Source organism: Albidovulum marisflavi, assembly GCF_025751435.1.
Taxonomy (GTDB): domain Bacteria; phylum Pseudomonadota; class Alphaproteobacteria; order Rhodobacterales; family Rhodobacteraceae; genus Albidovulum; species Albidovulum marisflavi.
On record NZ_JAOWKY010000002.1, the window covers coordinates 107717 to 223059 of the forward strand.

At 64.9% G+C, this 115343-nt stretch carries 97 protein-coding genes (2 of these 97 running past the window's edge); 46 read left to right on the plus strand and 51 right to left on the minus strand.

Going from position 1 to position 115343, the window contains the following annotated elements; all coding sequences use genetic code 11:
- Together OEW28_RS09480 and OEW28_RS09485 are read right to left on the minus strand one after the other, a co-directional pair.
- A protein-coding gene (locus OEW28_RS09480; protein WP_263734521.1) for a CDC48 family AAA ATPase crosses the window boundary here: on the minus strand, positions 1-1513 show its 5' portion. Its footprint begins 767 nt before the window's first position; 1513 of the gene's 2280 nt are visible here — the first part of the coding sequence; the start codon lies at positions 1511-1513; the stop codon falls past the left edge of the window.
- 62 nt (positions 1514-1575) lie between these two features.
- Positions 1576-1773: a dodecin family protein gene (locus OEW28_RS09485; RefSeq protein WP_263734522.1), complete on the minus strand. Its 198-nt coding sequence runs from the start codon at positions 1771-1773 to the stop codon at positions 1576-1578.
- Between the two features lie 502 nt (positions 1774-2275).
- Here OEW28_RS09485 and OEW28_RS09490 point away from each other — a divergent pair.
- The gene (locus OEW28_RS09490) at positions 2276-3094 is read left to right on the plus strand and encodes an EF-hand domain-containing protein (protein ID WP_263734523.1); all 819 of its coding nucleotides are present in this window, start codon (positions 2276-2278) and stop codon (positions 3092-3094) included.
- 167 nt (positions 3095-3261) lie between these two features.
- Here OEW28_RS09490 and OEW28_RS09495 read toward each other — a convergent pair whose 3' ends face one another.
- The 9 genes from OEW28_RS09495 to OEW28_RS09535 all read right to left on the minus strand — a co-directional run bounded on the left by OEW28_RS09495 (position 3262) and on the right by OEW28_RS09535 (position 14676).
- Positions 3262-4233, minus strand: a complete 972-nt coding sequence (locus OEW28_RS09495) for a DUF3618 domain-containing protein (RefSeq protein WP_263734524.1) — start codon at positions 4231-4233, stop codon at positions 3262-3264.
- Positions 4217-4618: a phage holin family protein gene (locus OEW28_RS09500; protein WP_263734525.1), complete on the minus strand. Its 402-nt coding sequence runs from the start codon at positions 4616-4618 to the stop codon at positions 4217-4219. Before OEW28_RS09500 ends, OEW28_RS09495 begins: the two co-directional genes overlap by 17 nt.
- Positions 4618-5190: a hypothetical protein gene (locus tag OEW28_RS09505; protein ID WP_263734526.1), complete on the minus strand. Its 573-nt coding sequence runs from the start codon at positions 5188-5190 to the stop codon at positions 4618-4620. Before OEW28_RS09505 ends, OEW28_RS09500 begins: the two co-directional genes overlap by 1 nt.
- 97 nt (positions 5191-5287) lie before the next feature.
- Positions 5288-6148: a YihY/virulence factor BrkB family protein gene (locus OEW28_RS09510; protein ID WP_263734527.1), complete on the minus strand. Its 861-nt coding sequence runs from the start codon at positions 6146-6148 to the stop codon at positions 5288-5290.
- 7 nt (positions 6149-6155) lie between these two features.
- Entirely contained in the window at positions 6156-6347 is a 192-nt protein-coding gene (locus OEW28_RS09515; protein WP_263734528.1) for a PLD nuclease N-terminal domain-containing protein, read from the minus strand.
- Positions 6348-6483: 136 nt separating this feature from the next.
- Positions 6484-11157, minus strand: coding sequence for a hypothetical protein (locus OEW28_RS09520; protein WP_263734529.1), 4674 nt, complete (start codon positions 11155-11157; stop codon positions 6484-6486).
- 30 nt (positions 11158-11187) lie between these two features.
- The gene (locus OEW28_RS09525; RefSeq protein ID WP_263734530.1) at positions 11188-11586 is read right to left on the minus strand and encodes a hypothetical protein; all 399 of its coding nucleotides are present in this window, start codon (positions 11584-11586) and stop codon (positions 11188-11190) included.
- A 265-nt stretch (positions 11587-11851) separates the two neighbouring features.
- Positions 11852-13636 (minus strand): OmpA family protein, encoded by a 1785-nt coding sequence (locus OEW28_RS09530; RefSeq protein ID WP_263734531.1) that lies wholly within the window; start codon positions 13634-13636, stop codon positions 11852-11854.
- 230 nt (positions 13637-13866) lie between these two features.
- Positions 13867-14676 (minus strand): helix-turn-helix domain-containing protein, encoded by an 810-nt coding sequence (locus tag OEW28_RS09535; RefSeq protein ID WP_263734532.1) that lies wholly within the window; start codon positions 14674-14676, stop codon positions 13867-13869.
- 117 nt (positions 14677-14793) lie between these two features.
- On the opposite strand from OEW28_RS09535, the gene OEW28_RS09540 reads away from it, so the two are divergent.
- The 9 genes from OEW28_RS09540 (at position 14794) to OEW28_RS09580 (ending at position 28100) form a co-directional block, all read left to right on the plus strand.
- On the plus strand, positions 14794-16815 hold the full coding sequence (locus tag OEW28_RS09540) for a CocE/NonD family hydrolase (RefSeq protein WP_263734533.1): 2022 nt from the start codon (positions 14794-14796) through the stop codon (positions 16813-16815).
- A gap of 114 nt (positions 16816-16929) precedes the next feature.
- Positions 16930-18480, plus strand: a complete 1551-nt coding sequence (locus OEW28_RS09545) for an ABC transporter substrate-binding protein (protein WP_263734534.1) — start codon at positions 16930-16932, stop codon at positions 18478-18480.
- Positions 18481-18538: 58 nt separating this feature from the next.
- Positions 18539-19483 carry an ABC transporter permease gene (locus OEW28_RS09550; protein WP_263734535.1) on the plus strand — a complete coding sequence of 315 codons (945 nt, stop codon included), beginning with the start codon at positions 18539-18541 and terminating at the stop codon, positions 19481-19483.
- Positions 19484-19547: 64 nt separating this feature from the next.
- On the plus strand, positions 19548-20408 hold the full coding sequence (locus tag OEW28_RS09555; RefSeq protein ID WP_263734536.1) for an ABC transporter permease: 861 nt from the start codon (positions 19548-19550) through the stop codon (positions 20406-20408).
- The gene (locus tag OEW28_RS09560) at positions 20408-22447 is read left to right on the plus strand and encodes a dipeptide ABC transporter ATP-binding protein (protein ID WP_263734537.1); all 2040 of its coding nucleotides are present in this window, start codon (positions 20408-20410) and stop codon (positions 22445-22447) included. The genes OEW28_RS09555 and OEW28_RS09560 overlap by 1 nt, the downstream gene beginning before the upstream one ends.
- Before the next feature lie 16 nt (positions 22448-22463).
- Positions 22464-23885, plus strand: coding sequence for a C69 family dipeptidase (locus OEW28_RS09565; RefSeq protein WP_263734538.1), 1422 nt, complete (start codon positions 22464-22466; stop codon positions 23883-23885).
- Positions 23886-24346: 461 nt separating this feature from the next.
- The gene (locus tag OEW28_RS09570) at positions 24347-25345 is read left to right on the plus strand and encodes a TAXI family TRAP transporter solute-binding subunit (protein ID WP_263734539.1); all 999 of its coding nucleotides are present in this window, start codon (positions 24347-24349) and stop codon (positions 25343-25345) included.
- Between the two features lie 82 nt (positions 25346-25427).
- Positions 25428-27794: a TRAP transporter permease gene (locus tag OEW28_RS09575; RefSeq protein ID WP_263734540.1), complete on the plus strand. Its 2367-nt coding sequence runs from the start codon at positions 25428-25430 to the stop codon at positions 27792-27794.
- Between the two features lie 90 nt (positions 27795-27884).
- On the plus strand, positions 27885-28100 hold the full coding sequence (locus OEW28_RS09580; RefSeq protein WP_263734541.1) for a hypothetical protein: 216 nt from the start codon (positions 27885-27887) through the stop codon (positions 28098-28100).
- A 43-nt stretch (positions 28101-28143) separates the two neighbouring features.
- Here the strand turns inward: OEW28_RS09580 and OEW28_RS09585 are convergent, their stop codons facing one another.
- Both OEW28_RS09585 and OEW28_RS09590 read right to left on the minus strand, forming a co-directional pair.
- Positions 28144-30075 carry an AAA family ATPase gene (locus tag OEW28_RS09585; protein ID WP_263734542.1) on the minus strand — a complete coding sequence of 644 codons (1932 nt, stop codon included), beginning with the start codon at positions 30073-30075 and terminating at the stop codon, positions 28144-28146.
- A 197-nt stretch (positions 30076-30272) separates the two neighbouring features.
- A complete protein-coding gene (locus tag OEW28_RS09590; RefSeq protein WP_263734543.1) occupies positions 30273-32693 on the minus strand; it encodes a DUF3131 domain-containing protein in 2421 nt (806 codons plus the stop codon).
- Positions 32694-32988: 295 nt separating this feature from the next.
- Here OEW28_RS09590 and OEW28_RS09595 point away from each other — a divergent pair, with 295 nt between their 5' ends.
- The gene (locus OEW28_RS09595; protein ID WP_263734544.1) at positions 32989-36330 is read left to right on the plus strand and encodes a polysaccharide deacetylase family protein; all 3342 of its coding nucleotides are present in this window, start codon (positions 32989-32991) and stop codon (positions 36328-36330) included.
- An 18-nt stretch (positions 36331-36348) separates the two neighbouring features.
- Here OEW28_RS09595 and OEW28_RS09600 read toward each other — a convergent pair whose 3' ends face one another.
- Entirely contained in the window at positions 36349-36966 is a 618-nt protein-coding gene (locus tag OEW28_RS09600) for a hypothetical protein (protein ID WP_263734545.1), read from the minus strand.
- Positions 36967-37017: 51 nt separating this feature from the next.
- Here OEW28_RS09600 and OEW28_RS09605 point away from each other — a divergent pair, with 51 nt between their 5' ends.
- A complete protein-coding gene (locus OEW28_RS09605) occupies positions 37018-37542 on the plus strand; it encodes a hypothetical protein (protein WP_263734546.1) in 525 nt (174 codons plus the stop codon).
- A 413-nt stretch (positions 37543-37955) separates the two neighbouring features.
- On the opposite strand, the gene OEW28_RS09610 is transcribed toward OEW28_RS09605, so the two are convergent.
- Positions 37956-38252, minus strand: a complete 297-nt coding sequence (locus tag OEW28_RS09610) for a helix-turn-helix domain-containing protein (protein ID WP_263734547.1) — start codon at positions 38250-38252, stop codon at positions 37956-37958.
- A gap of 143 nt (positions 38253-38395) precedes the next feature.
- Here OEW28_RS09610 and OEW28_RS09615 point away from each other — a divergent pair, with 143 nt between their 5' ends.
- Complete coding sequence (locus tag OEW28_RS09615) at positions 38396-40390, plus strand: oxidoreductase (protein WP_263734548.1); 1995 nt, start codon at positions 38396-38398, stop codon at positions 40388-40390.
- Positions 40391-40467: 77 nt separating this feature from the next.
- Here the strand turns inward: OEW28_RS09615 and OEW28_RS09620 are convergent, their stop codons facing one another.
- Positions 40468-41385, minus strand: coding sequence for a LysR family transcriptional regulator (locus OEW28_RS09620; protein WP_263734549.1), 918 nt, complete (start codon positions 41383-41385; stop codon positions 40468-40470).
- Positions 41386-41555: 170 nt separating this feature from the next.
- Between OEW28_RS09620 and chvE the strand changes: the two genes are divergently transcribed.
- The 10 genes from chvE to OEW28_RS09670 all read left to right on the plus strand — a co-directional run bounded on the left by chvE (position 41556) and on the right by OEW28_RS09670 (position 52996).
- Positions 41556-42608: a multiple monosaccharide ABC transporter substrate-binding protein gene (gene chvE, locus OEW28_RS09625; RefSeq protein WP_263734550.1), complete on the plus strand. Its 1053-nt coding sequence runs from the start codon at positions 41556-41558 to the stop codon at positions 42606-42608.
- 73 nt (positions 42609-42681) lie between these two features.
- Entirely contained in the window at positions 42682-44205 is a 1524-nt protein-coding gene (gene mmsA, locus OEW28_RS09630) for a multiple monosaccharide ABC transporter ATP-binding protein (protein ID WP_263734551.1), read from the plus strand.
- Between the two features lie 25 nt (positions 44206-44230).
- Positions 44231-45463, plus strand: a complete 1233-nt coding sequence (gene mmsB / locus OEW28_RS09635; RefSeq protein WP_263734957.1) for a multiple monosaccharide ABC transporter permease — start codon at positions 44231-44233, stop codon at positions 45461-45463.
- A gap of 25 nt (positions 45464-45488) precedes the next feature.
- Entirely contained in the window at positions 45489-47234 is a 1746-nt protein-coding gene (araD, locus tag OEW28_RS09640; protein WP_263734552.1) for an L-arabinonate dehydratase, read from the plus strand.
- The gene (locus tag OEW28_RS09645) at positions 47234-48163 is read left to right on the plus strand and encodes a Gfo/Idh/MocA family protein (RefSeq protein ID WP_263734553.1); all 930 of its coding nucleotides are present in this window, start codon (positions 47234-47236) and stop codon (positions 48161-48163) included. Before araD ends, OEW28_RS09645 begins: the two co-directional genes overlap by 1 nt.
- 18 nt (positions 48164-48181) lie before the next feature.
- Positions 48182-49099: a dihydrodipicolinate synthase family protein gene (locus tag OEW28_RS09650; RefSeq protein WP_263734554.1), complete on the plus strand. Its 918-nt coding sequence runs from the start codon at positions 48182-48184 to the stop codon at positions 49097-49099.
- Between the two features lie 8 nt (positions 49100-49107).
- Entirely contained in the window at positions 49108-50622 is a 1515-nt protein-coding gene (locus tag OEW28_RS09655) for an aldehyde dehydrogenase (NADP(+)) (protein WP_263734555.1), read from the plus strand.
- A gap of 1 nt (position 50623) precedes the next feature.
- Positions 50624-51523 (plus strand): 2-dehydro-3-deoxygalactonokinase, encoded by a 900-nt coding sequence (locus OEW28_RS09660; protein WP_263734556.1) that lies wholly within the window; start codon positions 50624-50626, stop codon positions 51521-51523.
- A gap of 2 nt (positions 51524-51525) precedes the next feature.
- Positions 51526-52137, plus strand: a complete 612-nt coding sequence (locus tag OEW28_RS09665; RefSeq protein ID WP_263734557.1) for a 2-dehydro-3-deoxy-6-phosphogalactonate aldolase — start codon at positions 51526-51528, stop codon at positions 52135-52137.
- Position 52138: 1 nt separating this feature from the next.
- Entirely contained in the window at positions 52139-52996 is an 858-nt protein-coding gene (locus OEW28_RS09670; RefSeq protein ID WP_263734558.1) for an SMP-30/gluconolactonase/LRE family protein, read from the plus strand.
- On the opposite strand, the gene OEW28_RS09675 is transcribed toward OEW28_RS09670, so the two are convergent.
- Positions 52977-53162 carry a hypothetical protein gene (locus tag OEW28_RS09675; protein WP_263734559.1) on the minus strand — a complete coding sequence of 62 codons (186 nt, stop codon included), beginning with the start codon at positions 53160-53162 and terminating at the stop codon, positions 52977-52979. The genes OEW28_RS09670 and OEW28_RS09675 overlap by 20 nt on opposite strands.
- Before the next feature lie 184 nt (positions 53163-53346).
- Complete coding sequence (locus OEW28_RS09680) at positions 53347-54000, minus strand: TetR/AcrR family transcriptional regulator (RefSeq protein ID WP_412174794.1); 654 nt, start codon at positions 53998-54000, stop codon at positions 53347-53349.
- Positions 54001-54116: 116 nt separating this feature from the next.
- On the opposite strand from OEW28_RS09680, the gene OEW28_RS09685 reads away from it, so the two are divergent.
- On the plus strand, positions 54117-56153 hold the full coding sequence (locus OEW28_RS09685) for an NADH:flavin oxidoreductase (protein WP_263734560.1): 2037 nt from the start codon (positions 54117-54119) through the stop codon (positions 56151-56153).
- 60 nt (positions 56154-56213) lie between these two features.
- On the opposite strand, the gene OEW28_RS09690 is transcribed toward OEW28_RS09685, so the two are convergent.
- The gene (locus tag OEW28_RS09690; protein WP_263734959.1) at positions 56214-57278 is read right to left on the minus strand and encodes an FAD-binding oxidoreductase; all 1065 of its coding nucleotides are present in this window, start codon (positions 57276-57278) and stop codon (positions 56214-56216) included.
- Between the two features lie 13 nt (positions 57279-57291).
- Positions 57292-58527, minus strand: a complete 1236-nt coding sequence (locus OEW28_RS09695; protein WP_263734561.1) for an aromatic ring-hydroxylating oxygenase subunit alpha — start codon at positions 58525-58527, stop codon at positions 57292-57294.
- Between the two features lie 573 nt (positions 58528-59100).
- Between OEW28_RS09695 and OEW28_RS09700 the strand changes: the two genes are divergently transcribed.
- Genes OEW28_RS09700 through OEW28_RS09710 form a run of 3 tightly spaced genes read left to right on the plus strand, consistent with a single transcriptional unit; the run spans position 59101 to position 61825 of the window.
- Entirely contained in the window at positions 59101-59766 is a 666-nt protein-coding gene (locus OEW28_RS09700; RefSeq protein ID WP_263734562.1) for a TetR/AcrR family transcriptional regulator, read from the plus strand.
- Positions 59763-61067, plus strand: coding sequence for a phenylacetate--CoA ligase family protein (locus tag OEW28_RS09705; RefSeq protein WP_263734563.1), 1305 nt, complete (start codon positions 59763-59765; stop codon positions 61065-61067). Before OEW28_RS09700 ends, OEW28_RS09705 begins: the two co-directional genes overlap by 4 nt.
- Positions 61064-61825, plus strand: coding sequence for an enoyl-CoA hydratase/isomerase family protein (locus tag OEW28_RS09710; RefSeq protein WP_263734564.1), 762 nt, complete (start codon positions 61064-61066; stop codon positions 61823-61825). The genes OEW28_RS09705 and OEW28_RS09710 overlap by 4 nt, the downstream gene beginning before the upstream one ends.
- 19 nt (positions 61826-61844) lie before the next feature.
- Here OEW28_RS09710 and OEW28_RS09715 read toward each other — a convergent pair whose 3' ends face one another.
- From OEW28_RS09715 to OEW28_RS09740, 6 genes are all read right to left on the minus strand, one after another.
- Positions 61845-63053, minus strand: coding sequence for a glycosyltransferase family 4 protein (locus OEW28_RS09715; protein WP_263734565.1), 1209 nt, complete (start codon positions 63051-63053; stop codon positions 61845-61847).
- Positions 63050-64117: a Gfo/Idh/MocA family protein gene (locus tag OEW28_RS09720; protein ID WP_263734566.1), complete on the minus strand. Its 1068-nt coding sequence runs from the start codon at positions 64115-64117 to the stop codon at positions 63050-63052. Before OEW28_RS09720 ends, OEW28_RS09715 begins: the two co-directional genes overlap by 4 nt.
- 23 nt (positions 64118-64140) lie before the next feature.
- On the minus strand, positions 64141-65268 hold the full coding sequence (locus OEW28_RS09725; RefSeq protein ID WP_263734567.1) for a Gfo/Idh/MocA family protein: 1128 nt from the start codon (positions 65266-65268) through the stop codon (positions 64141-64143).
- A gap of 326 nt (positions 65269-65594) precedes the next feature.
- The gene (locus OEW28_RS09730) at positions 65595-67205 is read right to left on the minus strand and encodes a GMC family oxidoreductase (protein ID WP_263734568.1); all 1611 of its coding nucleotides are present in this window, start codon (positions 67203-67205) and stop codon (positions 65595-65597) included.
- Between the two features lie 47 nt (positions 67206-67252).
- Entirely contained in the window at positions 67253-68272 is a 1020-nt protein-coding gene (locus tag OEW28_RS09735; RefSeq protein ID WP_263734569.1) for a quinone oxidoreductase family protein, read from the minus strand.
- A gap of 78 nt (positions 68273-68350) precedes the next feature.
- Positions 68351-69217, minus strand: coding sequence for a LysR family transcriptional regulator (locus tag OEW28_RS09740; protein WP_263734570.1), 867 nt, complete (start codon positions 69215-69217; stop codon positions 68351-68353).
- 89 nt (positions 69218-69306) lie between these two features.
- Here OEW28_RS09740 and OEW28_RS09745 point away from each other — a divergent pair, with 89 nt between their 5' ends.
- The 6 genes from OEW28_RS09745 (at position 69307) to OEW28_RS09770 (ending at position 76825) form a co-directional block, all read left to right on the plus strand.
- Complete coding sequence (locus OEW28_RS09745) at positions 69307-70758, plus strand: aldehyde dehydrogenase family protein (RefSeq protein WP_263734571.1); 1452 nt, start codon at positions 69307-69309, stop codon at positions 70756-70758.
- Complete coding sequence (locus OEW28_RS09750) at positions 70755-71768, plus strand: dipeptidase (protein ID WP_263734572.1); 1014 nt, start codon at positions 70755-70757, stop codon at positions 71766-71768. The genes OEW28_RS09745 and OEW28_RS09750 overlap by 4 nt, the downstream gene beginning before the upstream one ends.
- 45 nt (positions 71769-71813) lie before the next feature.
- Positions 71814-73361 (plus strand): BCCT family transporter, encoded by a 1548-nt coding sequence (locus tag OEW28_RS09755; RefSeq protein ID WP_263734573.1) that lies wholly within the window; start codon positions 71814-71816, stop codon positions 73359-73361.
- A 65-nt stretch (positions 73362-73426) separates the two neighbouring features.
- A complete protein-coding gene (locus OEW28_RS09760; RefSeq protein ID WP_263734574.1) occupies positions 73427-75106 on the plus strand; it encodes a hypothetical protein in 1680 nt (559 codons plus the stop codon).
- Positions 75103-75813, plus strand: coding sequence for a DUF3726 domain-containing protein (locus tag OEW28_RS09765; RefSeq protein ID WP_263734575.1), 711 nt, complete (start codon positions 75103-75105; stop codon positions 75811-75813). Before OEW28_RS09760 ends, OEW28_RS09765 begins: the two co-directional genes overlap by 4 nt.
- Before the next feature lie 16 nt (positions 75814-75829).
- Complete coding sequence (locus OEW28_RS09770) at positions 75830-76825, plus strand: Ldh family oxidoreductase (RefSeq protein WP_263734960.1); 996 nt, start codon at positions 75830-75832, stop codon at positions 76823-76825.
- 65 nt (positions 76826-76890) lie between these two features.
- Here OEW28_RS09770 and argE read toward each other — a convergent pair whose 3' ends face one another.
- From argE to OEW28_RS09815, 9 genes are all read right to left on the minus strand, one after another.
- Positions 76891-78033 (minus strand): acetylornithine deacetylase, encoded by a 1143-nt coding sequence (gene argE / locus OEW28_RS09775; protein ID WP_263734576.1) that lies wholly within the window; start codon positions 78031-78033, stop codon positions 76891-76893.
- 17 nt (positions 78034-78050) lie between these two features.
- Positions 78051-80120 carry an oxidoreductase gene (locus tag OEW28_RS09780; protein ID WP_263734577.1) on the minus strand — a complete coding sequence of 690 codons (2070 nt, stop codon included), beginning with the start codon at positions 80118-80120 and terminating at the stop codon, positions 78051-78053.
- Positions 80121-80229: 109 nt separating this feature from the next.
- A complete protein-coding gene (locus OEW28_RS09785) occupies positions 80230-81177 on the minus strand; it encodes a LysR family transcriptional regulator (protein ID WP_263734578.1) in 948 nt (315 codons plus the stop codon).
- A 63-nt stretch (positions 81178-81240) separates the two neighbouring features.
- Positions 81241-81915 carry a DUF1028 domain-containing protein gene (locus OEW28_RS09790; protein WP_263734579.1) on the minus strand — a complete coding sequence of 225 codons (675 nt, stop codon included), beginning with the start codon at positions 81913-81915 and terminating at the stop codon, positions 81241-81243.
- 70 nt (positions 81916-81985) lie between these two features.
- The gene (locus OEW28_RS09795; protein ID WP_263734580.1) at positions 81986-82402 is read right to left on the minus strand and encodes a RidA family protein; all 417 of its coding nucleotides are present in this window, start codon (positions 82400-82402) and stop codon (positions 81986-81988) included.
- 117 nt (positions 82403-82519) lie between these two features.
- On the minus strand, positions 82520-83794 hold the full coding sequence (locus OEW28_RS09800) for a flavin-containing monooxygenase (RefSeq protein ID WP_263734581.1): 1275 nt from the start codon (positions 83792-83794) through the stop codon (positions 82520-82522).
- A 176-nt stretch (positions 83795-83970) separates the two neighbouring features.
- Entirely contained in the window at positions 83971-85269 is a 1299-nt protein-coding gene (locus OEW28_RS09805; RefSeq protein WP_263734582.1) for an Nramp family divalent metal transporter, read from the minus strand.
- A gap of 97 nt (positions 85270-85366) precedes the next feature.
- Positions 85367-87586, minus strand: coding sequence for an NADP-dependent isocitrate dehydrogenase (locus tag OEW28_RS09810; RefSeq protein ID WP_263734583.1), 2220 nt, complete (start codon positions 87584-87586; stop codon positions 85367-85369).
- 132 nt (positions 87587-87718) lie between these two features.
- Entirely contained in the window at positions 87719-88402 is a 684-nt protein-coding gene (locus OEW28_RS09815) for a fumarylacetoacetate hydrolase family protein (protein ID WP_263734584.1), read from the minus strand.
- A gap of 228 nt (positions 88403-88630) precedes the next feature.
- Here OEW28_RS09815 and OEW28_RS09820 point away from each other — a divergent pair, with 228 nt between their 5' ends.
- From OEW28_RS09820 to OEW28_RS09835, 4 genes are read left to right on the plus strand one after another with little or no spacing between them, the layout of a single operon-like run.
- Complete coding sequence (locus tag OEW28_RS09820) at positions 88631-89896, plus strand: imelysin family protein (RefSeq protein WP_263734585.1); 1266 nt, start codon at positions 88631-88633, stop codon at positions 89894-89896.
- Positions 89893-91425, plus strand: a complete 1533-nt coding sequence (locus OEW28_RS09825) for a di-heme oxidoreductase family protein (protein ID WP_263734586.1) — start codon at positions 89893-89895, stop codon at positions 91423-91425. Before OEW28_RS09820 ends, OEW28_RS09825 begins: the two co-directional genes overlap by 4 nt.
- 1 nt (position 91426) lies before the next feature.
- Positions 91427-92425 (plus strand): imelysin family protein, encoded by a 999-nt coding sequence (locus OEW28_RS09830; RefSeq protein WP_263734587.1) that lies wholly within the window; start codon positions 91427-91429, stop codon positions 92423-92425.
- Between the two features lie 4 nt (positions 92426-92429).
- On the plus strand, positions 92430-93503 hold the full coding sequence (locus OEW28_RS09835; protein WP_263734588.1) for a DUF1513 domain-containing protein: 1074 nt from the start codon (positions 92430-92432) through the stop codon (positions 93501-93503).
- 17 nt (positions 93504-93520) lie between these two features.
- Here the strand turns inward: OEW28_RS09835 and OEW28_RS09840 are convergent, their stop codons facing one another.
- The 9 genes from OEW28_RS09840 to OEW28_RS09880 all read right to left on the minus strand — a co-directional run bounded on the left by OEW28_RS09840 (position 93521) and on the right by OEW28_RS09880 (position 100718).
- Positions 93521-93733 (minus strand): tautomerase family protein, encoded by a 213-nt coding sequence (locus OEW28_RS09840; protein ID WP_263734961.1) that lies wholly within the window; start codon positions 93731-93733, stop codon positions 93521-93523.
- Between the two features lie 164 nt (positions 93734-93897).
- Complete coding sequence (locus OEW28_RS09845) at positions 93898-94608, minus strand: aspartate dehydrogenase domain-containing protein (protein ID WP_263734589.1); 711 nt, start codon at positions 94606-94608, stop codon at positions 93898-93900.
- A 7-nt stretch (positions 94609-94615) separates the two neighbouring features.
- The gene (locus OEW28_RS09850; protein WP_263734590.1) at positions 94616-95887 is read right to left on the minus strand and encodes an ABC transporter substrate-binding protein; all 1272 of its coding nucleotides are present in this window, start codon (positions 95885-95887) and stop codon (positions 94616-94618) included.
- On the minus strand, positions 95884-96861 hold the full coding sequence (locus tag OEW28_RS09855) for a branched-chain amino acid ABC transporter permease (RefSeq protein ID WP_263734591.1): 978 nt from the start codon (positions 96859-96861) through the stop codon (positions 95884-95886). Before OEW28_RS09855 ends, OEW28_RS09850 begins: the two co-directional genes overlap by 4 nt.
- A complete protein-coding gene (locus OEW28_RS09860) occupies positions 96858-97772 on the minus strand; it encodes a branched-chain amino acid ABC transporter permease (RefSeq protein WP_263734592.1) in 915 nt (304 codons plus the stop codon). Before OEW28_RS09860 ends, OEW28_RS09855 begins: the two co-directional genes overlap by 4 nt.
- Complete coding sequence (locus OEW28_RS09865; RefSeq protein ID WP_263734593.1) at positions 97769-98500, minus strand: ABC transporter ATP-binding protein; 732 nt, start codon at positions 98498-98500, stop codon at positions 97769-97771. The genes OEW28_RS09860 and OEW28_RS09865 overlap by 4 nt, the downstream gene beginning before the upstream one ends.
- On the minus strand, positions 98493-99266 hold the full coding sequence (locus tag OEW28_RS09870) for an ABC transporter ATP-binding protein (RefSeq protein ID WP_263734594.1): 774 nt from the start codon (positions 99264-99266) through the stop codon (positions 98493-98495). The genes OEW28_RS09865 and OEW28_RS09870 overlap by 8 nt, the downstream gene beginning before the upstream one ends.
- Positions 99259-100344 (minus strand): aldo/keto reductase, encoded by a 1086-nt coding sequence (locus tag OEW28_RS09875; protein WP_263734595.1) that lies wholly within the window; start codon positions 100342-100344, stop codon positions 99259-99261. Before OEW28_RS09875 ends, OEW28_RS09870 begins: the two co-directional genes overlap by 8 nt.
- On the minus strand, positions 100341-100718 hold the full coding sequence (locus tag OEW28_RS09880; protein WP_263734596.1) for a TIGR04076 family protein: 378 nt from the start codon (positions 100716-100718) through the stop codon (positions 100341-100343). The genes OEW28_RS09875 and OEW28_RS09880 overlap by 4 nt, the downstream gene beginning before the upstream one ends.
- Before the next feature lie 113 nt (positions 100719-100831).
- On the opposite strand from OEW28_RS09880, the gene OEW28_RS09885 reads away from it, so the two are divergent.
- From OEW28_RS09885 to OEW28_RS09895, 3 genes are all read left to right on the plus strand, one after another.
- Positions 100832-101503 carry a GntR family transcriptional regulator gene (locus OEW28_RS09885; RefSeq protein ID WP_263734597.1) on the plus strand — a complete coding sequence of 224 codons (672 nt, stop codon included), beginning with the start codon at positions 100832-100834 and terminating at the stop codon, positions 101501-101503.
- Positions 101500-102981 carry an aldo/keto reductase gene (locus OEW28_RS09890; protein ID WP_263734598.1) on the plus strand — a complete coding sequence of 494 codons (1482 nt, stop codon included), beginning with the start codon at positions 101500-101502 and terminating at the stop codon, positions 102979-102981. The genes OEW28_RS09885 and OEW28_RS09890 overlap by 4 nt, the downstream gene beginning before the upstream one ends.
- A 75-nt stretch (positions 102982-103056) precedes the next feature.
- Positions 103057-104214, plus strand: coding sequence for a mandelate racemase/muconate lactonizing enzyme family protein (locus OEW28_RS09895; protein ID WP_263734599.1), 1158 nt, complete (start codon positions 103057-103059; stop codon positions 104212-104214).
- 8 nt (positions 104215-104222) lie between these two features.
- Here OEW28_RS09895 and OEW28_RS09900 read toward each other — a convergent pair whose 3' ends face one another.
- Positions 104223-105020, minus strand: coding sequence for a LuxR C-terminal-related transcriptional regulator (locus tag OEW28_RS09900; RefSeq protein ID WP_263734600.1), 798 nt, complete (start codon positions 105018-105020; stop codon positions 104223-104225).
- 124 nt (positions 105021-105144) lie between these two features.
- Between OEW28_RS09900 and OEW28_RS09905 the strand changes: the two genes are divergently transcribed.
- Genes OEW28_RS09905 through OEW28_RS09925 form a run of 5 tightly spaced genes read left to right on the plus strand, consistent with a single transcriptional unit; the run spans position 105145 to position 109945 of the window.
- Entirely contained in the window at positions 105145-106278 is a 1134-nt protein-coding gene (locus OEW28_RS09905) for an ABC transporter ATP-binding protein (protein WP_263734601.1), read from the plus strand.
- 29 nt (positions 106279-106307) lie between these two features.
- Complete coding sequence (locus OEW28_RS09910) at positions 106308-107468, plus strand: ABC transporter substrate-binding protein (protein ID WP_263734602.1); 1161 nt, start codon at positions 106308-106310, stop codon at positions 107466-107468.
- A 17-nt stretch (positions 107469-107485) separates the two neighbouring features.
- Positions 107486-108337, plus strand: a complete 852-nt coding sequence (locus tag OEW28_RS09915; protein ID WP_263734603.1) for an ABC transporter permease — start codon at positions 107486-107488, stop codon at positions 108335-108337.
- Between the two features lie 7 nt (positions 108338-108344).
- Positions 108345-109157 (plus strand): ABC transporter permease, encoded by an 813-nt coding sequence (locus tag OEW28_RS09920; RefSeq protein WP_263734604.1) that lies wholly within the window; start codon positions 108345-108347, stop codon positions 109155-109157.
- Positions 109154-109945 (plus strand): SDR family NAD(P)-dependent oxidoreductase, encoded by a 792-nt coding sequence (locus OEW28_RS09925; protein ID WP_263734605.1) that lies wholly within the window; start codon positions 109154-109156, stop codon positions 109943-109945. Before OEW28_RS09920 ends, OEW28_RS09925 begins: the two co-directional genes overlap by 4 nt.
- A gap of 4 nt (positions 109946-109949) precedes the next feature.
- Here OEW28_RS09925 and OEW28_RS09930 read toward each other — a convergent pair whose 3' ends face one another.
- Genes OEW28_RS09930 through OEW28_RS09940 form a run of 3 tightly spaced genes read right to left on the minus strand, consistent with a single transcriptional unit; the run spans position 109950 to position 112372 of the window.
- The gene (locus tag OEW28_RS09930; RefSeq protein ID WP_263734606.1) at positions 109950-110237 is read right to left on the minus strand and encodes a cupin domain-containing protein; all 288 of its coding nucleotides are present in this window, start codon (positions 110235-110237) and stop codon (positions 109950-109952) included.
- On the minus strand, positions 110234-111226 hold the full coding sequence (gene acuI / locus OEW28_RS09935; RefSeq protein WP_263734607.1) for an acryloyl-CoA reductase: 993 nt from the start codon (positions 111224-111226) through the stop codon (positions 110234-110236). Before acuI ends, OEW28_RS09930 begins: the two co-directional genes overlap by 4 nt.
- 57 nt (positions 111227-111283) lie before the next feature.
- Positions 111284-112372, minus strand: coding sequence for a dimethylsulfoniopropionate demethylase (locus tag OEW28_RS09940; protein WP_263734608.1), 1089 nt, complete (start codon positions 112370-112372; stop codon positions 111284-111286).
- A gap of 160 nt (positions 112373-112532) precedes the next feature.
- On the opposite strand from OEW28_RS09940, the gene OEW28_RS09945 reads away from it, so the two are divergent.
- Positions 112533-113282 (plus strand): FadR/GntR family transcriptional regulator, encoded by a 750-nt coding sequence (locus tag OEW28_RS09945; protein ID WP_263734609.1) that lies wholly within the window; start codon positions 112533-112535, stop codon positions 113280-113282.
- Here the strand turns inward: OEW28_RS09945 and OEW28_RS09950 are convergent.
- The 3 genes in view from OEW28_RS09950 to secD are tightly spaced (at most 10 nt apart) and all read right to left on the minus strand, a layout consistent with a single transcriptional unit that may run on beyond the window.
- Entirely contained in the window at positions 113279-114031 is a 753-nt protein-coding gene (locus OEW28_RS09950; RefSeq protein WP_263734610.1) for a sulfite exporter TauE/SafE family protein, read from the minus strand. The genes OEW28_RS09945 and OEW28_RS09950 overlap by 4 nt on opposite strands.
- 7 nt (positions 114032-114038) lie before the next feature.
- Positions 114039-115019, minus strand: coding sequence for a protein translocase subunit SecF (gene secF, locus OEW28_RS09955; protein ID WP_263734611.1), 981 nt, complete (start codon positions 115017-115019; stop codon positions 114039-114041).
- Between the two features lie 10 nt (positions 115020-115029).
- Positions 115030-115343, minus strand: partial view of a protein translocase subunit SecD gene (gene secD, locus OEW28_RS09960; RefSeq protein ID WP_263734612.1) — the 3' end only. Its footprint extends 1345 nt past the window's final position; 314 of the gene's 1659 nt are visible here — the last part of the coding sequence; its start codon lies beyond the right edge, outside the window — the gene reads right to left on this strand; it ends in the stop codon at positions 115030-115032.

The window sequence follows — 115343 nt, forward strand, 5'->3', positions numbered from 1 at the left end:
CCGGATCGCGCAGCGGCAGTTCGATGCTTTCCTGCATCCGCTCTCGCACCTGGGCCAGTCCTCCGACATCCTTCCAGGTAACGTCCGGCACCTGGATCATGATTTCGCGCATCGCCGAAGGCTGCACGCGTTTCAGCGCGCCGTCGAAGTCCGCGCGGATCACCTGAAGGTTTTCAAGCTTCTCTGCCGGTATGCCAGTTTCAAGGTCGATGTCGGGCAGGATGCGGCGCACGGCGTCCATCGCGGCTTCGCGGCTCAGCGCCGCAAGGTCCGCGCCGACGAAACCGTATGTCACCCGCGCCAAGCCCTCCAGGTCCACGTCCTTCGCCACGGGCATCCCGCGCGTATGGATGCCGAGGATTTCGCGCCGCCCGTCCTGATCGGGAACGCCTATGATGATTTCGCGGTCGAAGCGGCCAGGACGCCGAAGCGCTTCATCCACGGCGTCGACACGGTTCGTCGCACCGATCACCACCACGTTCTGGCGCGGCTCCAGCCCGTCCATAACGGTCAGAAGCTGGGCGACAAGTCGCCGTTCCGCCTCTCCGCCAACCTGCTCGCGCTTGGGCGCGATCGAGTCGATTTCGTCGATGAAGATGATCGCGGGCGACTGGTCCTTCGCCTGGTTGAAAACCTGGCGCAGACGTTCCTCGGATTCGCCGTAGGCCTTGCCCAGGATTTCGGGCCCATTGATCAGGAAGAAGCTCGCGTCGGCCTCGCTTGCCACCACGCGGGCCAAAAGCGTCTTGCCCGTGCCTGGCGGACCGTGCAGCAGCACCCCTTTCGGGGGATCGATGCCAAGGCGCTGGAAAAGCTCGGGGTGCCGCAGCGGCAGTTCGACCATTTCACGTATCTGATCGATGGTATCGCCAAGTCCCCCGATATCGTCATAGGTGATGTCGGGTCGGCGTGCCTCGGCGGGTTCCTCGTAAGCGGGGCGCAGCACGACCTCGGTCTCGGGCGTCATGCGGACGATGCCGCGCGGCGAGGTGGAAATGACAAGCAGACGGATTTCCTGCAATCCGTAGGCGGGAATGTTGAGCATCTCCCTCAGCTGTTCCGGCAGGCCGTCGCCGTAGCCGTGCGGAACATGCACCGAGGTCGAAATGACATCACCCGCGACAAACGGACGGTGCGCGAAAGTGCGCCTCAGCGCGTCGCCAGACCCCTGAAGCCGCAGGTTCTTCTGCGCGGGGGCAAGCGTGATGTGGCGCGCGGGCAAAGTTTCGGCGCGTTCGATCTCGACCTGTTCGCCGGTCGCGGCGCCAGCATTGCCGCGCAGCAGCCCATCAAGCCGGATGACAGACAGCAGTCCCTCATCCTCGTCATAGGCAGGCATCGCGATCGCCGCGGTGCGGCGCCGGCCCGATATCGCCACCGGCTCGCCTTCGGAAATACCGATCCGTCGCATGTCCTGGCGGCTGATCCGGGCGATGCCGCGCCCGGCGTCCTCTGGCCGCATGTTCGCCACGTGAAGCCTTTGAGGGGCGTCGTTTTCCTGCGGTTCAGCCACGACGGTTCTCCTATGCGGACAAGCGGAGGCTCCGTGCAACGGGGCATCCGGCGTTGGACTGCTTAGTCGACCACGAAGGTAAGCTTCATGTTGACCCGGTATTCGGCCGCCTTGCCGTCACGCACCCGAAGCGAGATGTCCTTGACCCAGACCTGCTCGATGTTGTGCAGGGACTGCGATGCGCCACGGACGCCATTCTCGATCGCATCCGACAGGCTGGGTCCGCTGGCGGTGATTTCCGTGTGCTTGGCTATGGACATGGGTGCCTCCGATCCAGGTTTGACCTTTGGGCGCGGCGCGACCCGGCTCATCCCCGGCCTGCCGCGGCGCCTTTGCCTTACCAACACCCCGCCCGTGTGAATGTTCCTTGGACGCGCCAAGGCGGTTACACCGGAACGGTGTCGGGCGGCATGTCTTCGGGTGGATCCCGTTCCGGGTTTTGGTTCGGCTCGTCCTCCGACGGGTCGGGCTGGGGCGGTTCGCTCGGGGGAACGCCGGGGGGCGGGCGGCCGTCCGGTTCGGCTGGCTCCCCGCCGTGTGATCGCCATTCGGTCATCTTCTCACTCCTCGGTTTGATCTGACACAACCAGCCAACGGGGGCGATGTTCCGGTTTCGCGGCCCGCGGGCGCGGCCCTTGCCGAGTCGGGCATCCGCCAGCGCGGGGTCGTCGACGAAACGCCGCGTACTTGCCGCCGGGTCTGGAACACGGACAGCCCCGGCCTGTTTATGTTCTGCGACGCACGACAGAAACGGAGGACAACATGAAGACGCTCTCGACAGTTGCCGCAGCAACTTGCGGTGTGGCCATCGCCGGGTTCACGGTGACCGGGTTCGCCCACGCTCAGGCCTCGGATGGCGGCATGATCAGTACACTCGTGCCGGGCACCGCCTGCAACGCGACCTTCGCCATATCCGACAGCGACAACGACGGCACGATCACGCGGTCCGAATTCGAGACCTGGAACGACGTCGGTTTCAAGAGCCTCGACGCCGATGGCGATGGCCAGCTCAGCCGCGAGGAGTTCGTTGACTGCATGAGGATCGATACCGGCGAAGACGAGATTACGACCGAACAATCCGCGCAGTACATGGAAGCCGCTGACGTGGACGCAAGCGGAAGCGTGTCGGCCGAGGAATACATGTCGGCCGCCAACGCTGCCCATCGTCAGGCCGCCGAAGGGGTCGGCGACGGCATCATGATCCTGCGGCGGTTCATCCTTGTCCCCTCGGGTGTCAGCGATGAAGACATGGGCATGATGACCGAATCCCAGGTGGCGGCCTCGGCCGCTGGCAAGTTTCGCACCCTGGACGCGGACTCCAACAGAGAGATCACGAAGGACGAAATCGACAAGGCCGGCTGGGACAACATGAACGCATGGTTGAACCTCGACTTCGACGAGATGGATTCGGACGGGGATGGCGCGATCAGCCGGAGCGAGTACGACCACTACGCCAACCGGAGGTGGGATTCGTCCATGACGGCAGCCGAAAGCGCTGAGGGGACGGCCCAGGACGGCAGCGGCTCTGACCGCGTCCCGACGATCTACTATTACTACTTCACCCCGGCTCCGCGGCCCTGACGCCGATCGTCTGGCCGGGGCCAGGCAGCGGCGAACGCGCTGCCTGGCACTGCACAGGCCGTGACGATCCTGCCAAAGCCCCAAAAGCACAGGCCGCGGGCCCCAAGTCCGCAGCCTGTGCCGATGCCGTCTGCTGGCGTCAAAGGGCGTGCAAGACCGCGCGCCGATCAGCCCTTGGTCTCTGTCTTTTCCGCCTTGGCCGTCTTGGCTTTGGCAGCGCTCTGCCGGTCACTGGCGCTGTCGGCCTTTGCCCCTGCGGCAGCTGCGCCTGCCGCATCTTTCGCCGCGCTCTTGACGTCCTGTGCGAATTCCTGGGCGACGTGGGACAGGCGTTCCCGCTCTTCGCGCAGCGCGTCGGCGGCGGCAGCCATCAGCCGATCGCTTTCCGCACCGAATGCCCTGTCCTCGGTCCGCGTCCGCGGCAGTGCCGCGGCAAAGGCGGCCCCGAGGGCCAGCGCGATCGCACCGGCGACCAGGGGGTGTTCTTCGATCAGATGTCCTGCCTCGCGGCCACCCGCGCGGGCGCTCCGCCCGGCGCGCAGACTGGCGGCATAGGCCTTCTGGCGCGCCTGGACCACCCGGTCCCGCGCGGCCGCGGACAGATCCTCCAGGCCATCGCGGAGGCTATCGGCCAGATCGGCCGTGAAGTCGGACAGGATGCGGCCACGCTCGGCCAGATAGTCGCGCTGGTCCTCGGCGAACCCCTTCGCCTTGCGTTCGGCCTCATCAAGCGCGTCCGATGCACGCTGGCGCAGCTCGTCGATGCGCGAGGACCAGCGATGGTCCCCGGATGACGCATAGGGATCGTAGCCCCGCGACAGATGGCCCCGTGGGGACGCGCCGCCGGCCGAATGCTGACCTGCGGATCCTTCTTCCCCCGCTTCCGAATTCTTCCGCCCGCCGAAGATCAGCCAGGCGACCCCCGCGCACGTCAGCGCAACCGCCATCGGGTTGGCGCGGATCGCGGAATCGATGGAACTCGCATAGGTGTTGGCATTGCTTCGGATCATGCCCAAAGCCTCGCGCGCCAGGTGTTCCACCGACACCCTGTCCTGCAATTCGTTAAGCGTGGAAGCGAGCGAAGCACGGTCGCGTTCAAGTTCGGCTTCGCGGTCACGAACATCAGTCTGATGAGCCATTGTCAAAAATCTCCTTTATCCTGTCCGCATCGCGACGGACGTTTTCAACCGTCTTGTCCGGGGCAAGGTGGGAGGGTTGGAGCTTCCTGATCCCCAACACCGCGAATATCAGCGCCACCGCGCACAGCAGCGCGGCCACGGCGGCGGCGGCCCACATCGGGGTCAGGCCAAGCTCAACCAGTGCCGTGACAAGTGCGGCCGACAGAACGTTCAGCGCCGAAAGGGCGATGACCACGGCAGCCACGACAAGAGCAATGCCCCTGCCCGCTTCCCGGACGCTTTGCCCGACCTCGGCCCGGGCCAGCGCCACCTCGCCGCGCAGGATGCGCGTGATCTGCTGCAAGAGATCCTTCAGCACGTCGCCGGTTGAGCGTTGGTCCGTCATCACGGCGTCTTCCCCCCGGATGCCTCTTGCTTGTCGGGATGGCCCGCAACCAGGACCGCCGGGTCATCGGGTTGGTCCTTGCCTTCCGGCCCGCGCCGAACATTCGGGCGGGAGTCACGCCCACCGGATCCGGTCACAGGGACGCCTGCCTGACCGCTTGCCTGCGCGAAGCGCGCAAGCGCAAAACCTGCGACCGCGGCCCCGGCGACAAACACGCCGGGGTGCTGGCGCGCAAAGGACTCGGCCCTGGATAGAAGGGAACTCAGGCTCTGGTCGCGAAGATCCTCCGAGGCCTCGCCCACTCCATCCGCCACGACCCCAAGAAGCCGTGACCTGAGTGTGCCGTCCCCCGCGGCTTCGTGCCGCAACTTCGAGGCAAGCGCTTCGCCCTGGTCCGCGAGCGCATCCTTGCCGGACTCGGCGCGGTCCTTCGAGACACGTTTCAACGCCTGCCCGGCGTCCTGCGCAATCTCCTCTGTCTGCTTCCGGGCCGCCTTCATCGCCTCGGCGCCCTTTTCCCTGGCCGCTTCGGCCATTTCAGCCGAGGTCTGCCTGATTTCCCTGGTTGTCATCGTCTCGGGCCTCCGTGCTTTGCCGGGTTGCCGCGCGGGATGGTGCGGCGCCTCCGCTTTCAGGATGACTAACCCGCGGAACGGCCACGGGTTCCCGTCAGGCGGGCTCATCGGCAGAATCCTCTTCGGAGCGGATCCGTTCCAACTGGGCGTTGAACACCGCACCTATCAGGACGACATAGGCGGAAAGATAGAACCACATGAACAGGGCGACAGCGGCGCCAAGCGAACCATAGACCTTGTTGTAGTTTCCGTAGTTCCCCAGGTAGATAGAAAACCCCACCGACACGACCAGCCAGACAAGCCCGGCGATCACCGCGCCCGGCGTAAGCCATGCGGGACGATCGCCCCGTCGGTTGGGCGAATATCGATAGACCAGCGCAAAGGCGAAGATGACCACGCACAGCGCGACCGCCCAGCGCAGGATCGAGATCGCGAATTCCGTGATCGGCCCCAGATTGACGAAGGCAAGCACGACGGGGGCGACCGCGATCACGGTTGCCGCCAGAAGCACCGGCCCACAAAGCGCAAGCGCAAGTCCGGTCGCAGACAGCAGGCGCCTGAAAAGACTGGGCCGATTTGCGATCCCGTAGGCCGCGTTTATGCCCCGGTTCAGCGATGCGACACCCGACAGCGTCGACCAGGTGGCGAACCCGATGGTCAGCAAGGTGGCAAGGCCGAATGCGCTGCTGGTTTTGGACCGGATCAGGGTGTTCACCTGCGCGACGAAAATCTGATGGACGGTATCCGGCATCATCGCCTTGCCGGAGTCGAGCAGGGCATGGATCGTCGACGGATCGGCCAGGAAGCTCCAGAAGAACACGACCAGGCCAAGCGCCGGGAAGAGTGCCATAACCGCAAAGAACCCGACGCCCGCGGAAATGAGCGACAGGTTCAGATCGTCCATGCGGCCCCAGACCGCGCGGGCAGCGGCAAGCATTTGGTCCTTGCGGGGCATCGCGCCGTCAGGTTCGGCGCGCCGCCGAACTGGGACCGGCGATCAGCCAGATGATGAAACCGATCAAGGGCAGTATGATGACGAGAAGCGCCCAAAGCACCTTGCGCCCCGTGGAAGCGGAAGATCCGAGGATGGAAACAAGTGCCCACACGTCAAGCACCAGAAGGATGAAGGCGCCTAGGCCCGAAAGTTCAAGCATGGTCATCTCCTTGGCTGTCTGAGAAGACCAACCCCGACATTCGGAACAAGTTCCCGCGCGCCAGCAATCGGCTGCGTCGGTCGGCGCCAAGGCACGGAGGTCCGTGCGCTACACAAGTACCAAGGGAACCCGCCGCTCAGGCGCGCCTTTGCCGTTTCTGCTCCGCTACGTAGTCCTCGATCGCAACCTCGGCCTCGTCGATCAGGGCGCCCTCAGTCGCGACGGCCATCAGGAACCCGTCTATCGCTTCGCATAGCGGGTCGCCCTCAACCTTCATCAGGCGGGCGAGCAGAATATCAAGGGACTTGAGCGCGTGGCGACGCTTCTTGAAGACCTTGCGGGCGTGTTTCACATCTTCTTCCAGCTCGTCGACCGAAAGAAGCGGAGGTGCCTTCTCGTAGTTCTTGAACGCTTGCGTCGTGCCTGCAGCCGCGCTCTTGTCGTATTTGACCGGCTTCTTGTCTCCGCTCTTCTCCATGTCCGCCCGGGCGGCGGCGAGCCAGCGAAGCCATTCCGATGAGGCCAGCCGGGGACGAACCCCAAGGTTCTGGTCCGGCGGCTGGCCATCGCGTTTCTGGACGCAGATCGCTTTCTTCCGGTCGGCCTCCCTGGCTTCGCCGCCGGCCAGCGCCGCGACGGACATCAGGTACTTGAAGAACGGCTTGTGGTCCTTGATGGACCGCCCCCATTCGCGCAGACCGCTTTCAATCTTCAGAAATACCTGGGCCTGCTCATCGAAGTCGATGATGTTGTCGGCTCCCAGATCATCGTCGGAAAGCTGGCGGGAGGGATGCGTCATCAGCGCGGGCAACTGGTCCAGAGCCTTGTCAAGCGCATCGGGCAACTCGTTGGTCATCAGGCATTCTTCGCGCGCCCGCCTGTAGGCCAAACGGATGGTCCCCGCGACCAGTTCAACCGCGGGCGGGTTCTGGGTGGCGAAGGTTTCGCGCGCGGCATCCGCGACCTCCTCGATCGGGCTCACGTATTCCTCGATCGCCGTCTGGCTCAGATCGCTTGCGAACTGCCTGAACACCGTGTCGATCTGCGCGCTGTGCAGGTTCTTCGGCGCGCACTGGCTGAGCGCGGCGGACAGGCTGCGCGCAAGGGCGATGAATTCGACGATCTTTTCGCGCTGCTTCTGGTTCTTCTTGGCGTCGCCATCGAAGTTGTTCGTCAGCTCTATGATCTTCGGATATTCGAAATGGCAGCTGACGATCAGCTTCCGCGCGGCCTTCACGCGGTCGTCCAACTGAACGCCATTGAGGGAAGCGATCTTGCAGGCCTCGTCAAACCTTGCGGGATCGAGCGACGGCAGAATGCGGTAGGCCGGCGCCCTGAGATCGGCACCCGAGTTCTCCATGAGGTTCAGCAGTTCGGTCCGATGCTCGGCCGCAAGGTTCCGCATCTCTTGAAGATATTCGGCGAACCCGACCGGGGATTGCCCATCCGGTCGCGGCGAAATCCATTCGGGATCGACGCTGCCGAACAGGTGGAATAGCGCGTCCAGCGCGTTCAGCGCATCCTGAAGGGCCTTTTCGAACTTTGCCCGGCGCTTGGCGGCAGATTTTTCACCTTGGTTCTCTTCCGCCGGGGCGGTGGGGCCGGTCAGCATGATTTCGGCCATCGCCCGGTCAAGATTTCCGAACTCCTTGGCGATGCCGGTCTTTCTTTCGCGGACGCCTGACGCATAGGCGGCCTTCTTGGTCTCCTCCCAGTTCTGCAAGGTGAACTCGGCGACGAACTCGGCGACGACCACGCGATCGTCCGTCCGGTTCTGACGCGTCAGGATATCGCCAGCGGTCTCGACGCCCGCCATGAACTTGGAGCCGGCGCTTTTGACCTTGCCCACGCCGATGCCGACCATACCAGCTTCATCGGGGCTGCGGTCATCCTTTTTGGCCGCCCAGAGCATCGCCTTGCGAAGGATGTATACGTTATTCTTTTCAATATCTTCCGCGGTGAAGTGCATGTCGTTCAGTATCCGCATGGCGATGGCGTCGCCTTCCTTGGCCGCCAAGGCCAGATACATCGCGGAATAGAAGCTGGATTCCTTCATCACCGATTTCTTGGCCTCGGAGTCGCCTGCCGCCGCGCGCTGCAAGAGTTCGATGCAGCGCGTCTCTTCGGCCTTGTTGGTCTTGAAGTTCTTGTATTCGGCACGCGTGACCAGCGTGACCCCCACGGCTTCCATCCCGCCGCCGACGCCCATTCCGGCCAGGCCGGCGATCGCGGTTCCGGGTTCTCCGGTTCCGGCAACCACGGTGCTGCCGCCGCGCAGGATCTGCCCCGCGGCGGCGATCTTGTTAGCCTTTTCAAGCCGCTCCGCGTGTTTCTTGTTCTGTGTCAGGGCGGCGCGCATCGCCTCGGCCGACTGGTTCACCGGATTGGTGCGATCGACGTCGCGCTGCGTCGTCATCACCATCAGTTCCTTTTCGGCGGCCTCCAACCGCTCCAGCGCGTATTCGAAAGCCTTGATCAGCTTCAGGACGCCCTTCACCATGGTCAGGAACCCGGACAAAGCCGGGTGAACCGCAAACACCTTGACGGTCGAGACCACGGCGTCAGCCATCTTGCGGCCCTCGCGCAGATGCTGCGCCATCTTGATGCGTCCGCTTCGCGCACGTTCAAGTTCCAGCAGAACCTCGGGATTGTTGCGATCCAGTCCGTCCGCCAAAGCGGCCTTGCGCCCCGTGCGCTCGACGCCGATCGTGGTGGCGCATATTCCGGCGTGCAGTTCGGTTCCGGCAATGACCCAGGCGCTGAACTTGCTGTCCTGAACATCGAACCATTCGTCGTCCGCGGGCTGGTCGCCCGATCCCGCCCCATCCAGAAGCGTGCCTTCCTCGACCAGCTGCTGGAAGGTGCTGTTGTCCAACGTCGCCGTAAGGACGGTGTCGATGACATCGGTGACCGTCAACGCAATCTTGCCGATGCCCTGCTTGAAGCGCGTGGCCGATTCAGCCCGGCTTTCCGCGGATTCACCCAGGATCGCCTTGCGCGCAATTGCGTAGGGCCGAAGTTCCTCGACAACCTCGTCGGGGCGGAAGGCTTCGGGCACGGTGTCCCAAAGCGCCGCGATGTCTGCCAGGTTGCCGCCGTTGGCCTTGATGACCGCTGTCGCCGCGATCACCTTGTCCATCTGTTCCTTGGCGGCCACAAGCTCTGGCTTCGGATTGCCGTTTTCGTCGGTGGCATCGAAGGCATGGGCGTCCAGGTAGACGTCAAAATCTTCGTCTTCGCTCAGTGCGGTGAATGCCGCCGTGATCTGTTCGGCGTCATCAAGAACCTTGTCCCGCGCAGCAGCGCTCATGGCATCGTCAAGGTCTATCTTCACCCGCTGAAGATCATCGTAAAGGTCGGCGATCTGATCGGCATCCGTTTCCGGATCAAGCCCCTTGATCTGCTCGGCGATGCGTCGCGCGTCCTGCGCAAGCGGATGATTTGCGCGCTCGGTCTGCGCCTGGCGAAGCGCCGCGACTTGCGCTTCGTACCGGGCGCGGGCGGCTTCCTGAGACGGTTGGTCGATGTGCTCCTGAAGGGCGAAGGTCTGGGCGAAAAGCTCGAAGTCTTCATCCGGCGGGGCAAGCGCGGTCAGGACGGCGTCGGCAAGCTCCATCCCCCTTTCGGCAACGGGCGGAAGCGCGGCATCCAGGTCGACCTGGTTGCGCATCGCCGCCTGATCCTGCGCACGCGCGGATTCGCGCGCGCGCAATTCCTCGGGCAGCAGGTTGTTCAGCAGGGCCCGGCACGCCATCATGGCTTCCGCCGCCTTCCAGTAGTCGCGCACCTGAAGGCCCAGCTTGTCCAGCTTAAGCGTCTTCCGCAGCGCCTCCGCCTCTTTCCACTTCGCGACGATGCCGGATCTATCCGCCTGCTTGCGGGTTTCCTTGTGCTTGAAGACCAGCTTGACCGCCTTGTCGGTCAGCCCGCGCTCCCTGTCAAAGTCCTGCCTGGCCGTCGCCTCAAGCCCGGCGGCGATCTCCACCGCCTTGCCATGCAAGCCGCCCAGAAGCGCGACGGCATCGTGCAGCGCGTCGTCGTGCAGGTCCGCCGCCTCTGCGGCGATCGTGTCAAGCGGCTTCAGCATCGCCGTGTTGCAGCGCGGCAACTCAAGCAGCGCGTCCTTGAGCGGCGCGAGCTGTCTCAGAAGCTCATCGTACTTTGCCTCGGCCAGCCGCTTGTCCGCCGAGGCGTCCGGATCACCGGCCTGCGCACCCTCGGTGCGCCAGTCTTCGGGCAGCAGACGGTCCATCATCGCGCGGCACTTCTTCATCCCTTCCGACGCGCCGGCATAGTCGCGGATCTGCAGCCCATCGCTGTCGATCAGCAGCTTTTCCGCCTGCGCTTCGGCAAGCTTCCACTGCGCCACGATCTGCTGGGTGTCCGCCTTCTTGCGTGTGTCTCCGTGCTTGTGGACGACCTTGATCGTATCATCAGCAGCCTTGCGTTCGCGCTTGTAGATCTCCTTCCAGGCACCCTCGAGCCGGTTTGCGATGTTGCTTGCGACCTTTTGCGCGGCCTCCAGCACCTTTACCGCTTCGGCCACATCGCCCGCCTGATGCAGCCCCGCCGCCCGCTCTGACAGCGTATCAAGCGGAAGTAGGGTGGCATCGCGGCAGCCCGGCACGCCTTCGAGCGTATTTCGCAAGGCGGCAACCCGAGCGGTGGCGGACTGGTAGCGAGGGTCGAGGTCGCCGCCTGCCGCGTCACGACGTTCGCGCAGGGCCTTGAGGCTCAGGACACGCTTTGCCTTGGTCTTCCAGGAGCGGACATTGGGATCCTCGCCCGCGTGCTGCGCAACTTCCACCATCCTTGTGCCCCTTTCATCAGACGCCTTGTATCAGGCCGCCGACAGGCGCTTTTCCATTTCGTCCAGCGCCCCCGTCATGGTCGCGGTGATCGGAACGTTTACCCCGAACGGGTTTTCTTCGCATATCTCGATGAATGGATTGCCGCTTAGCGCGGCGCGGTATCTTTGCAGAGCGGCTAGGGACTTCGCCAGCGAGGCAGCCGCAGGCGCGCCGCCTTCCAGTTCCATGATGCCCGACAGCAACTCGGTCTGCGCGCCGTCTGAGATGCCCGGCAAGCCTGCGGACGCAAGGTCGCGAATGGCGCCGGCGATTTCGCCCAGCTCCGGGTCGGACTCCTTGGCCAGGCGCGCCACGAGCCGTTCGATGCCCGCATCCACGCTGTCCTTGGCCTCGACCCAGATCTTGCGGCTTTCGGAGGCAGCTTTCATCAGAGCAGGATGGCCGCCCTCCGCCGGGTTGTCCCTGCCCCGCGAAGCCGACGGCGCGTTGGGTCCCACCAGGTAGGCTTCTGCAAATCGTCTTTGCTGCGCGGTCAGTCCCAACGCCTCCCCCCAAGCCCCGGTCCGCCGCGGGCACCGGGATGAAACTCCTGCAAAAAGCTGATCTTTTGACTGTAAGGTGACCGCTCAAATTCAGTCAAGCGATCCTGCCATCGGCGCAGGCGAGATCTCTGGCCTGCGCCGATGATGAGGGTCAGTTCGCCGCGGTGGCGTCCATGCCAAGCAAAGGCGTGATCCGGCGGACAGTGACGCGGCGGTTGGCGCGTTCATCGGTACTGACCGGCACTTTCAGATACTGTTCGCCATACCCCTGCACCACCAGATTTTCGGACGGGATGTCGTAGTATTCGTTCAGCGCAAGGGCAAGCGACTCTGCCCTGCGGTCCGAAAGCGTAAGGTTGGACACGGCGCTGCCCACGGCATCCGTATGGCCTTCGATCAGGAAGACCTCCCACGGGCGCCGGTCGATGATCGACTTCATCGCGCTGCCCAGACGGTCAAGCTTGCGTGCCTCCGAGGGCCGGATCGCGGCAGAGTTCGTATCGAAGGTGATCGCATCGAGGTCGACCACAGGCACGAGTTCGCGCACCGCCCGAATGTTCCTGATCTGGCTGAGCGAGAAGGTCCGCCCGACGTCTGCGACCATGCCCGCCGACAACGCCTCTTCCAGCGACACGTCGGCATCCCGGTAATCGAGGCTGGAGGACCGGCGAAGCGGCAGATTCTGCACCTCGACCGGCTGGAAATTGCGCGTGTCGTCGAACAGTACGATTTCCTGACCGGAAGGCAGAATGCGCGTCCGGCGAAGGACATAGCCCTTGGGGTCCCGAACCGTGCGCACGACCGAACCATCAGACTTCGTGTATTCGGAAACGGTCGAGCCGTCCCCATAGGTCCGCGTCACGACTTCGTAACCCGGCCGGCGAAGCAACGCGTCGTCGTCCCTCAGGACGTAAAGGGAACCGTCATCTCGCTGCAGAACAACCCGGTCGCCGGTGTTCTGGACGACCCGGTTATTGTTGATCAGCGCGCCCACGACGGCGGCCCCGACACCGGCGATCAGCACCTTTTCCAGTGTCGACAGGCCACCGTCGTCATCATCGGCCGCAGCGAACTCCTCTTGGCTCGAACGGGCGGTTTCTTCCGTCACCGTCGTAACCTCGGTCTCTGCCTCGGCCGCGGCTTCGGCGCCAGCATCCGCATCGTCAGCCGCTGCCGCCGCTGCCACAGCCGACTCGTCGCCGTTCATCTCTTCCGCGGCGGCGGCTTCGGCGGCGGCGGCCTCTTCGGTAAGGCCGGCGTCCTCGGACAGGACTGTTTCGGGCTCCTCTATATCCAGCATTTCGCCGGTTTCACCGGCGGCTTCCACTGGCGCGGCACCTTCCGTATCGGCCTCCTCCGCCATTGTCTCGTCCGTGGCGGGCTCCTGCTGTTCCTCGGTCGCCACGGCAGCGTCCGGCTCTTCCGTCGCCGCGTCAGGCTGCGGCTCTTGTGTTGCGACGGCCGGTTCCTCAGCGGTTTCGGTATCCGCACCGGCTTCGGAGTCCGCCGCAGCTTCGGCTTCGGCTTCAGCTTCACCCTCGGACGCGGCCTCTGGCGTTGCCGCCTGAGACTCGGCGGGCATTTCCTCAGCCTCGGGCGCGGCGCCCTCAGCAGCGCCTTCCGCCTCGGCCGACTCAGGCTCCGTCATCGGCTCGCTCTCTTCGGCGGTGGCCTCGGGTGCGGCTTCTCCTGCCTCATCGCTTTCGGCCTGCTCGGCCGGAGCTTCCTGCTCGGCCTGCTCGGCCGGAGCTTCCTGCTCGGCCTGCTCGGCCTGCTCAGCCGGAGCCTCCTCGGGGCTTTCTTCGCCCGCCTCTGCCTGCTCAGGCGTTTCTGCCGCGGGATCCGGAGTTTGTTCGGGCGCCGGACAGCCCGGATCGACCGACGGATCGCAATCCGGGTCGGCGGCCTGTGACCAGCCGGAAACCGGCATCGACATACACAAGATGAGTGATAAGGCGACGCTGTTCTTCAAGGACTTGCGCATTTCGGATCTCCCAAGTAGCCAATGTGGTGCCTCTGGAAATGTCATGCCGGCCGGCATTGTTCCCTTGGCCGTGGAATAAACATCTCATTTTCATACAACTTTCCTGCCACGACGGCAAAGCAGCCGCCCAGCGGGGCCATCAGGTATGGCAAACGCCCGCTCAACCATGCGGCGCGCGTTACTCAGGGCGCGTCGACTTCCAGCACGTAATCACCCTCGGCGATGCTGTTGCGGATGGCATGCACGATCTCTTGGCGAAGCGACGGGTCGCCGGGACTGAAAAGGCCGGTCTGACGCAGCGCGCGACGCACGTTCACGTCGCGGCCCAGAAACTCCAGCGCGACGCGCGACGCGCCGGGCTTGCGCCCGCGGCGTGTCGGACCACCGGTCTGGATGCCCATCAGCACATCCAGTCGCTGCTGGTAGCTGGGATATAGCGTCATCTGCGTGATCGAATGCATCTGCAGCGTTTCGTATTCCATCACGTAGATGCGGTCCGACAGCTGAAAGGCCGTGCCTTCGTATTTGTTCACGCCGCCACGCCGGCCCGAGACCGGATCCCTCAGAAGTTCGATGTTCTTCCAATAGGCATGTCCGTGCTCGATCGTGATGGCAGCGAGGGATCGTATGATCTGCCCCTTGTTGCCGAAGGAAAAGAAGTAGCGGAAGTAGAAGCCTGCGTACTTGTCCATCGGATTGCTGCGCGCATAGAGCCTGTCCAGGTGGCGCAGCGGCCCCTCCAGCGCGGTGGCGTCAAGCGGTTGGTCGCGCAGCGCGATCAGCGCATCGAACCGGGACGCGGGCAGCAGGATCTCGGATTCGCTTACGCCGAAGAAGCCGCAAAGCCTCCGCATGTTGTGGCGCGACGGGTGTGCCTGTCCGGCAAGATACTTGTTGAACTGCTGGCGATTGATGCCGATGCGCCGGCACACTTCGGCGATCGAGCGATGGCGCGCGCACAGGCTGGAAAGATTCACGGCAAACTCGGACATGGCCTATCGCACCCTGACGCTCTGAAAGTGTCAAGTCGCGAAACAACGCGAAATGGCTTTGAAGCGACATTTGCGCGACGATGCTGTGAAAGAACACCATCCGACAGCGAGGAACAGATGACTGTGCAATCAGACTATCCCCACGCGATCGAAGAGATCCTCCACACCGAGATCCCGATGCCCGACGGGTGTCGTCTTGGCGCGAGGATATGGCGACCGAAGGATGCGGCAAGGAACCCCGTGCCGGCGATCCTGGAATACCTGCCCTATCGCAAGAACGACTTTACTGCCGCACGGGACGCGACGATGCAGCCCTATCTTGCCGGGCATGGCTATGCCGTGGTGCGGCTGGACCTGCGCGGCGCGGGCGACAGCGAAGGAGTGATGGCCGACGAATACCTGCCGCAGGAACAGCAGGACGGCTACGATGCGATCGAATGGATCGCGCGCCAGCCATGGTGCGATGGCAACGTCGGCATGATCGGGATTTCCTGGGGCGGTTTCAACGGATTGCAGGTTGCCGCACTTCAACCGCCTTCGCTCAAGACGATCATAACCCTCTGCTCGACCGACGACCGCTATGCAGACGACGTGCATTACATGGGCGGCTGCGTTCTGAGCGAACAGATGACCTGGGCGGCGGTCATGTTCGCCCGCAACACGCTTGCCCCCGACCCGGCCAATGTGGGTGACCGCTGGCGCGACATGTGGCACGAGCGGCTGGAAGGCAGCGGCCTCTGGGTGAAGAACTGGTTCGAACACCAGACGCGCGACGACTTCTGGAAGCAGGGCTCGGTCTGCGAGGACTGGTCCAGGATCAAGATCCCTGTCTACGCCGTGTCGGGCTGGGCCGACGGCTATTGCCGCGCCGTGTTCCGGCTGATGGAGCACCTGCAGGGCCCGAAGAAGGGTCTCGTTGGCCCCTGGGCGCATCGGTATCCGCACATCGGCCAGCCCGATCCCGCGATGCACTTCCTCAAGGAAGAATTGCGCTGGTGGGACCATTGGCTCAAGGGCCGCGACACCGGCATCATGGACGAACCGCCGCTGCGGCTTTACATCCAGGACAGCGTGCCACCCGCCGGCTGGTACGCCGAACGGCCCGGCCGATGGGTGGCAGAGCCGTCCTGGCCCTCGCCCAACATCCATCGAACGCCCTTCCATCTGGGCGCGGACGGATCCCTGGGGCGTGAAAAGTCAATGAAAGCAGGCCCCCTTGCGCACAGCTCGCCCCTTTGGGTGGGGATGGGCTCGGGCAAATGGTGCGGCTACTCCAACCCCGGCGACGCACCGGTCGACCAGCGCCGCGACGATGCCGGAAGCCTGTGCTTCGACACCGCGCCACTTCAGGCGCCGATGGAATTCGCAGGCGACGCCAACGTTCACCTGCGGGTGTCGGTCGACCGGCCGGTGGCGCAGCTGGCCGCGCGGACCTGCGATGTCGATCCCGAAGGACGCTCGACCAGGGTCAGCTTCGGCGTCCTCAACCTGACGCATCGCGACAGCGACGAATTCCCCGAGCCGCTGGAGCCGGGAAAGGTCTACGACGTCGTCATCCCAATGAAGCATGTGGCCCAGCAGATCCCCGAGGGGCACCGGCTGAGGCTGGCCATTTCGACCAGCTATTTCCCGATGATCTGGCCTGCGCCGGAAAAGGTGACGGTGACGGTTCACCCCGAGGGCAGTCATCTGGAGCTTCCACTGCGCGCGCCCTCTCCGCTGGACGACACCCTGGACCCCTACGAGCCCGCCGTAACTGCGCCGCCGCTGGCGCGCGAGGTGATCGCAGAGGGCGAAAACCACGTCCGGATCGAAGAAGACGCGGCTACTGGCGCGCACACCATGACCATCGCAAGCGGGGCGGGCAAGGTGCGCATCCTGGGCAACGACATAACGATGGAGGAACAAGGATATGAGCGCCACTCCGTCAGCGCCGAGGATCCCGACAGCGCCCGCGGGACATCGGAATGCGTCATCGGCCTGTCCCGAGGCGACTGGCATACCCGGTCCGAGACCTGGACCGAACTGACGGTCGATCGCGACGCCTTCATGATCCGCGCGAAAATGATCGTTTGGGAGGGCGACACCGTCGTGGCCAAGCGGGAGTGGGACGAAAAAATCCCGCGCCAGCTGGTCTGACTTCGCGATGTGACGCTTTTGAAGCGCAGTATCGCGAAAGCTTGCGAACTGGATTGAACGGTCAAGCTGTGTCTTAATGATTCTATCAAAACCAAGATCCGCAGGGAGGATCAGATGAAGAGACTGACCACAACACGCCGCCACTTCCTGGCCACGACCGGCGCCCTTGGCGCGGTCGGACTTGTCGGGGGGGTGCCTTCCATGCTGCGCGCGCAGGAAGGAAAGGTTCTGCGCATCCGCCTTGATGGCGACAACAACGTGCTGGATCCCGGCTACATGGTCGGCGGCACCGAGGTCGAAGCACAGCTGCAATGCCTGCCGTTCTTGGCGGAATACGTTCGCGAAGGCGACACGTTCACCTGGCGTCCCAGCCAGTACGTGACGAAGCTGGAACAGCGCGATCCGACGCATATCGATTTCGAACTGGTCGACGGTCTGGCCTGGTCGAACGGCTACGGCACGCTCAAGGCATCGGACGTGGCCTATTCCTACAACCGCATGAAGACCAGCGACTGGTCGGGCTACTTCGACGCGCTTGAGACGGTCGAGGTGACGGGCGACCTGACCGGCACGATTGTCCTGAACCAGGCATTCGCGCCCTTCATCATGGTCACGCTTTGCCACGGTCCGGGCGCGATCGTCTGTGAAAAGGCGGTGGAGGATGCCGGCGGGCGGTTCACCACGGACTTCCCCGCGATCTGCGGCCCCTACACCTATTCGGCGACACCGGGCCAGCGCGTCGTGTTCGAACGCAACCCGGAATGGACCGGCCCCCTGCCCGATTTCGACCGGATCGAAGGCAATGTCATCACCGAGGTGAAGGCATCGGAACTCGCCTACGAGGCGGGGGAACTGGACTGCACGGAACTGGGCGCCGACACCATGGCACGCTACCAGGGGGCGATGCCGGACAATACCGCCATCACCACGGCAGGGCAGCTTCAGTACATGTGGCTCGGCATGAACACCGAGCATGAGAAGCTGAAGGATATCAAGGTTCGCCAGGCGATCCAGCATGCCGTCGATGTCGACTCGATTCTGGCCGGCGCGTATTCGAACACGACCGCGAAGTCCCATGGCATCATCTGTCCGGGCCTGCTGGGCCACCGCACCGAAAGCTCCTACAGCTACGATCCGGCCAAGGCCAAGGCGCTGCTGGACGAGGCGGGTGCCTCCGGGCTGGAACTGACGCTGCGCACGCTCAACAACCAGGAACGGATGCTGGCCGCGCAGATCATCCAGGCGAACCTTGCCGCGATCGGCATCACCGTCACCGTGCTGCCCGTCGACAGCGGTCCGTTCTGGGAAATGGGGATCGAGGAAAAGGGCGACACCTGGAAGGAGCTTGAGCTTTGGCTCATGCGCTACGGCACCGTGCCCGATCCCTACGAGGCGACGCAGTGGTTCGTCTCGGACCAGGTTGGCATCTGGAACTGGGAACGCTGGACCGACGAAGAGTTCGACAGGCTCTACAAGGAAGGCATCGCGGAAACCGACGGTGCGAAACGTGCCGACATCTATCTGCGCATGCAGCAGATCATGGAGGACACGGGCGCCTACGTGTGGATCAACCACGAGCCCGAAGCCTATGCCCATCGCGCCGACATCACGATCAACGCGGCGCCCTCGGGCGAATTGAACTACCGGCGCTTCAATCTGGCATGATCGCAACAAGACCCCGCGCGCGAAATGCGCGCGGGCACACTGACGGAGTGCCCGCCAAATGACAGCCTATCTTTTCAAACGATTAGGACTGTCGATGGCGGTCGTCCTTGCCGTTGTCGTGGTGCTTTTTTCGCTTCTGCACATGATCCCGGGCGATCCGGCGACCATCGCGCTTGGTCCTCGCGCGACACCCGAAGCGATCGCGCGCTACGCCGCGAAGATGCATTTGGACCAGCCGGTGTGGAAGCAGCTCGTGATCTACGTCGGCAACGCGGTGACGGGCGACCTGGGCGTCGATGTCTTTTCCGAACGTCCCGTGACAACGATGATCCTGGAACGTCTTGGCTTTTCCATGTCGCTGGTTTTCGCGGGAATGGGTTGGGCCGCCGTGCTTGGCATTCCGCTGGGCTGCCTTGCGGCGGTGAAGCCCAATACTTGGCTCGACTGGATCACCGGCGTGATATCCGTGGCGACCATCGCGGTGCCGTCCTTCCTGGTGTCGATCTGGGCCCTTCTGATCTTCGCGGTCGGCTTGCGATGGCTGCCCGCAATCGGCGCGGGCGAGCCGGGTGATCTGGGCGACCAGTTCTTGCACCTGATCATGCCCGCCTTCGCCGTCGGCCTGGGTTGGGTCGGATATCTTGCCCGCATGGTGCGCGCCTCGATGCTTGAGGTGATGGGCGAACCCTACATCCGGTCCGCGCGCGCCTTCGGGCTGAAGCCCAACAAGGTGATTTTCGGCTACGCGCTGCGGGTTGCCATCCTGCCCACGATCACGCTGATCGGCATGGGCTTCGGCGGGCTGATCTCGGCCACGGTCTTTGCCGAGATCATCTTCGCCCGCCCGGGGATCGGCAAGCTGATCTTCGACTCGGTGATGGCCCGGAACTTCCCCGTGGTGCAGGGCGCCGTCCTTGTGGCGACCGCGCTGTACATCCTTGTCGTCCTGATTTCCGACATCCTCATAGCAATGCTGGATCCCCGTGTCCGTGACTCGCTCTGACTCCGAAACCGGCCTTCCGGCCGTAGACGCATCCCGCCTGCCAGATCACCTGGAGGCCGGCGACATGCGCGAATCCGCCGCGCGAGAGCGCCGTGAGAAGCTGAAGCTTTTCCTGACGAACTGGCAGGGGGTGTTCGGCCTTATCCTTGTCCTGCTGTTCTTTGCCAGCGCGATCTTCGCGCCCTGGATCGCGCCCTACGATCCGAATGCGATCGACATTCCCGCGCGGCTCTCGAAACCGAGCGCGATCCACCTTGCGGGCACGGACCAGCTTGGCCGAGATACGTTTTCCCGCATCCTCTACGGCGGCAGGGTGGCGCTCAAGATCGCGGCGATCGGGGTGTCGGTCTCGCTTGTCGTGGGGCTTTTGCTGGGAATGATCGCGGGCTTCGGCCCGCGGTGGCTGGACAACCTGCTGCTGCTTGTATTCGACACCGTGCGCGCGTTTCCCACCGTCATCCTTGCGCTTGCCACCGTCGCGCTGACCGGACCCAGCCTTGCCGTCGTGCTTGCGATCGTCATCGTCACCTCGATCCCGAGCTATGCCCGCATCGCCCGCACCGCGGCGCTTTCACTGCGCAACACGGACTTCATCATGGCCGAACGCTCATTGGGCGCTGGCCTTGGCCGGATCCTCTGGCACCACGTCACGCCTAACGTGATGGGCCCGCTTCTGATCCTCGGGGCGATGGACGTGCCGGTGATCGTCACGGTGGAAGCCGGCCTCAGCTTTCTTGGCCTTGGCGTGCTTCCACCCACCGCAAGCTGGGGAACGATCCTGAACGAAGGCTACCTGGTCATCCGCGACACGCCCTGGATGGTGATCGCGGGGGGCATTCCGCTGATCCTGACCACGCTTGGGTTCACCTTTCTGGGAGAGGCGCTGCGCGACGTGTTCGATCCACGCATGGGAAGGGGGCGGTGATGGACACGCTGCTGGACATCCGCAACCTGTCGCTTGATTTCCGCACCACGCGGGGCCGCGTCAAGGCGCTGCGCGACATCAGCTTTCCGGTCCGCAAGGGCCGCATCATCGGCATCGTCGGCGAAAGCGGCTCGGGCAAGAGCACGATCCTGTGGTCGATCATGGGGCTGCTTGCCGGGAATGCCGAGGTCACTGGCGGCGAGATCCTGTTCGAAGACCGCAACATGCTGACGCTGAGCGAATCCTCGCGCCGCGCGGCGCGGGGCGAGGAGATTTCGGTGGTCTTCCAGGATCCGATGACGTCGCAGATCCCGGTCCTGACCTATGCGCGCCAGATGTTCGACATCCTCTATCGGCGCCCGAACCTCAGCCGCGCCCAGAAGCGCGAAGCTGCGATCGACATGATGCGCCGCGTCGGCATTCCCGATCCGGAAGCGCGGGTCGATCAGTATCCCCACCAGTTTTCGGGGGGCATGCGTCAGCGTGCTGGCATCGCGATGGCGCTGCTCACCGGCCCGAAACTGCTTCTGGCGGACGAGCCGACCACGGCGCTCGACGTCACGATGGAAGCGCAGATCATCCATCTTCTGCAGGGACTTCAGAGCGAGTTCGGCGCGACGATCGTGGTGGTGTCGCACAACCTGGGCCTGATCGCCGAACTGTGCGACGACGTCGTGGTCATGTACGCCGGCGAAGTCATCGAGGCGGGTGAAGTACACGACATCTTCCACCACGCGCGTCACCCCTACACGCGCGCATTGCTGGAATGCGATCCCGCGCGCGTGGAAAAGGTCACCAGGCGCCTGCCGGTCATCCCGGGCGACATCCCGGATCTGACGCGCCCGCGCAAGGGTTGCATCTATTCGCCCAGATGCCAGCGCGCCATGCCCACCTGCCATGACGTCGACCCGCCAACCGCTGCGACCGCGCCCGGGCAGTTTGCGCGGTGCCATCTGCTGGAAGGGCCGCACGCGGACCCGACATGGCCGCCCCCAGCCAGCGTCCTGACCGTCGGCCGCGGCACCGAGGATCTGCCGCCCCGCCCTGACCCGGCGGGCACTCCGCTGCTTGACGTGCGCGATCTCAACGTGCGGTTTCGCACGATGGGGCCGATCCGCGCCCGGCTGCGCGGCATCGATGATCCGTTCGTCGACGCGGTGCTGGATGTCAGCCTGTCGGTTCGCCCGGGCGAGACCGTCGGCCTTGTCGGCGAAAGCGGATCCGGCAAGACGACGCTTGGCCGAACCATTCTCAACCTTCTCAGGTCCGAAGCCGGCACCGCCACCTTCGAGGGACAGGACATCCGCAACATGCCCGAGAGCCGGTTCAAGCCGCTCAGACGCGACATGGCGATGATGTTCCAGGATCCGGTCGGATCGCTCAGCCCGCGCAAATCGGTGCGCGCGCTGATCACCGAGCCGCTTCTGATCCATGGCATCACCGGGCGCGACCTTGACGTCGAGGCAGAGCGGCTGGCCGACATGGTGCGCCTGCCCAAACCCTTCCTGACCCGGTATCCGCACGAGCTTTCGGGCGGCCAGGCGCGCCGCGTGGGCGTCGCGCGCGCGCTCGCGCTCAATCCCAAACTGATCATCGCCGATGAGCCGACGGCCGGGCTGGATGTGTCGGTCCAGGGGGAAATCCTGAACCTGATGGCCGAACTGCAGGCCGAACACGGTTTGAGCTACCTGATCATCACCCACAACCTGCCGGTCATCCGCCACATCGCCGACCGGCTTGCCATCATGTACCTTGGCCGCATCGTCGAACAGGGCCCTACCGGCGCCATCTTCGCAAACCCTCTGCATCCCTACACCCAGGCGCTTGTCGAGGGCGTGCCCAAGCCCGACCCGGATCGCCGGCGCAAGCACGTGTCCATCTCGGGCGAGGTTCCAAGCCTTCTCAGGCGTCCGCCCGGCTGCGATTTCGCGACGCGCTGCCCCTATGTGCAGGACCGGTGCCGTGTCGAAAAACCACCCCACTTCGACGCGCCGGCCGGGCGCCAGCACGCCTGCCTGTTTCCGCTGACCCACAACTGACACGAACGGAGCGACGATGAGCTACGCCATCTATATCGGGCGCAATCACACCCAGGACGGAGTCGCCTGGCTTGCCGGCTATGGCGACGAACCGTCGAGTCACTGGCTTGAGGTCGTGCCGCGCGCCACCCACGCGGAGGACGCGGTAATCGAGGTGGGTGTTGGCCCCGATGCGGACATGCCCGGACGCAGGACATCCATTCCCCAGGTGCGGGATACCGCCCGACACCTGCGCGTCAGCTACAGCTACTTCCTGGGCGTCCCCGCCCCGATCACCAATGGCGGCCTGAACGAATTCGGCGTCGCGGTTCGTGACATATGGTCGCCCTCGCGTCCCGATCTTATCCGGATGACGCCGGCCGACCAGACCGGCCCGAACTATTCGGATCTTGCGCGGATCGTGCTTGAGCGCGCCCGCACCGCACGCGAAGGGGTCGAAATCATCGGCGCGTTGATCGCAGAGCATGGGTATTCGACCTACGGCGGCAATTCCCACCTGATCGCGGACCCCGACGAAGCTTGGGTGGTGATCCAGTTCGCCGGCGGCCGCAAGCTATGGGCGGCGGAACGTCTGGGGCCGGACGACATCCGCGCCTCACGTCCCGGCTACATCGGCGTCATCCCTGACGCCGCCGATGACAGGTTCCGCTATCCGCCCCACTTCATCGACACCGCGATCGAGCTTGGGTGGTACGACCAGTCCCGCGGCCCCTTCGACGTCAACGCCGTCTATGGCGACGGCAAGGGTCGCTGGGAGGGCGTGGCCTGGATCGAAGACGACATGCGCGCCCGCGCCGCGCAACGGAAGATCAGCCGCGAGGACGTCTTCTGGGCCATATCGAACGACAGGCTGACGGGCGATACGGCGGGCTATGGCCAGGCGGTTCCGCTGGTCCATCCCGCGCATGATGCGCTGCGCGTCATGTGGCACGCACCCATCGGCCCGGTCACAGCCCCGCTGGTTCCGGTCTTCCTTGGCATGACCGAGGTGCCGGACGAATACGCCCAGCACCGCTACCTTACGCATGGCGAGGCGCACCGCTTTCTCGACCGGCGGAAAGAGACGAAGAACCCCGACACCGTTTCGCACGTGGCCCAGGGGATCGAGGTCGCCGACAGCGCGGTTTACCAGTTCAAGCGGCTCATGCACCTGTCCTTCCACGACCCGGCCCTGCTGAACGAGGTGTCATCGCACTGGCGCCGTCTTGAGGCGTCGCTGGATGCGGAACTGACAGACGTCCTGCGCAGCGCCCAGATCCTTCTAGAGGCGGGCGAAGACAGGCTTGCCGCGCGCCTTCTGACCGCGGAAAGCCATCGCTGGCTGTCGGGCGCGCTTGACGACTGCGCAGCCCTGGTTGCGGCAAGTCATGCGGGACTTCGCCGGAAGGGGCAGTTGAACCGGACCGACAAGCCACTTGCGCCGGCGCAACTCTGGTAGCGTCCCCGCCGGACATCCCGCCGTTCGCCCTGGAAAGCGGAGTGTCGTTGCGCAACGCGAAAGGAATTGCGTCATGGTCGTCAGCACGGCGGCCCGGCGATCCGTCTCAGGGCATCGGATCGGACCCCGCAGGCGCTGCGATATCGTCCCGGCAGCGTCACGCGGCCCCTTCGTTGCAAAAAGTGGCGTTTTTTGTTATGGTTAGCCTTGGTGGTTCATCCGTGTGATGAACGGACGAAGCGGCAGGGGATCTGGCCGCTTCGTATGGTGTGAGCAACCGATGGCCGGCACGACGCCGAAGCATCAGTCGGCCTTCGCATTCGCGCACCAACGCGCATCAGGCGTCGCAACCGGGCGGCGCGACAGGTCAGCGCCAACAGAAGCGCACCGCGCATGGACGCCGGTGGATCGAAGGGACATCCCCACAAGGCCGGGCATCCCCGGCAAACAGGGAGGATGCGATGAATTGCACCCAAACACGCGCCCAGACCTTGGGCGTCATCGCGGTGGCGCTTTCCACCGCGGCAGCCCCCGTCGCCGCGCAGGAAACGCGCTTCATCACGGTCGGCACGGGCGGACCGACAGGCGTCTACTTCGTTGTCGGCAACTCGGTCTGCCGGATGGTCCACAAGGAAGCGGCCGAGGGCCGCACGGAGGGACGGCAACATGGGCTCAGATGCTCGGCCCCGTCCACGGCCGGATCGACCTACAACATCGGACAGATCTGCGCCGGAGAGCTTGATTTCGGCGTGGCCCAGTCCGACTGGCAATACCATGCCTACAACGGCTCGGCACCCGACAGGGTCAACGCCTGCCCGGACCTGAGAGCGGTCTTCAGCGTCCACCCCGAGCCGTACCAGATCCTCGCCGCCAAGGATTCCGGCATCATGTCCTGGAATGACCTGAAGGGTAAGCGCTTCAATATCGGCAACCCGGGTTCGGGTCAGCGCGGTACGACCGAGGAACTGATCGAGGGCCATGGCTGGACGCTGGATGACTTCGCGGTCGCGACCGAGTTGACTTCGACCGAGCAGGCCAGCGCCCTTTGCGACGGCAACATCGACGCATTCGGCTACACCGTCGGCGTTCCCAATGCCGGCGTTGCGGTCGCGACCGACGGTTGCGACGCCTACATCGTCGACATGGGCGAAGACCCGGTGGCGCAGGAACTGGTGGCGCAGCACGACTACTACGCCTTCAACACGATCCCGGCCGGCACCTACTTCACGACCGACAAGGACGTGACGACCTTTGGCGTGATGGCGACCTTCGTCACCAGCGCCAGCGTGCCCGACGACGTCGTCTATGAGGTGACGCGCGCCGTGTTCGAAAATCTGGACGATTTCCGATCGCTGCATCCTGCCTTCGCCAATCTTGATCCAGCCAAGATGACAACCGACGCGTTGTCGGCGCCCATCCATCCGGGCGCGCAGCGCTACTACGACGAGATGGGTTGGTAAGCCGCGGCGCAGTCCTGTGCATAGGCTATTGCCCTTGTCGACGTGACAGGGGCGCGTTCGGGTGCCTGCGAATGGGCGAGACATGAGCAACGACAAGGTTCCCGACCGGCCCCGAACCGCAGGTGCCGATGTCTCGGCACGGCTGGAGGGCGCGCGCGTCCCGACCGCGGGATGGAGCCGCGTCATCATCGGCTTGGCCGTTCTCTGGTCCCTGTTCCAGCTCTGGATCGCCTCGCCGTTGCCCTACATGTTCGGCTTCGGGATCATCACCGACGTGCCGGCGCGCGCGCTGCACCTGGCCTTCGGGCTAACGCTTGCCTTCCTCATCTTCCCGGCGCGACCGGCGCTGCGCGATCGGCCGATCGCGTGGCATGACGTCGCTCTGGCGCTTCTGGCAGCGGCGGCCACGCTTTACATCTTCTTTGGCTATGACGGGATAGTCCGAAGGCAGGGGGTGCTGTTCGAGTGGCACTTGGCCGGGGCGGCGATCCCGGTCGAGGCCATCATCGGCGGCGTCGGCATTCTCGTGCTGCTGGAAGCGACCCGCCGCGTCATCGGTTTGCCCCTTGTCATCGTTTGCGCGCTGTTCCTGCTGTATTCAGTCTTCGGGCAGCAGATGCCCCTGGTGATCTCGCACAAGGGCGTCTCGCTGGAACGGCTGATCGGCTATCAGTGGCTGGGCGGAGAGGCGGTATTCGGCATACCGCTGAGCGTTTCGGTCAGTTTCGTGTTCCTCTTCGTGTTCTTCGGCGCGCTTCTGGAACGGGCGGGCGCGGGGCAATACTTCCTGGACCTGGCTTTCGCGATGGTCGGTCGGATGCGCGGCGGGCCTGCGAAGGCCGCCATCCTTGCCTCGGGCATGACCGGCATGATCTCCGGCTCCTCGATCGCGAACGTCGTGACCACGGGAACCTTCACCATCCCGGTCATGCGCAAGACCGGATTGCCCGCGGTCAAGGCTGGCGCGATCGAGGTGGCCGCCTCGACCAACGGGCAACTGATGCCGCCGATCATGGGGGCGGCGGCCTTCATCATCGCCGAGTTCGTCGGCATATCCTACTTCGAGGTCATCAAGGCGGCATTCATTCCGGCCGTCATCAGCTACATGGCTCTGATCTACATCTCGCATCTCGAGGCGCTGAAACTTGGCCTGCGTGGTTTGCCCAGATCCGAGATCCCCCCCTTGGGCGCGACGTTCCGCAAGGGGCTTCACTACCTGATACCGCTTGCGATCCTGGTGTACCTGCTGATCGTGAAACGCTGGAGCCCGTCCAGCTCGGTCTTCTACGCGATCCTCGCGTTGTTCGCGATCATACTGGTGCGTCCTGTGGTCATGGAACTGCGGGACGGCGGATCGCGCATCGGCGAGGCCATGACCCGCGGCGCGGCCGACTGCGTCTGGGGCATGATCGAAGGCGCGCGCAACATGGTCGGCATCGCGATCGCGGTGGGCGCCGCGGGGATAATCGTGGGCTCGGTGTCCTCGACGGGGCTTTCCAACGCGCTGATAGGGGTGATGGAAACCATCGCCGGCGGCAATGTCTATGTCCTGCTGGGCTTGACGGCCCTGCTGTGCATCGTGCTTGGCATGGGCTTGCCAACCACCGCCAACTATCTTGTCGTGGCCTCGCTGATGGCGGGTGTTCTGGTCGAACTTGGCAGCGCCGCGGGGCTCGTGCTTCCGCTGATCGCGGTGCATCTTTACGTTCTGTTCTTCGGGCTTCTGGCGGATTCCACGCCCCCCGTCTGCCTTGCGGCCTTCGCGGCCTCGGCGATCTCGGGCGCCTCGCCGCTCAGAACCGGGGTCCAGTCGTTTCTTTATGACATCCGCACCGCGATCCTGCCGGTCGTGTTCATCTTCAACCCGACGCTGCTGTTGATCGGGGTCGACAGCGTCTGGCACGCGCTTGTGGTCTTTGTCGCGTCGCTGCTGGCCATCCTCGCCTTCGCCTCGCTGACCCAGAACTGGATGCTTGTGCGCAACCGGCTGTGGGAAAGCGTCGCGCTGGTGCTCGTGATATTCGCGCTGTTCCGGCCAAGCCTTTTCATGGACCAGGTCTATCCGCCCTTCGCCATGGTGCCGACGGCGACCTTTGCCAGCGGCACGTTCACGGCCGCGCCGGGGCAGATCGTGCGTTTTCACGTCACCCGGGAGACCGCCTACGGCGACCGGCTGAAGCTGTTCGCCCTGCCCGCCCCCGAAGCCGGAGCGCGGCAGCAGCAGGGTCCGTTCGGGGTAACGCTCGCCCAGGACGAAAGCGGGCGGTGGATCGTGCACGCGCTTGCCTTTACTGGGCCCGCCGCGACTGCCGGGATGGACTTTGCGGATGTCGTGACTGCCATTGACGTCGAACAGCCCGATCTGCCGCCAAAGGAGGTTGTCTACCTTCTTGGCTTCGCCCTGCTCGCCCTGGTGTGCATGTCGCAGTATCGCCGGTCGCGATCATGACAGGACTTTTCGGGCGGGCCGGCGTGAATAGCCGTGGGCTTTTCCCCGATATGTGTCAGATTGTCCCGAACTGACAAGGAGACAAGGAACATGTCCGCTTCACAACTCGAGGCCATGTTGGCGCTGTCGCAAGCGCGGGCCGAGGCCTATGTTCACGCGGCCAAGATCATCGTGATGAACCAGTTCGGTCCGGCCGCCGAACACACCCACACCGAAATCACCGTCGCGCTGGCGAGCGCGATGATGCAGCACGAAGGGGCGCAGATCATCGCCGACGCCTATCGCAGCGCAGGGGGAAAGGCGTAGAGGCCCATGGGCGCGGCGCCGGCACCCGCCATGCGCCTGCAAACTAACCCCTTTCGAAGCGGGCGCGCCAGCGATCGTTTCCGGGAACGACCCGCTGCGGATAACGCGGCGGATCAGCCTGAACAAGGCGGCGCGGTTCGACCTTCGCCGGCGCCTTGTCGCCCAAGGCGTCGTCTTCGATCTCCAGAACCGTTTTCCCGTCGACCTCCCGGACATCGGTGATGCAGATGTCGCCCATCGCGCCATCCAGGAACATCTTGCGTGCCAGAGGATTTATGAAATGCGTCTCGATCCGGTTCGCGATGCCGCGCCCGCCTTCAAAGAAATCCTGCGTGCAGAGCAGCCTTAGCGAACTCGTGGCTTCGGGGGTCAGGCTGACGGTGATCCGATGCATCATCTCGATCCGTCTGACGACCTTCTGCAGCAGGGCCTCGAATATCTGCGCCATTCCCGGCCCCTTCAGGAAATCGAACACGACGATGTTCTGGCCGATGCGGTTCAGAAGTTCAGGCCGCTTCAGTTCCGTGCGGAAGTGATCCTCGACCGCGCGGCCGATCTTGTGGGACAGTTCGGTATAGCTGTCCGAGGGAAGGACGTTCATGCCCATGTTACTGGCCCGCGATCCGCTGGCCACGCCGATGTTCGAGGTGAAGATGATCAGCGCCTCGGAAAAATAGGCCGTCATTCCCCGCGCATCGGTCAGACGTCCTTCGTCCAGGATCTGAAGAAAGACGTCCAGCACCCGAGGATGCGCCTTTTCCACCTCATCGAACAGGAAGACGCTGAAGGGGCGGCGGTTTGCGGCATTCACAAGCTCGCCGCCATTTTCGTGCCCAAGGTGCCCCGGCGGCGCGCCAAGCAGCCGCGCGACGGAGTTTTCCGCCATGAACTCGGACATGTCGAAGCGGTGGCACAGAGTCTCATCCCCAAACAGAAGCTCGGTCACCGCCTTGGCCAGCTCGGTCTTGCCGACGCCCGTGGGCCCGACAAGAAACAGCGCCCCCCTTGGACGGGTGTGCATCGCTCCGGACTGCGCGCCGGAGAGCCCCAGGATCGAGCGCGCAAGGATGTCCAGGGTCTTCTCGACCGCGTGTGACTGTCCCTTGATCCGCGCGCCCAGGATATCGCCCGCATTCTGCATCCGCTTGCGCAGGACCGGAGAGGTCCAGGGGTTGCGGCGCGATCCGGTCCGGAAGACCCGGATCGCGTCGGAGATATGCGCAAGGCCAAGCCCTTCGTCGCGCGCGATCTTCGCGATCGCCTCCATCGCCAGAAGCGGCTTGCCGTCGCATTCCAGCGCGAACTGCTGCAGAAGCCTGTCCTGATCCAGAACAGACACGTCATTCAGCCAGCCCAGGGTTCCCGCCAGATGCCGTGCATAGCGAAAGCGGTCTTCCAGGTTCGGAAGCTCAAGCTGTATCTCGCGCAGCGACGGATTCTGCAGGACGAACCAGTCGGGCAGGTCCGCCGGATGATCGACCAGCCAGATGGTCGGGTTCAACCGTGTGCCGGTTTTCGCCCGCCGCCGTTCGCGCGACGTCGCGTCGATGGTGACAAAGAAACTGTCGCCGTCGTCACGCGCGCTGGTCGCAAGGTGCGACGCATGATCCAGAAGCAGCGCGACGGGAAATGCGCCAAAGTCGGCGACCGCCGCGTGCATCGCTCCGACATCGGCCAGTGTCGACGCGCCCTTGCCCATAGGCAGGCCGACCCTGCGCAACGCTTCGGCGTCGATGTGTTCGGCAGCCGCTAGGACGCCAAGCCCATCCGCCGGATCGTAGCGCAACAGCGCGCCGAAGCCGGTCGCCTTGAGTTGCGCCCACAAGATGGCGTGCAACTCCAGAAACTCTTCTCGCGTGTCATCGGGGCCGGGGTAGACATCACCAAGGTTGCCCGACAACACCAGATGGTCAGAGTACGAGAGGGCGGAACTTACCTCGTCGTACCAGGAGGGAAGATCATACGGGCGGGGCATCGCGTGGCACGTCCTGTCTTGTGGGTTGGAAGCCGTCCGGCAAGGGGCGGCAATGGGAAAGCCGTGTGAAACTGGAAGCATCAAACGCGGGCCGCAACGTGACCGGCTTCGGACAACTCTTGGGCGTGGACACGAATTCCGGCCGCGGCATCGTTGCGCGAAGTGCCCACCCGTCGCCTTTCACGGCCGATCCCGCGCTAGTCGAAACGCGGTTTGCGGCCGCGAAGAATGTAGGCGATCGCCTGCAGCATGATCCCGTTGGTGTTGACATCGACATATCCCTTCATCGGCTCGCCCGAGGCTGAAAACACCCCCGGGCAGAAACCTCCCCCATCGAAGCGTGCGCGCTCTCGCACGTGTCGGGCCAGTTTGTTCGAAAAGGCACCAGGCCTGACGGCCGCCCAAAGGTACGACGCCTTGGTGTTCACCAGCAGAACCTCGCGCCGGAAGGACTCTGCCTGCCACTCGCGCGCGTTGTCGACGGTGCTGACGACCCAAGGCTGCCCGGGCGTCGCAAGGCTCAGGCCCTGATACATGAACCAAGGCGCCCGATCGAGCGGCGACTCGGACACGCACAAAAGCTCTCCCGTCCGCTCGAAGGTCCTGCGCTGCTGGTCCAGCAAGACATCGGCAAGGAACGAAGATGGTTCCGAAACCGGCATCTCGACCGCTTCGAGCAAAAGCGGCTCGGCGCCAAAGGGGCCGATCTCGGCGACGCGCTGCATCAGCCGCATCTGCCGATCCATGACGGTTCCGTCTTCTGCGACCATGTAAGGGGACCGGAGCGGCAGACCCCAGTGGCGGAACGCGCGCGCGGTGTAGTGGCTGCAATGCGTTTGGGACTGGTCGACCATGCGCCCGCCGACAACCGAGTGGACCCGGCCATCGGAGATCACCGCGTCCAGATGCCACCGCCCGACGACCTCAGCCGCGATGCCTTGCGTCAGTGGATGCATGTCCAGCTCGCGCAACACACTGAGCAATCGGCCGGTGTCGCAGGCATTGAAGTCGTTCGACAGGATCGAGGCGGACCCCGCAGAAATGACAGCCGCGGGCAATCGCCATTCGCCGACCTGCGCCGACGGGATGGCCGCGACGATCCGCCCGGCCCTGGAGGCGAACTCTGCGTCGGTGATCAGGGCAAGTTCATGCGCCGACATGATCGCCGCCAGCAGGCTGGCCAAGTCCCACATCGTCAGTTCCTGATGCAGGTAGGTCGCCCCCTCGGCTTCGTGCGCGGTCGCGACACATAGACCGCTTTCGACCCTGGAATACCTTTCGAAGAACTGCCAGGCTTGACGCGCATCGGCCAGAAGCTCTTCGCCCGACAAGCCATCGGGGCCCGAAGGTGGCTCCGGCGGCTGTCGGTAGGTATCGCGCAGAACCTCGAACAAGGGATCGGGAGCGATGATTGCTGCGGCAAGGTCGGGCACGTCCGAAAGGACCGTATCGCTTTCGCAGCAGAGACTCTCCACCGCGGCCAGCGATCTTTCCCGCGCCTCTGCCTGCACATAGGCGTCGTCATCGAGCACGATCACCGCATCGCGAAGGCGTGCGATATCTTCGTCGCCGGGCCGTTCCAGCAGGCGCGTCTCTCCGATGCGGAAGGGGCCGGTGCCGTCGAAGCTGGGCCAGGCGCGACCGCCAAGAACGAGGTCGACGCCGGCGGCCAGCGCGGGCGGGGCGTTCCCGCCCGCGCGCTCAACCGCACAGACAGGGTCGGCCTCCGGCCTGTCAGCGACCCATTTGCGGGCGTCCGCCGTGTCGGTCAGTTCAAGCGCTAGGCAGTCGTCGGATGATGCGCCATCCCACGGCTTGCCCGCGATGGAGTGTGGCACTCCTTTGCTCAGCAAGGCGTTTCTCATTTCGGCGAACGCCTTGGCCGCGACCTCATCCCCAGCATCGGGCCGGGCAAGACGCAGCGCGATCCTGCGCGGCTGGCTTGAGCCGAACCACCCGATCTGCGCACGCGGCAACGACACGAAACGGTGGCCGGCCTGAACATCGCCCTCGATCGCCGCGACGATCAATTCAGCGCGCCGCCGCAGAACATCCGGCTCCAACCCTTGGCTGCCCGTCAGATCGAGGACGATCATAGCCCAGCCTGGCTTCGCAAGCGTCCGCGCGATCCAACGATCCGCGTCCGCTTCCGATACCAGGTCAAGACGCGCGCCGCCCAACATGCAGATAGTCCGGCTGGCGCAGCCGGTCGATGTGACCATGCCGTTCGCTGCCGTGTCGATGACCTGTCTTATGCCAAGCGCGCGAAGGGGATCGAAATTGACCTGGCCGCTTGCCGCGGTCGCGACGGTCAGCGGCGCGAGCGGCGTGACACCTGCCTCCGTGTCAGCCGCCCCATCCGAAAGCAGGGCGTTCAGCCCGGCCAGGGCTTCGCTGGCGGTGCGGCGCTGAAAATACGGTGACATGCCGGAAAGACCGGGCAAGGCCAGAACGGGCTCGACAAGCTGGGGGAACCCGGTCACCAGATGGCGAACAAGCGCCGCTGCACCGCGCGATCCGGCGCTTCCAAGCGCTTCTGGCGAAAGCACGAGCGCGATCGGAACGCTTGCCACCAGCAATGGCTCCAACACCGCCTCAAGGCCGTCTGGCGTGGCCATCTCAGCCAGTCCGTCGACAAGCACGAACAAGGGCTCGGGACCGCCTGAGGCCCAAAGGCGCGCGTCAAGGAATGGACCGACAACACTTGGCACGACCCACTTCAGCAAGGTTCGTCGATAAATCCCAATCGGCCCGCGGCATTCCATTCCTGCGTCGTCTCCCCCGTCCGCCGTCCCGCGACATGTGAACCTGCGTCATTTGTATAACTTTTGCGGCGGCGCACTTTGATATAGCACAGATGAACGCGCCGATTATCGTGCAAGGCGTCCTGCCGGGCGACCAAGGGAGAAAAGCATGGCGCCGAGCAGTAACCGCGTGCGCGCGCGCCTGAGGTCGCGACACCGCAACCCGGTTTTTCAGGACAACAGGTCCCTTCGCGCGCGGCTCGTGAAGGGAATGGCGGCGCTGGCGGTGATGATCGCCGTTGCCTGGGCGGCCGCCTTTGCGCTGAACCTTTACTATGTCCGGGTCCTGCCGGAAAACACCTTGATGGCCGAACAGTCCGGCGATCCCCGTAAGGCCGCTGCCGCCCCCCTGCCCGTCTGCGAGGGCGAACCCTTCGCGAAGACGGATTGGCTGGTCGACCCGCACGGAAGGTCGGCATCGGCCTATCTTCGCGTGCAACCGGATTCGTCGATCGCGTCCCTTGCGCCGAAATGCGGCCTTTTCTCTCATGTGCTGGCCGAATGGGTGACGATCGACGTCAGGTCGCAGGCGGTGGAGTGGTTGAGCGAGTCCCGAACCGACGACGCACTGCGCGCCCTGGCGCGAACCGCACCAACGACAAGCTTTGAACTTGTCGCACGGGTGGAACTGCCTTCGGCGTTTTCTCTTGGGGCGCAGGCACTGGAAAAGCCCGCCGTGCGCCACGACATACTGAACGCGCTCATCGACATGCTGTCGTCGGGTCCATATTCGGGTCTCTGCCTTTATCCGGAAGGTTACAGCGACATTCATCGCACGGGGCTGGTCGCGCTGCTCAAGGATCTGCGCTCGGCGCTGCCGCGCGACCTGCGAACCTGCCTTGTCGCAGAAAGCGATGGCCCGCTTTGGCGCGATCGGTCGATCATCGACAATGTGGACAGCGTCGTGCTTCAGACCTTCCGGGACCCGAATGGAGCGGACCCGGCCGGGGCGCTTGCGCCGCAGGCCTGGTTCCAGTCGCTGCTGGCCGAAGCCGAGGACACCATCGGCCCTGAAAAGCTGCGACTTGCGCTCGGCTCCTTCGGGCGGCTTTGGGTCGACGGCCGCGCGGAACCCGTGCCGCTTTCCTATGCCGATGCAATGGGGCTGGCAGCGCGCAACGGTGCCGCAATCGAATTCTCTGCGCCGGATCTCAACACCCATATCGTCTTCGATGGCACCGACGGTCGCAGGCGCGAAATTTGGTTGCTGGACGCCATTTCGATCCGAAACCAGTTGCTTGCCCTTCAGGGGCATGACACGGCGGACATCGTCCTGTGGTCGACCGGGCTTGAGGATCCCGGCGTGTGGCCCTTGCTTCTGGGCGGCACGACGCCCGTCACCGCCTCCGATATCCAGACCGTTCGCCTGGACGACTTCGTGGCATATGAAGGCGAAGGCCCCTTCCGCACGATCATCCAGGCCGCGGTCGAGGGTCAGCGGCGTCTGTTCAAGGATGCCAGGACGGGCCTTGTGAATGGCGTCCGGTATGACCGCACGCCGCAGCCGTTTCTGGTTCAGCGCTACGGCAAGCGGGATGACAAGGTGGTCGCCCTGACATTCGACGACGGCCCGGACCCCGAATACACGACCGCCATCCTGGACACGCTGAAGCAGACCGGCGTTCCCGCGACCTTCTTTCTTGTCGGAAGCGGAATGCTGAAGGAACCTGACATCGTCAGACGCATGGTCGCCGAGGGGCACGAGGTCGGATCCCACACCTTCCTTCACCCGGAGAATGGCGACCTTGGGCAAGAACGACTACGGCTTGAGTTGAATTCCTTCCAGCGCCTGCTTGCCAGCCTGACAGGCCGGACAACCTACCTTTTCCGCATGCCATACGGTCGCAGCGAGGGTCCGCTGACGTCGTCCGAGGCCATCCCGATGAAGGTGGTAGAGGACCTTGGCTACCTCCTGACCGGCGCCGACATCGTGCCCCGTGACTGGGAGGGTCTGAGCGCCGAGCGGATCGCTCAGCAGGTCAGCGAAGGCGCGCGCGCCGGGGGCAGCCAGGTCATCGTCCTGCATGATGCGGGCGGCGACAGGGCCGCGACCGCGGCCTCGGTCGGGCTCATCGTCGAACGTTTGCGGGCTGAGGGGTTTACGTTCGTCCCGCTCGCATCCCTGATCGGCCTCAGCCGCGACCAGGTGATGCCTACGGTGGGCGTGCGCTACGGATTCGTGGACGACGTCGCCTTCACGGTTCTGGCCAGCATCGGCTCGGTGCTCTACTGGGTGTTCTGGATCGCGATCCTCTTTGGGGTCATGCGATCCGCACTGGTGCTGACCCTTGCTCTGCTACGGCGGCGTCACCAACCGGCTGAACCGAGGCAAACACCCCCTGTCACCGTCGTGATCCCCGCCCTGAACGAAGAGAATGTCATCGTCGAAGGGATCGAGGCTGTGCTTTCGTCCGACCACCCGGACCTGCGCGTCATCGTCGTCGACGATGGCTCGACCGACGACACGGCGTCCCGTGTGACGCGGGCGTTCGAAAAGGATCCGCGCGTCACCCTGATCCGGCAGGAAAACGGGGGCAAGTGGAACGCGATCAACGCGGCCTACGCGCACGTGCAGACCGAAATCGTGGTCGCCATCGACGCCGACACGCTTCTGTTGCCCGATGCGATCGGGTTGCTCGCCCGCCACTTCGCCGATCCCGAGGTCGGCGCCGTCGCGGGCAATGTGAAGGTCGGGAACCAAGGCGGCCTTCTGACCCGGCTCCAGTCCCTTGAATACGTTACAGCGCAGAACATCGACCGGCGCGCGGCCGAGCGGCTGAATGCGATCCTGGTCGTGCCTGGCTCGATCGGCGCCTGGCGCGTCTCGGCCGCCGTCAAGGCGGGGCTCTATTCCGGCGACACCATCACCGAAGATGCAGACCTGACCGTCGCCGTCCTGCGGGCAGGCTACCGCGTCGTTTTCGAGGAACATGCCTGCTCACGCACCGAGGTCCCGGAAACCGTCCGCGCGTTTCTGCGTCAGCGCCTGCGCTGGACCTTTGGCATGATGCAGACGGCCTGGAAGCACCGCCGGGCAGCTGGCACGGCGCCAGGCGCGGGCCTGTTTTCGATTCCCGACCTGTTCCTGACGGGGGTCGTCCTGGGCCTGCTGGCGCCTGTTGCCGACCTGGTGTTTCTATGGGCCTTGGCCGATGCGGGGTTGCAACTGCTCGAAACGGGGCTGGCATCCATGCCGGAATGGCACCTGCCGCTCATGATCGCATGGCTGGCCCTGCCCGCGACGGACCTGGTTTTCATTGCGACGGCATTGATGTTAGAGCGCCGCGAAAACAAGGGATTGCTGCTTCTGTTTCCGCTTCAGCGGCTTTTCTACAGGCCCTTGCTATACCTGACGGTCTGGCGCGCCGTGGGACGGGTGCTGGTCGGTCACGTCGCCGCCTGGGGCAAGCTGGTCAGGCGCGGAACGGCCCTGCCAGGCCCTTCGAAGTGACCGGCCCCTCGGCTGCCGTCAGCCGAAGACGCGGCATCCTTCGGCCGCGATCTCGCCGACCTCGACCGGAAGATCCCGTGGCGGATTGATGATCGCCTGCTGGACCGCCGTGATCCGGCGCGCGCACAGGTCTGAGGCCTCTTGCGACTGGCCGCGCCCGCCGATCCAGATATCAAGCCACGGATGTCCGCGGTGACCGGTGTGGCAGGGGCCGTCCTGCGGCTTGGCGCCATCGCCGCAGACGTCCTCGACGATCGCGTATTTGCGCAGGCGGGGCAGGTAGAAGCGCGTGCCGGCAGGATAGTCCAGCGATTGCCGTCCGTTGTCGATCCGGTGACCGACCGCGATCGTGACCGGATCGGCCCAGGTCCCGCTTCCACCCGCGCGCCGGTGCACGACAGGACGGGCGATGGCCGCCGATCCCGGCGGGGTGTTGTCCCAATAGGTGTAGCCCGTCAGGTATATGGGAAAGTTGCGCGGTGCCGCGGCCGAAACCTGCCTGACCCCCGGCGTCTGGGCCGGTTGCTCGGGCAGCCTCAACTGCGCCCGCTGTGCCTGCGCGGCCGTATCCTGGACGCATCCCGACATCATCACGACCGCCCCCAAGGCAAGGATCGCCGTTCCGCTTGCTCGCATCTGCCTTTCTCCCGCTCGTGTGCTCCGACCATGCCAGCTGGATGCTGGCACATGTTCGGGGCCATTCCTTGGCGACCCGCCTTTTTCTTCCTGCACCTCGCCAGACTGCGTCAACTGGCGCGTGACAGGATGCGCTGCCGCCATCCGCTTCGGGCCATCAACGGCCCGTCACGAAGGCGGGACAGATATGGCTTCCTGAATATATGGAGCCGCACACGCGATTGTGAAGACCCGGGCGCGAAAAACACGGATGCATGGCACGAAGTCGATCGCCACGCTTGCGCCCGGATTGGCGGCAGTGAACGCGTCGGTCATCGCCCGCATTACGCTTTCGCCTCGGGCGGCCTGCTGCATCAAAAGCACGCCAGGATGCGTTTCGGCCCGAAGCGGATGCGCGACCGCCTGCGCGCAAGTCATCGCGCCAAGAGCAGGCGCGTGGATGCTTCCAGTCTGCGCATCAGTTTCCACGAATGCTGCTGGCCGGTGGGATCGGGAAGGCCCCAAGACCTGATCGCCCCGGCCCGGGCGCCATCCGCGATGACCGGCCGGCCTTGCGGCGCAAGCATCGGTTCCTAATGGCGTTCAGACGTTCCCGGCTACCTTTCGGGCATAGGTGACAAAGGCCTCGACCTCTTCCGGGCGCGGTTCAAGCCCGGTGAAGCCAAGCAGGTATTTTCCACCCGTTTCAGGCACTCTTCCAGCGGCTCTGACAGTTCCAGCGCGTAGTAACCCACGTGCATGAAGTAGAAGATGCGCGCGCGTACCTCCGCCTCGGCGGGATTGTAGCCGAACCGCTCGAACATTGCAGCAAAGGCCGAAATCCGGGCCGCGTCCGTGCGGTCGATGACGCGCCGGACGGCCCGTCACGCCGAGCCCATTCTCGCACCGCGAAGTCGAGCTTGTGATTGAAAATCCGGGATCGACCCAACACCGGAACACGTTGCACACCGCCCCGGTGATCGTATCCGCCGGCATCTCGGCGTGACGCTTCAGCGCAGTGGTGTTGGAGGACTCCCAATCCTCAAGCAGCGCATCAAATCGCGGCGGCTCTTGAAGTACCAGTAGAAGCTTGACCGCGACACGCCCAGGCGCTCACCAATCGCCAGAACCTTGACCTCGGCGACGCCTTCGCTGACCAGCAGCTCCTTTGCCACGGCAAGCCGCTCGGCTGCGGCCAGCCCTTCATTGCGCTGGATCCCGATCGGTTCGCAGGCCGCTCGTTTCACGCGACCATCCGCGCGCTGGCACAGTCGATCACCACGCAGCCCGGTGCGCGGCTGCCGCATTCGCGCCGCGAGGCGAACAGGCGCCGCATCGAACGTTCGGGCCTTCTTGAGGAAGGCCGATCTGCTTGCCGTGCTCAAGGGCTTTGCCGATCGGAAAGATGCCTGAACGCAAGCCCGCCCTCCCTCCATTTTCTGAAAGCGAGATGACCATGTCCTATCCGACGCTGTTCTTCCCACTCCAGCTTCGCCACAAGACGCTGAAGAACAGGATCGTTTTCGGCGCGCGCACCGTCAACATGAGCCACGAGGGCATACCGGCGCCGCGGCACTTTGGCTACTACCGGGAACGCGCACGCGGCGGGGCGGCGATGATCGTGGTGGAGCCTTCGCCTGCACATCGGACCGGCGTCTTGATCCGCGGCAACTTCCTGGCCGAAAGCGACGAGGTGATCCCGCATTTCCGCAAGATCACCGATGAATGCCATGACCACGGCACCGTCATGGTCCACCAGATCTTCCATGTCGGCGGGCACGGGGATCAGGACAACAGCTGGCAGCCCTACTGGTCGCCGTCGGGCCTGCCCTCGATGCATGATCCCTGCGGCAGCCATGCGATGACCGACGCCGAGATCGAGAAACTGATCGAGGCTTTCGTTCAAGCCGCGCGACGCGACCGCGACGCGGGGTTCGACGGCGTGGACCTTTTCGCCGGCTACAACTGCATCATCGACCAGTTCTGGTCCCCGATCACCAACAAGAGGACCGACAGATGGGGCGGATCGCTTGAGAACCGGCTGCGTTTCGGTGTGCGTATCGTCGAGGGCATCCGAAAGATGGCGGGAGCGGATTTCATCATCGGCATGACCATTTCCGGCGCCAAGAAGTACCCCGGCGGGCTGTCGCTGGAAGACAAGCAGGAAATCGTGAGCTGGCTCGATCAGCGCGGCCTGGTCGACGACTGCTCGGTCGGGACCGGCAGCTACCTGAACCAGTTTTCCAAGATCGTGCCCAGCTTCCACTTCGGCATGTTCCTGGGCCGTGATGACGCCGCCGCGATCAAGGAGGTCGTTTCCCACGCCAAGGTCACCGCCGAGGCTCGCATCAAGACCCCCTCGAACGCGGAAGAGGTTCTGAGCGCGGGCAAGTCCGACCTCGATTCGATCGTGCGCGGGCAGATCGCAGACCCCCATCTTGCGAACAAGGCCAGCCAAGGACGCGCCGAGGACATCCGGCCCTGCATCTCCTGCAACCAGATTTGCATCGGCCGCCGGCTCAGGGACTACTACGTTTCCTGCCTGATCAACCCGTCGGTTTCCAGGGAACACGAATGGGACGGCGACACCGTCCGCCCGGCCGAAAGGCAAAAGCACGTGCTTCTGGTCGGTGGCGGTCCCGCCGGGATGGAGGCCGCCCGCGTCGCCGCGGAACGCGGCCACCGCGTCAGGCTGGTCGAAAGGACACGCGAACTGGGCGGACAATTCCGCCTTGCCTCGGGCCAGCCCGAGCGCGGCGAGATCGGGGCGTATCTGACCTGGCTTCAGACACAGCTGACAAAGCTCCAAGTGAAGGTGGAGCTGGGCAAGGACATGACCGCCGACGACATCCGCGAAAGCGGCGCGGACGAGGTCATACTCTGTACCGGTTCCGTTCCCTCGCGCAGCGGCTACCAGCGGCCCTTCCCGCATCAGGAGCGTTTGCCGGGCGCGGACCTGCCCAACGTCCACACCATCCAAGACATCCTTGACGGTTCGGTGGATCCCGGTACCAACGTCCTTCTTCTTGACGACATCAATGGCTGGTGGCCCGCCTCGGGAACGGCGATCCACCTTGCCCGGCAAAGGCACATGGTCACCGCGCTCACAGCCTCGGAGAAGGCGGCGGCCCAGCTTGACATCAGCCTGACGGGTGACACGACGCGCGAGCGTTTCGCGAAGTATGGCGTGGAGGTGATCCTGGCCTCGGCCCTTGAAAGCTGGGACGGGCGAACCGCGCGGATTGTGAACCTCTATACGGGGGACGTGGAAGAGCGGGATTTCGACAGCCTTGTCATGGCGCTGACGAACGAACGCGAAGACCGCCTGACGCGGGAACTGCATGAGGACACCCAGCTTTCGGTGCATGCGATCGGCGACACGGTGCAGGCCAGAACGGCCAGCATGGCCATCTACGAGGCGCGCAGCCTAGCGATGGGAATGTAGATCACGGGTGAATCGCGCAACCGCCGCCGCAGTCCCGGCAAGCCGCTCCGGCAGGCGCGGCGGGCGCCGCCCGCCGATCAAAGCTTTCTCAGCACCTGCTCATAGAAAAGCTGCGCGCTGCGGGGCAGTTCTCGGGTCCTGTCGCGCACCACGAAGTACGGCGTCACCGACAATTCGGTCGCCGTGTCGATCATCGTCAGGCGCGCACCGAAATCATGGCCAGTCAGAAGCTCGGCGACCTCACGCGACTGGGGCGCGATCACATCGGATGTCGCCAGAAGCGCCTCGACCATCAAGAGCGAGGAGGAATTGATCACCTTGTGCGGCACCGCGATCCCGGCCGCATAGAAGGCCTGTTCCACCGCTTCACGAATTGGCGACCCGCGTTCCTGGATCACCCATTCATAGGCCACCAGCTCCTCAAGCCCGACACCCTTCCGATGCGCCAGCGGATGCCCCTCTCGCACCAAAAGGCGAACGGCCTCGGATCGGGCGGGGTGCACAAGCAGGTCGCGGCTGTCCTGCGTGGCGGGCACGCGGGCCATGATGAAGTCGAAACGGCCTTCGTTCAGACCGCGCACAAGATCGGTCGACGGGCCAACATCGATGGACAGCGAGATGTCCGGCGCGATCTCGCGCATCACGGCCATCGCAGGCAACAGGATGCCAACGGCAGGGCCCGTGACCGACCCGATCCGCACGTCCCCCGCGACACCGCTGGAAAGCGAGGTCACCTCCTTCTCCAGGCTCTCGAGCCCCGACAGCACGATGCGCGCGTGACGCGCGAAGGCCTCTCCGACCTGTGTCGTCTCCATACCCTTCGGCGTGCGCTTGAAGATCGGACTGCCGCACATCCTTTCGACCTCGCTCAGGATGCGCGATGCGGCGGGCTGGGACATGTTGAGCGCGCGGGCCGCAACCTGAAGCTGCCCGACCTCGTGAATCTTGAGCAGCAACTGCAGATGCGTTGGCTTGATCTGCCTGATGAAGCGCATTGCGGGCCTTTCGTATACCATTCGTGATATGCAGTTATCACATAATCCAATTTTACAGTGATGTAATTTTCCGTCTAACTCGCTCTCACGGCCCGATTGCGGTCCGTGGACACACAGAAGAGCGGGCATGCGGCAGCAAGGGAGTGGCTCGCGTCTTTCGGGAGGATAAAATGAAGATCAGGACGATACTGACCGCGGCCACCGCGGCTATTGCTTTTGCGTCTGCGGCCTACGCGGACGGTCTTGTCGGCATCGCCATGCCGACCAAGTCCTCGGCACGCTGGATCGCCGACGGCGACAACATGGTCAAGGAGCTGCAGGCCGCGGGATACGAAACCGACCTGCAGTATGCAGAGGATGACATCCCCAACCAGCTTTCGCAGATCGAGAACATGATCACCAAGGGTGTCGACGTGCTGGTGATCGCGGCGATCGACGGCACGACGCTGTCGAACGCGCTGGAAAACGCGGCGGCAGCGGGCGTCAAGGTCATCGCCTATGACCGTCTGATCCGCGACTCCGGAGACGTCGACTATTACGCCACCTTCGACAACTTCAAAGTCGGGGTCCAGCAGGCCACAAGCCTTGTCAACGGCCTGAAAGAGCGCTTCGGAGACGGCCCCTACAACGTCGAACTGTTCGGCGGATCGCCCGACGACAACAACGCCTATTTCTTCTACAACGGCGCGATGAGCGTGCTGCAGCCGCTGATCGACAACGGCACCGTCGTGATCCAGTCCGGCCAGATGGGCATGGACAAGGTCGGCACCCTTCGCTGGGACGGCGCCGTGGCGCAGGCGCGCATGGACAACATCCTGTCGGCCAACTACACCGACAAGGAAGTGCACGGCGTGCTGGCCCCCTACGACGGCCTGTCCATCGGCATCCTGTCCTCGCTCAAGGGTGTCGGCTATGGTTCGGGCGACCTGAAGATGCCGATCGTGACCGGTCAGGACGCCGAGGTCCCCTCGATCAAGTCGATCCTCGCGGGCGAGCAGTATTCGACCATCTTCAAGGACACCCGCGAGCTTGCGAAAGTCACCGTGGGCATGGTCAATGCCGTTCTTGAGGGCACCGAGCCCGAGATCAACGACACCGAGACCTATGACAATGGCGTCAAGGTCGTGCCCTCCTACCTGCTCGAGCCGGTCTCGGTCGACGCGTCCAACTGGGAAGAAGTGCTGATCGGTTCCGGCTACTACACCGCGGATCAGATCCAGTAAGCCACTCCCCAAGACCCGTCCGCCCATCTGTCCCAGCTTGGGCGGACGGTTCCCGCAATGCAAAGAGGCCAGCATGACCGCGCTTCTTGAAATGCGTTCCATCACCAAGGAGTTCCCGGGGGTCAAGGCGCTTGACCGAGTGAACCTGGAGGTGAAGGAAGGCGAAATCCACGCGATCTGTGGCGAAAACGGTGCCGGCAAGTCGACGCTGATGAAGGTTCTGTCGGGCGTCTATCCCGTGGGCAGCTACGATGGAGAAATCCATTACGAAGGCCGGCTGGCGGAATTCCGCGGCATCCGTGACAGCGAACATCGGGGCATCATCATCATCCACCAGGAACTTGCCCTGGTTCCGCAGCTCTCGATCGCCGAAAACATCTTTCTGGGAAATGAAACCGCGCGCGGCGGCATCATCGACTGGCACGAGGCGAACCATCGCACCGAGGCCCTTCTGAAGAAGGTCGGCCTTAAGGAAAGCCCGATGACGCTGGTCGACAGCCTGGGCGTCGGCAAGCAGCAGCTTGTCGAAATCGCCAAGGCGCTGTCCAAGGACGTGAAGCTTCTGATCCTGGACGAGCCGACGGCGGCGCTGCAGGAAAACGACTCGAAGAAGCTTCTTGACCTGATGCTCGAACTGAAGTCGCAAGGCGTCACCTGCATCATCATCTCGCACAAGCTGAACGAGGTCCGCTACGTCGCGGATACCGTGACCGTCATTCGCGACGGCATGTCGGTCTCGACGCTCGACGCCAAGAAGGGGTTGTCCGAGGACGACATCGTCCGCGACATGGTCGGACGAGAGATGTCGGACCGCTACCCCGAGCGCAACCGCCGGGCCGGCGACATCATCATGGAAGTCGAAAACTGGAACGTCTGGCATCCCGAACATGCCGAGCGCCAGATCATCAAGAACATCTCGATGAACGTGCGGGCGGGCGAGGTCGTGGGCATCGCTGGCCTGATGGGCTCCGGCCGGACCGAGCTTGCCATGTCGATTTTCGGCCGGTCCTACGGGCGCCGCATTTCGGGCACGGTCAAGCTGCACGGGCGCGACGCCGACGTTTCGCGCGTCGACCGGGCGATCTCGTCGGGGCTGGCCTATGTGACCGAGGACCGCAAGCGGCTTGGCCTGATCCTGGACGAGACGATCCGGTTCAACACCACGCTCTCCAACCTGCAAAGCGTCTCCTCGAACGGGGTCCTGGATGCAAACGAGGAAACCGAGGTCGCCGAGAAGTACCGCGCCATGCTGCGCACGCGGACACCTTCGGTCTTCCAGAAGGTCGGCAACCTGTCCGGCGGCAACCAGCAAAAGGTCGTGCTCGCCAAGTGGCTGAACACCGCGCCCGAGGTCCTGATCCTGGACGAACCGACCCGCGGAATCGACGTCGGCGCAAAATACGAAATCTATGCGATCATCAACGAACTGTCGGCCGAGGGCAAAGGGGTCGTCCTGATCTCGTCCGAGATGCCGGAGCTTCTGGGGATGTGCGACCGGATCTACGTCATGAACGAGGGCGCCTTTGTCGGGGAGCTTTCCGCGAGCGAGGCCAGCCAGGAGCGCATCATGTCGCTCATCGTGGACGAAAGGGGATAAAGGGATGACGACGGACACGAACGACATGGCGACGAATGCCGGCGCCGCGGCATCGGAGAGGAAAGGGCTAAAGAGCTATCTCGCCTCTCACATGCGCGAGTTCGGCCTTCTGTTCGCGCTGATCGCCATCATGGTCTTCTTCCAGATCGTGACGGGCGGCACGCTGATGCGCCCGGTGAACATCACCAACCTGTTCCTGCAGAACAGCTACATCATCATCATGGCGCTCGGGATGCTGATCGTCATCGTGTCGGGCCATATCGACCTTTCCGTCGGATCCGTCATGGGCTTCGTGGGCGCGCTGGCAGCCGTGCTGATCGTCAACCACGACGTTCCGATCCCCATCACGGTCGCGCTCTGCCTGCTTGTCGGCGCGGCGATCGGCGCCGCGCAGGGCTACTTCGTGGCGATGTGGCGCATCCCCTCTTTCATCGTGACGCTGGCCGGCATGCTGGTGTTCCGCGGCCTGTCCCTTTGGCTTCTTGAGGGTCAGTCCGTTGGCCCCTTCCCCAAAAGCTTCCAGATCCTTTCGACCGGCTTCGTCCCCGAAATCTTCCCCGCCTCCATCGGAGAAGCACTCGCCTCTGCCTTCGACACGCGCAATTTCAACGTGCTGTCCTTCGCGCTTGGCCTGATCGCCGCGGCCGTGGTCGTCCGGATGGGCCTCAAGAAGCGCGCGCGCAACGCGCAATACGGCATCGCGGACGAACCGATCGGCCTGTTCTGGGCGCGCACGGCGATCATCGCCGCCGCGATCATCTTCCTGATGTTCAAGCTGTCCACCTTCCGCGGCCTTCCGAACGTCGTGGTGACGATGGGCGTTCTCATCCTGATCTACACCTTCATTACCGAAAAGACGGTGATCGGCCGCCGCGTCTATGCGCTTGGCGGGAACGAGAAGGCCGCCAAGCTGTCCGGCATCAAGACCGAGCGGCTGACATTCCTTGCCTTCGTCAACATGGGCGTGCTGGCCGCCCTTGCGGGGTTGATCTTTGCGGCGCGCCTGAACACGGCGACACCCAAGGCCGGCTTCGCGCTTGAACTGGACGTCATCGCGGCGGTCTTCATTGGCGGCGCGTCGATGTCGGGCGGATCGGGCAAGATCATCGGCGCGGTCGTGGGCGCGTTCATCATGGGCGTGATGAACAACGGCATGTCCATCATGGGCATCGGCATCGATTACCAGCAGGTGATCAAGGGGTTGGTGCTGCTCGCCGCTGTCTTCTTCGACGTCTACAACAAGAACAAGCAAGCCTGAAGGCTGGCAGGGAAAGGATACTCCCATGGCGTTCAAACCGGCGCATTGGCCGCGCAAGCTGCGTTCGCAGGAATGGTACGGCGGCACGTCACGCGACACGATCTACCATCGCGGCTGGCTGAAGAACCAGGGCTACCCGCATGACCTGTTCGACGGACGCCCGATCATCGGCATCCTCAACACCTTTTCGGAACTGTCGCCCTGCAACGGCATCCACATGAAGGAGCTGGCGGAAAAGATCAAAGCCGGCATCTGGGAGGCGGGCGGCTTCCCGGTCGAGGTTCCGGTGTTCTCGGTCTCGGAAAACACATTCCGCCCGTCCGCGATGATGTTCCGCAACCTGGCGGCCCTTGCGATCGAAGAGACCATACGCGGACAACCGATGGACGGCGCTGTTCTGATGGTGGGCTGCGACAAGACCACGCCCTCGCTGATGATGGCGGCGGCGTCCTGCGACATCCCCTCCATCGTGGTGACAGGCGGACCGATGCTGAACGGCTACTACCGGGGCGAACGTGTCGGCTCTGGCACCCACCTTTGGAAGTTCTCGGAAGCCGTGAAGGCGGGTGAGATGACGCAGGAAGAATTCCTGGAGGCCGAGGCGTCCATGTCGCGCTCGACGGGCACCTGCAACACGATGGGCACCGCCTCGACCATGGCCTCCATGGCGGAAAGTCTTGGCATGGCGCTGTCGGGCAATGCCGCGATCCCGGCGGTCGACAGCCGCCGCCGCGTGATGGCGCAACTCTCGGGCCGGCGCATCGTGCAGATGGTCAAGGACGACATGAAGCCCTCCGACATCCTGACCAAGGAGGCCTTCGAAAACGCGATCCGCACCAACGCGGCCATTGGCGGGTCCACCAACGCGGTGATCCATATCCTGGCTCTGGCCGGGCGCGTCGGCATCGACCTGACGCTGGAGGACTGGGACCGCTGCGGGCGCGACGTGCCGACCATCGTGAACCTGATGCCTTCGGGCAAATACCTGATGGAGGAGTTCTTCTATGCCGGCGGCCTGCCCGTCGTGCTGAGGCGACTTGGCGAAGGCGGCCTGCTTCACAAGGACGCCCTGACTGTATCCGGCCAGACGATCTGGGACGAGGTCAAGGACGCCATCAACCACAACGAGGACGTGATCCTGCCCACCGACAAGGCCCTGACCCAATCGGGCGGCATCGTGGTCCTGAAGGGCAATCTTGCGCCCAAGGGCGCGGTGCTGAAGCCCTCGGCGGCGACGGCCTCGCTGCTTCAGCACCGCGGCCGCGCCGTCGTGTTCGAGGACATCGACGACTACAAGGCCAAGATCGCGGACCCGGACCTCGACATCGACGAGACCTGCGTCATGGTCATGAAGAACTGCGGTCCGAAGGGCTATCCGGGCATGGCCGAGGTCGGGAACATGGGCCTGCCGCCCAAGGTCCTGCAAAAGGGCATCACCGACATGGTTCGCATCTCGGATGCGCGCATGTCCGGCACCGCCTATGGCACGGTGGTTCTGCACACCTCGCCCGAGGCCGCCGCCGGCGGTCCGCTGGCCGTCGTTCAGAACGGCGACATCATCGAACTTGACGTCAAGAACCGGAGGCTTCACCTCGACATTTCCGACGAGGAACTGGCCGCGCGCCTTGCCAAGTGGACCCCGCTGCCGGACCAGCCGACCAGCGGCTACGCCTGGCTGCACCAACAGCATGTCGAAGGCGCGGACACCGGCGCGGATCTCGGCTTTCTGAAAGGGTGCCGCGGAAATCCGGTCGGAAAGGACAGCCATTGATGGATATCGCACTCATCGGCATCGGAAAGATCGCGATCGACCAGCACGTCCCGGCGATCGCGGCCTCGCCCGACTTTTCGCTGGCGGCGACGGTGTCCCGACACGGCCGCGTCGAAGGTGTCGAAAGCTTCACCGAAATAGCAGAACTGCTTGCCGCGCGCGACGACATCAGGGTTGTTTCCTTGTGCCTGCCGCCTGTTCCGCGGTTCGAAGCTGCGGCCAAGGCCATCCGGGCTGGCCGGCACGTCATGCTTGAGAAACCGCCGGGTGCGACGCTGGCGGAATGCCACGCGCTTATCAAGCTCGCGAAAGAGCACAAGGTCTGCCTTTTCGCAACCTGGCATTCGCGCGAGGCGGACAAGGTCGCCCTGGCCAAGGCATGGCTGGCCGACAAGCGCCTGACCTCATTGCAGGTGACCTGGAAAGAGGACGTCCGGCGCTGGCATCCCGGTCAGGACTGGATCTGGGAGCCGGGCGGCATGGGTGTGTTCGACCCCGGCATCAACGCGCTGTCCATCGTGACCGAGATCCTGCCCGACGATATCCACCTGACCGAAGCGACGCTGGACGTCCCGGCCAACCGGCAGACCCCCATCGGCGCCGAGTTGAGCTTCTACCACCCGCAGGGCGCCAGGGTCGGCGCCATCTTCGACTGGCGGCAGGAAGGCGAACAGATCTGGACGATCGAGGCGGTGACAGACCAGGGCACCCTGACGCTTCTGGACGGCGGTGCGCGCATCCAGATCGACGGGGTCGAGGACGCGGTGAAGGACGAAAACCCTCTGGCCGGCGAGTATCCCCGTCTTTACGCGAGGATGGCCCGGCTGCTGTCCACGGGCGGCATCGACATGGACCTGCGCCCGATGATCCACGTCTGCGACGCGCTGGCGCTTGGCCGGCGCAACAGCGTCGCCCCGTTCATCGAATAAACCGAAAGCAGCCACGACATGAAACAGCCCCTAACAGGTATCCTTCCCGTCGCCCCGACGCCGTTCTTCGACGACGGTCGCGTGGATGAAGAGGGCATGAAGCGCATCCTCGACTGCATGATCGACCAGGGCGTCGACGCCATCTGCGTTCTTGCCAACTACTCGGAACAGTTCGTCCTGTCTGACGAGGAGCGCGCAACCCTGACCCGCCTTTCGCTGGAACATGTCGCGGGGCGGGTGCCCGTTATCGTGACGATTTCGCATTTCGCCACCCAGATCGCGGTCAGGCGCGCCGTCGAGGCGGAGTCGCTTGGCGCCGCGATGGTGATGATGATGCCGCCCTACCACGGCGTCGGCCTGGTCCCACCGGAACATGCCATCTTCGGCCAGTTCAAGGCGGTGTCGGACGCGATCAATATCCCGATCATGGTGCAGGATGCGCCGCTCTCGGGGGTCACGTTGTCCGTTCCACTCCTGGTGCGCATGGCAAGGGAGATCGCGAACGTCTCCTACTTCAAGATGGAGATGCCTTTTGCCGCCGACAAGCTTGCCGCGCTGATCGAACAAGGCGGAGAACATATCGTGGGCCCCTTCGACGGCGAAGAGGCCGTGACGCTGCTGGCGGACCTTGACGCAGGCTGCACGGGCACCATGACCTCTGCCCTCCAGCCGGAAAAGATCCGGCCGATCCTGACCGAGTATCGCGCCGGAAACGTCGATGCAGCGCTTGACCAGTGGCGGCTCTGCCTGCCGCTGATCAACCATGAAAACCGGCAATGCGGACTTCGCGCGGCAAAGACCGTGATGATGGAGGGCGGCGTGATCAGGTCAGACCATGTCCGCGCGCCGCTTCAGCCGATGAGCGAGCGGACCAAGGCCCGGCTGCTGGAGCTTTGCCGGGAACTCGACGTGATCGCCCTCAAGTGGGGCAAGTGAAGCCCATGATGACGTTCACCCCGCACGGCAAGCACCTGATCGCAGGCGAATGGGTCGGCACCGAAACCCGCTTTGCTTCCGAACCGGCGTACGGCCCGGCGCATGCATTTTCCGTTGGCACGCCCCAGCTGGTCGATCGCGCCTGCGAGGCCGCGGAACAGGCGTTCTGGTCCTACGGCTATTCGACGCGCGAAGACCGCGCCGCGTTCCTTGACGCCATCGCGGATGAGATCGAGGCCCGCGCCGAGGCGATCACCCGGATCGGCAGCCAGGAAACCGGTCTGCCTGAAGCCCGTCTTCAGGGCGAGCGCGGGCGCACCACCAGCCAGCTTCGCCTGTTCGCCAAGCATATCCTGAAGGGCGACTATCTTGACCGCCGCCATGACGCGGCCCTGCCCGACCGCCAGCCCCTGCCCCGGCCCGATCTGCGCATGATGCAACGCCCGATCGGCCCCGTGGCGGTCTTTGGCGCGTCGAACTTCCCGCTTGCCTTCTCGACCGCGGGCGGTGACGCGGCGGCGGCCCTTGCTGCGGGCTGCCCGGTCGTTGTCAAGGGTCATGGCGCGCATCCCGGCACCGGCGAGATCGTGGCCGAGGCGATCCATGCCGCGATTCAGAGCACCGGAATGCCGCAGGGCGTGTTTTCGCTTGTCCAGGGCGGTAACCGCGACGTCGGGCAGGCGCTGGTGCGGCACCCATTGATCAAGGCCGTGGGTTTCACCGGCTCGCTTGCTGGCGGAAGGGCGCTGTTTGACCTGTGCGCATCGCGGCCCGAGCCGATCCCCTTCTTCGGCGAACTTGGCTCGGTCAACCCGATGTTCATGTTACCCGATGCGCTTGTGCGGCGGGGCGGTGCCCTTGGCAAGGGTTGGGCCGCCTCCCTGACCATGGGGGCCGGCCAGTTCTGCACGAACCCCGGCATCGCCGTGGTGATCGGCGGGCAAGCGGCCGATGGCTTCATCGAGGCCACCCGCGCCGCGCTCTCGCAAACCGGTCCGCAGGTCATGCTGAGCGACGGGATCGCCGCAGCTTATGCCCGCGGCTCCGAACGTGTGGGCGGCGCGGCAGGCGTGCAGGATCTTCTGACCTCGATGTGCGACAGGCGCCAGGCAAAGCCGTTCCTGTTCAAGGTCCAGGCGCGCGACTGGCTGGGCAATCACGCGCTGTCCGAAGAGGTGTTCGGCCCGCTCGGTCTTGTTGTCGTCGCAGAGGATACGGAGGCGATGCTGACGGTTGCGCACAGCTTCGCCGGCCAGTTGACCGCGACGCTGCATATGGACGACGGTGACGTGACGCTTGCGCGCCGCTTGATGCCGGTGCTGGAACGCAAGGCGGGCCGCGTGCTTGCGAACGGCTTTCCCACGGGAGTTGAGGTCTGCGACAGCATGGTTCATGGCGGCCCCTATCCCGCCTCGACCAACTTTGGCGCGACGTCGGTCGGCACTCTGTCGATCCGCCGCTTCCTGCGCCCCGTCTGCTACCAGAACATCCCCGAGGCCATCCTGCCGCAGGACCTGGCGTGACATGACGCTGCGGGTCGCCGTCGATTGGGGCACCACCACCTTGCGGCTGTGGACACTGGCGCCCGACGGAGCCGCGATGATCCACAGGCGGTCTGGCAGGGGGATGGGCAAGCTTTCCCCATCGGAGTTCGAGACAGCCTTTCTTGACCTGGCAGGCGATCTGGTCGCGGCGGCCGGATCAGCCGATGTGCTGATCTGCGGAATGGCCGGGGCCCGCTCCGGCTGGCGCGAGGCGCCCTATCTTCCGGTCCCCTGCGCCCCGGGCACCGCCGGCGCGGTGCGCGCCGAAACCCGCGACCCGCGGCTTTCGGTGCACATCCTGCCCGGATTGTCGCAGGCCGAGCCTGCGGATGTGATGCGCGGAGAAGAAACCCAGATCGCCGGTTTCCTGGCGGCGCGGACGGTCTTCGACGGCGTGCTGTGCCTTCCGGGCACCCATACGAAATGGGTGCGGGTGCGCGGCGGCAAGGTGGAACACTTCCGCACCGTCATGACGGGGGAGCTTTACGCGCTGCTGTCAGGCGCGTCCGTCCTGCGGCTTTCGATGGCCGAGAACGATCCATGGCGACCCGACGCATTCGATCGGGCGCTTCATCACTCGCTATCGGCGCCACAGGACCTTACGTCGGCGCTGTTTTCGCTGCGGGCGGACAGCCTGCTTGCCGAGCTGCCGGGTGGAACCGCCCGCTCTGCCTTGTCCGGCTTGCTGATCGGCCACGAACTGGCCGCGATGCGGCCGCTCTGGTCCGCCAACCCAATCGCGATCATCGGCGATCCGGCATTGTCCGAACGCTATCGCGCGGCACTTGCCCAAGCGGGCTGCGCGGCTGAAATGTTCGACGGCAGCGACATGGTGCTGCAAGGTCTTCGGGCAGCCTTCGCGAAGATGAAGGAGACTTGACATTGTCACGCAACATAGTCGCGATCCTGCGCGGGGTGACGCCGCCCGAGGTCGAAGCGGTCTCGGAGGCTCTTGTCGACTGCGGGATCACGAGGATCGAGGTGCCGCTGAACTCCCCCGACGCCTTTGCCTCGATCGAACGGCTGGCCAGTCGGTTCGGAGCCGTGGCGCTGATCGGTGGCGGCACGGTCCTCACCGTGGACGAGGTGGCGCGTCTGCACGACTGCGGGGCGAGGCTGGTCGTTTCACCGAACATGAACCCCGACGTCATCCGCGCGACACGTTCGGCGGGAATGAGATCCTATCCTGGCGTGATGACACCGACGGAATGTTTCGCAGCCCTCGACGCCGGTGCGAGCGGGCTTAAGCTTTTTCCCGGATCCCTGATCGGACCCGATGGCCTGCGGGCCCTTCGCGCCGTGCTGCCCACCGCGACCGAGGTCCTTGCCGTGGGCGGGGCAGCACCGGACAATTTCGTCCAGTGGATGGCGGCGGGGGCAAGCGGCTTCGGGATCGGAACCGCGCTGTATCGGCCGGGCGACACGGCGGCAGGCGTCCGCAAGAAGGCGCAGGCGGTTGTTGCGGCGTTCGACGCAAGTTCCGGGGGGCAATGACATGAACGTTCGGGTTTTCGACGACCGCAGCTGTTATCTTGGCGAGGGGCCGATCTGGCATTCCGGCCTTCGAACGCTGTTCTGGTTCGACATCATCAACAAGCGGCTTCTGGCGCGAGGGCCCGATGGGCCGCGTGACTGGCAGTTCGACGAATGCCATTCTGCCGCGGGCATCATCGACGACAAGACGCTTCTGATCGCTTCGGAAACGGGGCTTTGGCGCTTTGACATCGCGACCGGCGCGCGGACGCCGGTCAAGACGCTGGAGGCGGACCGTCCCGACACGCGGTCCAACGACGGCCGCGCGGACCCTTACGGCGGATTCTGGATCGGAACGATGGGCAAGCGCGCCGAACCCGAACAAGGGGCGATCTATCGTTACTTCAAGGGAGAGTTGCGTCAGCTTCACGCAGGGCTGACGATCCCAAACGCCATCTGCTTTTCTCCCGATGGTGCCTATGCCTATTTCGCATGCACGCGTTCTCGCACGATCCGTCGCCAGGCCCTTGACGCCGAAGGATGGCCCAGGGCGGCGCCGGAGGTGTTCGCCGATCTGCGGGACGAGGGACTGAACCCGGATGGGGCGGTCGTCGACGCGGAAGGCTGCCTGTGGAATGCACAGTGGGGCGCCGGACGGGTGGCGCGCTATCGCCCCGACGGAACCTTCGACCGCGCGTTCGAGGTGCCCGGACGTCATTGTTCCTGCCCGGCCTTCGGCGGCCCTGGTCTGGGCACGCTGTTCGCCACGACCGCGCAGGAGGGGATGGATCAACCGGATTCCGCCCAGGGACTGGTCTATGCCATCGACGTTCCCTTCAGGGGGCGCGACGAGCCGCGCGTCATCGTCCACCAGGCCTGACAGCCTGCGTGGTCTGGAACAGAAACCCGCCCGCGCGACGAAAATGGATGCATATCCTGAGCCCTGACGCCTTGGCGATCGGGGCGGCCTTCATCATCTGGCGCGGGCCGCCGATCTCTCGCGGGCCGGCGGCGATCAGGGCGATGCGGATATCGGTTGTGATCATTTCGTCCACTCTCAAAGGCTGTCGTAGAAGGGGGTTACATCGGTCACGTCGAAGCGCATAGGGACGGGGTCGGCCAGTCGCCAGATCGGGGCCGGTTGCCCCGCCATCAGCGACAGCGCGCGCGCCGTGTCACAGACGCCGCCATACGGCCGTCGGGAATGGCGGACCGGGGCCGCTCCGGGCGTCAATCCCGGTCGGGGTCGAAGCCCAGGCTTGCCTGGAACCGGGCGAACTCGCGGTCCGTCGGCGCCTGGCCCGAGTAGGTTTTGACATAGGCCGGAATGCGCGCCATGCGCGTCGCGACGCTTTCCCTGACCTGCATCGAGATGTAGCCGATCTGGACCAGATAGACGGTTCGCGCACGCACATCGGCGTCCTCGGCGCCGTAGCCGAACCGTTCGAACATCGCGCGGATCGCCGCCAGCCGCCGTTCATCCGCTGCGGCAACGCGGGCCATGACGGCATCGGACTGATGTGCCCAGCCCCGGATCGCGAAATCCAGACGCGGCTGAAAACGGCTCTCGTCAAGAAAGACGCCAATCACGTTCAGCACCGCCTCGGCGATCGTTTCGGCATAGGCGTCGCAAGCCGCGACCAAGGCCCCGGTATTGGTCTGATCCCAGTCTTCAAGCAATGCATCAAGAATTGCCGCTCGGTCCTTGAAAAACCAGTAGAAACTGGTCCTGGACAAGTTCAGATGGTTGGCCAGGGGCTGAATCTTGACCGCTTCGATCCCGCTTTCCAGGAACGCGGCCTTCGCGGCCTCAAGCCACCCCTCGCGCGAGCCGCGCCAGCCCGAGGGTTTCCTGTCCTCATCATCTTGCCGCATCTGATCCATGGCCCGACAATACCGCACGACCACCCGGCGTCAAACAGGAATTGACGCATGTGAACTTAATCTTGACATATGTGAACATTTTTTGGATTTTGCGGCAGCACCAAAGGGAGGCCCCGATGTCCAATGATCCGCTCCTGCAGCCATATCAGCTGAAACACCTGACGCTTAAGAACCGGATGATCATCACCAGCCACGAACCGGCCTACCCGGAAGATGGCATGCCCAAGGACCGCTACCGCGCCTATCACGTCGAGCGCGCGCGCGCTGGCGTCGCCATGACGATGACCGCTGGTTCGGCGTCGGTCGCGCGCGACAGCCCGCCCGTCTTCAACAATATCCTCGCCTGGAAGGACGAGGTCGTGGGCTGGATGAAGAAGCTGACCGACGAATGCCACGACCACGGCTGCGCCGTGATGATCCAGCTGACGCACCTTGGCCGCCGCACCCGCTGGGACAAGGCGGACTGGCTGCCGGTCGTCTCGCCCAGCCACGAACGCGAACCCTCGCACAAGGCGTTTCCGAAGAAGGCCGAGGATTGGGACATCGCGCGCATCATCGAGGACTATGCCGACGCCGCCGAGCGGATGAGGGACGCCGGGCTCGACGGGATCGAACTGCAGGCCTATGGCCACCTGATGGACCAGTTCTGGTCGCCGCTGACCAACTCTCTGGAAGGTCCCTATGGCGGCAGCCTGGACAACCGCCTGCGCTTCACCTTCGATACGCTCAAGGCGATCCGCGACCGGGTCGGGTCCGAGTTCATCGTGGGCATCCGCTATACCGCGGATGAAGACATGCCGGGCGGCCTGACCAAGGAAGACGGGATCGAGATTTCCCGCCGGCTCAAGGACAGCGGGATGGTCGACTTCCTGAACGTCATCAAGGGCCATATCGACACCGACGCGGCGCTGACCGACGTGATCCCGGTGCAGGGCATGCGCAGCGCGCCCCACCTTGATTTCGCGGGCGAAGTTCGGGCGGCGACCAAGTTCCCTACATTCCACGCCGCCAAGATCCAGGACGTGGCCACGGCGCGCCATGCGATCGCGTCGGGCAAGCTGGACATGGTCGGCATGACCCGCGCGCATATGGCCGATCCGCACATCATCGCCAAGATCATGCGCGGCGAGGAAGAGCGCATCCGCCCCTGTGTCGGCGCGAACTACTGCCTTGACCGGATCTACCAGGGCGGCATGGCGCTCTGCCTGCACAACCCCTCGACCGGGCGCGAACTGGAGCAGCCGCACGACATCGCCAAGGCCGAGACCCGCAAGCGCGTGGTCATCATCGGCGCGGGCCCGGCAGGGCTGGAGGCTGCCCGCGTGGCGGCCGAACGCGGGCACGAGGTGATCGTGCACGAAGCCGCGAACGATCCGGGTGGCCAGGTGCGCCTGACGGCGCAGACCCCACGCCGCGCCGAGATGATCCAGCTGATCCAGTGGCGGTTCGAGGAATGCACGCGCCTCGGCGTGACCTTCCACTTCAACAGCTTCGCCGATGCCGACATGGTCGTCGCCGAAAAGCCCGACGTCGTGATCGTGGCGACCGGCGGCCTGCCGCACACCGAGATCCTGGGAGATGGCAACGCACTTGTCGTGTCGACCTGGGACATTCTTGCGGGCGACGCCCAGCCCGGCTCCAATGTCCTGATCTACGACGACGCCGGCGACTACCCTGCCCTTCAGGCGGCCGAAAAGATCGCAGCGACCGGCGCCAAGGTCGAGATCATGACCCGCGACCGGACCTTCGTGCCCGAGGTCATGGCCATGTCGCTGACCCCATCGATGCGCGAACTGCAAAAGCGTGACGTGACCTTCACGGTCACCTGGAAGCTCGACGCGGTGCGCCGCGACGGCAACGAGTTGATCGCGACCCTCGGCAGCGACTACGGCGGGGTCAGCCGGGAACGTCGCGTGGACCAGGTCATCGTCAACCACGGCACGCGGCCGCTTGACGATCTCTACTTCGACTTGCGCGACGGTTCGGTCAACCAGGGCGAGGTGGACTACGAAGCGCTGGTCGCGGGCGAACCGCAGACCGTCACACGGAACCCGAAAGGCACCTACCAGCTGTTCCGGATCGGCGACGCGGTCTCGGCGCGCAACACGCATGCCGCGATCTACGACGCGATCCGCCTCGTACGCCACGTCTGACGAAAAAGCCCGGCGTGGGAACCACGCCGGGCTTTCACTTCCGAACGGAAATCGCTGCCCTCAGGCGTCGACCTCCACCGTTCCGATCGGCTTCGAGCAGCAGGCCAGGATATAGCCCGCCTCGATATCTTCCTCGCTGATACCGCCGTTGTGCACCATGAGGACCTCGCCAGAGATTTTCTTGACCTTGCAGGTCCCGCAGATCCCGAAATTGCAGCCCGAAGGCACCGGCAGGCCCGATCCCTTGGCGACCTGAAGCACGGTGTCCGTCTCGGAGCAGTCGACCGAGATACCCGCGCGGGCGAAGCGGATCTCGGCGCGCACCTCGTCGGCGGGGACGAAGTCGTCGAAGACGGTGATGTCCTCGACCGTCTCGGCAGGCGCGGCGAAGGATTCCTGGTGGTAGCGGCCCATGTCGTAGCCGAGCGAGATCAGGATCTCGCGCACCGCCGTCATGAAGCCCTCGGGCCCGCAGCAGTAGACGTCGCGCTCCAGATAGTCCTGGCACATCAGGCCCAGCATCAGCTGGTTGAAGGTGCCGCGATACCCGGTCCAGACCTCGTAGGGATCGCTGTTCTGGACGACGAAATGCAGCTGAAGGCCGCTTATCCGGCCCGCCATGAACTCAAGCTTGCGGCGGAAGATCAGTTCGACCGGCCGGTTCGCGCACTGGATGAAGCAGATGTTCGGATCTTCGCCCCGTTCGAAAAGCGTCGTCGCCATCGACATCATCGGCGTGACGCCCGATCCGGCCGAGATGAACAGGTACTTGCCATCCGGCTGGCGCGGCAGATGGAACAGGCCCGCGGGGCCATAGGCCTTGATCCGCATGCCGGGCTTGAGATGGTCGATCATCCAGCGCGTGGCGACCGACCCCGGCTGCGCCTTCACCGTGACCGTGATGTAGGCGCTGGAAACCGGGGAAGACGAGATGGTGTAGGTACGCTGAATGTTTCCGCCCGGCACCGGCAGGTCCAGCGTGATGAACTGGCCTGCGCGGTAGACGAAGGTCGCGCCCGAAGGCGGCCGGAAGGAGAAGGTCTTCACGTCCGGCGCTTCGGGAATGACCATCACGCATTCCAGAGGCTCGCTGTCTGTCCAGACCGGCGTGTCTTCGCGGGGCATAGGGATCATCGGATCACTCCGCAGCGACGGCAGTGCGGCCAACAAGCCGGTTCTGCAGGGTGCGGCAGTACCAGTCGACGAACTGGTTCACGCCGCTTTCCTCAACCTGGCTGTAGGGGCCGGGCACATAGGCCGGGGTGTTGATGCCCTTCTGGTTCTCCTCGACGATGCGGCGGTCTTCGTCGTTGGTGGCGATCCAGACCTCGGTCAGGCGTTTCAGGTCGTAGTCGACCCCTTCCACCGCATCCTTGTGCACCATCCAGGTGGTCGTGACTTCGGTTTCCTCGGGGCCAAGCGGCATCACGCGGAAAGTCAGAACCTGGTCCGACAGGAAGTGATTCCAGGTGTTCGGGTAGTGGAAGTAGAGGCACGACCCGGCGTTGTCGAAGGGCACGGTGCCGACGCGCTTGGATACTGCGGCCTTGCCGTCCATCGTGTAGCTGACGCCCTCGCCCAGGAACGGGATCCGGACAAAGCGCCACTGTTCGGACGGGTCGATCACGTATTTCGAAGGCAGACCGGCGGCCTCACACCGTTCCACATGCGCCTTGCCGATGTTGGACGAGGTTGAATCGTCGGCGCCGACCATGTTGGGATCGTCCGGGAAGGTCACGCAAAGCGCCGGGTGGTTGCCGCCGCAGTGGTAGCATTCCCGGTTGTTTTCAAGCACCAGCTTCCAGTTCGCCTTTTCGATGATCTTGGACTGGTGCGCGACCTTGAGGTTGGACAGATCATGCGGCGCGAGATAGCGCGCGGCCTGAGCCTCGAGAGCCGAGGTGTCGGGCGCGTCCTTGCCCAGGCAGATGAAGATCATGCCTTGGATCTCGCGGCAGTGGACCGAACCCAGACCGTGATCGGCGGGCTTGAAGTCCGGGCCCATTTCGCGGGCCCACAGCAGACGGCCGTCCAGTTCGTAGGTCCACTGGTGATAGGGGCAGACGAGCTTGGCGGCGGTGCCCTTTTCGGCCGAACAGATCCGGCTGCCGCGGTGACGGCACGAGTTGTGGAACGCCCGCGCGACACCGTCAGAGCCACGCACGACGATCACGGAATAGGTGCCGATCTGTACGGTGACATAGCTGCCGGTCTTGGGCAGTTCGGGGCCCGCGACGGCATAGATCCAGTCCTTGTACCAGATATTCGCCAAGTCGGCTTCATAGGCACCGGCATCGCGGTAGAAGGCTTGCGGCAACGAGTGCCACGGGCGCCGGGAGAGGAGGAGCGAGAGGACCTCGGAGTTTGACATCATGATAGGCGGCCTTGCACTAGAGGGGCATGTGAATCTGTCCGGGACAATGCCTTCGACTGATGCCATTCGGAGGCCAGATTCCGCCTCATTAATGGCGAAAAATGACACGCGGCGCGGCAAACGGCCTTGCCGTGACGACGGCGCGGGGTGCGAGGCCGCTCACCGCAGCCAAAGGCGCGCCCTGCGTCCTCGGTTTGCCAGGCGCAGGCCGTCAGAGGGCACGCCCGGCCCCAAGCCCTCAAGCACGGCATGTTCTGCGGTTCGAGGGCACACGGCAGTCACCGACCACGCGGCGTTCGATCCCCCGTTTCCGGACCAATCGCTCTACCCGAACAAGCAGGGTGTGGCCCCGACAGAAGACCGGCGTGCCGACATCCTCGCAGCTCACTGGTTCGTTTCTCTTGATGTGCTGCCGTATCATCCACATGGTCCGTCCCGGCATCCATCCCGTTCTCCTTCGCCCGCCCCTGCAAGGCCTGCCCCGCGCCGAACCGACGCAAAGCACGACGGACCCTTGACAAGCACGAAAACTAAATATGATATCAGTATCAGTTTTTAGGCAACGCGGTGAGCATGTCCGATTCCGACCAAGAACACTCATCGCAACCCGTGCTCCCGTCCGGCTTTGCGGACTGGCTTCAGCACGGACGCGAGGACATGCGCAAAGGCGAACGCACCAGGGCCGAACTGGTCACTGCCGGCGCCAACTTCCTGGCCCGTGAACCGCTTGAGCGGCTGACCGTTGCCGCGATCTGCAAATCCGCCGGGGTCGCGCACGGCACGTTCTACCTTTACTTCCCCGACAAGAACGCGCTGGCGAACGAAGTTCTTGGCGCGTTCGTCGACTATGTCCAGGGGCGCATGCGGGCCGCCGCGCACCTGCCGGGCGACGCGGCCCGCAACACCACCGCTGCCTATCTTCAGCTGTTCGAGGACAACGCGGGCCTGATGAAATGCCTTGTGGTCGGCGTGGACGCCTTTCCAGAGGCGCGCGGGGCGTTCCAGCGTCTGAACCGAGAGTGGGCCGAAACCGTCGTACGCGCCACCCGCCGCCGCGAAGGCCCCGACCGGCCACAAGATGATCTGATGCGCCGCGCCTATGCCCTGGGCGGCATGGTCGATCAGTACCTTTCCGCCCTTTTCATCACCGGAGACCCCTGGGTTAGGGCCCTGTCCGAAGATCGGGAAGCGGTGTTGGAGATGCTCACAGACCTTTGGAAACGAGGCATGGCGCCATGAGCCTGATCGACAACGGACATCGGATTGCACTGAAAGACCTGGGCAGTCACCGCCAGGCGGCGTGGGAAAGGCAAGGCCGGTACGTCGCGTCAAATTCCGCTTTTTATCAGCGGCTTTGGCAAGGAAAGGCGCCACCCAAGCGGCTTGAGGACCTGCCGGAACTGCCGTTTTCGGACAAGTCGGATCTGCGTCTGTCGCAGCCTTCACATCCCCCCTTCGGCGACTATCTGGCTGCACCGCGCGACCGCGTCAGCCGTCTGCACCGCACCTCGGGCACCACAGGCCAGGCAATGAACCTTGCCATGAGCGCACGCGATTGCGAGATCACCGAGACCGTCGGCGGCCGGGCGCAATCGCTTGCAGGGCTGAGGCCGGGCATGATGGTCGTGCATTGCCTGAACTATCAGATGTGGATGGGCGGCCTGACAGACCACCTGACGCTGGAACGCACCGGCGCGACGGTCGTGCCCTTCGGAGTTGGCTCAACCGAACTGCTGGTGCGCACGATCCTGGAAACCGGGATCACTGCGATTTCCTGCACCCCCTCCTACCCTGCGGTCCTTGAACGGGTCGTGGCCGACAGGTTCCCCGGCCTGAAACCCGCCGACCTCGGTCTGCGGCTGGGGCTCTTCGGCGGCGAACCGGGGCTGGACGACCCCGCCTTCCGCCAGCGCTTCCGCGACACCTGGGGCATGGAGCCGCGCAATTCGAACTACGGCGTGTCCGACGTTTTCTGCAACTTCGCCGCGCAGTGCGAACACGACACGGCATTGCACTTCGTCGCCCATGATGTCCTGCATGCCGAGGTGATCCATCCCGACACCGACGCCGTCCGGCAGATCGAACCGGGCGCCGAAGGCGAACTGGTGCTGACGCATCTGGAACGGGACTGCCAGCCGCTGGTCCGCTTCCGTACCGGCGACATCATCGCCGTCGAGGCAACCGAGACCTGCCGCTGCGGCTGCGCCGGGTTCCGCTTCCGCGTCGTGGGGCGGTCGGACGACATGGTGGTCGTCCGGGGGCTGAACATGTTCCCGACCATGGTCGCGGCGGTCGTCACGAGCTTTGCCGAATTGTCGGGCGACTACCGCATCGTCCTGGACAGCCCGCCCCCCTACGACGCGCTGCCCGTACAGGCGGAACTGGCGAAGGGCCGCGACGATGACGGTGACCTGGCCCGGCGGCTGGAAACGGCATTCAAGACCAAGCTGGGCGCAACCGCCCGCGTGACCATCGTTCCCTCGGGCACCTTTCCTGTGACCGAAGGCAAGACCAAACGCGTGATCAGGAGCCACCCATGACCGCTTTCACCTATGACACGATCCTGTCCACCATGACCGGCGAAGGCGTGCGCACCATCGCGTTGAACAGGCCCAGGTCGCTGAACGCGATGAACCGCAGGCTGATCGACGAGGTGGCGCTGGCCTTCGACGATGCGAACCGCGACCCCGAAACGCGCGCAATCGTCTTTACCGGCGAGGGGCGCGCGTTTTGCGCGGGCGACGACCGGCATGAACATGTCCACCCCGAAACCGAAGAGCAGGCGCGCGATCTGGTCGACGCGATCCAACGGGCGACGATGGCGATCGTCTTCGGCGCGAAGCCGGTGGTGGGTGCGATCAACGGCTGGGCCGTGGGCGGCGGCTTCGAATGGGCCATCAACTGCGATTTCCCGATCTGGGCCGAAAGCGCCAAGGGGTTCTTCCCCGAAGTGTCGCTGAACCTGTTCGTGACCGGCGCGGTAACCTCGCTGCTGCCGGGCATCGTCGGCCCGGTCAAGGCGAAGGAGATGCTGTTCCTGGGTCAGCGCTACACCGCGGCCGACCTGAAGGACTGCGGCGTGGCCTGGAAGGTCGTCCCCGACGCCGATCTGCGCGACGAGGCGGGCAAGGTCGCGGCGCAGCTTGCGGCGCTTCCCACACTCTCGGTCCGGGCGATGAAGCGCGTCCTGAACCAGGCGACGGCGGGCGGCCTTCAGCGGGCGCTGGAGCTTGAGACCGACGCGACTGTCGCGGGTTTTCTTGACCCGGAAACGACGCGCCTTCTGCAGACGTTCTGAAGCGGTGGACAGCGGTCGCCTACGCCCGATCGCGCAAGAAGGACCGGATGTGGCCCCGCAGTTCGGCTGCGTTCCTGTCCTGGTCGTGCCATTGTTCGACCCGCACGCGGCCGGCCCGCCCCATTTCGGACAGCGCCTGCGGCTCGGCCGAAAGCAGCTGTTCAAGGCAGTCCTGCAAGCTGCTCGGATCCCCCGGCTCGGCGAGCCATCCGCAAGTTGCATCCACCAGCTCCGGGATACCGTTGATCCGGGTTGTCAGGACAGGTCGCCCCAAAGCGAAGCTTTCCATGATCACGATCGGCAGGCCTTCGGCCAGGCTGGGCAGAACCAGCGCGCGCGCATTCGTCAGCGCCTCGGCCACTTCGGGGTTCTTCTTCCAGCCTGCCAGCACGACATTTTCCCCCAGGTCCAGCCTGGCGATCCGCTCTTCGATCGCTGACCTCAGTTCCCCGTCACCGATCAGCACCAGCCGGGCCCGCGGGAATTTTCCCACCACGCCCGCAAAGGCCTCGACCAGCAAGACCTGCGCCTTTGCCTTGCAAAGCCGCCCGACGCAAACCAGTGTATGGCTGTCCGGAACGTCGCTGGGCCGAGGGAAGTCACGCAGGTCCAGCCCGCAGCGCACGATCCGGATCTTGCCCTCGTATTGGCGCCGGGTGAACTCGTTCACCACGGATAGGCAGTAGTTGCTGATCGCGGCGACAAAGGTCGCGTGCCGGACCTTCAGGGCCAGCGAATTTTCCCGCATCTCCCACAGTTCGTCCGGTCCGTGTATCGTCAAGCTGTAGCTCGGCCCGCCCATGAGATGGGACAAAAGCGCGACGGTGGCGGAGTTCGTGGAAAAATGCGTGTGCAGATGGTCGATCCGACGGCGCGTCGCCTCCTGTTTCAGGGCGGCGGCCTCGATGAAATAGGCGATGTGCTTCAAGCGCTTGCCGCGCGCGCGCGCGGCCATCGCTACGGCGGCGGCAAGCGCCCTGGACGTCCGCAAGGGATGCCGGATGGATTGGGACAGGACCGAGCGAAGGATGTGCAAGGGAGCCTGTTCCAGCAGGTAGAAGGTCTTTTTCGCGTCGTCTGAGTCCCGCGGGTCGACAAGCGGCTGATCCCATCGGCGGATGGCGAACCTGTCGATCGTGATCCCCGACCGTTCATGCGCCTCGATCTCTCGGCGGATGAAGGTCGTGCTGGTCATCGGATAGGCGTTGAGGAAATAGCCGAGTTTCATTCCAGCGCGCCATCCCCGCCTGTGCACTCCGCCACCTGCCGTGCGGCTTGCGTGAGGTCGGCGATGCTCTGACTCAAGGCGTGTGGGACAAGATCGCTTTCCGCCTTTCCGGACTCGACTGCCCGCATGAACTCGATCAGGATCGGGCAGAAGCGCGACGCGCCATAGCCCATGAACCGCCCGCCCGCAGGCGCCCTTGCCTTGATCGCGCGCAACAGGGACATGGACCGAAGCCGGGCCTTCAGGCCCCCGCCCTCCCCATGCCCCGCGATCGGCGCCGAACGGTCGGCGGCTTTCCAGGAAAGCACCTCGCAGGCAAGCGATCCCGGCCCCACGCCTGCCAACCCCTGCCCGGTCGCGACGTCAAGACGGTTGGGTCCAAGCCGGTCGAACGACAGCGTGATGAAGGACGTGCCCCCCTCTTCGTGCGTCAGCCTCAGGTCCGCAGAGGTATCAAGCCCATCCGCCCGCCGCGTGACATGCGCCTGCTGGTGCCGCACGGGCCCGTTCACGCTGATCGCCGCCGCGTAACCGTACACCGCGCGATCCAGCAGAACGCCGCCCTGCCGCGGGCTGAAGTAGTGGGCATCTTCCGCGGCGATGAGGGGCATCGAAAAGTCGAAGAAAAGCTGTGTTCCAACACCCAATCCGCCTTTCTCGCGCACCAGATCGCGCAGCGCGCGATAGGCGGGCAGCGCGAGCGTCCAGATCGCCTCCATCACCAGCACGCCTTCGCCCTGCGCCCTTGACAGGACGTCGCGGCAGGCCGAGGCCGATGGCGCAAGGGGCTTTTCGCAAAGAACCGGGACCTTTCTTGAGATCGCGCCATTCAGGCAGCTTGCATGGCTGTCCGGGGGCGTCGCGACATAGACGGCGTCGACGGCGCGCAAAAACGCATCCATGTCCTGCTCCGCCTGAGCCTTGGGCGCGAACCGGTCGCAAAATTCGCGGGCGCGGTCAGCGCTTCGCGACAGAACCGCCGATACCTCCAGACCCGGAACATGCGTCGCCGCGCGCGCCACCTCGGACGCCATCCTTCCGGTTCCGACAATTCCAAGACGCATTCGCCGTCATCTCCTCGCTGGGCTTATCGCAGGCTGCCGGCCCATTCCATGGCAGGCACTGGATCACACGCGGTCTGCATGAGGTAGGTTTCGCTGGCTTCCCCCGCATTCTGCAAATGCAGCGCAGCCTCGGTCACGTGCAGCGCCATCTGGTCGGCGCACCGGTTCACGCCGCCCTGCGACAAGTGCCTGAACATTTCCTCCGGCCCCAGAAGGAAATCCATCGAGGCTGCCCCGCGCCTCTTGGCGCGGCGCCCGGCAGGCCCCTGTGCCAGCCGCAACCGACGGGGAATGGGCGATTCAAGCAGGCGCCGCCGCACCACGAAGCGCCGGCGGAAATGCACCTTGGCGTTGTTGTCCCAGGTATCCCTGACCTCAAGCGTGCCCCTGTCCCCCGTCAGGAGCACCCTGTGGTCATGTGGGGCGACGATGGTGCAGGTCAGGCGGACGATCGGGCCCGAGCGGAATTTCAGGATGCCGATCGAGGTGTCCGGCACCCGGCATTCGGGCTCCAGCCCCTTGTCGACGGTCGCCGCCGAGAAGGCGGTGATCGAGTGGATCGAGCCGAACATGGCGACCAGCCAGGTCAGGACATAGCCTGCATGCTCAAGCGTGCAGCCCGTCTGCATCTCGTTTTCATAGGGCCAAGGCGCGCCGCTTTCGCTTAGCCACTTCTGGTGCGGGGCTTGCGGGATGAAGCCGTCATCCAGCTCTGCATAGACCAGGCGGACCGGGCCGCAGGTCCCCGTCCTCGTGGCTGTCGCCAACGTCTGCGCCGCCTCGGACAGATGGCTGCACGGCGCCCCGCCCAGCAACTTTCCGGTGCGCCGGGCCAGATCCACCAGTTCCCTTGCCTGACCAAGCTCCATCGCGAGCGGCTTTTCGGAATAGACATGGTGGTCCGCCTCAAGGCAGGCCCTGGTGACGTCGTGGTGTGCGGCCGGGTTCGTCAGGTTCAGCACGATGCCACCCTTCGGCAAGGCGCGCAGCAGGTCACTCAAGGACGCGAAAGGCGTCAGGTTCCAATAGTTGCAGAAGGCAGCCAGCCGGTCCTGCCGGATGTCGAACGCGCCCGCCACCTGGATATCGGGATGCAGGTCGCGGGACCGCATGTAGAGATCGGCGACATATCCGGTCCCGACAATCGCCACCACTTTGCGGGCAGATTCCAACGGCACGCACCCTCGCACACATTTTCGGACGGATGGAGGCAGAGTAAGCATCTTGCCGGTTTCGACACAATCCCCTGGCCCGGTTCCGATCTGCCCGGACGGCAGCCTGCCGATCCGGACACGCCCAAGACCGACGCGAAGTCCTTGAATCGTGGGATTTCAGGTGGATGGCAGGCGGTAACAGCGACCGCGAAGCGCGAATGGGAAAGGCCGCCAGCCAAGCTGGAACCGGGCAAAATGGCCGGACATCGCCGTCTTTGTTTCGCAATCAGGGACAGCCGCGGAAGACTCGGCGCGGCGACCGGCTATGCGCGGTGATCCTGGATGATCATGGCCGCGCCCTTCTCGGCAATTACCATGGTCGGTGCGTTCGTGTTGCCCGAGGTGATGCGCGGCATGACCGAGGCGTCGATCACACGCAACGCCTCTACGCCGCGCACCCTCAGGCGCGGGTCCACGACCGCGTCCTCCGCCGGGCCCATGGCGCAGGTGCTCACCGGATGAAAGATGGTCGACGCATGCTGCATCGCTGCGACCACGAGTTGCTCGTCGCCGGTCAGTTCGGCGCCGGGCCGTACCTCTTCGGGCGCGTGGGGCTGAAGCGCCCTTGCCTGCATCAGGCGCCGCGTCAGCTTCAGCGCCGAAACCATCTTTTGCCGGTCCTCCGGCGCGGACAGGTAATTCGGATCAATTGCCGGGGCCGCCATCGCGTCGGCTGACGTCGCATGCACCGACCCGCGACTTGCGGGACGAAGATTGCAGACGCTGGCGGTGATCGCAGGAAAGGCGTCCAGAGCGCCACCGAACTTCTCGAGCGACAGAGGCTGGAAGTGGTACTGCAGATCGGCCGAGGCGACCTCCGGGCCAGAGCGGACGAAGGCCCCCAACTGGCTCGGCGCCATCGACAGGGGACCGGTTCGGCGCAGCGCATATTCGATCCCGATCCGCGCCTTGCCCACAAGGCTGCCGGCAAGCGTGTTCAGGGTCTTCGCGTTGCGGACACGGAATACCGGGCGCATCTGCAGGTGATCCTGAAGGTTTTCCCCGACGGCCCGTCTGTCCGCGACGACGGCGATGCCGAGCGAGGCCAGACGTTCGGCCTGGCCTATGCCCGAAAGCTCGAGCAAATGAGGCGACCCGATCGCACCGCTTGACAGGATGACCTCGGCACGAGCGGGAATAATCCTGTGTTCCCCGCCGAACCGCACCTCGACCCCTGTCGCGCAGCGCCCCTCGAAAACAACGCGCAACACATGCGCCTGCGTCAGGATGCGCAGGTTCGGCCGTTTTCGGGCGGGCTTCAGAAACGCGCTCGCGGCGCTGACGCGGAGACCCTTGTTCTGCGTCACGTCGAAATACCCGACACCTTCATTGTCGCCGCGATTGAAATCCCGCGTCAGGGGGATACCATTTTCGACCAGCGCCGCCCGGATGGCGTCGAGGATGTCCCACCGGAGGCGCTGCCTGCGGATCGGCACCTCTCCGCCCACACCATGCATATCGTCTTCGCCGGCGTAGTGATCCTCATGCCTGCGGAAAAGCGGCAGAAGGTCGTCCCACCCCCAGCCGGTGTTTCCCATCTGCGCCCAGCCGTCGTAGTCGAGCGCCTGACCGCGGATGTAGATCATGCCGTTGATCGAGGAACAGCCGCCCAGGCCTTTGCCGCGGGCGTAGCCCATGCTTCGGTTGTTCAGGTCGGCAACCGGTGCGGTCTGGAAACACCAGTCGGTACGTGGGTTTCCGATGCAATACAGATATCCTGCCGGAACGTGAATCCAGGGATAGGTGTCGCGTTTGCCGGCCTCGATCAGCAGGACACGGTTGCGACTGTTTTCGGACAGGCGGTTCGCAAGCAGACAGCCGGCGGTTCCCGCCCCGACGATGATGAAGTCAAACTCTCCGACATCCGTGTTCATGACACTCCCGGTTGCTGGACAGGGTTTCCGGCGGCGCGTCCCCTGTCTCAGGGCAGCAGGATGACCGAGCCCGTCGTGCGGCGCCCCTCCATGTCCGCCTGCGCCCTGGGCGCATCGCCAAGCGCATAGGTCGTCACCTCGGGTGCCGCTATGAAGCCGTTGCCGATCGCGTCGAAGAGGTTGGCCGCGGCAGCCTCATACTCCGAGCGGTCGGCGGTGTAGTGCGCGATCGAGGGCCGCGTCACGAACAGCGATCCCTTCGCGCCGAGGTCCGCGACCTTCAGCGGCGGGACGGGGCCCGATGCCTCGCCAAAGCTGACAAGCGTGCCGCGCGGGCGCAGGCAGTCGAGCGAACCGGCGAAGGTATCGGCACCCACCGCGTCGAAGACCGCGCGAACGCCCCTGCCTTCGGTGATTTCCCGCACGCGGTCGCGGAAATCCTCTTCCCGGTAGTTGATGACATGGGCGCAGCCCTTGGACCTCGCGATCTCTGCCTTGTCGGCGGATCCAACGGTTCCAATCACTGTCACACCCTTGTGGCGAAGCCACTGCGCCGCGATCGACCCCACGCCGCCCGCCGCAGCGTGCCAAAGCACCGTGTCGCCCCCTGAAAGGGGCACGCAGCGATTGATCAGATACTCGACGGTCAGGCCCTTGAAGATCAACGCGGCGACGATTTCGGACGTCAGGGCATCGGGCACCTTGAGGGCGCGGACCGCCGGTATGTTGCGCGCCGTCGCATAGGCGCCGGGCGGCCCCCCGACATAGGCCACGCGGTCGCCGACCGAGACATTGCCCACGCCAGAGCCCACCGCCGTGACGACGCCGACGCCCTCGACACCCAGCCCGGCCGGCAGGGACAACGGCGGCGCGTAGATGCCCTTCCTGTGGTATATGTCGATGTAATTGAGGCCGATCGCTTCGTGACGAAGCTGAACCTCGCCTGCGGCGGGATCGGGAAGGTCGACCTCCCGCCAAGCCAGAACCGAGGTGCCACCATACTCGGAAAAACGGAATGCGGATGCCGACTGAACCATCTGTGACCTCACCTGCCAATCGCGGGTCATTGTGACGATCTCATCGCGGAATTCGAGTGCTGAATTGCGGTCAGACGGGAAAATCGGCGCCGCCTCCCTGCGCGGCTGTCAGAGCAACGTGTTCCAGAATTCCAGCGCTGCCGGGCCAAGCTTGCGATCCGAACTGCAGATCATGCGCAGCTCGCGCAGGGTTTTGGGATCCGCAGGACTGACAAAGCCGGTTCCGCCGCCGATGATGGGAACCGCGCCTTCGGGCAGGATCGTGGCGCCCAAGCCCTCCCGCACGAAGGACAGCAGCGCCGTGGTGTTGCGCGCCTCGAGGTTGCAGCCGTCCAGAAGCCCCGCGATGTCATCATGGGCGACCATCGCGCACAGCGGGTTCGCGATAAGCGGCTCCAGCCGCATCAGCGACCACGATGCCGGCCCCTCGGACTCCGCAAGAGCGCGGGCGATGCGGCCGCCTTCGCGATAGACGATTCCCAGACAGTCGGACGCGATCGTCACGCCCTCCCCCGGTTCGTCGACCGAGGCGGTCAGGATGCCGATATCCGCCTGGTCGAAGCGGATGCGCTGCCGGACGGAGTCGCTGTCGAGATCGCTGATTTCAAGACGGACCTCGGGATGCGATTCCCTGAAGCGCGCGATGGCGCCGGGCAGCAGCGTCGCGATCACCGAGGGCACGGCGGCGATGCGCACGGTACCCGCGATCGACGTCGTAAGCCGCCGGATCGTTCCGGTGCTGCTGTCGAATACGTCGGTTGCGCGCACGGCCTCGGCCAGGATCAGCTCACCCAGCTTGGTCAGCCGGTTCTTGCGGTCGGTCTCGAACAGCGGCGCACCGATGTTGGCCTCAAGTTGCGCGAGGGTCATCGAGACTGCGGACGGTGTCCGCCCAAGCACCCCCGCCGCCTCGGCCAGCGACCCCTGCTCGGCTACGACGCGGAAGGCGCGCAGCATTTCCAGCTTGATCGCCAATTCAGATTTCCTGAAGGATTGTTAAGTTATTTCAGATTGCCTGAAGCAACGTGCTGTGTCTAGGGTCCCCGAAATCACAGGAGCGCGACATGGCACAGACGAACGGCCTTTTCATTGCAGGCGAATGGCAGGACGGCGCGGCGGTCATCGAGAACCGCAACCCCTCTGATCTGTCCGACATCATCGGTGAATACGCCCAGGCCGACAGCTCCCAACTGGACGCGGCGCTGGCCGCGGCGCGCAAGGCGCAGCCGGTCTGGTGGGCGGCGGGCGTCCAGAAGCGGCACGACGTGCTGATGGCGATCGGGACCGAACTGATGGCGCGCGCCGAAGAGATCGGCCGCCTGCTGTCGCGCGAAGAGGGAAAGCCCCTGGCCGAAGGCAAGGGCGAGGTCTACCGCGCCGGCCAGTTCTTCACCTATTTCGCGGCCGAGGCGCTGCGCCTTCACGGCGACCTGGCGGAAAGCGTTCGCCCGGGGATCGAAATCGACGTCCGGCGCGAACCGGTGGGCGTCGTCGCGATCGTCTCGCCCTGGAACTTCCCGGTCGCTACGCCCGCGTGGAAGATCGCGCCAGCCCTTGCCTTCGGGAACGCCTTGGTCTGGAAACCCGCGAACCTGACGCCGGCCAGCGCGGTTGCCCTGACCGAGGTCATCGCAAGGCAGGACATTCCGGCGGGCCTGTTCAACCTGGTGACCGGACCGGGCCGGGCCGTGGGTCAGCGGCTGGTCGAAAGCCGCGAGATCGACGCGATCAGCTTTACCGGCTCGGTCTCGGTCGGGCGCGGCATCGCGGCCAGCGCGGTCGCCAACATGACCAAGGTCCAGATGGAGATGGGGTCGAAGAACCCCATGCTGATCATGGACGACGCCGATCTGGACCTGGCCGTGGCCCATGCCGCCAACGCGGCCTTCGGCGGCACGGGGCAGAAATGTACCGCCGCCTCGCGCCTGATTGTGCACGAGGCCGTGCATGACGCCTTTGTCGAAAAACTGGTGGCCGCCGCGCAGGCGCTAAAGGTCGGTCACGCGCTTGAGGCGGGCACGCAGATCGGGCCCGCGGTGTCGGGCGAGCAGCTGGCCCAGAACCTTGACTACGTGGCCATCGGCAAGTCGGAAGGGGCAGAGCTTCTGTGCGGCGGCGACCGGCTGGAGCGGCCGACCGAGGGATACTACATGGCCCCCGCCGTCTTCGCGGGAACGCGCAACGACATGCGCATCAACCGCGAAGAGATGTTCGCCCCCATCACCTGCGTGATCAAGGCAGGCAGCTATGACGAGGCTCTGGGCATCGCCAATGACAGCGAATTCGGACTGACCGCCGGCATCATGACCCGCTCGCTTGCGCGGGCCAGCCACTTCCGCGCCCACATGCGCGCGGGCTGCGTCATGGTGAACCTGCCGACGGCGGGAACGGACTACCACGTTCCCTTCGGCGGGCGCGGCGCATCGTCCTTCGGGCCGCGCGAACAGGGCCGCTACGCCGCCGAGTTCTATACGACGGTCAAGACGGCCTATGTTTCGGCGGGGTTGCCGGAATGACCCCGCTTATCGACGGCCTTCAATACGCCAACTGGTCCGAGAAGATCTTTCGCCAGATGCGCGAAGGCGGCGTGAACGCTGTCCACGTCACCATCACCTATCACGAAAACTTCCGCGAGACGGTCCTGAACATCGAGCGTTGGAACCGCTGGTTCGAGCGGTTTCCCGACCTGATCTTCCAAGGCAGGACGGCGGCCGATGTGACCCTTGCGCGCGAAACGGGCCGCACCGCGATCTTCTTCGGCTCGCAGAACCCGTCGTGCATCGAGGATGACATCGGCCTCGTCGAGGTGTTGCACACCCTTGGCCTGCGCTTCATGCAGCTGACCTACAACAACCAGTCCCTTCTGGCTTCGGGCTGCTACGAGGCCGACGACGCCGGCCTGACCCGGATGGGGCGCGAAGTCGTGGCCGAGATGAACCGCGTGGGCCTTGTGGTCGACATGAGCCATTCCGGCGAACGCTCCACGCTTGAGGCGATCGAACATTCGACCCGTCCGATCGCGATCACCCACGCCAACCCGGCTGGCTGGCACTCCGCGCTTCGCAACAAGTCCGAAAACGTCCTGCGCGCGCTGGCCGAAAGCGGCGGAATGCTGGGCTTTTCGGTCTATCCCCACCACCTGCGCGGTGGCAGCGCCTGCACCCTTCGGGACTTCTGCGAAATGATCGCGCGGACCGCCGACCTGATGGGGATCGACCAGGTCGGCATCGGCACCGATCTGTGCCAGGACCAGCCCGACAGCGTCGTCGAATGGATGCGCGTCGGTCGCTGGACCAAGACCATCGACTACGGCGAGGGGAGCAAGGATGCGCCGGGCTTCCCGCCGATGCCTGACTGGTTCGCGGACAACCGCAACTTCGGCAAGATCGCGGATGGCTTGCAAGCCACCGGCATGGCCGACGCGGATGTCGCCGCCGTGATGGGGGGCAACTGGCTGCGCTTTTTCGACAAGAGCTTCGGCGCGAACAAAGGTCCCGAAGGCAGGCTCAGCGAAGCCGCAGACTGACTGCAAAAGGGCACGGAAACACCCATCTAGCAGGACGGGGGCAAGATGACAGACATCACGGCAAGCCAGTGCGGACGATCGCGCCTGGCAGGTTTGGACAAGCCACTTCTTGCTGTGACGGGTGGATTCATCCTGCTCTTCTGCGGCATGGCGCTTGTCAGCATGGACAGCCTTACGGCGATGGTCGACTGGGGCTTCAATTTCGCCGCCACCTACTTCGGGCTCTACTGGCAGGTTCTGCTTCTGGCGACCTTCCTCATCGGACTTGCCATCTGCCTGCTGCCGGGAAGCCGGGCCGTTCTGGGCACGCTGGACAAGCCGGAATTCAGCACGTTCCAGTGGGCCTCGATGATCATGTGCACGCTGCTGGCCGGCGGCGGCGTCTTCTGGGCGGCGGGTGAGCCCATCGCGCACTATCTTTGGACACCTCCGCTTTTCGGTGACCTTTCGGCCGATCCGGCCGCGCGCGCCAACGCCGCGCTCGCGCAGGCATACCTGCACTGGGGCTTCCTTGCCTGGGCGATCCTTGGCGCGCTGACCACGATCATGCTGATGCACTATCACTACGACAAGGGGCTGCCGCTTGCACCGCGCACGCTGCTCTACCCCGTGTTCGGTGATCGCGCGCTCAAGGGCCCCATCGGCCTGATCGCCGACGCGTCCTGCATCATCGCCGTCGTCGCCGGCACCGTTGGCCCCATCGGTTTCCTTGGCCTGCAGATGTCCTACGGGCTGAACGCGCTTTTCGGCATCCCCGACAGCTTCGCGACCCAGGCCGTCGTGATCCTGGCGCTTGTCGGAATCTACACGATCTCTGCGATTTCCGGTCTTGAACGGGGCATCCAGTTCCTGTCGAAGGCGAACGTCATCCTTGCCTTCGCCCTGCTGGCATTCATGCTGGTCGTCGGATCCACCGCCTTCATCTTCAAGAGCTTTCTTGGCGGGCTTGGCACCTATCTGTCCAACTTCTTCTCGATGTCGATGTACCGCGGCGAGGCCGGGATCTTCGGAGAGCCGGGGTGGCTGGGATGGTGGACGGTCTTCTTCTGGGGCTGGTTCCTGGGCTACGGGCCGCTGATGGCGATCTTCATCGCGCGTGTCAGTCGTGGCCGTTCGATCCGCTCGATCATCATCATGCTGTCCATCGTGGCGCCGCTGATCACGAACTTCTGGTTCACCATCATCGGAGGATCGGGCATCGCGCTGGAGCAGGCGACGGCCGGTGTCATCTCGGCACCGTTCGAAGGCTTCAACCTGCCTGCGGGCCTTCTGGCCATCACCCAGGCGATGCCGATGGGCTTCATCCTGTCGCTTCTCTTCCTTGTCCTGACCATGATTTTCGTGGCCACGACCAGCGACTCGATGAGCTTTGTCATCGCGACGGCAATGTCCGACGACAACCCGTCGGCCCCGCTGCGGGCGTTCTGGGGTCTTGCCATGGGCGTCATGGCGCTGATCCTGATCTCGACAGACGCGGGCGGGATCGGCAAGCTTCAGAGCTTCATCGTGGTGACCGCGGTGCCGGTATCGCTCGTGCTTCTGCCGTCCCTGTGGGATGCTGCACGCATCACCTTGGCATTGGGACGGAAATAGCTGCTGCTGCCGGGCGTGTTCTGCACATGCCCGGCACCCAACCGAAACAGAAAGGGGCTTGACCCATGACCGACGCGTCCCTTCCTTTGGCCCAGCATGACCTGAAAGTCGGCCTGCGGGCGCCCGAAACCGTCATGCGGCTGGCCCGCATGGGATCGGCGCATCCCACGCGGCTGTCCTTCCTGCGCGTGCTTCTTCGCAGGGTACGGGATGAGGGCTGGCGCTTTGACCGCCCGGTTTGGGACGTCGACGCCAAGGGCGTGGGGCGCGCCGTCTACCGCGCGATCGGGCCCGCCAGGACATACAGCCTGGTGGCCTTTTCGCACGACCTGCCCGATCACATGCGCTCAGACCGGGTGATCGCCACGGCCTGGGACGCCACCTTCGCCCTGTTCGATGGTACGCCGACGACACAGGATCTGGACCGCCTGCAGAGGAACGTGCCCCTGCAAGAGGCCGGCCGCGTCTCGGCGCGAGAACTTTCGCTGAGCCGCGCCAACCGTTCGGTGCGGCTCTGGGCGCATGTGGTGGACAGCCTGGCGGCGGGGCACCAGCCGGAGATGTCGGAAATCGACGCCGTCGGCTACCTGATGCGCACGACCGCGGTCTATGGTTCGGGCAAGTTCGGCGCCGCCGACCGGCGCGAGATCGCGGAGCGCCCGGAACTGCACGGCCCCTTCCAGGCCGAGATGCTGTCGGTCTGGCTGACCCGGCAGTTCACGGTGGACATCGTAGAACATCTGGCTGCCGCGAAGGGCGGCGAACGCGCCGTTCGACTGTCTGACCAGATCAAGCGCCGCCTTGGCGTCGGCAACTCCACGGGTCTTGGCATGGCGCCTTTCCTGGTGCGCCACCCGATGCTGATGAACAACTGGATGGCCATGCGGGAAACGGCGCTGGCCCGTGTCCGTGCTTTGGCCGACGCAACGCCCGACGCCGTCGCGGCCCTGCACCTGGCCTACACCGCGGCCTGCGATAACGCCGACAGCTGGCGTTCCGAACATCCGATCCAGATCGCCAAGCTGCAGGACCTGCGCCGCGACCTTGCGCGGATCGGCGAGCGGTTGGGCTCCTTCCCCGACGAAGAGGCGCTTCCGTGGGACGCGCTCTGGCGATGGGGTGAAAGGCAGCTGACGCTCGAAGGGCAGGAAATGCTGTTCGCCCTTCTGATCGAGCCGCACGGCGCCGTCGTGGACAACCTGGCGCAAGGGATGAGCGCGGACGAACATGTGGCCTTCACGCTGGACGGCGCAATGAAGGTCGGGACCCTCCAGGCCATATTCCGCGACCGCTACGGCTGGGCGCTGAGCATCGACTTTCAGCCGGCCGAGGCCCAGGCCCGCTTCTGGTACGTGTCCGAAGAGAAGCTTGAACCCCGGCTGGGCGAACGTGCAAGCGAGGAAGGAGCGGAGCTTGAGCAGCCGCTGTGCATCGCGCGCCTTGCCAAGGAGCTTTACGCGGATCTGTCGGCCTGGCCGGCTACCGAAACGGTCGCGGCCTTTCTGCTGCGCCACCCCGAACATCGCTACATGGCGCGGCGCGCGCAGATCGCCGCCGACCATCCCTATGCCGAGGTTCAGGACAACCTGATCGCCAAGGACATGCTGCCCATCGACCTGATGCGCTGCAAGCTCGCGTTCTTCGGCGCAAGCCACTTCGACCCCAGGTCCGACAAGTGGGTGCGTATAAGCCTGTTTCAGGGCGCGCCCTACCCGCTCGACATGCAAGGGAAGGGCAGGCCATGACAACAGAACCCAATGACCCGACCGCCTCGGGGTCTTCGTTCGCCGACGCGCCCACCTTCCTCGTCCTCTCGCGCAACGAGATCGAGAGCCTGAGCACCAAGGCCGCCCGCGGCGCAGGGATGAGCTGGGGCCAGGCCGAGGAAGCCGGCTTTGCGGCCGGCTGGCTTCACGAACACGGCGTCGACGGGTCGGCGGCGCTTCTGGCGCAACTGGAGAGCGCGGCGGGCAAGCCCTGGCACGATGTCTGCCCGATCGTCGGCCCTAGACATTGGCGGCAGCAGGGCGAAGGGCCGCTATGCCCCATCGCCGTCGGCGCGGCGCTAAGCGACTTTGTCGATCTGCCCGAAGGGTCGCTGTCCCAAGGCTTGAAGATCGCGGACGTAAGTCGGCCCGTGCTTCTGGTGCCCTTTCTGTCGCGCATCGCAGAGCGGCATGGCCAGCGCATCGCGTTGACCTTTCCCGGTGGGGCCGTCGGCGTCGACGGCACAGGTGCGATCACCGGCGATCTGGGCTGCTTCACCGGCCTGTCCGCTGCCACCCTGACGCTCGAATTGCTGGAGGGTGCAGCCGATGCGGAATCGAGGGGACCGGCGGGCTGCGAAAGCCCGGTTCTGTCCAGGCTTAACGACCTGGCGATGAAGACCACGGTTCCCCCGTCCGACCGATCGCGGGCGGATGCGGGCGCCGGAACAAGCGACAATGACTGACGGAAAAGAGGCCAGCATGCGGATAGGCATCGACGACATCGCGCGGATGAGCGAACAGGCCCTGCTGGCCCATGGCGCGGGCGCGTGGCAGGCAAGCGAGGTCGCGCGCGCGGTCGCCCGGGCCGAGGAAACCGGCAACGTGATCTGCGGTCTCTACTACCTGGAAAGCTACTGCCGGCAGCTCGTGTCGGGCCGGGTCGATGGCCGGGTCGAGCCAGTCGTTACCCTGCCCCGCCCCGGCGCCGTCACGGTGGATGCAAGGTTCGGTTTCGCGCAGCCCGCGTTTTCGCGCGGCCTTCAGCCCGCGATCGAGGCGGCGCGGGCCTGCGGCATCGCGAGCCTTGCGGTCTGCCATTCGCACACCTGCACCTCGCTTGGCTATTTCACGGAACAGATCGCCGCCAAGGGGTTGATCGCGATCGGGGTCACCAATGCCTCGGCCATCGTTGCCGGACCTGGCGGCAAGCGCCCGGTGATCGGCACCAACCCTATCGCCTTCACGATCCCCGGCCCGGACGGGATCGCGATGCATGCCGATTTTTCGACGGCGGCAGTCGCATTGGGCAAGATCACCAAGGCGCAGGCGGCGGGCGAACGCATCCCGCTGGGTTGGGCGGTGGACCGGAACGGAAAGCCCACGACCGACCCGGCCGAGGCGCTATCAGGCTCGTTGGTGAGCGCGGCGGACTACAAGGGCTGGGCGCTTGGTCTTCTGGTCGAGTTCCTGGCGGCCGGGCTGACCGGGTCGGTCAATTCGCTTGACGTCAAAGGACTCAAGGCCGAGGCCGGTCCGCCCCACGACCTTGGGCAATTCTACATCCTCATCGACCCAGACACCCATGCCGCGTCCCTGGCCGAGCGCATAAGCCGCGTTGCCGAAGCGGTGGCCGACGATCCGGGCGTGCGCATCCCCGGCAAACAGCGCACCCGGCTCGATGCGGTCGAGGTCGCGCCCGCGCTTTGGCAGCTTGTGCAGCAACTGGCCAAGGCCGGGACGACAGCCGCCGGCTGACCGCCGGGACAGGACGCCCGGAACGCGATGCGCTGATGAAACAGCGCCGCGTTCGCCCTGGGGATCTAGGACAGCAGACCGATCAACCGGTCGCACATGGCGTCGCAGGCAGATAGCTGATCCAGTTCGATGAACTCGTCAGGCTTGTGCCCCTGCTCCATTGATCCCGGACCGCACACGAAACTCGGGATGCCGGCGGCTTCGAAGTGGCCCGCCTCGGTCCCGTAGGCAACCTTGGTCGTGGCAGCTGTCGGCACCAGGCTTCGCATCATGTCCAGCGCATCGGGATCATCGCCCGCGCCAAGACCCGGGTAGGCGCTAACGGTTTCGACCTCAATCCGCGCCCCGGTGAACGCCGTCCGGAAGGGCGCCGACGCCGTCTCGGCGATCCCGTCGATCGCGGCTTTGACATCCTCGGCGGACTGCGCTGCGGGATAGCGGAACTCAAGATCGACGACGGCCCGGTCAGGCACGATGTTCAACGCGGTGCCCCCCGAAATCCGGCCCGCGTGAACGGTCGCATAGGGGATGTCGTAGCCCGGTTCGCGCGCGCCATGCCGGGCAAGGTCATCCTGAAGACGCCGCAGCCCGGCCACGAAGTCGACGGCAAGGTGGATCGCGTTGACGAAGTCCGGTGCGAGCGCGGAATGGCCTGCCTCACCGTGGCAGGTGGCGCGCAGGGCGACCTTGCCCTTGTGGCCGACAGCGATCTGCATCTGCGTGGGCTCCCCCACAACGCACAGGCGCGGCTTTCCGATGGACGCCGCAAGCACGGGCAGCATCATCGGGATACCCAGGCAACCGACCTCCTCATCCCAGGAAAAGGCAAGCTTCAGCGGTTTGACAAGCCGACGGCGCGATGCGCGTTCGGCGGCGGAAAGCATTGCGGCCAGAAAACCCTTCATGTCCGTAGCGCCGCGCCCGTAGAGCCGGCTTCCCTCTCGCCGCATCCGGAAGGGATCTGCGGACCAGCTTTGGCCGGTCACGGGCACCACGTCGGTGTGCCCGGACAGCATGATGCCCCCTGCACCAGCGGGCCCCATGCAGGCAAACAACCCGCCCTTGGTTCCCGTCCGATCCTGAACGTGATGAACGGTTGCGCCGCATTCGACCAGAAAGCCGGAGATGTAGTCCAGAATCGGAAGGTTGCTTTCGCTGCTGACCGAGGGAAAGGCGATCAGACGGTCCAGGATTTCCACGGTGCGCATCTTCGTTGTCCCCCGCCCTAGTCCGCCGCCAGTTCGGCCAGTTCGCGGCGGAACGGAAGATCGTCGCCGATATCGGGTTCGTCCAGCTCGCGCGCGTAGCGGTGGCCCGCGTAGGTGGCCCATGCGATCGGTCCGGGCGCCGCGGCGTCGCCGATCAGCCTGACCGTCCGGATGCCGCCGTCGGCCCAGTCCGCCTGCCGCGCCGCCAGCGCGTGGTAAAGCCCGTCGTTCGGGTGGCGGGCCGCCACCACGACCACCGCATCGCAGCCCGTCAAGTCGCGCCGATCGGTGTAGGTGCAGTTCGTTTCGACGCCGTCCGGACGGATCGCCGTCACGCCGCGGTTCAGCACGATCGTCACGCCCGCCCCGGCCAACCGCACGTGGATCGCGTGCTGCTCCAGCGTGTTGCGCGCCCAATCTGACACATAGGGCGCCGGCGTGATCAGCGTGACTTCGCACCCTTTTCCTGCCAGAAGCTCTGCCACGACCCCACCCATGTAGTAGTGATCGTCGTCATAGACGACCACCCGACCACTGGGCACGCGCCCCTCCATGATGTCGTCTGGGGTGAAGACCGGCATCGCCGGGTCCATGGGCATCGGCACCACATGCTGCCGGCCGACCCCGTCGGCGCGCCAGGACGCGCCGGTGACGATGCAGACATTCTCGAATCCGAACTCAAGGATCTGCGCCGCGTCCAGCGGGGATCCGATATAGGTTTCGACGTTGGGCCGCTGGGACAGCTGGTACTGCCTGTAGTCGACCACCCTGCCCCAGGCCGACAGCCCCGGCAGAAGCCGTTCGCGCGCGACGCGGCCGCCGATCTGATCGCGCGCCTCCGCGATGGCGACGTCGTAGCCCCTGAGCGACAGCGCGCGGGCGGCCTCAAGCCCGGCGGGCCCGGAGCCCACGACCAGCACATTCGCGCTGCCGCCCTTGGCGTTCATCCGTTCGGGATGCCAGCCCTTGCGCCACTCTTCCATGAAGGTCGGGTTCTGTGTGCACCGGCTGATCGACATGGTCATGTCGCCCGTGATGCATATGTTGCAGCCGATGCATTCCCGGATGTCCTCGACCCTTCCCTCCTCGACCTTCCTCGGCAGGAACGGGTCCGCGATCGAGGGGCGCGCGCAACCGATGAAGTCAAGCGTGCCCTGCCGGATCATCCGCGCCATGACATCGGGCGAGGTGAAGCGGCCGACACCCACCACGGGCTTGTCCGTCAGGTCCCTGATGCCCCTGACCAATGCCTCTTGCGCGGCTTCCTCCTTGAAGCGCGATGGGCCTGAGCAATCCTCCCAGGTCCCTTGCGCAAGGTCCCAGAGGTCGGGCAGGTCGCGGTTCATCTCGATGAAGTCGCGGACCTCGGCGTTGGAAAACCCCAGTTCGCCGATGCTTTCGTCCAGCGACACGCGCAGCGTCAGCGCCATCGTGTCACCCACCGCGTCGCGCATGTCCGCGATCACTTCCCGCGCGAAGCGGGACCGGTTTTCCAGGCTGCCGCCGTATTCATCGCCCCTCTGGTTCGTCGCGCGCGACAGAAAGTGCTGGAAGATGCCGAAGCCGTGCGCGCCATAAAGGCAGATCAGGTCGAACCCGGCCGCCTTCGACCGCCTGGCCGCGTTCACGAACCAACGCCGCAGGTTGCGGATGTCGGCCTTGTCCATCGCGCGCGCCTGCACGGGATCGTTCGTGAAGGTTCGGATCGGCAGCGCAGTCGGCGCCAGAGGCACCTCCTTGGTGTAGAGGTTCGAACCATTGATGCCGGAATAGGCAAGCTGGATCCCGGCAAGCGCGCCATGCGACTTCATCGCCGCGGACATCTTGCGCAGCGCGGGGATGTCCTTGTCATCCCAAAGGCGCAGCTCGATGAACGGCGTGATCTCGGACGTGTGGTGCATCTCGGTCTGTTCAGTGAAGATCACGCCCCAGCCGCCTTCGGCCTTGATCCCCCGCATCGCGGCGGCTGCCGATGGGTCGCGATAACCGCCGCCATTGCAATGTGGCACCTGGTAGAACCGGTTCTTCGCGCGAAGCGGACCGATCGCCAAAGGCTCGAACAGGATATCGTAACGGGGGTCGCGCAATCGGGCCTCCTGTGGTCACATGCGCGGGCGACTTTAGCGCGACGCGGCTTCGGTTACAGTTGCGGATGCGGAAGCTGTGATTAGGGGATGCCTATGCCATTCTTCCGGATCAGGACGCCGCTTCGGGACCCGCGGGGCTGATGCCGGGCATGCCCCCCTGCGCGACGACACCGCGGCAATGATCCATGAAGCTGCGCACCGTCAGGACGCTTTCCGCCCCCTCGGCTGTCAGCAGGCCCATGACCATGGGACGCACCTTACCGAGCAGCGGGACGAAGCGCAGCTTCCGCCCGTCCGGAGACAGGTCGTTGGGCGGTCTGAAATTGGCGATGGAGTATCCAAAGCCGTTGCCGACCAGGCTGTGCATCACGGCAATGTCGCGGGTGCGTTCGGCGATGACGGGCCGGATGCCGGCCGCGCGGAAGAACGACAGGAAGTAATCCGCGCTGAGCGGAAGATCGAGCAGCACCATGGGATGGTCCCTAAGATCCCCGACCAGGACGCTGGACCGGTCCGCCAGCGGGTGACCGTCGGGAAAAAGCGCATAGGGCGGCAGAGTCGCGAGCGGAAAGAACCTCAGGTCGTCGGGCAGGCCCAGATCGTAGGTCAGGGCGACGTCAAGCGCGCCGCTGCGCAGCGCTTCGAATATCTGCTGCTGGTTCAGTTCGGACTGGCGCACCCGCACTTCCGGGTGGCGCGTCTCGAACCCGCGGCGAAGCGCCGGCAGGACGATCTGCGCAAATGTCAGAAGGCAGCCAACCGCAAGCGGTCCTTGCACGCAGCCGGTGATTTCCCCCGTCAGACGGTTCAGCGCATCGGCCTCGCGCAGGACATGGCGCGCCTGGTCCATCAGTTGCCGCCCCGCCTGCGTCAAGGCCAGACCCTGGGCGTGCTTGCGCACGAAAAGCGCAAGACCGAACTCTGCCTCAAGTTGGGCAATCGCGGTCGAAATCGACGGCGAAGAGACATGGACCTTTTCAGAGGCAAGAGCGATCGACCCCGCCTCGCCGACGGCGACGAAATACTCGAGCTGGCGAAGGGTGAAACGCAACGGCATGGGCCGACTATCCTTTGCGGCCCGCGGGGGATCAAGCCCGATCCGCGGCGCGCCCGGCCTGTCTCATTCGTCGCCGGGCACCCCGTACGACGGCGCGGTCCGCGGGTCGAGCGCGCGTTGGACATATGCCTCGAGCTGGGGCTTGTAGATGTCCCATGCGGTTGCCACGGCCTCGATCGGGCAGGCTTCGGTCCAGTCGCAGCGCAGGTCTGCCACGGGCCAGGACTGGCGGTCCACGATTTTCAACCCGGCCGAATGAACCGGACCGGCCTCTCCCCCGGCGGCAAGCCCCGCCCGCAGCGCCGCTACCAGGCGGTCGCCAAGATGGCCCGTTGCCCCCTGGAACGCTGCGACGATCGCCTGCGGCACGCCGTCGTTGGCCAGGAGGTTCCCGCCAGAGGCGACATTCGCCGCCCGCGCCTCGGCCCAGATGCCAAGCGCGTTCGGCCCCGAATGAATCGCCGTTCCGCCAGCGCCGTCCACCGCCAGAACCTGCCGATACTCCATGAATCGCCCCTGCCGTCGGATTTCCCCGACCGCCTCTGCCGCCGACATCCCGCCCTGCATCAGATCAAGCGTCAACGGCCCCAGCTCGGGATCGGTCACGTTCTGCGACGCGACGGCGCCGACGCCAGCGCGCGCGTGCGAACAGCGCGCCGCCACCGCGGGCGAGGATGATGAGATCGCCACCCCGAACATCCCCGTCCGTTCGCAGCGCGCCACCAGCGAAAAGGTCATTGCCCAGCTCCGTGATTCAATGCTGAAAAATCGTGGAGGCAGTCCACGGGCAACCGCGGACAGCCCGCGCTCAATCCGGGATGACCGCCGTCGCGTCGATCTCCACCAGCCAGTCCGGCCGGGCCAACGCGTTCACGACAAGGCCGGTCGACACCGGGTGAACGCCCTTCAGGTATTCGCCCATCGTGCGATAAACGGCCTCCCTGTGCCGCACATCGGTGATGTAGACGACCACCTTCACCACATGCTCCATCCGCCCGCCGCATTCCTCGACCAACTGGCGAATGTTCCGCATCACCTTGTGGGTCTGCTCGACCGGGTCATGGCTTTCGATGTTCTTCGCGGTGTCCAGATCCTGCGGACACTGTCCGCGCATCCAGATCGTGCGCCCGCCTTGCGTCACGACCGCCTGACACAGGTCATTGTCGAGCTGTTGCTCGGGGTAGGTATCCTTGGTGTTGAACTTGCGGTGGCGGTAGTGCGCCATTTGATGTCTCCTGGAAGCGTTGATGCGGCTCTGGCGGTCCTGGCCTGCGCTGATCAGTCCCGCGGCGAACCCGCCGAAGTCAAGCGGATCCCGCCGGGCATGATCGTCGTGCCGGGGTCACGCGACATTCTCTGCCGACTGCTGCGGGCCGGGGTAATCCCTGTACTTGCGCTGCGTGGCAATGTGGTCCGCGACATGCTTCGCATCGTGCCAGACACCCCAGATGAAGCTGGACCCGCGCCGGGATAGCCAGGGCAGACCAACGAAGTAGACACCCGGTTCGGATGACACGCCACGCTGGTGCCGGGGCTTGCCCCTTTCATCGAAGGCGTCGACCTGCAGCCAGGAGAAGTCCAGCGCGAAGCCCGTCGCCCAGATGATCGACGTGATCCCGGCCCGGGCCAGATCAAGCTCCAGTATCGGGTTCTTCACGCAGTCGGGATCGGGCAGGAACCGACGCGCGTCAGGCTCTTCCGGCAGGTCAAGGCCGTTGCGCCGGACATAGGCATCCGCCTTGTCGAGAAGCGACAGGTAATACGCATCGCCGCGCGCGATGTTTTCCGCAAGGTTCGGCTGGAACGACACCTTCCCGGCCGCGATGCCGCCCGTCAGGCCGACCAGAGTGACGCCTTCATGTGCGAGGCGGCGGAAGTCGACGGTCCTGCCGCCATAGGCGCCGCTGACCGCGATCGTGACATGTTCCGTGCCGGGCGCCATCGCCTCGATGTCCCACAGGCCAAGCACACCCAGCCACCATACGAAATCGCGACCGCGATAGGCGCGCGGCGGACGCTCATGCGCCCCGACCGAAAGATAGACCTGGCGTCCCGCACGGCGAAGTTCGTCCGCGATCTGGGTTCCCGACGACCCCGCCCCGACCACAAGGACCGCGCCATCGGGCAGCTGCGCAGGATTGCGGTAATTGGCCGAGTGGATCTGGAACAGGCCCCCGTCCTTGGGGGCGATCGCAGGGATGACGGGCCGCTGGAACGGCCCGGTCGCCGACACGACCCTTTCGGCCTCGATCACGCCTTGCGACGTTTCCACGGCAAAGCCGGGCCGTCCTTCGTTGCGCGTCACCTTCAGGACCTCGACGCCGCAGCGGATCGGGGCCTTGATCCTTTCGGCATACGCGACGAAATAGTCTGCGACCCTTTCCTTCGGCACGAAGTCCTCGGGCCCGTCGCCGGAAAACTCCATCCCCGGAAAACGGTCGTGCCAGGCAGGGCCGTTGGCGACCAGCGAGTCCCAGCGTTGGGTCCGCCAGCGTTCGGCGATGCGATCCCGCTCAAGCACGATGTGCGGGATGCCGGCGTTTCCCAGATGCTCGCTCATCGCGACGCCGGCCTGACCTGCGCCGACGACCAGCGTGTCAATTTTTTCCGTTGCCATTGCCGTTCCCTTCCTGGCGGCCAGCCGCCCCGCCGCCGCTTGCGTTTCACTGGATCGGGGCGCCTGGCGCACCCCGCGTTCCGGGCAGAAGGTGAGAGAACTTTGCTTTGGCGACAAGTAATAGGTTCATCCGCCATGATTAGGATAAATCTAAGCAGCTTTCCGCAAGGCGCGGATCAGTCGAGGAAAGGGACAGCCATGCCGAAGGTGTCGGCCAGCAGGACGAAGTTCAGGCTCAGAACCGCCGCAGCGCCCGCCAGCGCGCAGATGCGCAGAACGGGGCCGATCGCGAAATCCCGCATCACCGAGCGTCGGGACGAGAAGATGATGAGAGCGATCATCGGCACGGGAAGTGCTATCGACAGCACGACCTGGCTGACGACCAGCGCCTGAGTGGCATTCACGCCTGCCGCGACGACGGCAAAGGCCGGCAGCATCGTCACCAGGCGGCGCACCCAGATCGGCACCCGGATGTGCAGGAAACCTTGCAAGATCATCTGGCCCGCCATGGTTCCAACCACGGAACTGGAAATACCCGAGGCGATCAGCGACGTCAGAAAGATCCCGGCGGCGGCGGCGCCCAGAAGCGGGGTCAGCGTGTGATAGGCGGTCTCGATCTCGGCCACCTCGGAGTAGCCCAGGTGGAAGGCACTGGCGGCCATCATAACCATGGCCATGTTGACAAGACCGGCCACCGCCAAAGCGACCACGACCTCGACATTGGAGAAGCGCAGAACCTTGCGGCGGTCCTCGTCGTCCTGGATATCGGCCCGCGCTTGCGTCAGGCCAGAGAGCAGGTAGATCGCGTGCGGCATGACGGTGGCGCCGATGATCCCCACGGCTATGGTCAGGGCGGCAGCATCCGGCAGCGCGGGCTGCAGGATGCCACGCCCCGCCGCACGCCAGTCGATCGGTGCGATCAGGATCTCTGCCAGGTAACAAAGGCCGATCAGCCCGACAAGCGCGGCGATGACGATCTCCATCGGGCGGAAGCCGCCGCGTTCAAGCACGAGAATGGCATAGGTGATGATCGCCCTGATCGCCATTCCGACAATCAGCGGCAGATCGAACAGCAGCGCCAACCCGATCGCGCCGCCCAGGAACTCCGCAAGGTCCGTCGCCATGGCCGCGACCTCGCTGACCGCCCACATGGCCCAGACGATGGTGCGCGGAAAGCTGTCGCGCGAAAGCTCCGCGAGGTTCTTGCCGGTGACGATGCCAAGGCGGGCCGAAAGCGCCTGAAACAGCATCGCGATCAGGTTCGCCAGCACGACGACCCAAAGCAGCGAGTAGCCGTAACCCGCGCCGGCCTGGATGTTGGTCGCGTAGTTGCCCGGATCCATGTAGGCGACCGATGCGATGATCGCCGGGCCCGCGAACACAAGGCGGCTGCGCCATCCGCGCAACTCCCCTTTCAGGGCTCGTCTCTCAGGCGACGCTGGAGGTTTTCGAGGACTTCCTGTCGCGCCGGGCATCTGGGGACAGCGCCTGAAATGGAAGGCGCCGGGGACAGCCCCGGCGCCGTGATCCTTGCTGTCGCCGCACCTTGCCAGCGCGGCGCCAATCGCTGCCTTATCCCAGCGAAGCGATGATCGCGTTGAAGGTGGCGGAGGGACGCATCACCTTCGCGACCTTTTCAGGGTCGGCATGGTAGTAGCCGCCAAGATCGGCTGGCTTGCCCTGCACCGCCGCCAGTTCGGCAACGATGGCGTCCTCGCTCTCGGCCAGAGATTGCGCAACAGACTTGAACCGGGAAGCCATATCCGCGTCATCGCTCTGCGCGGCCAGCGCCTCGGCCCAATAGCGCGCGAACCAGTAGTGGCTGTCGCGGTTGTCCGGCTGGCCGACCTTGCGGCCGGGCGAACGGTCGTGGTCAAGAATGCCCTGCGTCGCGGCGTCCACAGCGTCACCCAGCACTTTCGCCCCTGCATTGCCCTTGGCCTCGGCCAGGAAGCGGAAGCTTTCGCCCAGCGCGCAGAACTCGCCCAGCGAATCCCAGCGTAGGTGGTTTTCCTCGACCAGCTGCTGAACATGCTTGGGGGCAGAGCCGCCGGCCCCGGTTTCGAACAGCCCGCCGCCCTGCATGAGCTTGACGATGGACAGCATCTTGGCGCTGGTCGCAAGTTCAAGGATCGGGAACAGGTCGGTCAGATAATCGCGCAGCACGTTGCCGGTGATGGCGATGGTGTTTTCGCCCTTCGTGATCGTTTCCAAGGAGGCCCGGGTGGCTTCGCGCGGGGCCATGATCTCGAACTTGTCGGCGACGCCCTTGGCTTCCAGGATGGGCTTGACGTATCCGATGATCTCGGCGTCGTGCGCACGTTCGGCGTCCAGCCAGAAGATCGCTCGGTAGCCGGTCAGGCGCTGACGGTCGATCGCCAGGTTCACCCAATCCTCGATCGGCGCCTTGCGGGCCGAGGCCGACCGCCAGATGTCGCCAGCCTCGACCTTGTGTTCATGAAGAACGGTGCCGTCCTCAAGGATCATGCGGACAGTTCCGGCTTCGGGTATCTCGAACGTGGTCGGGTGGCTGCCGTACTCCTCGGCCTTCTGCGCCATCAGGCCGATGTTCTGCACGGTTCCGGCGGTAGCCGGGTCAAGCTTGCCGTTCGCCTTGAAGAACTCGATCGCAGCGTCATAGACCGGCGCGTATGAATTGTCGGGGATCACGCAGACGCAGTCCGCCTCTTTCCCGTCAGGGCCCCACCCCTTGCCGCCAGCGCGGATCAGCGCGGGCATCGACGCGTCGATGATGACGTCCGAGGGCACGTGCAGGTTGGTGATGCCCTTGTCCGAGTTCACCATGTACATGGGCGGGCGTTCGGCCATCACCGCGTCGATCGCGGCCATGATTTCCTGGTCGCCCTTCACGCGGGCCAGAAGGTCGCCCAGTCCCGAATTCGGATTGACGCCAAGCGCCGCCATCCGCACGCCGAACTCCTTGAACACCGGGGCAAGCCAGGCCTTCACCGCGTGACCGAAGATGATCGGGTCCGACACCTTCATCATCGTGGCCTTGAGGTGGATCGAGAACAGCACGCCGGACTCGGCCTTGGTCCTTTCGATCTCGGACGCAAGGAAGCTGTCCAGCGCGCTTGCCGACATGAAGGTCGCGTCGACCACGGTGCCCGCAGGATACTTGACCCCCTCTTTCAGGACGACCTCGCCCTTGGCGGTTTCAAGGACGATCCTTGCGGTCGCGGCCTTGTCCAGCGTCGCCGATTTTTCATTCGAGAAGAAGTCGTCGCCCGACATCGCCGCGACGCGGGTCTTGCTGTCCTTGCTCCAGTCGCCCATCCGGTGCGGATTGGCCTGGGCATAGTTCTTGACGGCGCTTGCCGCGCGGCGGTCAGAGTTGCCTTCGCGAAGCACCGGATTCACGGCCGAGCCCTTGATCGCATCGTAGCGCGCGCGGGCCTCCCTGTCGGCGTCGGTGGATGGATCCTCGGAGTAGTCCGGAATGTCGTAGCCCTGCGCCTGAAGCTCCTTGATCGCAGCGACAAGCTGGGGAACCGAGGCCGAGATGTTCGGCAGCTTGATCACGTTGGCCTCTGGCTGCTTGACCAGGTCGCCCAGGATCGCCAGGTCGTCGGACTGCCGCTGCGTCTCGGTCAGCCGTTCCGGGAAAGCCGCGATGATGCGGCCTGCCAGCGAGATGTCGCGCGTTCCGACCGATACGCCGGCCGCGCCGGCAAAGGCCTGAATGACCGGCAGAAGCGACGCCGAGGCCAGTTCGGGGGCTTCGTCGACTTTGGTGTAGATGATGTCGGGGGTCGAGCTATCGGCCGTCATTTCGGATCGTCCTCGCAAATGTTCTAGAATCGTTCCCATTCGTACACAATGGTATACACTGCTTCCTCAGGCGAAGCCAATGCGGCGCTTTGGCAACGCCGCAATTCGGTTGCTCTGCCTGGCGGCAGGGCATCACACCACCTGTACACTCAGCGTCCCAAGGCCGTCGATCTCCGCCTCGATCCGGTCTCCGCGTTTCACCGGCCCAACCCCTGAGGGGGTGCCCGTCATGATGACATCACCCGCGGCCAACTCAAAGTACCGCGAAAGGTAGCCGATGATTTCGGGCACCTTCCATATCATCTGGTCCAGATCGCCTTGCTGGCGCAGCTCTCCGTTGACCGTCAAGGCGATCCGGCCCCTGTCCGGGTGCCCGATTTCCGAAACCGGGTGCAGCGGTCCGACGGGCGCCGCGTGTTCAAAGGATTTTCCGATTTCCCACGGCCGGCCCAGCTTCTTCGCTTCGCCCTGCAGGTCGCGCCGGGTCATGTCCAGACCGACGGCATAGCCCCAGACGTGGTCCAGCGCCGTGTCAAGCTGAATATCGGTGCCGCCCGACTTCAATGCTACGACCAACTCGACCTCATGGTGAACATCGTCGGTCATGCGGGGATAGGGAAAGGTGCCGGATGCGTCCAGGCTGTCGGGATTCTTCTGGAAAAAGAAGGGCGGCTCACGATCGGGATCATGCCCCATCTCGATCGCGTGGGCCGCGTAGTTGCGACCGATACAGTAGATCCGGCGGACCGGGAAAGCGCCTGAGTCCACGACGGGAATCTGTGCGACGGGTGGCACCGGAAAAACAAAATCTGTCATGGGCTCTCCTTGGACGGGCGTCGCGATGGCGACCGCAACGTATTTCTGTTGCCGCATAAGGGCAACGACAAGCTTTATTGACGCCGGATGGTGAAAGACGCGCGTGCACCGTCACGGCAGCGCTGAAGGAGCCGCACGCAAATTATCAGACAGATTCTATAAGATTTACAATTCCGACAAAAACAGTAGGTATCAAGCGCGAACAGGACAGAATCGGAGTTTCCAGCCATGCGACCCAATCCGCTTTTCAGCTGCGCCCCCTTCGCGCTGCTGCTTCTGGCGCCGCCCGCATTCGCAGCCGACCGCGACGCCATCGCCCGGACTTACGCGGATATCGCCGAGGCGGGCTACCAGGACAGCCTTGCTTCCGCACGCGTGTTGCAGACGGCGGTCGAGACGCTGATCGCGGCGCCCTCGCAGGAAACGCTTGAAGCGGCTCGTGCCGCGTGGCGGATGGCGCGCGATCCCTACATGCAGACCGAGGTGTTCCGCTTCGGCAATCCGATCGTGGACGATTGGGAAGGCAAGGTGAATGCCTGGCCTTTGGACGAAGGGTTGATCGACTACGTCGACGCCGCCTATTTCGGGTCCGAGGAAAACGCCCAATCGCAGTTGAACGTCATTGCCAACCCGACCTTCACGCTTTCGGGGCAACAGGTCGATGCCTCGGCGATCACGCCTGCGCTGCTCACGGACGTGCTGCAGGAAGCGGGCGAGAACGAGGCCAACGTAGCGACCGGCTATCACGCGATCGAGTTTCTGCTGTGGGGGCAGGACCTGGTCAGCGATGCGCCCGTCGCAGGGCAAAGGCCCTGGACCGACTTCGCGCAAGGGGCGAACTGCACGGGTGGAAACTGCGACCGTCGGGCAGAATACCTGAAGGCTGCAACCGATCTGCTGGTGTCCGACCTTGACTGGATGACCGCACAGTGGGCCGAAGACGGCGCCGCGCGCGCGGCCGTGTCCTCAAGCCCCGAGGCGGCGCTTGGCGCGATCCTGACCGGCCTTGGCAACCTGTCATATGGCGAAATGGCCGGGCAGCGCGTCAAGCTGGGGCTGATCCTGCACGATCCCGAGGAAGAGCATGACTGCTTTTCGGACAACACCCCGCAAAGCCACTACTTCGACATCAAGGGCATGGAGAACGTCTATCTCGGGAAATACACCCGGATCGACGGTTCGATCGTTTCCGGGCCGGGGCTGAGGGACGCGCTGGCGGAGTCCGATCCCGCGCTGGCCCAGGCGCTTGGCGAAGAGATCGCCCAAAGCCTTGCCGCAGCCGACGACCTGCGCATTCTTGCCGCGCAAGGGCAGAGCTACGACATGCTGCTTCAGGTAGGCAACAATCAGGGCGAGGCCGCGATCAACGCCGTCATCGATGCGCTGGTCGCACAATCCCGGTCCATTGAGCGTGCCTCGACCGCACTGGGTCTTGCGGGTGTCGTCGTCGAAGGTGATGAAACGCTGGACGGTGCGGCTGAGGTGTTCCAATGACATCCATCCTCGGGCTTCGGCCTGCGGCCCTTGCGATTGCCTGCCTTGCGGGACTTCCTGGAGGGGCCCAAACCGTCGACCTGAGGGATCTGCAGCTGCCGCTTCTGCCACGCACGGCTGACGAAGCCGCCCGTATCAGGGCCGTGACGGCACCGACGGGCGATTTCACCGCGCCTGAGCGGTTCGAGGCAAAGCCGGCCGGCGCCGCCACAGTGCGCGCGCGGTCGACCGCGGACGCTTTCTCCGACCCTTCAGCCAACATCGGGCTGGAGGGTCGGATGACCTTCAACCTGGGCAACGGCCTTTTCACCAAGCCATGGGTCTCTGCCCCCTCCTCCACCGCTTCTTCCGACGGGCTGGGGCCGCTTTTCAACGCGCGCGCCTGTCAGCTTTGCCACCTGAAGGACGGACGAGGGCTTCCGCCCGCAAGCGCTGACGAGGATGCGGTGGCCCTGTTCCTGCGCTTGTCGGTGCCCTCCGACACTTCGTCGGAAACCGGGCTTATCCCCGACTGGATCGCGACCAGCCCCGACCCGATCTACGGCGGCCAGCTGCAGAACTTCAGCCTGGCGGGCATTCCCGCCGAGGGCCGGATGCAGGTCGAGACGACCGAAGTCCCGCTGACCTTCCCGGATGGCGCGACGATCACGATGCACCTGCCAAGCTACAGCCTTGCCGATCCGGGCTACGGGGCGCCCGCGCCCGGCCTGATGGTTTCGCCCCGGGTGGCCCAGCAGATGATAGGGCTTGGCCTGCTCGAGGCGATCCCCGCGGCCGAGATCCTGGCACATGCCGATCCCGACGACGCGGACGGCGACGGCATATCGGGACGCGCGAACATCGTGATGTCACGGCGGCACCACGCGCCCATGCTGGGTCGTTTCGGTCACAAGGCAGGAATGCCGACAATCGAAGAACAAAGCGCCGCCGCATTTTCTGGCGACATGGGGCTATCGACGCCGCTTCACCCATCAGGTCATGGCGACTGCACGGCACGGCAGGCAGCCTGCGTCTTGGCCGAAACTGGCGCGGACACCGACGGGCTGGAAGTGTCGGCGGAAAACCTTGACCTCGTGACCTTCTACGCCCGCAACCTTGGCGTACCTGAACGACGCGATGTCGACGATCAGCAGGTTCTGCGCGGTAAGGCCATCTTCTACGCGGCGGGCTGTGCCGACTGTCATGTGCCCAAGTACGTCACGGGCAGAATGAAAGATGCCCCCGCGCAGTCGTTTCAGCTTATCTGGCCCTACTCCGATCTTCTGTTGCATGACATGGGCGAAGGTCTGGCCGACCACCGCCCCGAAGGACGCGCGACCGGCACCGAATGGCGCACCGCGCCGCTTTGGGGTATCGGGCTGACAGCGCAGGTTTCGGGCCGTGAAAGCTATCTTCACGACGGCCGCGCGACATCGCTGATCGAGGCTGTGATGTGGCACGGGGGCGAGGCGCAGCCGGCCCGCGACCGGGTCTACACTCTCTCGCAAGAGGATCGCGACGCCCTCATCCGTTTCCTTGGGAGCCTTTGACATGCGTATCCTGACTGCCCTCCTCCTCCTCGTCCCGCTGGCGGCGCAAGCCGATCCGGCCATCGACCGCGTGCTGGGGCAAGTCGTCACGCCGGGCCTGTCGCGGTTCGTGGCGGCGACGGACGCATTGGATCAGGCAGCGCAGGCGGACTGCCGGGCAGAATCCGCCGATCTGCGAACGGCATGGAACGGGGCGATGGATGCCTGGTTCGCCATCGCCGACCTGCGCTTCGGCCCGCTTGAAGACGGCGCACGCCGCCAGGTCATTGCCTATTGGCCGGACAAGAGCGGACACCGCCCCAAGGCGCTGTCACGGATCCTGTCAAGTCAGGACCCGGCACTGACGACGCCCGAACGCTACGGCGAACAGCCGGTGTCGGTCCGGGGGCTCTATGCGATCGAGGCGATGCTTTACGACCCGAGGTTCAACACCTACGGCGCGACGGATCCCGGATGCGCACTCGTCAGGGCCGCCACGGCCGACCTCGCCCGCACCGCGCGGGACGTCGCGACGGACTGGAACACGGGTTTTGCGGAAACGCTCAGGACCGCCGGTGAAGCCGGCAACCCGCGCTTTCTGGACGAAATCGAGGCACGGCAAGTGATCTTCACCGCGCTCCTGACATCGCTGCAGTTCGACATCACCGAACGGCTAGGCCTTCCCCTTGGCACACCCGACACCCCGCGCCCGACGCGTGCCGAAGGTCGGCTGTCGCAGCGTTCCCAGCACAACCTGGAACTGGCGCTGGCCGCGCATCAAGCACTGGCGCTTGCGCTTGTTCCCGAAGGCGCGACCATGACCGAAGAGGATTTCGAGCGGGTCCGCTGGATGGCTTCGAAACTTGACGATCCCGATTTTTCGGCTGTGGAGGACCCGATGGGCCGCTTCCGGCTTGAGGCGGTGCAAACCGCGCTGACGCTTTTGCGTGCGGAAGCGAATGAGGAGTTGTCGGCAGCGCTTGGCGTCACGATGGGTCTGAACGCCCTCGACGGGGACTAGGTCCATGACGACACGCCGCAGCTTTCTGGGATCATTGGTGGCCGCCGCGGCCCTTCCGCGCCTGGGCTGGGCGGATGCGGGCAGCCCCACGTTTCTTTCCGCGGCGCAGGAACCTGACGGCGGCCACGCGCTTTTCGGGCTGTCAGCCGACGGCCAGGACCTGTTCCGCGTCCCCCTGCCCGCGCGCGGCCATGCCGCGACGGCGCACCCGGAAGCGCCCGAGGCCGTGGCCTTCGCCCGTCGACCTGGCACTTATGCGCTGGTGCTGAACTGCGTGACAGGCGCGGTCATCGCGCGCCTTGCCGCCGCGGCCGGACGTGAATTCAACGGCCACGGCGTCTATTCCATGGGCGGAGACGTGCTTTACACCTCCGAGGTCGTCGCGGATACGGGCGAGGGCCGGATCGCGCTTTGGTCCCGATCGGACGGGTATGCGCGCGTCGGTGAGATCGCCTCGGGCGGGATCGGCCCGCATGAGATCCGCCGCCTTCCGGGATCCGAAACGCTGGTCGTCGCGAACGGCGGCATCCGAACTGGTCCGGGCGACAGGGAAAAGCTCAATCTGGACACGATGGCGCCGAACCTGACCTACCTGGCGCCCGATGGCACGATCGACGAACAGGTCCGCCTCTCACCAGGCATGCACAAGGCTTCGATCCGGCACCTGTCGCTTGACGCGATGGGCCGCGTCGCCTTCGCGATGCAATGGGAAGGCCCGATGGATCTGTCGCCCGCGCTGTTGGGACTGCACCAGCAGGGCGATCACGCGCCCATGCTTGTCCGAGCACCGGACAACAGCCACGCGGCAATGCAGGGCTATGCGGGTTCGGTCACGTTCTTCGAGGATGGCCGCAAGGTCGCGATCTCATCCCCCAAGGGCGGGCGGGTCCAGGTCTTCGATGCGCAAGGACAGTATGCCTACGAGGTGCTGCGCGCCGATGTCTGCGGTCTTGCGGCGGACGGGGATCTTCTGGCGATGACGGATGGCCACGGCGCCTTTGTCCTGATGCGGGACCGCGTTCCGGCAGGACACAGCCGCGCGAACCGCGCCTGGGACAATCACATCGTTCGTCTTTAGGCGCCGATCGCCGCCGCCTATTCCGGCTTGGGGTCGATGCCAAGACGCCCGCCGATCGCCCAGTCCTGCTTCGGCACGTCGCTGAAGATGACGTTGATCGACTGAGGATTGCCCCCGCACGTGTCGATGAAGGCTTGGGTGACGGCCGCTGCGCAGGCGCGTTTCTGTTCGACGGTCCGGCCTTCATACATTTCGATGCGGATGACGGGCATTGGGCTTCCTCTTGCGATGGTCGTATCTCAGGCGACCTTGCGCGGATGCGCGCGCGGATACCTGCGGACTTCTTCGCCGAAGCGGGCCGCCATTTCCAGCGCCAGTTTCCACGGCCCGGCGGAAATTGCGCGAAAGCCGGGCCGGCAACCGGATGCACGCAACGCCGGACAGCGCCGGGCTTTCAGCCATACATGAAACCACCCGCCAGATTTCTGAGCCTGCCGATGATCGCCGCGGCGGTCGGATGCAAAGCGCCGGGCGTGTCGCGGAAGACCGCCGCGGAATGGAACGTCGCGAAGTCAGCCTCGAGCCGCGCCTCGATCCTGTGCGCGCCGTTCGGGCCGCTGTCGGCCAGCTCGACCGTCGTCGCCTGGATGCCTGGGCCGCACAGCGCCGCCGCCACGGCAGAGTTCAGATCGTCCGGGAACAGGCTTACCGCATCGCTCAGCGGGCCTGACCAGCCCTTGCCGATTCCCGGCCTTTCGGCGCGGACGTGCAACCCGCGCGCGTTTCCCGGCGCGCCATGTCCAACGCCCGCGAACCAGGGCGAAAACAGCCGGATCGCGGTGCCGCCCCGAGCGGCAGCCCGTTCGATATCTGCGCGGAACAGCGGGTCCGCCAGGGCTGCCGCACCCACCGTCCAAAGCTCTGCGCGTGCCAGCGCGACCGGCCCGAAAGCGCGAAGCGCCTCCGGGCCGGCCGTGTCGATGACCAGGTCGGCGGGCGTGTCGAAAAACGTCCGCGGATCCCCGGTGTCGGGCAAACCGCCTCGGGTCAGTACGCGGCCAAGGGCCAGGCCGGGCGTCGCGCGGACGTATCCGATCACCGCCAGGCCGATCCGACCGGCCCCGATGATACTGATCGTCCGCGCGCCACCGGGCACAGGCGTCACGCGCGGATCAGTTGCCTGCCCCGGCCAGCGCGTCCACCTCTTCAAGAGAGATGTAGCTGTCTTCTTGGGTGCCGCTTTCGGTGAAGCTCCAGATCACCGCGGGCGCCGAGACATCGCCGTTCTCATCGAAACGGACGTTGCCGGTCGCTCCCTGGTAAAGGACGGTGCCACCCCCGGCCAGAACGTCGCGCGCGGCCGTAAAGCCGGCCGCGTCCGCCGTCACGGGCGTTCCCGCCGGATCGGTCACGCGGGCGACCGCCGCCGCGACCTCCGATCCCTTGGCGTCCTTGCCAGCCGCCTCCATGGCCAGAAGCGCGATCATCGTCGCATCGTAGCTGTTCGACAGGCCCGGACCGTTCGGCTCGGATCCGAACCGCTCCTTGTAGCGCGCGACGAAGGCATCGGCGGATTCGACGCGCGGAGAGGACGTGTCGGTGCCATGCGCAGAACCCAGGTACTGAAGCCCGACCGCGTCGCGGAATTCGTCCGACTTAAGCGAATTGGCCAGGATCATGTTCTGCGATCCGCCCAGCGACAGCCATTCGCGCACGACCGAAATCCCCTCGGTCGGGTAAAGCGCCAGGTAGATCGCCTCGGGCTGGCCCGCGATCGCGTCCGTGACCTCGGCCCGGTAGGAGGGCTGTGCGTCATTGATCGCGACAGTCGCCGTAACGGTGATCCCCTGCGCCTCAAGGTGTTGGGCGACCAGCTTGCCGATGTCCTGGCCCCAGTCGTCGTTCTTGTAAAGGACCGCCACGGATTTGTAGCCCTGGTCCTTGGCCACCTTGGCCCCGACCAGGGCCTGGACGTTCGACGTCGCAAAGGTGCGGAACCACAGCCCCTTGGTCTTGCCCTCCTCGGCCAGCGTCGTGAACGCACCCGAGGACGAGCAGCAGGAAAACTGCGCGACACCGGCCGGCACCGTGACCGAGGTCAGGATGGGCATCGAAACGCCGCTGGACACTGCGCCAAGCAGAACCTGCACGCCGTCCAGGTCGACCAGCGCCTTGGCCGCGTCCACGCCGACCTTGGGATCGACCTGGGTATCGCGCAGGACCATTTCGATCTTGCAGCCCTGGACGCCGCCAGCCTCGTTCACCTGGTCGACGACGAACTGCGCCGTTTCGGCGATGGGCTTTCCCCAGTCGACCGAGGTGGGCAGCACCGCGCCGATCTTCGTGGTGCAGTCCTGCGCCGCGGCAGCGCCCGTCAGCGCCGTGGTCGCCAAGGCGACCGCAAGGGCGATGCGCCCGCCGCGTTTGATGTTGAGTGCCGTCATGTCATGCTCCCTGTTGTGCGTGGTTTTCGGGGTTGCCCCGCCTGCGAAATGACCAGCCGCTCTGGCAAGAGGCCCTGGGGGCGCCAAAGCAGCATGGTGACGATGATGGACCCGATCAGGATGTACTGAATCGATCCCGTGTAAAGCTGCGCCTCGACCGGGGCGAAGCGCGACAGCGCCCATCCACTGGACGTCCATCCACCCCAGATCAGGAAGGCGCCGAACACCGCGCCCCGGTTGTTGCCCGCGCCGCCCACGATCAGCATCGCCCAGATCTGGAAGGTCAGCGTCGGCAGCACGTCCTGCGGGCTGATGAAGGCGTAGAACGTGGCGTAGAGCCCGCCCGCAAGCCCGATGATGACCGAACCCGTGACAAAGGACACCAGCCGTACGCGCGCGGGCGACTTGCCAAGCGAGCGCGCCGCATCCTCGTCTTCCCGGATCGCGCGCAACAGGCGACCGAAGGGGGAGCGCACGAGACGCTCCAGAAACAGGAAGACCCCCACCAGCAGCGCAAGCACGAAGCAGAAGAACGCGAGGTTGTAGCCGAAGCCGTCGCCGAAAAGGTCGCGCAAGGGGCGCTCGAACCCGCGAAAGCCCTTGGCCCCGCCCGACAGCGCCTCGGCGTTGCGCATCACATTTTCGAATGTGACGGCGATGCCGAAGGTGGCGATGGCAAGGTAGTCCTGCCTGAGCCGAAGCGTCAGGATGCCCACGACCCAGGCCAGAAGCCCCGCAACCGCCGCGCCGCCGGCCAGCGCCAGCGGATAGATCAGCCCAAAGCCGCCAAGATGGTCAGCCTGCGGCGTGCCGCCCAGGATCAGCGTGCCATAGGCTCCGGCACCGAAGAAGGCCACGACCCCGCCGTTGAACAGCCCCGTGAAGCCCCATTGCAGGTTCAGCCCCAGCACCGCGATGGCCAGGATCGACGCCACGGTCGAAAAGAAGACGGCGTAGGATATGAACCCGATCATGCCCGCGCCTCCCCGAAAAGGCCGTTGGGCCTGACCAGCAGCACGGCAAGGATGATCAGGAAAGGCACCGACGGGCTGTAGCCCGAAGGCAGCACGGCAAGAGCGACGTTCGCCGCGACACCGACGATGAAACCGCCCAGGACCGCGCCATAGACGCTGCCGATGCCGCCCACGATCGTCGCGGCGAAGACCGGCAGCACAAGGTCACGCCCGATCATCGGGCTGATCTGGTTCGTGAGCCCGTAGAAGACCCCGGCGATGGCCGCGAGCCCCCCGCCCAGAACCCAGACAAGCGCGATCATCCTGCCAAGATTGACGCCGTTGACCTGCGCCAGCGTCGGGTTTTCCGCGACCGCCCGCAGCGCAAAGCCCAGTGTCGTGCGCGTCAGCACCAGGTGAAGCGCCACCATGACCAGAAGCGCGGCCGCCAGCACGAAGACCTGGTCGGGCTTGATCAGAAGCAGCGGATCGCGGCTGACGACAACGGCAAAGACGATGTCCCTGGAATAAAGCTGCGTTCCAAGGCCGAAGAGCAGGCCCGTGACGTTGCGCACGATCATCGCCACGCCAAAGGATGCGAAGACCATCGACAGCTCGGACCCCTTGGACCTGACCCGGCGGAACACCAGCCGGTCGATCAGAAGCGCGGATGCGCCGGTGATGGCAATGGCCGCAAGAAGCGCAAGGGCAAGGGCCCAGGTCATCGACAGCGGTCCGATCTTCGCGGCAAGGGGCGGCAGGATCGCCGCGAAGACCGCGTCGAACACCAAGGCGGCATAGGCGCCGATCGACAGAAGCTCGGCATGGCTGAAGTTGGCGAAGCGCAGCATGTGCATGACCAGCGTCAGCCCGATCGCGCCCAGAGACAGGACCGACCCCACGAGGATACCGTCGGCAAGGTTCTGGATCATGCGGCCCCCTTGCGCCGCGCGCCCAGATAGATTTCTCCGACGACCGGATCGCTCAGCAGATCCGCCGCAGAGCCGTCGAGCTGGTTCCTGCCCTCGGCCAGGATGTAGCAATGGTCTGCAAGTCTCAGTGCCTGCTTGACGTTCTGTTCCACCAGCAGGATCGTCACGCCCTGCTCGGTCAGTCCGCGCGCGCATTCCAGAACCTCTTGCGCGGCCTTGGGCGACAGTCCCGCCGACGGTTCGTCCATCAGGATCAGGCTGGGTCGCGCCGCCAGCGCCATTGCCACGGCCAGAAACTGCCGTTGCCCACCCGAAAGGGCCCCCGCCTTTTCGTTGCGCTTGTCCGCCAGCGGCGGGAAGCGGGCGTAAAGATCCTCAAGCCGCCCGGCTGCTTCGGCACCCGCACGGCGCAGCGCAAGGTCCAGGTTCTGCCGGATCGTCAACGTCCGGAAGATATTGTCCATCTGCGGAACATAGGCGATGCCCTGCGCGGCCAGCCTGTCGGGCCGGATGCGGCTGATGTCCGCGCCGTCGTGGATGATGCGCCCCGACGACAGCGGAACCAGCCCCGCGATGGTCTTGATCAGGGTCGATTTGCCCGCCCCGTTCGGCCCGATGATCACCGTGACCGAGGCCCGCCGCACCGCAAGGTCGACAGCCTTCAGGATCGGCAGGTCGGGAACATAGCCCGCGACGACGCCCTCGGCCCTGAGCACCGCATCACCCATCGGCCATGGCCCCCAGATAGGCGTCAAGCAGGACAGGATTGGCCCGTGCCTCGGCTGCCGTCCCCTGGAACAGCACGCGCCCCTCGGCCAGGGCGATCACCGGGTCGCAATGGCTCATCACGAAGTCCATGTCGTGCTCGATGATCACGAAGGTCTTGCCGCCGCGGTTCAGCTCTTCGATCTTGTCGATCAGGATCCGGGTCAGGGACGGATTGACCCCGGCCGCCGGTTCGTCCAGCAAGATCACCTCGGGATCGCCCATCAGCACGCGGGCCAGTTCCAGAAGCTTCATCTGCCCGCCCGATATCTTGCCCGCCGGCTGATCCGCCAGGGGCGCCAACGTGACGAATTCCAGCACCTCCATCGCGCGTTGGCGGATGCGCGCTTCCTCGGCCCGAACGCGTCCGGCTGACAGGAAGGGGCCAAGGATGCGCTCTCCGGTCTGTCCCGTCGGGGCCAACATGACGTTTTCCAGAACGCTCATCCGCGCGAAGGGACGCGGGATCTGGAAGGTGCGGCCAAGGCCCAGGGCAAACAGCCGGTCGGGTGAAAGGCCCGTCACGTCCCGCCCCTTCAAGCTGACGCTGCCCGCATTCGGGGCAAGCGCGCCCGTCAGCAGATTGAACAGGGTGGACTTGCCCGCCCCGTTCGGACCGATGAGGCCTGTCATCGAGCCGGTACGAATGTCCAGCGTCACACCGTCCACCGCCCGAAACGGGCCGAAGTCGCGGGTCAACCCGCGGATGGACAGGATCGGCTCAGCCATTCGTCGCCCCAAGTATCTGGTCGTCGGGCCGCGCATTGAGGTTGTACTTCATGATCCGCCCGTGACGCCCGGTCCGATCGGATTCCAACCCGTAAACCGGCCCGCCCGGCCCCGCCGCCTGATCCAGGACCGACGCGATCCGCGCGCGGTCGTGATCGTCCAGCGCGAAGTCGAAGACCTGCAGCGTCTTGGGCAGATGGCGCGCATAGCGAGCGCCCACGATGGCCGCCGCAACCTGCGGCTGATCGAGCACCCAGCGCGTGGCGACGGCACTTAGCGACACACCGTGCCTGTCTCCGACAGCCTTTAGCGCCGCAAGAAGCTCCTGGAACAGGCTCCATGGCCCGAATTCGTCGATGATAAGCCTGTATTTGACCAACGACCTGTTTTCGAAGGCGAACCCCGGATCGGGCTTGCCCAGCCAGCCTTCGGTCAGGAACCCGCCCGCCAGCGTGCCATAGCACAACAGCTGCATGTCCTTGGACCGCGCCCAGTCGACAAGTCCGTTTGCCGGCCGACGATCCAACACCGAATACTGGACCTGCGCCGAAACGATGTCGTTGCCGGCATCGACGAACGGGGCGATGGCCGAGACATCCCAGTTGGTGATGCCAAGATGGGCGATCTTGCCCTTGGCCTGACAGCGCCGCAGAACCTCAAGCGCCGCAATCGGGCTGCCGACGGACAGGTCCCACCAGAAGAATTGCACAAGATGCAGGCACTCGATCCCAAGACGTGACAGTGAGCGGTCGACAATGGCTTCGACCTCGTCTGCCCTGAGATCAGCCAGACGCCCCAGGTCAGGAACAAGCTTGGTATGAACCTGCACGCGCTCCGCCACCGCGGAGCCACGGCGGCGGCGCACATCGGCGATGAAGGCGCCGATCATCTCCTCCACGCCCTTGTAGATATCGGCGCAATCGAAGGTGGTGATGCCCGCCTCAAGGAACGCGTCCATGTCCGTGATGGCCGCATCGCGATCGACAGCGCCATGGTCGCCCGCAAGCTGCCAGCCGCCCTTGATGACCCGCGAAATGCGGTAGCCCGGTCGCAGTTCAGCCGTCTCCACGGTCGTCATTCCCCACGCTCCTTCCGCCAGTAAGGCGTTTCGCGAGCCTCCGGCAGGCCGGTGGTCTCGGCATGACCGAACCAACGCCTCCCAAGACGCGTTACGCGGAAGCGCCCGCCACAGTGCGGGTCGGGGCAAGCGATCTCGGCGTCCGTCGTCATCCAGTCATGCGCCGCGGTTTCGCGCTGCTTGGCGGGAAGCAACGGCAGAAGGGCCGCCAAGGCATACATCGACACGCGCTGCCCGGCTTCGAACACCAGCGCCTCCCCCTCTACGCGGAAGCTTTCGCCCTCGATATGACGACAGACGGGCGCTCGACCATCAAGCACCGTCTCGACCTTGAGATCGTAGAGCCAGAAGCCGTCGTTTTCCGAAGCAGTCACAGCCCGCCCTCGCCGTTATCTGTGATATTTGATCGTAGGTATGTGATCACTGTCTTGTCAATCGGCTTTCCGCAGCGCAGACTAAGGCGCAGGATCACGACGCAAGGATAGCCATGCCAGCGCCACGCATCGCCAAGATCGATCAGTCGAAACTGCGCGAAAACGTCTACTATGCCCTGCGCGACGCCTTCACCCGGGGGGAGTTCGCTCCGGGCGACATCGTCAGCCTCCGCATCCTCTCGGATCAGCTCGGCACGTCGATGACCCCCGTGCGCGAGGCGGTGCGACGCCTTGTGGCAGAGGGTGCGCTGATCGACACCCCGAGCCGCACGCTGATGGTTCCGCCCTTTGATTCCAACCGGATGCAGGACCTCAAGAAGGCGCGCCTTGCGCTCGAGTCGCTGGTCCTTGAGCAGGCGATGGACCGGATAAGCGCGGACAAGATCGACGAAATGGAGGCGATCCTGGCCGCCGAGCCGCGCGGCGGCGATACCACGCCGGACCTGCAGCAGAACTACGACTTCCACTTCGCGCTCTACCGGCAAAGCGGATCGGAAGTGCTTCTTCCGCTGGTCGAGGCGCTTTGGCTTCAGTATGGCGCCTACCTGAACCTGATCATCCACCATCAGGACGCGGGCAAGATCGACCAGCACAAGCATCACAACGAAATCATTCATGCACTGCGCCAAGGCGACAGGGCGGCGGCGCAAAGGGCCTTGGCCGCGGATATCGAACGCAGCTTCCAGGTCATCGCATCGGACGGCGGCCAGAGGGTATCGAGATGAACCGGATCACGGGACCGGAACGCTACCAGCTTGCGCCGGGGCTTGAGATCAGCCGGGTTCTGACCGGTCTCTGGCAGGTCGCCGACATCGAAAAGGACGGGACCATCATCGACCCGGACCGGGGCGCGGATGCGCTTGCCACCTATGTGGAGGCAGGCTTTTCCACTTTCGACATGGCCGACCATTACGGCACATCAGAGATCATCGCGGGCAGGCTTCTGTCGCGTTATGGCCAAGGGGCCGCCCGCCCCCTGGCCTTTACCAAGTGGTGCCCCGCGCCTGGCCCGATGACGGCGGCGGTCGTGCGCGCGGGCGTTCAGGAACGCCTGGACCGCCTGGGGGTTTCCCGCATCGACCTGCTGCAGTTTCACTGGTGGGCCTACGAACATCCGGGTTGGCTGGACGCGCTGCACGAAATGGCTGCCCTGCGACACGAGGGCCTGATCGGAGAGATCGGCGTGACGAATTTCGACGCGGCGCATCTTCATGTTGCGCTTGCCGACGGCATTCCCATCCGCACGAACCAGGTCTCGTTCTCGCTGGTCGACAGGCGCGCGGCGGGGGCTCTGGCAGAGCTGTGCGCACGATCGGGTCTGCGCCTTCTGGCATACGGCACGCTCTGCGGCGGCTTCCTGTCGGAGCGCTGGCTGGGCAAGCCCGAACCGCAGGACATCGCCGACTGGTCCAAGATGAAGTACAAGCGCTTCATCGACGCCGCCGGGGGATGGGAGCCATTCCAGCGAATCCTTTCGGCCGCTGCGGAGATCGCGAAGAAACACGGTGTGTCGATTTCCAACGTTGCAACCCGGTGGGTGCTCGACCAGGCAGGCGTCGCGGGCACCATCGTCGGCGCTCGGCTGGGCCAAAGCGAACACATGGCCGACAATCTGGGCCCCTTCCGTTTCGCGCTGGACGGCGAAGACAACGCGCGCCTGGACGACGCCTTCGCGGCGACACGGCCGATACCCGGAGACTGCGGCGATGAATACCGCAAGCCGCCGTTCCTGACGGCCTCGGGCGACCTGAGCCATCACCTGAACACGATGCCGCTGGCCTGCGACACGTCGCCTGTGCCGCACCGGGCAGGCGCGACCCGCGTGGCGACCGGTTCGGAGTGGGAGGATATCGCGGGCTACTGCCGTGCGCAGCGCATCGGCGACCGCATCGTCGTGTCAGGCACCACCGCAACCGCCGGGTCCAGCCGGCCTGTCGCGCCCGAGGACGCAGCGGCCCAGACGACCTTCGTTCTGGACAAGATCCAGGCAGCGCTCATGGCCCTTGGCGCCAGCGCCGAGGACGTGATCCGCACGCGCATCTTCATCACGGACGAGTCCGACGCACTTGCGGTGTCGCGCGCCCACGGCCGCGTGTTCGGCGCGATCAAGCCCGCGAACACGCTTGTGGTCGTCGCCGGGCTCATCGGACAATACAAGGTCGAGATCGAGGCCGAGGCCTTGGTCAGGGACAACCCCGCCTGAGCACCGCCGACATTGCCGCAGCCGCGCGGCCCCGCTATCGCTTGGCAGGTCAGCGCCATCACGTCAGGTCATACCATGCCCCGTATCGCCCGTATCGAGACCTTCCACACCGAATTCGTCTGCTTCGTGCGCGTCACATCCGATGACGGCGCCTTCGGCTGGGGCCAGACATCGACCTACAATGCCGACATCACCGCACAGGTTCTGCACCGGCAGATCGTGCCCTGGGCGCTTGGCGCGGATGCCGGCGACATCTCGGGGCTTGTCGCGCTGATCGAACGACGGGAACACAAATATCCTGGCACCTACCGTTGCCGGGCGCTCGCGGGGCTTGACACCGCGCTGTGGGACATGGCGGGACGGCGCGTGGAAAAGCCGGTGGCCAGCCTGATCGGCGGCGGACCAGGCCGCGTTCGCGCCTACGCAAGCTCGATGAAGCGCGACATCACGCCCAAGGACGAGGCAGAGCGCCTGACCCGGCTGTGCGCCGAGCAGGGATTCACCGCCGCCAAGTGGCGCATCGGCGCCGAATGCGGCGAAGACGTGGACGAATGGCCGGGCCGGACAGAAGAGATCATTCCCGCCGTGGCAAAGGCGCTTGGCGATGACATCGACAAGCTCGTGGATGCGAATTCCGGCTTCTCGGTGCCCCGCGCGATCAAGGTGGGCCAGATGCTCGCTGATGCGGGCGTCGGCCACTACGAGGAACCAGTGCCCTACTGGGACCTGGAAGCGACCCGCGCCGTCACCGAGGCCGTCTCGATCGACGTCACGGGGGGCGAACAGGACTGGGACATGGGCACCTGGAAGCGCATGATCGACATGCGCGCGGTCGACATCGTCCAACCCGACGTGATGTACCTGGGCGGCCTGTCGCGAACCTTGCAGGTCGCGCGGATGGCCGAGGCCGCAGGGCTGCCCTGCACGCCCCATGCCGCGAACCTCTCGCTGGTGACGCTGTGCACGATGCATCTGCTGGCCGCCCTGCCCAATGCGGGCAAGTACCTGGAACTGTCGATCGAGGGTGACGACTACTACCCCTGGCAGCGCGATCTGTTCCTGGGCCAGCCCTTCGCGGTCACGGATGGTTCCGTTACGGTCTCGGACACCCCGGGCTGGGGAGTGGAGATCAATCCGGCTTGGCTTGAGCGCGCGACCTACACCGACGCGGCGCTGGACACCTTTCGGCCCAGTGCCTACGGCGCGCTTTACCACAAGACGCCAACGGCCTGACCGTCGGGTCAGGCGCCTTCCCCCTCGCTCGCCAATGTTTCTATGAAACGCGAAAACAGCTCTCCCTGAGAGCGGATTCGCAGCTTGGCGTAGATGTTGCGCCGATGGATGCGGACGGTGCCCGGGGATATGCCAAGGATGCGCCCGACCGCGTCCGCCGAATGCCCCTTCAGCGTGTATTCCGCGACCGCCCTTTCACGCGGCGTCAGCGTACCTTCGCCGAAATTCATGAAGGCTTGCTCGACGCTGTCCTGCATCCGGGATTCGGGCGCGGCCTCCGTGGCCTTGGCCTGCGAAGGCTCGATGTCGGACCAGTGCTGGCGGCAGGCGGCGCTGATGACCGGCCAATACTGACGAAAGTCCCGTATCTCCTTGACAGAAAATGCCTTTTGCGCGCGCATCAGCGATATCACTACCACCGCCCCTCCCGGCAGATCGACGAAGTATCCGGCCTCTTCGGCCAATCCGGTCTGGATGTAGTAGTTGCGGAAGTACTCACCCTGGTAAAACCGATCGGGCGCAAGGTCCCTCATCCGGTAGAAGCCGCCTGAAACAGGCTGCGTGGAGGCCAGGTAGAACGGGTCGAGAAGATAGGGCCCCTCCTGATAGTCCTCCACGAAGATCCGACGCTTACCCATTGGAAAATCGTCGAAAAGATCAAGAGGACGCGACGCGCCGCGATAGCCGAAGATGACGGTGTAGTCGAAGGGGGCTATGCCGCGCAGCGCTTGGGAAAGACGGCGGGGAAACTCCGTCTGGCCGATGGCGGCGATCACGTCGCCGGTCGGTTCAAGCCAATCCTTCACCCATCGCCCCCCGCGTTTGGATGCGCACGTCTACCCAATTCGGGATATATACACGATATCGCATCTTTCTTACTGTTTTCTCAGTTTCGGGTGTATGTACCCAACAGGGAAAAGAAGTCAAATAATGAACAAAGCGGCATACGCACCGCCCCCCTCAAAGGCAACCCTCGGGCCGATCGCCGAGCTTCGGAACGTTTCCAAGCGGTTTGGCGACATTCTGGCGGCCGATGGGCTGGACCTGTCGATCATGTCGGGGGAGTTCCTGTCGTTCCTCGGCCCCTCGGGCTGCGGCAAGACCACGGCGCTGCGCATCCTTGCCGGATTCGAAGCCCCCACGACGGGCGAGGTGCTGCTGGACGGCGAGATCGTGAATGACTTGGATCCGTTCCGCCGCCCGGTCAACATGGTCTTTCAGCACTACGCCCTGTTTCCCCATCTGACCGTCGCCCAGAACATCGGCTACGGCCTGCGCCAGCGCCGCCCCCGCCCGCCGCGCGACGAGATTGAGCGCAAGGTCAAGACCGCGCTTGAAATCGTACGGCTGGAGGGGTTCGAGGACCGGCGAATCTGGGAAATGTCCGGCGGGCAGCAGCAACGGGTGGCCTTGGCGCGCGCCATCGTCAACGAACCGAAGCTCTTGCTGCTGGATGAACCGATGGCGGCGCTTGACCGGAAGCTGCGCAAGGAAATGCAGATCGAATTGCAGAACATCCAGCGCCGCCTGGGCATGACGTTCATCCTGGTTACCCACGACCAGGAAGAGGCTCTGTCGATGAGCGACCGGATCTGCATCATGCGCGACGGCCGCATCGTCCAGACCGGAACCCCGCGCGAGCTATACGACCAGCCGCGCAACCGCTACGTCGCGGGGTTCGTCGGCACGTCGAACTTCTTTGACGGCGTGGTGGAAAGCGTCGCGGCAGACCAGGCGCAGGTATCGGTCAAGGGCGGCATCGTTCTTGCCGGGCGCGCGATTTCCCCCGTCGCGGTCGGACAAGAGGTCTCTGTCAGCGTGCGCCCCGAACAGATCCGGCTTGAGCGCGCAAACGCGGCTGACCGGCCCGGATGGCCGGTCACCATCCTGAACCGCATCTTCCTGGGGGAACATACGGAATATCTCGTGAAGCACGAAAGCCTTGGCGAATTCATGGTGCTGACGCCAAGGCAGGCGGAACTGAGCGACGGACCGTTCAACGCCGGCGAGCGCCTGATGGCCCTGTGGGAGGCCGGAGGCGCGCTTGTCCTGAAACAAGACTAGGCACCGCAAGCCAACCGACGGGGAAAGCCATGACCAAGGACAATGACCACATCTCGAAGCGCAAGTTCATGGAGGAGCTCTACCGCTACAAGCGCGGATCAGTGACACGCCGGCATTTCCTGGGCGTGACCGGGCTTGGCACCGCAAGCGCGGTTCTGGCCGCCGCTGTGCCCGCCCTGCGCCCGCGCCGTGCATGGGCGCAAGGCGACATCGGCGACCGCGTGGTGCTTGCGACCTGGCCCAACTACCACGACCCCGCGAACTTCGAGGCGTTCACCGAAGCGACCGGCGCGGCGGTCGATGTCAACGTGTTCGGATCGAACGAGGAAATGCTGGCCAAGCTTCAGGCCGGCGGGTCCGGCTGGGACGTGTTCGTGCCGACGAACTACACGATCACGACCTATGTCGGCGAAGGGTTGATAGATCCGCTGGATGCGGCCCGGATGGCGAACTATGACGCCAGCGCCTTCGATCCACGCTTCGCAGGCCCCGGCATCGTGGACAACACGCTTTACGCGGTGTCGAAGAACTGGGGCACCACGGGCTATGCCATCAACATCAGCAAGAACGACAACGTGACACCGACGTCCTGGAAGGAATTCTGGGACATGACCATGGACAGCTTCTCGGGCCGGACCATGGTGCACGACTACCAGCTGACCACGATCGGCAACGCGCTAAAGTACTTTGGGTATTCGTTCAACTCGGTCGATCCGGCCGAGCTGGCCGACGCGGAAAAGCTGCTTCTGGACGCCAAGCCGCACCTGTTCGCGATCAATTCGGACTACCAGCCCTCGATGCGTTCGGGTGATGCGTGGATGACGATGTGCTGGACCGGTGACGGCAAGCAGATGAACCGCGACATGCCCGAGATCGTCTACGTGCTGGGCAAGGAAGGCGGCGAGCTTTGGAGCGACTTCTACGCCATCCCCAAAGGCGCGCCGCATCTTGATGCAGCCTATGCTCTGATCGACTTCCTGCTGACGCCAGAGGTCAACGCGAAAGAGGCGCTGTTCCACGGCTATCCAGTCGCGGATTCCCGCGTCAACGCGCTGCTTCCGGCCGAGGTTCTGAACGATCCCATCCTCTATCCGGCGGCGGAACTGCTGGACGCGCTTGAATTCGGCGCGGCGGCAACGCTCACCGACCCCAACCGGGCAGAGCTTCTGGCCCGCTTCAAGTCGGCCTGACGGAAAGGCAGGGCGGAATGACGCAGCGCAGCCGGAACCTTCTTCTTCTCGCGCCCGCAGGGGCGTGGTTCCTGGTCATGCTTGTCATTCCGCTGACCGTCGTCCTGATCTTCAGTTTCGGAGAGCGGGGGGCAGCCGGCGGCTACGTCCCCGCCTTCACGCTTGATCAGTACGCGAACCTTCCGGCGCGGTGGGCGGCGTTCAAGAATACGCTAATCCTCGCACCCGCGGGCACGCTCGCCTCACTTCTGATCGCCTATCCGCTGGCCTACTACCTGGCCGTCCGCGCGGACCCGCGCTGGAAGACGGTGCTGCTGGTGCTGGTGATCGTGCCCTTCTGGACCTCGATCCTGATCCGCAGCTACGCGTGGATCTTCCTTCTGGGCGGGCGCGGCATCCCTGCCCTTCTGGCGGCCATCGGGATCGAGGATGTACGGCTGATCAACACCCCCTTCGCGGTCCTCATCGGGATCGTTTACGGCTACCTGCCGCTGATGGTCTTCCCGATCTTCGTGAACCTCGACCGGCTGGACAAACGGCTGCTGGAGGCGTCCTCGGACCTTGGCGCCTCGCCCTGGCGGACCTTCCTTCAGGTCACGCTGCCGATGTCGCTGCCGGGCATCGCCACGGGCTGCCTGCTGGTCTTCATCCTGCTGATGGGTGAATTCCTGATCCCCGCGATCCTGGGGGGCGGCAAGGTCTTCTTCGTCGGCAACGCGCTGGTCGACCTGTTCCTGCAGTCGCGGAACTGGGCCTTCGGATCGGCGGTGGCGGCGACGCTGGTGATCCTGATGCTTGTGACGGTCACGGCCTATATGCGGCTCATCCGGCGGCTTGGCGCGCAGCGCGAAGACGTTGCATTGATGTGAGGTCGGGATGAGGATCTACGCCGCCTTCGTCTATATCTTCCTCTACCTCCCGATCGGGGTCATCGCGCTGTTCAGCTTCAATGCGGGGCGCCACGCGAGCCAGCTTCAGGGGTTCTCCACGCAGTGGTACGGCAAGGCGCTGAACAACCCCTTCGTCATGGACGCGCTGCAGACAAGCCTGATCGTCGCCCTGGTGTCGGCCACCTGCGCCAGCGTCTTCGGCACGATGGCGGCTGTTGCGCTACAGGGGATCAGGGGGCCGTTGCGCACCACATTCGACCTTCTGATCTACGTCGCGGTGATGATCCCGGGAATCGTCATCGGCATCGCGACGCTGATCGGGCTGGTCACGCTGTTCGACCAGCTGAATCCCGTCTTGGCGGCGATCTGGCCAAGCGGGACGCCGCCGCAGTTTTCAATGGGCTACGGCTCTCTCATCGCCGCGCATACGCTCTTCACAATGGCGCTGGTGATCATCATCATCCGGGCACGCCTTGCGGGCATGGACCGCGCGCTGGCCGAGGCATCGTCAGACCTCTACGCAACCCCCATGGGGACCTTCCGGCAGGTGACGCTGCCGCTGATCTTCCCCGCGATCCTTGCCGGGTTCCTGTTGAGCTTCACCTTCAGCTTTGACGATTTCATCATCGCCTTCTTCGTCGCCGGCTCTGAAACGACGCTGCCGATCTACGTGTTCTCTTCGATCCGCAGGGGTGTGACGCCAGAGATCAACGCCATCGGCACGCTGGTCCTCGCGGCCTCGCTGATCCTTCTGGTGACTGCGCAGGTGCTTTTGCGCTCTGGCAGGAGGCGCGGATGACGGGGCTTGCCGCAAGGTCCGCCGACCCGCGTCCGCTGGCCGGGCGTGTCGCCTTTGTCACCGGGGCGGGGTCCGGCATCGGGCGGGCCGGCGCCATCGCGATGGCGAAGGCGGGCGCTCATGTCTCCGTGACCGACCGCGACGCGGACCGGGCACGGGAAACCCGCGATACCATCCGCGACGCGGGCGAAAGCGCCGAGTGGTCGGTGCTGGACGTCGCGGACGAAGATGCCGTCACTGCCGCAATCAGCGCAGTCGCCAAGGCGCGCGGGCGGATCGACATCCTGCACTCCCACGCCGGGGTGCAGATCCAGGGGTCGCTGGAAGAGGTGACGACCAGCGACATGGATCTGTCCTGGGCGCTGAACGTGCGGTCGCATTTCGTGGCGGCCCGCGCGGCGGTTGCCCTGATGCGGCCGCAGGGCGGCGGAAGCATCATCGTCACGGCGTCCAATTCCGGCGTCCAGTTCGACCGGGAGATGATCGCCTATGCAACCACGAAACACGCCGCAGTCGCGATGACGCGGCAGATGGCGGCGGATTACGCGCGTTTCAACATCCGCATCAACGCGCTCTGTCCCGGATTCGTCGACACGCCCTTCAACGCGGGGTTCGAGTCCCAGATGGGGGGACGCAAGGCGCTTGAGCGCTACGTCGCCACGGCGATCCCCATGGGCCGCTGGGGCGATGTACGCGAGATTGCCGAAGCGATCGTGTTCCTTGCCTCCGATGCGTCATCCTTCATGACCGGTCACGCGCTGGTCATCGACGGCGGAGAGTCCATCTGAGCCGCTACTTCAACTCTATTTCGATAAAGCTCATCGGCGCGTCGCCTGCGTTGATCACATTGTGCTCTACACCTTCGGGGCGCTTGTAGGCCTCGCCCGCCTTGACGGTGACCTCGCGGCTTGTGCCGCCAGGCTCCTCAAGCAGCATCCTGCATTCGGTGATCGCGGTGATGACGTAGTCGTGACCGTGGCGGTGCCAACCGGTTTCGGCACCGGGCGCGAACTCGAAGCGCGTCACACAGACCGCGTCATCCTCGATCAGCTTCGTCGCCAGGGCCGGGGCGCGCGTCATGCGTTCACGTCCACCACGACCCGCCCCCGCACCTGCCCTTTCAGAATATCGCGGCCAAGCTGGGGAAGATCGGCAAGCGTCGCGGGCTGCACCATCGCCTCAAGCTTGTCCATCGGCAGGTCGCTGGCGATGCGTTCCCAGGCGCGCAGACGATTGGCGTAGGGCTGCAGGACGCTGTCGATGCCCAGAAGGTTGACGCCGCGCAGGATGAACGGCGTTATCAGCGCACCATCGATCGCGGCGCCGCCCGCCAAGCCGACCGCGGCGACGGAGCTGCCGTATTTCATCTGCTTAAGCACGCGGCCCAGCATCGCCCCCGCAACGGCGTCCACGCAGCCGGCCCAGGTCTCGCTTTCCAGGGGCCGCTTCGTGACCTCTGTCAGTTCCTCGCGCGCGACAACGCGGCTGGCCCCCAGGCCCGCAAGGTACTCCGTCGTTTCCGGCCGCCCCGTGACCGCCGCGACCTCGTGACCAAGCTTCGCGAGGATTGCCGTCGCGACCGACCCCACGCCACCCGCGGCCCCGGTCACCAGAACCGGACCGTGCCCGGTTTCAAGCCCATGATCCTCAAGTGCCATCACCGCCAGCATCGCGGTCAGGCCGGCCGTACCAACCGCCATGGCCTGCCGTGTAGACAGGCCATCGGGAAGCGGAACCAGCCAGTCGGCGCGCACCCGCGCCTTCTGCGCGTACCCGCCCCAATGCGCCTCGCCGACGCGCCAACCGGTCAACACAACCTTGTCGCCGGGCTTGTAGCGGCTGTCCGAGGACGCCTCGACCGTGCCGGCAAAGTCGATGCCCGGGATGTGGGGGTAGTTGCGAACCAGCCCGCCGCCCGGCCCGATGCATAGCCCGTCCTTGTAGTTCACGGTGGAATATTCCACGGCGACCGTGACCTCTGCCTCGGGCAGCGCGTCGATCGCGATATCTTCGACCGCCGCCATCGGCTTTTCATCGCCCTCCTTGCGAACGACTAGCGCCTTGATCATCTCGGCTCCTCCCCTCGGGTCCATACAACCTTGTCCTACATACCCCAGACGGGGTGCTCAGATCCAGAAACCGGCCTTGACCTCGGCACGGCGCATGCCTTGTGGCGTCTCGATTTCAAGCTTCTGGCCAGCATCCCAGTGCGACCGTTCCACCATGCCGATCGAAACGTTGGTCTTGAAGTCGGGCGACCACGCGGCGGTTGTGACCTGCCCCACCCTGCGGCCGTCGGCCAGAAGCGGCCAGGGCGCGGTGATGGGCGGGATTTCCCCGAATATCTCGACCGGGCGGATCTGGCGTTCAGGTTCGGACCGCGCCATCAGCCCCGCCTTGCCGATGTAGTCGCGCGGCGAGTTGACGTACTTGCCCAGGCCGCACTCGAACGGCGTGTTTTCCCGCCGCATGTCGTTGCCGTAGCTCAGCAGTCCGCCTTCGACCCGCTCCATCGTCGAGGGGCAGCCCGCGCGCACGTTCAGATCCTCGCCGGCTTTCATCAGCGCGTTCCAGAGCGGCATCCCGTGTTCGCTGCCTTCGACATAGATCTCGAAGCCGCCCTGCTTGGAATAGCCAGAGCGCGCGACGACGAAGCTTTGCCCCTCGAACGCCAGGCGCTTGTAGCGGAAGAAGCGGATAGACCGGGCTTCCTCCCCGAAGACGCGGGCCATCAACTCGTCCGACTTCGGCCCCTGCACGGCAAGCGGGCTGACGTCGGGTTCCCAGACATGAACATCCATCCCCAGCCCGTCGGAAACGCCAAGGACGTATTGCAGATAGTCGCTGTCCGCGAGCGAGATCCAGAAATGATCCTCGGCCAGCTTCACCAGAACGGGGTCGTTCAGCATCCCGCCTTCGCGGTCGATCGCGGGCATGTAGTAGCACTGATCGGCCGCCATCCGGTCGAGGTCGCGCGGGCTGATCAGGTCCAGCAGCCTGCGTGCGTCCGGCCCCTGTACTGCGACCTGACGCTCACATGCGACATCCCAGACCTGCACATGGGTCTTGAGGTGGCGGTAATCCTCCTCCTGACTTGCGAAAACCGAGGGAAGGATCATCCGGTTGTAAATTGTGCAGACGCTCATCCCGGCGGCTTCGACACCTGCGGAGAACGGAGTGCGCCTGACCCGGCGCGACGGAAAAACGGTGGCCATTCCTGATCCCTTGGCAACTGCGGAGGCCCGCGGTGGACGGTATTCTTTCCGATGCGACGGCCCCAACCCATGAAACTTGTGGACGAGGGCCACCGTCGCGCCTAAGTTCTCGCTGAACAGGTCAAATGTCAAACATTTAATGTCTGACAATTGGGGTGCCATGGAAAAACTGACACTCGGCGAGGAAGGCGAACTGCCGGTCCGCATCGCTGCGGCAATCCGCGACGCGATTGTCGAGGGGCGGCTGATCTCGGATCAGCGCCTCCCATCCGAACAGGAACTGGCCGAACAGTTCGGCGTGTCACGCCCGACGGTGCGCGAGGCGCTGAAGCGGCTGGCCGCGCAAAGCCTGATCCGAACGCAGCGTGGCGCGACGGGCGGGGCCTTTGTCAACCGCCTGTCCTACGACGATGCCGCGAGCCAATTGATCACGACCTCTACCCTGCTCTTGTCGATGAATGCCGTGGACTTCGAAACCGCCTGCGAAGCGCGATACGCGCTTGAGCGCGCCTGCGTGCCCTTTGCGGCGGCCCGCCGCAAGGCGGATCACGTCGTGGCGATGCGGGCGGAAATCCGGCGCCAGGCACTGCCGGATCTGACCGACGAAAGCTTCTGCGCATCGGACGTCGCCTTTCACCGCGCGCTGGTCGACGCGGCGGGGAACCCGGTCTTGTCCTACCAGCTTGCGGGCGCCGTCGAAGCGATGCAGCCCCTGATGAACATGATCACGTTCACGGCACGATCCAGGGAAAGGATCGTCGCGCTGCATACCGCCATCGCCGATGCGATCGACGCGGGTGATGCGACCGCCGCGGACACCGTCCTGGCAGAGCTTGCCGCCTATACCTCCGCGCTGGCCGAGGACGTCCGCCGCGCCCGAAGTGCCCGCGCCGCCGGCATGACAGGCTAATCCCAAAGCGGCAGGCCAAGGACCGCAGAGGCCGCGATGACGCCATAGGCGACCGTCCGATAGAACCGGGCGTGGGCCGGGTCAAACAGTCTCCCGCCCAGCAGGTTTCCCAGCATGTAGACCGGCGCCGACAGAACCGCGACGAAGACCGGCACGCTTTCCAACAGGCCGCTGACGCCCAGGATTCCCAGCACCAGGCAATCGATCACCATGAAGAAAAGGATCAGGTTGGCGCGCATGACCAGGGGCGAATGCCCCGCGGCCATGTAGAAGACGATGACGGGCGGCCCCGCCATTCCGGTCAGCCCGCCCATGAATCCCCCCAGAACGCCGATGCCGGCAACCAGACGCTCGCCGATCGCGCGGCGATAGCGCCAGCCGGACGCCATCACCGCCAGGACCAGAACCACAAGCACGGAAAGGCCCCAACGGAACGGGTCCTGGGGCAGGCGCGACAGAAGCCAGACGCCGATCGGCAGCGCCACGACCGCGCCGGACAGCAGGACCGCGACCTCGCGTCGCCGCGCCGCCTGCCAGGCGCCGCGGAGGTTCGGAAGCGGACCCGCGATGTCCATCAGCGTCAGGGTGATCAGGGCCCAGACCGGCGGAAGGACCGTCGCCGCAGCTGGCATGTAGATCAGCGCACCGCCAAATCCGGCGAAGCCGCGCACCAGTCCGCCGACCGCGGCCGCAATCAAAAGGCGCCACAGCCCTTCGGACTGCAGCGCCTCGTAGAACGCGGTGATCATGCCGGGATCAGGCGTCGACGTCCGCGAACTTGGTTCCGCCGGGCCCGCCTTCGGATTTCTTGCCCCAGTCGCGCTTGACGCCCAGCATCAGCACGACGTTCTTGGCGACATAGACCGACGAATAGGTGCCCACGATTACGCCCCAGGTCATCGCGAAGACGAAGCCCCGGATCACGTCGCCGCCGAAAACCAGAAGCGCGATCAGCGCGATCAGCGTCGTGCCAGAGGTCAGCACCGTCCGGCTCAGCGTTTCGTTCACCGAAAGGTTCATCACGTCACGAAGCGGCATCGTCTTGTACTTGATCAGGTTTTCACGAAGGCGGTCAAAGACCACCACGGTGTCGTTGATCGAGTAGCCAAGGATCGTCAGCAGTGCCGCGATGATGGTCAGGTCGAACTTGATCTGGAACAGCGAGAATATCCCCACCGTCAGCGCGATGTCGTGGATCAACGCCACCACCGCGCCAAGCGAGAACTGCCATTCGAACCGCAGCCAGATGTAGGCGCATATGGCAACGGTCGCCGTCAGGATCGAGTAGATCGCGGTCTTGATCAGTTCGCCCGAAACCTTGGGCCCCACCGATTCGACAGAGGGGAACGTAATGGACGGGTCATGCGCCTGCAGCGCCGCTTCGACCGCGGCGATGGTTTCGGGGGTGATGGCCTCATCCCCCTCCTGCGCCTGGATGCGGATCTGGGCGACATGCTGATCGTCACGGAAGGTCGGATCGAACACCTCGGTGATCGTCACGTCCCCAAGGTTGAGCGGGGTAATGGCGTTGCGATACGCGCCGACATCCACCGCGTTGGTGGAATCGGTGCGGATCGTGGTTCCGCCACGGAAGTCGATGCCGAAGTTCAGCCCCAGGAATGCGGCCAGGACGATCGAGGCGATCACCAGCGCGACCGACCCTCCAAAGGTGAGCGGCGCCCAGCGGAAGAAGTCGATGTTGGTCTTTTCGGGGACCAGTCGAAGACGAAATGCCATGGCCGGATCCTCAGACTACAAGCGTTTTGGGGCGCTTGCGCGCGAACCAGGTGACGACGAAAAGCCGCGTGACGAAAATCGCGGTGAACACCGAAGTGATCAGGCCGATCATCAGCGTCACGGCAAAGCCCTTGACCGGGCCCGAGCCAAGGAAGAACAGGATCAGCGCCGCGATGACCGTGGTGAGGTTCGCGTCTATGATCGCGGACATGGCCTTTTCATAACCAAGCTCGATCGCCCTTGCGGGTCCTCTTGCGGTCTTGAGCTCTTCCTTGATGCGTTCGAAGACCAGCACGTTGGCATCCACCGCCATGCCGACCGTCA

Excerpts from the sequence above, each read along its gene's own strand:
- OEW28_RS09835 (WP_263734588.1), top strand. The coding sequence starts at position 92,430 with ATGACGACACGCCGCAGCTTTCTGGGATCATTGGTGGCCGCCGCGGCC.
- OEW28_RS09550 (WP_263734535.1), top strand. The coding sequence starts at position 18,539 with ATGACAGCCTATCTTTTCAAACGATTAGGACTGTCGATGGCGGTCGTC.
- OEW28_RS09925 (WP_263734605.1), top strand. The coding sequence starts at position 109,154 with ATGACGGGGCTTGCCGCAAGGTCCGCCGACCCGCGTCCGCTGGCCGGG.
- OEW28_RS09605 (WP_263734546.1), top strand. The coding sequence starts at position 37,018 with ATGTTCGGGGCCATTCCTTGGCGACCCGCCTTTTTCTTCCTGCACCTC.
- mmsB (WP_263734957.1), top strand. The coding sequence starts at position 44,231 with ATGGCGACGAATGCCGGCGCCGCGGCATCGGAGAGGAAAGGGCTAAAG.
- OEW28_RS09570 (WP_263734539.1), top strand. The coding sequence starts at position 24,347 with ATGAATTGCACCCAAACACGCGCCCAGACCTTGGGCGTCATCGCGGTG.
- OEW28_RS09505 (WP_263734526.1), bottom strand. The coding sequence starts at position 5,190 with ATGACAACCAGGGAAATCAGGCAGACCTCGGCTGAAATGGCCGAAGCG.
- OEW28_RS09760 (WP_263734574.1), top strand. The coding sequence starts at position 73,427 with ATGACCGACGCGTCCCTTCCTTTGGCCCAGCATGACCTGAAAGTCGGC.
- OEW28_RS09805 (WP_263734582.1), bottom strand. The coding sequence starts at position 85,269 with ATGCCCGGCGCGACAGGAAGTCCTCGAAAACCTCCAGCGTCGCCTGAG.
- OEW28_RS09645 (WP_263734553.1), top strand. The coding sequence starts at position 47,234 with ATGGATATCGCACTCATCGGCATCGGAAAGATCGCGATCGACCAGCAC.
- OEW28_RS09855 (WP_263734591.1), bottom strand. The coding sequence starts at position 96,861 with ATGATCGGGTTCATATCCTACGCCGTCTTCTTTTCGACCGTGGCGTCG.
- OEW28_RS09905 (WP_263734601.1), top strand. The coding sequence starts at position 105,145 with ATGAACAAAGCGGCATACGCACCGCCCCCCTCAAAGGCAACCCTCGGG.
- OEW28_RS09765 (WP_263734575.1), top strand. The coding sequence starts at position 75,103 with ATGACAACAGAACCCAATGACCCGACCGCCTCGGGGTCTTCGTTCGCC.
- OEW28_RS09595 (WP_263734544.1), top strand. The coding sequence starts at position 32,989 with ATGGCGCCGAGCAGTAACCGCGTGCGCGCGCGCCTGAGGTCGCGACAC.
- OEW28_RS09815 (WP_263734584.1), bottom strand. The coding sequence starts at position 88,402 with ATGACAGATTTTGTTTTTCCGGTGCCACCCGTCGCACAGATTCCCGTC.
- OEW28_RS09860 (WP_263734592.1), bottom strand. The coding sequence starts at position 97,772 with ATGATCCAGAACCTTGCCGACGGTATCCTCGTGGGGTCGGTCCTGTCT.
- OEW28_RS09895 (WP_263734599.1), top strand. The coding sequence starts at position 103,057 with ATGCCCCGTATCGCCCGTATCGAGACCTTCCACACCGAATTCGTCTGC.
- OEW28_RS09660 (WP_263734556.1), top strand. The coding sequence starts at position 50,624 with ATGACGCTGCGGGTCGCCGTCGATTGGGGCACCACCACCTTGCGGCTG.
- OEW28_RS09670 (WP_263734558.1), top strand. The coding sequence starts at position 52,139 with ATGAACGTTCGGGTTTTCGACGACCGCAGCTGTTATCTTGGCGAGGGG.
- OEW28_RS09790 (WP_263734579.1), bottom strand. The coding sequence starts at position 81,915 with ATGACCTTTTCGCTGGTGGCGCGCTGCGAACGGACGGGGATGTTCGGG.
- OEW28_RS09620 (WP_263734549.1), bottom strand. The coding sequence starts at position 41,385 with ATGCGCTTCATCAGGCAGATCAAGCCAACGCATCTGCAGTTGCTGCTC.
- OEW28_RS09850 (WP_263734590.1), bottom strand. The coding sequence starts at position 95,887 with ATGACGGCACTCAACATCAAACGCGGCGGGCGCATCGCCCTTGCGGTC.
- OEW28_RS09930 (WP_263734606.1), bottom strand. The coding sequence starts at position 110,237 with ATGACGCGCGCCCCGGCCCTGGCGACGAAGCTGATCGAGGATGACGCG.
- OEW28_RS09690 (WP_263734959.1), bottom strand. The coding sequence starts at position 57,278 with ATGCCCCGCGAAGACACGCCGGTCTGGACAGACAGCGAGCCTCTGGAA.
- OEW28_RS09560 (WP_263734537.1), top strand. The coding sequence starts at position 20,408 with ATGGACACGCTGCTGGACATCCGCAACCTGTCGCTTGATTTCCGCACC.
- OEW28_RS09810 (WP_263734583.1), bottom strand. The coding sequence starts at position 87,586 with ATGACGGCCGATAGCTCGACCCCCGACATCATCTACACCAAAGTCGAC.
- OEW28_RS09530 (WP_263734531.1), bottom strand. The coding sequence starts at position 13,636 with ATGTCGATGCCGGTTTCCGGCTGGTCACAGGCCGCCGACCCGGATTGC.
- mmsA (WP_263734551.1), top strand. The coding sequence starts at position 42,682 with ATGACCGCGCTTCTTGAAATGCGTTCCATCACCAAGGAGTTCCCGGGG.
- OEW28_RS09915 (WP_263734603.1), top strand. The coding sequence starts at position 107,486 with ATGACGCAGCGCAGCCGGAACCTTCTTCTTCTCGCGCCCGCAGGGGCG.
- OEW28_RS09490 (WP_263734523.1), top strand. The coding sequence starts at position 2,276 with ATGAAGACGCTCTCGACAGTTGCCGCAGCAACTTGCGGTGTGGCCATC.
- OEW28_RS09735 (WP_263734569.1), bottom strand. The coding sequence starts at position 68,272 with ATGACCCGCGATTGGCAGGTGAGGTCACAGATGGTTCAGTCGGCATCC.
- chvE (WP_263734550.1), top strand. The coding sequence starts at position 41,556 with ATGAAGATCAGGACGATACTGACCGCGGCCACCGCGGCTATTGCTTTT.
- OEW28_RS09800 (WP_263734581.1), bottom strand. The coding sequence starts at position 83,794 with ATGGCAACGGAAAAAATTGACACGCTGGTCGTCGGCGCAGGTCAGGCC.
- OEW28_RS09650 (WP_263734554.1), top strand. The coding sequence starts at position 48,182 with ATGAAACAGCCCCTAACAGGTATCCTTCCCGTCGCCCCGACGCCGTTC.
- OEW28_RS09510 (WP_263734527.1), bottom strand. The coding sequence starts at position 6,148 with ATGCCCCGCAAGGACCAAATGCTTGCCGCTGCCCGCGCGGTCTGGGGC.
- OEW28_RS09875 (WP_263734595.1), bottom strand. The coding sequence starts at position 100,344 with ATGACGACCGTGGAGACGGCTGAACTGCGACCGGGCTACCGCATTTCG.
- OEW28_RS09750 (WP_263734572.1), top strand. The coding sequence starts at position 70,755 with ATGACCCCGCTTATCGACGGCCTTCAATACGCCAACTGGTCCGAGAAG.
- OEW28_RS09525 (WP_263734530.1), bottom strand. The coding sequence starts at position 11,586 with ATGAAAGCTGCCTCCGAAAGCCGCAAGATCTGGGTCGAGGCCAAGGAC.
- OEW28_RS09555 (WP_263734536.1), top strand. The coding sequence starts at position 19,548 with ATGCGCGAATCCGCCGCGCGAGAGCGCCGTGAGAAGCTGAAGCTTTTC.
- OEW28_RS09495 (WP_263734524.1), bottom strand. The coding sequence starts at position 4,233 with ATGGCTCATCAGACTGATGTTCGTGACCGCGAAGCCGAACTTGAACGC.
- OEW28_RS09830 (WP_263734587.1), top strand. The coding sequence starts at position 91,427 with ATGCGTATCCTGACTGCCCTCCTCCTCCTCGTCCCGCTGGCGGCGCAA.
- OEW28_RS09785 (WP_263734578.1), bottom strand. The coding sequence starts at position 81,177 with ATGCCGTTGCGTTTCACCCTTCGCCAGCTCGAGTATTTCGTCGCCGTC.
- secF (WP_263734611.1), bottom strand. The coding sequence starts at position 115,019 with ATGGCATTTCGTCTTCGACTGGTCCCCGAAAAGACCAACATCGACTTC.
- OEW28_RS09485 (WP_263734522.1), bottom strand. The coding sequence starts at position 1,773 with ATGTCCATAGCCAAGCACACGGAAATCACCGCCAGCGGACCCAGCCTG.
- OEW28_RS09575 (WP_263734540.1), top strand. The coding sequence starts at position 25,428 with ATGAGCAACGACAAGGTTCCCGACCGGCCCCGAACCGCAGGTGCCGAT.
- OEW28_RS09715 (WP_263734565.1), bottom strand. The coding sequence starts at position 63,053 with ATGAAACTCGGCTATTTCCTCAACGCCTATCCGATGACCAGCACGACC.
- OEW28_RS09695 (WP_263734561.1), bottom strand. The coding sequence starts at position 58,527 with ATGATGTCAAACTCCGAGGTCCTCTCGCTCCTCCTCTCCCGGCGCCCG.
- OEW28_RS09655 (WP_263734555.1), top strand. The coding sequence starts at position 49,108 with ATGACGTTCACCCCGCACGGCAAGCACCTGATCGCAGGCGAATGGGTC.
- OEW28_RS09600 (WP_263734545.1), bottom strand. The coding sequence starts at position 36,966 with ATGCGAGCAAGCGGAACGGCGATCCTTGCCTTGGGGGCGGTCGTGATG.
- araD (WP_263734552.1), top strand. The coding sequence starts at position 45,489 with ATGGCGTTCAAACCGGCGCATTGGCCGCGCAAGCTGCGTTCGCAGGAA.
- OEW28_RS09610 (WP_263734547.1), bottom strand. The coding sequence starts at position 38,252 with ATGCGGCAGCCGCGCACCGGGCTGCGTGGTGATCGACTGTGCCAGCGC.
- OEW28_RS09950 (WP_263734610.1), bottom strand. The coding sequence starts at position 114,031 with ATGATCACCGCGTTCTACGAGGCGCTGCAGTCCGAAGGGCTGTGGCGC.
- OEW28_RS09565 (WP_263734538.1), top strand. The coding sequence starts at position 22,464 with ATGAGCTACGCCATCTATATCGGGCGCAATCACACCCAGGACGGAGTC.
- OEW28_RS09700 (WP_263734562.1), top strand. The coding sequence starts at position 59,101 with ATGTCCGATTCCGACCAAGAACACTCATCGCAACCCGTGCTCCCGTCC.
- OEW28_RS09585 (WP_263734542.1), bottom strand. The coding sequence starts at position 30,075 with ATGCCCCGCCCGTATGATCTTCCCTCCTGGTACGACGAGGTAAGTTCC.
- OEW28_RS09910 (WP_263734602.1), top strand. The coding sequence starts at position 106,308 with ATGACCAAGGACAATGACCACATCTCGAAGCGCAAGTTCATGGAGGAG.
- OEW28_RS09945 (WP_263734609.1), top strand. The coding sequence starts at position 112,533 with ATGGAAAAACTGACACTCGGCGAGGAAGGCGAACTGCCGGTCCGCATC.
- OEW28_RS09580 (WP_263734541.1), top strand. The coding sequence starts at position 27,885 with ATGTCCGCTTCACAACTCGAGGCCATGTTGGCGCTGTCGCAAGCGCGG.
- OEW28_RS09535 (WP_263734532.1), bottom strand. The coding sequence starts at position 14,676 with ATGTCCGAGTTTGCCGTGAATCTTTCCAGCCTGTGCGCGCGCCATCGC.
- OEW28_RS09675 (WP_263734559.1), bottom strand. The coding sequence starts at position 53,162 with ATGATCACAACCGATATCCGCATCGCCCTGATCGCCGCCGGCCCGCGA.
- OEW28_RS09515 (WP_263734528.1), bottom strand. The coding sequence starts at position 6,347 with ATGCTTGAACTTTCGGGCCTAGGCGCCTTCATCCTTCTGGTGCTTGAC.
- OEW28_RS09590 (WP_263734543.1), bottom strand. The coding sequence starts at position 32,693 with ATGGCCACGCCAGACGGCCTTGAGGCGGTGTTGGAGCCATTGCTGGTG.
- OEW28_RS09920 (WP_263734604.1), top strand. The coding sequence starts at position 108,345 with ATGAGGATCTACGCCGCCTTCGTCTATATCTTCCTCTACCTCCCGATC.
- OEW28_RS09685 (WP_263734560.1), top strand. The coding sequence starts at position 54,117 with ATGTCCAATGATCCGCTCCTGCAGCCATATCAGCTGAAACACCTGACG.
- OEW28_RS09940 (WP_263734608.1), bottom strand. The coding sequence starts at position 112,372 with ATGGCCACCGTTTTTCCGTCGCGCCGGGTCAGGCGCACTCCGTTCTCC.
- OEW28_RS09820 (WP_263734585.1), top strand. The coding sequence starts at position 88,631 with ATGCGACCCAATCCGCTTTTCAGCTGCGCCCCCTTCGCGCTGCTGCTT.
- OEW28_RS09745 (WP_263734571.1), top strand. The coding sequence starts at position 69,307 with ATGGCACAGACGAACGGCCTTTTCATTGCAGGCGAATGGCAGGACGGC.
- acuI (WP_263734607.1), bottom strand. The coding sequence starts at position 111,226 with ATGATCAAGGCGCTAGTCGTTCGCAAGGAGGGCGATGAAAAGCCGATG.
- OEW28_RS09865 (WP_263734593.1), bottom strand. The coding sequence starts at position 98,500 with ATGGGTGATGCGGTGCTCAGGGCCGAGGGCGTCGTCGCGGGCTATGTT.
- OEW28_RS09545 (WP_263734534.1), top strand. The coding sequence starts at position 16,930 with ATGAAGAGACTGACCACAACACGCCGCCACTTCCTGGCCACGACCGGC.
- OEW28_RS09770 (WP_263734960.1), top strand. The coding sequence starts at position 75,830 with ATGCGGATAGGCATCGACGACATCGCGCGGATGAGCGAACAGGCCCTG.
- OEW28_RS09520 (WP_263734529.1), bottom strand. The coding sequence starts at position 11,157 with ATGGTGGAAGTTGCGCAGCACGCGGGCGAGGATCCCAATGTCCGCTCC.
- OEW28_RS09885 (WP_263734597.1), top strand. The coding sequence starts at position 100,832 with ATGCCAGCGCCACGCATCGCCAAGATCGATCAGTCGAAACTGCGCGAA.
- OEW28_RS09720 (WP_263734566.1), bottom strand. The coding sequence starts at position 64,117 with ATGCGTCTTGGAATTGTCGGAACCGGAAGGATGGCGTCCGAGGTGGCG.
- OEW28_RS09680 (WP_412174794.1), bottom strand. The coding sequence starts at position 54,000 with ATGGATCAGATGCGGCAAGATGATGAGGACAGGAAACCCTCGGGCTGG.
- OEW28_RS09825 (WP_263734586.1), top strand. The coding sequence starts at position 89,893 with ATGACATCCATCCTCGGGCTTCGGCCTGCGGCCCTTGCGATTGCCTGC.
- OEW28_RS09890 (WP_263734598.1), top strand. The coding sequence starts at position 101,500 with ATGAACCGGATCACGGGACCGGAACGCTACCAGCTTGCGCCGGGGCTT.
- OEW28_RS09540 (WP_263734533.1), top strand. The coding sequence starts at position 14,794 with ATGACTGTGCAATCAGACTATCCCCACGCGATCGAAGAGATCCTCCAC.
- OEW28_RS09755 (WP_263734573.1), top strand. The coding sequence starts at position 71,814 with ATGACAGACATCACGGCAAGCCAGTGCGGACGATCGCGCCTGGCAGGT.
- argE (WP_263734576.1), bottom strand. The coding sequence starts at position 78,033 with ATGCGCACCGTGGAAATCCTGGACCGTCTGATCGCCTTTCCCTCGGTC.
- OEW28_RS09705 (WP_263734563.1), top strand. The coding sequence starts at position 59,763 with ATGAGCCTGATCGACAACGGACATCGGATTGCACTGAAAGACCTGGGC.
- OEW28_RS09615 (WP_263734548.1), top strand. The coding sequence starts at position 38,396 with ATGACCATGTCCTATCCGACGCTGTTCTTCCCACTCCAGCTTCGCCAC.
- OEW28_RS09730 (WP_263734568.1), bottom strand. The coding sequence starts at position 67,205 with ATGAACACGGATGTCGGAGAGTTTGACTTCATCATCGTCGGGGCGGGA.
- OEW28_RS09710 (WP_263734564.1), top strand. The coding sequence starts at position 61,064 with ATGACCGCTTTCACCTATGACACGATCCTGTCCACCATGACCGGCGAA.
- OEW28_RS09795 (WP_263734580.1), bottom strand. The coding sequence starts at position 82,402 with ATGGCGCACTACCGCCACCGCAAGTTCAACACCAAGGATACCTACCCC.
- OEW28_RS09870 (WP_263734594.1), bottom strand. The coding sequence starts at position 99,266 with ATGGCTGAGCCGATCCTGTCCATCCGCGGGTTGACCCGCGACTTCGGC.
- OEW28_RS09500 (WP_263734525.1), bottom strand. The coding sequence starts at position 4,618 with ATGACGGACCAACGCTCAACCGGCGACGTGCTGAAGGATCTCTTGCAG.